General features: G+C 45.5%; 104 protein-coding genes and 2 pseudogenes (2 of these 106 cut by a window edge). 35 read left to right on the forward strand and 71 right to left on the reverse strand.

Features of this window, described 5'->3' with window-relative positions; translation table 11 throughout:
* From BBR47_RS16370 to BBR47_RS16445, 15 genes are all read right to left on the reverse strand, one after another.
* A protein-coding gene (locus BBR47_RS16370; RefSeq protein WP_015891539.1) for a S8 family serine peptidase crosses the window boundary here: on the reverse strand, positions 1–1,627 show its 5' portion. 656 nt of this gene lie to the left of the window's left edge; the window shows 1,627 of its 2,283 coding nt (coding positions 1–1,627); it begins with the start codon at positions 1,625–1,627; its stop codon lies beyond the left edge, outside the window.
* Between the two features lie 94 nt (positions 1,628–1,721).
* Complete coding sequence (locus BBR47_RS16375; protein WP_015891540.1) at positions 1,722–4,124, reverse strand: AAA family ATPase; 2,403 nt, start codon at positions 4,122–4,124, stop codon at positions 1,722–1,724.
* A gap of 79 nt (positions 4,125–4,203) precedes the next feature.
* Complete coding sequence (locus BBR47_RS16380) at positions 4,204–5,388, reverse strand: MFS transporter (RefSeq protein WP_015891541.1); 1,185 nt, start codon at positions 5,386–5,388, stop codon at positions 4,204–4,206.
* An 86-nt stretch (positions 5,389–5,474) separates the two neighbouring features.
* Positions 5,475–5,942: a MarR family transcriptional regulator gene (locus BBR47_RS16385; RefSeq protein ID WP_015891542.1), complete on the reverse strand. Its 468-nt coding sequence runs from the start codon at positions 5,940–5,942 to the stop codon at positions 5,475–5,477.
* Between the two features lie 130 nt (positions 5,943–6,072).
* Positions 6,073–6,276 carry a hypothetical protein gene (locus BBR47_RS16390; RefSeq protein WP_026043127.1) on the reverse strand — a complete coding sequence of 68 codons (204 nt, stop codon included), beginning with the start codon at positions 6,274–6,276 and terminating at the stop codon, positions 6,073–6,075.
* A gap of 176 nt (positions 6,277–6,452) precedes the next feature.
* The gene (locus tag BBR47_RS16395) at positions 6,453–9,494 is read right to left on the reverse strand and encodes an efflux RND transporter permease subunit (protein ID WP_015891544.1); all 3,042 of its coding nucleotides are present in this window, start codon (positions 9,492–9,494) and stop codon (positions 6,453–6,455) included.
* Between the two features lie 3 nt (positions 9,495–9,497).
* Entirely contained in the window at positions 9,498–10,703 is a 1,206-nt protein-coding gene (locus tag BBR47_RS16400; protein WP_015891545.1) for an efflux RND transporter periplasmic adaptor subunit, read from the reverse strand.
* 94 nt (positions 10,704–10,797) lie between these two features.
* Positions 10,798–12,075 (reverse strand): MFS transporter, encoded by a 1,278-nt coding sequence (locus tag BBR47_RS16405; RefSeq protein ID WP_015891546.1) that lies wholly within the window; start codon positions 12,073–12,075, stop codon positions 10,798–10,800.
* Positions 12,076–12,210: 135 nt separating this feature from the next.
* Positions 12,211–16,935 carry a non-ribosomal peptide synthetase gene (locus tag BBR47_RS16410; RefSeq protein WP_015891547.1) on the reverse strand — a complete coding sequence of 1,575 codons (4,725 nt, stop codon included), beginning with the start codon at positions 16,933–16,935 and terminating at the stop codon, positions 12,211–12,213.
* Between the two features lie 16 nt (positions 16,936–16,951).
* A complete protein-coding gene (locus BBR47_RS16415) occupies positions 16,952–32,524 on the reverse strand; it encodes a non-ribosomal peptide synthetase (RefSeq protein WP_041749471.1) in 15,573 nt (5,190 codons plus the stop codon).
* An 809-nt stretch (positions 32,525–33,333) separates the two neighbouring features.
* Positions 33,334–34,014 (reverse strand): metallophosphoesterase family protein, encoded by a 681-nt coding sequence (locus BBR47_RS16425; protein WP_041749472.1) that lies wholly within the window; start codon positions 34,012–34,014, stop codon positions 33,334–33,336.
* Between the two features lie 149 nt (positions 34,015–34,163).
* On the reverse strand, positions 34,164–34,811 hold the full coding sequence (locus BBR47_RS16430) for a nitroreductase family protein (RefSeq protein ID WP_015891551.1): 648 nt from the start codon (positions 34,809–34,811) through the stop codon (positions 34,164–34,166).
* A gap of 191 nt (positions 34,812–35,002) precedes the next feature.
* Positions 35,003–35,323 carry a hypothetical protein gene (locus BBR47_RS16435; protein WP_015891552.1) on the reverse strand — a complete coding sequence of 107 codons (321 nt, stop codon included), beginning with the start codon at positions 35,321–35,323 and terminating at the stop codon, positions 35,003–35,005.
* A 16-nt stretch (positions 35,324–35,339) separates the two neighbouring features.
* The gene (gene parC / locus BBR47_RS16440; protein WP_015891553.1) at positions 35,340–37,883 is read right to left on the reverse strand and encodes a DNA topoisomerase IV subunit A; all 2,544 of its coding nucleotides are present in this window, start codon (positions 37,881–37,883) and stop codon (positions 35,340–35,342) included.
* A 2-nt stretch (positions 37,884–37,885) separates the two neighbouring features.
* A complete protein-coding gene (locus BBR47_RS16445) occupies positions 37,886–39,856 on the reverse strand; it encodes a DNA gyrase/topoisomerase IV subunit B (protein ID WP_015891554.1) in 1,971 nt (656 codons plus the stop codon).
* 532 nt (positions 39,857–40,388) lie between these two features.
* Here BBR47_RS16445 and BBR47_RS31900 point away from each other — a divergent pair.
* Positions 40,389–40,766, forward strand: a complete 378-nt coding sequence (locus BBR47_RS31900; RefSeq protein WP_016743484.1) for a general stress protein — start codon at positions 40,389–40,391, stop codon at positions 40,764–40,766.
* Positions 40,767–40,834: 68 nt separating this feature from the next.
* Here the strand turns inward: BBR47_RS31900 and BBR47_RS16455 are convergent, their stop codons facing one another.
* The 8 genes from BBR47_RS16455 to BBR47_RS16490 all read right to left on the reverse strand — a co-directional run bounded on the left by BBR47_RS16455 (position 40,835) and on the right by BBR47_RS16490 (position 48,431).
* Positions 40,835–41,134: a DUF1292 domain-containing protein gene (locus tag BBR47_RS16455; protein WP_007718819.1), complete on the reverse strand. Its 300-nt coding sequence runs from the start codon at positions 41,132–41,134 to the stop codon at positions 40,835–40,837.
* Between the two features lie 139 nt (positions 41,135–41,273).
* Positions 41,274–41,444, reverse strand: a complete 171-nt coding sequence (locus BBR47_RS16460; protein ID WP_173362202.1) for a hypothetical protein — start codon at positions 41,442–41,444, stop codon at positions 41,274–41,276.
* 32 nt (positions 41,445–41,476) lie between these two features.
* On the reverse strand, positions 41,477–42,343 hold the full coding sequence (locus BBR47_RS16465; RefSeq protein WP_015891557.1) for an ABC transporter permease: 867 nt from the start codon (positions 42,341–42,343) through the stop codon (positions 41,477–41,479).
* Entirely contained in the window at positions 42,340–43,272 is a 933-nt protein-coding gene (locus tag BBR47_RS16470; RefSeq protein ID WP_015891558.1) for an ABC transporter ATP-binding protein, read from the reverse strand. The genes BBR47_RS16465 and BBR47_RS16470 overlap by 4 nt, the downstream gene beginning before the upstream one ends.
* Positions 43,266–45,494 carry a hypothetical protein gene (locus BBR47_RS16475; protein ID WP_015891559.1) on the reverse strand — a complete coding sequence of 743 codons (2,229 nt, stop codon included), beginning with the start codon at positions 45,492–45,494 and terminating at the stop codon, positions 43,266–43,268. The genes BBR47_RS16470 and BBR47_RS16475 overlap by 7 nt, the downstream gene beginning before the upstream one ends.
* 14 nt (positions 45,495–45,508) lie before the next feature.
* The gene (locus BBR47_RS16480; RefSeq protein WP_015891560.1) at positions 45,509–46,585 is read right to left on the reverse strand and encodes a TolB family protein; all 1,077 of its coding nucleotides are present in this window, start codon (positions 46,583–46,585) and stop codon (positions 45,509–45,511) included.
* On the reverse strand, positions 46,582–47,136 hold the full coding sequence (locus BBR47_RS16485; RefSeq protein WP_015891561.1) for an RNA polymerase sigma factor: 555 nt from the start codon (positions 47,134–47,136) through the stop codon (positions 46,582–46,584). The genes BBR47_RS16480 and BBR47_RS16485 overlap by 4 nt, the downstream gene beginning before the upstream one ends.
* Before the next feature lie 137 nt (positions 47,137–47,273).
* Positions 47,274–48,431, reverse strand: coding sequence for a trans-sulfuration enzyme family protein (locus tag BBR47_RS16490; RefSeq protein WP_015891562.1), 1,158 nt, complete (start codon positions 48,429–48,431; stop codon positions 47,274–47,276).
* 126 nt (positions 48,432–48,557) lie between these two features.
* On the opposite strand from BBR47_RS16490, the gene BBR47_RS16495 reads away from it, so the two are divergent.
* The 4 genes from BBR47_RS16495 (at position 48,558) to BBR47_RS16510 (ending at position 51,362) form a co-directional block, all read left to right on the forward strand.
* Positions 48,558–49,253, forward strand: coding sequence for a peptidylprolyl isomerase (locus tag BBR47_RS16495; protein WP_015891563.1), 696 nt, complete (start codon positions 48,558–48,560; stop codon positions 49,251–49,253).
* Between the two features lie 228 nt (positions 49,254–49,481).
* Positions 49,482–50,105, forward strand: coding sequence for a cell wall hydrolase (locus tag BBR47_RS16500; RefSeq protein WP_015891564.1), 624 nt, complete (start codon positions 49,482–49,484; stop codon positions 50,103–50,105).
* A 382-nt stretch (positions 50,106–50,487) separates the two neighbouring features.
* Positions 50,488–50,799, forward strand: a complete 312-nt coding sequence (locus BBR47_RS16505) for a YfhH family protein (protein WP_015891565.1) — start codon at positions 50,488–50,490, stop codon at positions 50,797–50,799.
* Positions 50,800–50,912: 113 nt separating this feature from the next.
* Positions 50,913–51,362, forward strand: coding sequence for a DUF441 domain-containing protein (locus tag BBR47_RS16510; RefSeq protein ID WP_015891566.1), 450 nt, complete (start codon positions 50,913–50,915; stop codon positions 51,360–51,362).
* On the opposite strand, the gene BBR47_RS16515 is transcribed toward BBR47_RS16510, so the two are convergent.
* A complete protein-coding gene (locus BBR47_RS16515; RefSeq protein ID WP_231850489.1) occupies positions 51,363–51,671 on the reverse strand; it encodes an iron-sulfur cluster biosynthesis family protein in 309 nt (102 codons plus the stop codon).
* Between the two features lie 101 nt (positions 51,672–51,772).
* On the opposite strand from BBR47_RS16515, the gene BBR47_RS31270 reads away from it, so the two are divergent.
* From BBR47_RS31270 to BBR47_RS16525, 3 genes are all read left to right on the forward strand, one after another.
* Positions 51,773–51,913, forward strand: coding sequence for a hypothetical protein (locus BBR47_RS31270; protein ID WP_016743472.1), 141 nt, complete (start codon positions 51,773–51,775; stop codon positions 51,911–51,913).
* A gap of 65 nt (positions 51,914–51,978) precedes the next feature.
* Entirely contained in the window at positions 51,979–53,034 is a 1,056-nt protein-coding gene (locus tag BBR47_RS16520; protein WP_015891569.1) for a DUF2515 family protein, read from the forward strand.
* A 21-nt stretch (positions 53,035–53,055) separates the two neighbouring features.
* Positions 53,056–54,000 carry a hypothetical protein gene (locus BBR47_RS16525; protein ID WP_015891570.1) on the forward strand — a complete coding sequence of 315 codons (945 nt, stop codon included), beginning with the start codon at positions 53,056–53,058 and terminating at the stop codon, positions 53,998–54,000.
* Here the strand turns inward: BBR47_RS16525 and BBR47_RS16530 are convergent.
* The 3 genes from BBR47_RS16530 to BBR47_RS16540 form a co-directional block, all read right to left on the reverse strand.
* Positions 53,967–54,896 (reverse strand): TIM barrel protein, encoded by a 930-nt coding sequence (locus BBR47_RS16530; RefSeq protein ID WP_015891571.1) that lies wholly within the window; start codon positions 54,894–54,896, stop codon positions 53,967–53,969. The genes BBR47_RS16525 and BBR47_RS16530 overlap by 34 nt on opposite strands.
* A gap of 63 nt (positions 54,897–54,959) precedes the next feature.
* On the reverse strand, positions 54,960–55,556 hold the full coding sequence (locus BBR47_RS16535) for a DUF1444 family protein (RefSeq protein ID WP_015891572.1): 597 nt from the start codon (positions 55,554–55,556) through the stop codon (positions 54,960–54,962).
* Between the two features lie 15 nt (positions 55,557–55,571).
* Entirely contained in the window at positions 55,572–56,687 is a 1,116-nt protein-coding gene (locus tag BBR47_RS16540; RefSeq protein ID WP_015891573.1) for a DUF3900 domain-containing protein, read from the reverse strand.
* Between the two features lie 110 nt (positions 56,688–56,797).
* Between BBR47_RS16540 and BBR47_RS16545 the strand changes: the two genes are divergently transcribed.
* Positions 56,798–57,640: a serine/threonine protein kinase gene (locus BBR47_RS16545; RefSeq protein WP_015891574.1), complete on the forward strand. Its 843-nt coding sequence runs from the start codon at positions 56,798–56,800 to the stop codon at positions 57,638–57,640.
* A gap of 33 nt (positions 57,641–57,673) precedes the next feature.
* Here BBR47_RS16545 and BBR47_RS31275 read toward each other — a convergent pair whose 3' ends face one another.
* The 3 genes from BBR47_RS31275 to BBR47_RS31280 form a co-directional block, all read right to left on the reverse strand.
* Positions 57,674–57,829 (reverse strand): hypothetical protein, encoded by a 156-nt coding sequence (locus tag BBR47_RS31275; protein WP_015891575.1) that lies wholly within the window; start codon positions 57,827–57,829, stop codon positions 57,674–57,676.
* Between the two features lie 36 nt (positions 57,830–57,865).
* A complete protein-coding gene (locus BBR47_RS16550) occupies positions 57,866–59,110 on the reverse strand; it encodes a DEAD/DEAH box helicase (RefSeq protein WP_015891576.1) in 1,245 nt (414 codons plus the stop codon).
* A 150-nt stretch (positions 59,111–59,260) separates the two neighbouring features.
* Positions 59,261–59,404 carry a hypothetical protein gene (locus tag BBR47_RS31280; RefSeq protein ID WP_015891577.1) on the reverse strand — a complete coding sequence of 48 codons (144 nt, stop codon included), beginning with the start codon at positions 59,402–59,404 and terminating at the stop codon, positions 59,261–59,263.
* Between the two features lie 134 nt (positions 59,405–59,538).
* On the opposite strand from BBR47_RS31280, the gene BBR47_RS16555 reads away from it, so the two are divergent.
* Together BBR47_RS16555 and BBR47_RS16560 are read left to right on the forward strand one after the other, a co-directional pair.
* A complete protein-coding gene (locus BBR47_RS16555) occupies positions 59,539–60,609 on the forward strand; it encodes a phosphodiester glycosidase family protein (RefSeq protein WP_015891578.1) in 1,071 nt (356 codons plus the stop codon).
* A gap of 37 nt (positions 60,610–60,646) precedes the next feature.
* Positions 60,647–61,162 (forward strand): DUF6886 family protein, encoded by a 516-nt coding sequence (locus tag BBR47_RS16560; protein ID WP_015891579.1) that lies wholly within the window; start codon positions 60,647–60,649, stop codon positions 61,160–61,162.
* A 45-nt stretch (positions 61,163–61,207) separates the two neighbouring features.
* Here the strand turns inward: BBR47_RS16560 and BBR47_RS16565 are convergent, their stop codons facing one another.
* Together BBR47_RS16565 and BBR47_RS16570 are read right to left on the reverse strand one after the other, a co-directional pair.
* Complete coding sequence (locus BBR47_RS16565) at positions 61,208–62,779, reverse strand: ABC-F family ATP-binding cassette domain-containing protein (protein ID WP_015891580.1); 1,572 nt, start codon at positions 62,777–62,779, stop codon at positions 61,208–61,210.
* A gap of 38 nt (positions 62,780–62,817) precedes the next feature.
* Positions 62,818–63,675 (reverse strand): HEPN domain-containing protein, encoded by an 858-nt coding sequence (locus BBR47_RS16570; protein WP_015891581.1) that lies wholly within the window; start codon positions 63,673–63,675, stop codon positions 62,818–62,820.
* Positions 63,676–63,909: 234 nt separating this feature from the next.
* Between BBR47_RS16570 and BBR47_RS16575 the strand changes: the two genes are divergently transcribed.
* The gene (locus BBR47_RS16575) at positions 63,910–64,059 is read left to right on the forward strand and encodes a hypothetical protein (protein WP_015891582.1); all 150 of its coding nucleotides are present in this window, start codon (positions 63,910–63,912) and stop codon (positions 64,057–64,059) included.
* 128 nt (positions 64,060–64,187) lie between these two features.
* Positions 64,188–64,943, forward strand: a complete 756-nt coding sequence (locus BBR47_RS16580; protein WP_015891583.1) for a hypothetical protein — start codon at positions 64,188–64,190, stop codon at positions 64,941–64,943.
* Here BBR47_RS16580 and BBR47_RS16585 read toward each other — a convergent pair.
* From BBR47_RS16585 to pdhA, 5 genes are all read right to left on the reverse strand, one after another.
* Positions 64,938–65,099: an aspartyl-phosphate phosphatase Spo0E family protein gene (locus BBR47_RS16585; protein WP_015891584.1), complete on the reverse strand. Its 162-nt coding sequence runs from the start codon at positions 65,097–65,099 to the stop codon at positions 64,938–64,940. The genes BBR47_RS16580 and BBR47_RS16585 overlap by 6 nt on opposite strands.
* Before the next feature lie 122 nt (positions 65,100–65,221).
* Positions 65,222–66,631 (reverse strand): dihydrolipoyl dehydrogenase, encoded by a 1,410-nt coding sequence (gene lpdA, locus BBR47_RS16590; RefSeq protein WP_015891585.1) that lies wholly within the window; start codon positions 66,629–66,631, stop codon positions 65,222–65,224.
* A gap of 6 nt (positions 66,632–66,637) precedes the next feature.
* Positions 66,638–68,032 (reverse strand): dihydrolipoamide acetyltransferase family protein, encoded by a 1,395-nt coding sequence (locus BBR47_RS16595; protein ID WP_015891586.1) that lies wholly within the window; start codon positions 68,030–68,032, stop codon positions 66,638–66,640.
* Between the two features lie 101 nt (positions 68,033–68,133).
* A complete protein-coding gene (locus BBR47_RS16600; RefSeq protein WP_015891587.1) occupies positions 68,134–69,114 on the reverse strand; it encodes an alpha-ketoacid dehydrogenase subunit beta in 981 nt (326 codons plus the stop codon).
* 3 nt (positions 69,115–69,117) lie between these two features.
* On the reverse strand, positions 69,118–70,203 hold the full coding sequence (gene pdhA / locus BBR47_RS16605) for a pyruvate dehydrogenase (acetyl-transferring) E1 component subunit alpha (protein WP_015891588.1): 1,086 nt from the start codon (positions 70,201–70,203) through the stop codon (positions 69,118–69,120).
* Positions 70,204–70,529: 326 nt separating this feature from the next.
* On the opposite strand from pdhA, the gene BBR47_RS16610 reads away from it, so the two are divergent.
* Positions 70,530–71,264, forward strand: a complete 735-nt coding sequence (locus BBR47_RS16610; RefSeq protein ID WP_015891589.1) for an alpha/beta hydrolase — start codon at positions 70,530–70,532, stop codon at positions 71,262–71,264.
* A 3-nt stretch (positions 71,265–71,267) separates the two neighbouring features.
* On the opposite strand, the gene BBR47_RS16615 is transcribed toward BBR47_RS16610, so the two are convergent.
* From BBR47_RS16615 to ltaE, 3 genes are all read right to left on the reverse strand, one after another.
* Positions 71,268–71,465, reverse strand: a complete 198-nt coding sequence (locus BBR47_RS16615) for a hypothetical protein (protein ID WP_015891590.1) — start codon at positions 71,463–71,465, stop codon at positions 71,268–71,270.
* 137 nt (positions 71,466–71,602) lie between these two features.
* Positions 71,603–73,243, reverse strand: a complete 1,641-nt coding sequence (locus BBR47_RS16620; RefSeq protein ID WP_041749475.1) for a peptide ABC transporter substrate-binding protein — start codon at positions 73,241–73,243, stop codon at positions 71,603–71,605.
* A gap of 230 nt (positions 73,244–73,473) precedes the next feature.
* A complete protein-coding gene (gene ltaE / locus BBR47_RS16625) occupies positions 73,474–74,499 on the reverse strand; it encodes a low-specificity L-threonine aldolase (protein ID WP_015891592.1) in 1,026 nt (341 codons plus the stop codon).
* A 123-nt stretch (positions 74,500–74,622) separates the two neighbouring features.
* Between ltaE and BBR47_RS16630 the strand changes: the two genes are divergently transcribed.
* Complete coding sequence (locus tag BBR47_RS16630) at positions 74,623–74,925, forward strand: HesB/IscA family protein (protein ID WP_015891593.1); 303 nt, start codon at positions 74,623–74,625, stop codon at positions 74,923–74,925.
* A gap of 63 nt (positions 74,926–74,988) precedes the next feature.
* Here BBR47_RS16630 and BBR47_RS16635 read toward each other — a convergent pair whose 3' ends face one another.
* From BBR47_RS16635 to yneA, 4 genes are all read right to left on the reverse strand, one after another.
* Complete coding sequence (locus BBR47_RS16635; RefSeq protein WP_015891594.1) at positions 74,989–77,238, reverse strand: HelD family protein; 2,250 nt, start codon at positions 77,236–77,238, stop codon at positions 74,989–74,991.
* 32 nt (positions 77,239–77,270) lie between these two features.
* Positions 77,271–77,636 (reverse strand): fluoride efflux transporter CrcB, encoded by a 366-nt coding sequence (gene crcB, locus BBR47_RS16640; protein WP_015891595.1) that lies wholly within the window; start codon positions 77,634–77,636, stop codon positions 77,271–77,273.
* A 96-nt stretch (positions 77,637–77,732) separates the two neighbouring features.
* Positions 77,733–77,930, reverse strand: coding sequence for a DUF896 domain-containing protein (locus BBR47_RS16645; RefSeq protein WP_007718933.1), 198 nt, complete (start codon positions 77,928–77,930; stop codon positions 77,733–77,735).
* Between the two features lie 76 nt (positions 77,931–78,006).
* Positions 78,007–78,342, reverse strand: a complete 336-nt coding sequence (yneA, locus tag BBR47_RS16650; RefSeq protein WP_015891596.1) for a cell division suppressor protein YneA — start codon at positions 78,340–78,342, stop codon at positions 78,007–78,009.
* Between the two features lie 162 nt (positions 78,343–78,504).
* Between yneA and lexA the strand changes: the two genes are divergently transcribed.
* On the forward strand, positions 78,505–79,128 hold the full coding sequence (lexA, locus tag BBR47_RS16655; RefSeq protein ID WP_007718939.1) for a transcriptional repressor LexA: 624 nt from the start codon (positions 78,505–78,507) through the stop codon (positions 79,126–79,128).
* Between the two features lie 50 nt (positions 79,129–79,178).
* On the opposite strand, the gene BBR47_RS16660 is transcribed toward lexA, so the two are convergent.
* Positions 79,179–79,664: a DUF456 domain-containing protein gene (locus tag BBR47_RS16660; protein ID WP_015891597.1), complete on the reverse strand. Its 486-nt coding sequence runs from the start codon at positions 79,662–79,664 to the stop codon at positions 79,179–79,181.
* 108 nt (positions 79,665–79,772) lie between these two features.
* Between BBR47_RS16660 and BBR47_RS16665 the strand changes: the two genes are divergently transcribed.
* Both BBR47_RS16665 and BBR47_RS16670 read left to right on the forward strand, forming a co-directional pair.
* On the forward strand, positions 79,773–80,348 hold the full coding sequence (locus BBR47_RS16665) for a DUF4269 domain-containing protein (RefSeq protein WP_015891598.1): 576 nt from the start codon (positions 79,773–79,775) through the stop codon (positions 80,346–80,348).
* A gap of 87 nt (positions 80,349–80,435) precedes the next feature.
* Positions 80,436–81,116: a hypothetical protein gene (locus tag BBR47_RS16670; protein ID WP_015891599.1), complete on the forward strand. Its 681-nt coding sequence runs from the start codon at positions 80,436–80,438 to the stop codon at positions 81,114–81,116.
* A gap of 87 nt (positions 81,117–81,203) precedes the next feature.
* On the opposite strand, the gene BBR47_RS16675 is transcribed toward BBR47_RS16670, so the two are convergent.
* Positions 81,204–81,677 (reverse strand): GNAT family N-acetyltransferase, encoded by a 474-nt coding sequence (locus BBR47_RS16675; protein ID WP_015891600.1) that lies wholly within the window; start codon positions 81,675–81,677, stop codon positions 81,204–81,206.
* A 216-nt stretch (positions 81,678–81,893) separates the two neighbouring features.
* A complete protein-coding gene (locus BBR47_RS16680) occupies positions 81,894–83,066 on the reverse strand; it encodes an MFS transporter (RefSeq protein WP_015891601.1) in 1,173 nt (390 codons plus the stop codon).
* A gap of 356 nt (positions 83,067–83,422) precedes the next feature.
* Between BBR47_RS16680 and BBR47_RS16685 the strand changes: the two genes are divergently transcribed.
* Positions 83,423–84,013, forward strand: a complete 591-nt coding sequence (locus BBR47_RS16685; protein WP_015891602.1) for a TetR/AcrR family transcriptional regulator — start codon at positions 83,423–83,425, stop codon at positions 84,011–84,013.
* Between the two features lie 284 nt (positions 84,014–84,297).
* Here BBR47_RS16685 and BBR47_RS16690 read toward each other — a convergent pair whose 3' ends face one another.
* Positions 84,298–85,188 carry a GNAT family N-acetyltransferase gene (locus BBR47_RS16690; protein WP_015891603.1) on the reverse strand — a complete coding sequence of 297 codons (891 nt, stop codon included), beginning with the start codon at positions 85,186–85,188 and terminating at the stop codon, positions 84,298–84,300.
* A gap of 698 nt (positions 85,189–85,886) precedes the next feature.
* Between BBR47_RS16690 and BBR47_RS16695 the strand changes: the two genes are divergently transcribed.
* A complete protein-coding gene (locus tag BBR47_RS16695) occupies positions 85,887–86,150 on the forward strand; it encodes a CD3324 family protein (RefSeq protein ID WP_007718970.1) in 264 nt (87 codons plus the stop codon).
* A 157-nt stretch (positions 86,151–86,307) separates the two neighbouring features.
* A complete protein-coding gene (locus tag BBR47_RS16700; RefSeq protein ID WP_015891604.1) occupies positions 86,308–86,946 on the forward strand; it encodes a FusB/FusC family EF-G-binding protein in 639 nt (212 codons plus the stop codon).
* A 61-nt stretch (positions 86,947–87,007) separates the two neighbouring features.
* Here the strand turns inward: BBR47_RS16700 and BBR47_RS16705 are convergent, their stop codons facing one another.
* From BBR47_RS16705 to BBR47_RS16720, 4 genes are all read right to left on the reverse strand, one after another.
* Positions 87,008–87,523 carry an SRPBCC domain-containing protein gene (locus BBR47_RS16705; protein ID WP_015891605.1) on the reverse strand — a complete coding sequence of 172 codons (516 nt, stop codon included), beginning with the start codon at positions 87,521–87,523 and terminating at the stop codon, positions 87,008–87,010.
* Between the two features lie 31 nt (positions 87,524–87,554).
* Complete coding sequence (locus BBR47_RS16710) at positions 87,555–87,899, reverse strand: ArsR/SmtB family transcription factor (RefSeq protein WP_015891606.1); 345 nt, start codon at positions 87,897–87,899, stop codon at positions 87,555–87,557.
* Positions 87,900–88,071: 172 nt separating this feature from the next.
* A complete protein-coding gene (locus tag BBR47_RS16715; protein ID WP_173362203.1) occupies positions 88,072–89,037 on the reverse strand; it encodes an SDR family NAD(P)-dependent oxidoreductase in 966 nt (321 codons plus the stop codon).
* A 111-nt stretch (positions 89,038–89,148) separates the two neighbouring features.
* Positions 89,149–89,655 (reverse strand): TetR/AcrR family transcriptional regulator, encoded by a 507-nt coding sequence (locus BBR47_RS16720; protein ID WP_015891608.1) that lies wholly within the window; start codon positions 89,653–89,655, stop codon positions 89,149–89,151.
* Between the two features lie 538 nt (positions 89,656–90,193).
* Between BBR47_RS16720 and BBR47_RS30930 the strand changes: the two genes are divergently transcribed.
* From BBR47_RS30930 to BBR47_RS16725, 3 genes are all read left to right on the forward strand, one after another.
* On the forward strand, positions 90,194–90,331 hold the full coding sequence (locus BBR47_RS30930; RefSeq protein WP_155801098.1) for a hypothetical protein: 138 nt from the start codon (positions 90,194–90,196) through the stop codon (positions 90,329–90,331).
* Between the two features lie 252 nt (positions 90,332–90,583).
* Positions 90,584–90,670, forward strand: a complete 87-nt coding sequence (locus BBR47_RS30390; protein WP_016743434.1) for a YjcZ family sporulation protein — start codon at positions 90,584–90,586, stop codon at positions 90,668–90,670.
* A 437-nt stretch (positions 90,671–91,107) separates the two neighbouring features.
* A complete protein-coding gene (locus BBR47_RS16725) occupies positions 91,108–91,512 on the forward strand; it encodes a hypothetical protein (RefSeq protein ID WP_015891610.1) in 405 nt (134 codons plus the stop codon).
* A 208-nt stretch (positions 91,513–91,720) separates the two neighbouring features.
* Here BBR47_RS16725 and BBR47_RS16730 read toward each other — a convergent pair whose 3' ends face one another.
* Positions 91,721–92,668, reverse strand: coding sequence for an ABC transporter substrate-binding protein (locus BBR47_RS16730; RefSeq protein WP_015891611.1), 948 nt, complete (start codon positions 92,666–92,668; stop codon positions 91,721–91,723).
* Positions 92,669–93,158: 490 nt separating this feature from the next.
* Here BBR47_RS16730 and BBR47_RS16735 point away from each other — a divergent pair, with 490 nt between their 5' ends.
* Positions 93,159–93,797, forward strand: a complete 639-nt coding sequence (locus BBR47_RS16735; RefSeq protein ID WP_015891612.1) for a flavin reductase family protein — start codon at positions 93,159–93,161, stop codon at positions 93,795–93,797.
* 657 nt (positions 93,798–94,454) lie between these two features.
* Here the strand turns inward: BBR47_RS16735 and BBR47_RS16745 are convergent.
* The 3 genes from BBR47_RS16745 to BBR47_RS16755 form a co-directional block, all read right to left on the reverse strand.
* The gene (locus BBR47_RS16745) at positions 94,455–94,787 is read right to left on the reverse strand and encodes an SDR family NAD(P)-dependent oxidoreductase (RefSeq protein ID WP_015891613.1); all 333 of its coding nucleotides are present in this window, start codon (positions 94,785–94,787) and stop codon (positions 94,455–94,457) included.
* Positions 94,777–95,175 (reverse strand): MerR family transcriptional regulator, encoded by a 399-nt coding sequence (locus BBR47_RS16750; protein WP_015891614.1) that lies wholly within the window; start codon positions 95,173–95,175, stop codon positions 94,777–94,779. Before BBR47_RS16750 ends, BBR47_RS16745 begins: the two co-directional genes overlap by 11 nt.
* Positions 95,176–95,770: 595 nt before the next feature.
* Positions 95,771–96,148, reverse strand: coding sequence for a PH domain-containing protein (locus tag BBR47_RS16755; RefSeq protein WP_015891615.1), 378 nt, complete (start codon positions 96,146–96,148; stop codon positions 95,771–95,773).
* A 283-nt stretch (positions 96,149–96,431) separates the two neighbouring features.
* Here BBR47_RS16755 and BBR47_RS16760 point away from each other — a divergent pair, with 283 nt between their 5' ends.
* The 4 genes from BBR47_RS16760 to BBR47_RS16770 all read left to right on the forward strand — a co-directional run bounded on the left by BBR47_RS16760 (position 96,432) and on the right by BBR47_RS16770 (position 99,529).
* Positions 96,432–96,872 carry a hypothetical protein gene (locus BBR47_RS16760; RefSeq protein WP_041749477.1) on the forward strand — a complete coding sequence of 147 codons (441 nt, stop codon included), beginning with the start codon at positions 96,432–96,434 and terminating at the stop codon, positions 96,870–96,872.
* Between the two features lie 320 nt (positions 96,873–97,192).
* On the forward strand, positions 97,193–97,462 hold the full coding sequence (locus tag BBR47_RS30395; RefSeq protein ID WP_269446219.1) for a DUF1259 domain-containing protein: 270 nt from the start codon (positions 97,193–97,195) through the stop codon (positions 97,460–97,462).
* A gap of 448 nt (positions 97,463–97,910) precedes the next feature.
* Positions 97,911–98,075 (forward strand): hypothetical protein, encoded by a 165-nt coding sequence (locus BBR47_RS30935; protein ID WP_016743420.1) that lies wholly within the window; start codon positions 97,911–97,913, stop codon positions 98,073–98,075.
* 620 nt (positions 98,076–98,695) lie between these two features.
* Positions 98,696–99,529 carry a DUF6492 family protein gene (locus tag BBR47_RS16770; protein ID WP_015891617.1) on the forward strand — a complete coding sequence of 278 codons (834 nt, stop codon included), beginning with the start codon at positions 98,696–98,698 and terminating at the stop codon, positions 99,527–99,529.
* Positions 99,530–100,219: 690 nt separating this feature from the next.
* Here BBR47_RS16770 and BBR47_RS16775 read toward each other — a convergent pair.
* On the reverse strand, positions 100,220–100,786 hold the full coding sequence (locus BBR47_RS16775; protein WP_015891619.1) for a DUF4062 domain-containing protein: 567 nt from the start codon (positions 100,784–100,786) through the stop codon (positions 100,220–100,222).
* 672 nt (positions 100,787–101,458) lie between these two features.
* On the opposite strand from BBR47_RS16775, the gene BBR47_RS16780 reads away from it, so the two are divergent.
* The gene (locus BBR47_RS16780; protein WP_015891620.1) at positions 101,459–101,920 is read left to right on the forward strand and encodes a hypothetical protein; all 462 of its coding nucleotides are present in this window, start codon (positions 101,459–101,461) and stop codon (positions 101,918–101,920) included.
* Positions 101,921–102,021: 101 nt separating this feature from the next.
* Positions 102,022–102,156: a hypothetical protein gene (locus tag BBR47_RS31815; RefSeq protein ID WP_269446202.1), complete on the forward strand. Its 135-nt coding sequence runs from the start codon at positions 102,022–102,024 to the stop codon at positions 102,154–102,156.
* 87 nt (positions 102,157–102,243) lie between these two features.
* Here BBR47_RS31815 and arsC read toward each other — a convergent pair whose 3' ends face one another.
* The 6 genes and pseudogenes from arsC to BBR47_RS16805 form a co-directional block, all read right to left on the reverse strand.
* Positions 102,244–102,648 carry an arsenate reductase (thioredoxin) gene (gene arsC / locus BBR47_RS16785; protein ID WP_015891621.1) on the reverse strand — a complete coding sequence of 135 codons (405 nt, stop codon included), beginning with the start codon at positions 102,646–102,648 and terminating at the stop codon, positions 102,244–102,246.
* Positions 102,649–102,668: 20 nt separating this feature from the next.
* Positions 102,669–103,712 (reverse strand): ACR3 family arsenite efflux transporter, encoded by a 1,044-nt coding sequence (gene arsB, locus BBR47_RS16790; protein WP_015891622.1) that lies wholly within the window; start codon positions 103,710–103,712, stop codon positions 102,669–102,671.
* An 18-nt stretch (positions 103,713–103,730) separates the two neighbouring features.
* Complete coding sequence (locus BBR47_RS16795; RefSeq protein ID WP_015891623.1) at positions 103,731–104,168, reverse strand: ArsI/CadI family heavy metal resistance metalloenzyme; 438 nt, start codon at positions 104,166–104,168, stop codon at positions 103,731–103,733.
* Positions 104,169–104,232: 64 nt separating this feature from the next.
* Positions 104,233–104,547 carry an arsenical resistance operon transcriptional regulator ArsR gene (arsR, locus tag BBR47_RS16800; RefSeq protein ID WP_015891624.1) on the reverse strand — a complete coding sequence of 105 codons (315 nt, stop codon included), beginning with the start codon at positions 104,545–104,547 and terminating at the stop codon, positions 104,233–104,235.
* A gap of 167 nt (positions 104,548–104,714) precedes the next feature.
* A pseudogene (locus BBR47_RS30940) lies at positions 104,715–104,816 on the reverse strand (SOS response-associated peptidase family protein); the annotation flags it as partial.
* Positions 104,817–105,342: 526 nt separating this feature from the next.
* Complete coding sequence (locus BBR47_RS16805; RefSeq protein WP_015891625.1) at positions 105,343–105,918, reverse strand: TetR/AcrR family transcriptional regulator; 576 nt, start codon at positions 105,916–105,918, stop codon at positions 105,343–105,345.
* 173 nt (positions 105,919–106,091) lie between these two features.
* Between BBR47_RS16805 and BBR47_RS16810 the strand changes: the two genes are divergently transcribed.
* Complete coding sequence (locus BBR47_RS16810; protein ID WP_015891626.1) at positions 106,092–106,841, forward strand: SDR family oxidoreductase; 750 nt, start codon at positions 106,092–106,094, stop codon at positions 106,839–106,841.
* Positions 106,842–107,241: 400 nt separating this feature from the next.
* Here the strand turns inward: BBR47_RS16810 and BBR47_RS16815 are convergent, their stop codons facing one another.
* Positions 107,242–108,609, reverse strand: coding sequence for a DJ-1/PfpI family protein (locus BBR47_RS16815; protein ID WP_015891627.1), 1,368 nt, complete (start codon positions 108,607–108,609; stop codon positions 107,242–107,244).
* Positions 108,610–108,848: 239 nt separating this feature from the next.
* On the opposite strand from BBR47_RS16815, the gene BBR47_RS31905 reads away from it, so the two are divergent.
* Together BBR47_RS31905 and BBR47_RS31910 are read left to right on the forward strand one after the other, a co-directional pair.
* A complete protein-coding gene (locus tag BBR47_RS31905; RefSeq protein WP_331383455.1) occupies positions 108,849–109,169 on the forward strand; it encodes an integrase in 321 nt (106 codons plus the stop codon).
* Positions 109,108–109,743, forward strand: coding sequence for a site-specific integrase (locus BBR47_RS31910; RefSeq protein WP_015891629.1), 636 nt, complete (start codon positions 109,108–109,110; stop codon positions 109,741–109,743). The genes BBR47_RS31905 and BBR47_RS31910 overlap by 62 nt, the downstream gene beginning before the upstream one ends.
* 538 nt (positions 109,744–110,281) lie before the next feature.
* Here BBR47_RS31910 and BBR47_RS16825 read toward each other — a convergent pair.
* The 3 genes from BBR47_RS16825 to BBR47_RS32005 form a co-directional block, all read right to left on the reverse strand.
* Positions 110,282–110,647: an SOS response-associated peptidase gene (locus tag BBR47_RS16825; RefSeq protein ID WP_015891630.1), complete on the reverse strand. Its 366-nt coding sequence runs from the start codon at positions 110,645–110,647 to the stop codon at positions 110,282–110,284.
* A gap of 180 nt (positions 110,648–110,827) precedes the next feature.
* Positions 110,828–111,073: a YolD-like family protein gene (locus BBR47_RS16830; protein ID WP_015891631.1), complete on the reverse strand. Its 246-nt coding sequence runs from the start codon at positions 111,071–111,073 to the stop codon at positions 110,828–110,830.
* An 890-nt stretch (positions 111,074–111,963) separates the two neighbouring features.
* Positions 111,964–112,125, reverse strand: coding sequence for a methyltransferase (locus BBR47_RS32005; protein WP_419761078.1), 162 nt, complete (start codon positions 112,123–112,125; stop codon positions 111,964–111,966).
* Between the two features lie 70 nt (positions 112,126–112,195).
* Here BBR47_RS32005 and BBR47_RS16840 point away from each other — a divergent pair, with 70 nt between their 5' ends.
* Positions 112,196–112,882: an aspartate/glutamate racemase family protein gene (locus BBR47_RS16840; protein WP_015891634.1), complete on the forward strand. Its 687-nt coding sequence runs from the start codon at positions 112,196–112,198 to the stop codon at positions 112,880–112,882.
* A gap of 148 nt (positions 112,883–113,030) precedes the next feature.
* On the opposite strand, the pseudogene BBR47_RS29785 reads toward BBR47_RS16840, so the two are convergent.
* From BBR47_RS29785 to glnA, 4 genes and pseudogenes are all read right to left on the reverse strand, one after another.
* Positions 113,031–113,585 (reverse strand): annotated as a pseudogene (locus tag BBR47_RS29785) (glycoside hydrolase family 73 protein); the annotation flags it as partial.
* Positions 113,586–113,714: 129 nt separating this feature from the next.
* The gene (locus tag BBR47_RS31620; protein WP_015891636.1) at positions 113,715–113,855 is read right to left on the reverse strand and encodes a hypothetical protein; all 141 of its coding nucleotides are present in this window, start codon (positions 113,853–113,855) and stop codon (positions 113,715–113,717) included.
* A 100-nt stretch (positions 113,856–113,955) separates the two neighbouring features.
* Complete coding sequence (locus BBR47_RS16855) at positions 113,956–114,213, reverse strand: hypothetical protein (RefSeq protein WP_015891637.1); 258 nt, start codon at positions 114,211–114,213, stop codon at positions 113,956–113,958.
* Between the two features lie 326 nt (positions 114,214–114,539).
* Positions 114,540–115,343 carry the 3' portion of a type I glutamate--ammonia ligase gene (glnA, locus tag BBR47_RS16860; RefSeq protein ID WP_015891640.1) on the reverse strand. Its footprint extends 531 nt past the window's final position, so only the last 804 of its 1,335 coding nucleotides appear in the window; the start codon falls outside the window, past its right edge; its stop codon occupies positions 114,540–114,542.

Genomic DNA, 115,343 nt, shown 5'->3' on the forward strand with positions numbered 1-115,343 from the left:
TATACGTAACTTTTTCACGCGTGCGAATGCCGTCCTTCTCGTCCTTGTAGCTCGTTTCAATCGCATTTGCCAGATTGGCTCGTCCGAAGCCTTGCTCTCGCATATCTTCATCCAAGTTGTCTGCACTCGTCAACAGCATGGCTTTTACTAATGCACCACTCGGGTTTTTTTCCCCTTCTTCCTGCAAAAATTCCCGGATTTGTGCCACACCGCCCGCTAAAATTGGCGTAGCCATGCTCGTGCCGTTCATATACGCGTACTGTTCGTTAAAACGCTTGTAGAAATTTTTGCTCGGTGCCAGTGAAGACCGCGTGGACAAGATCGCTGTACCGGGCGCGACAATATCCGGTTTCAAACGCCCGTCGCCTGTTAATCCACGACTACTCGATACCCACACGTCGTCCGCTTTATCGGAGTTCTTCCCCAAGTTGGGACGAACATTTTCCGTAGCGCCAACGGCAATGACGTTTTTAGCCGTGGCTGGGCTCCCAATCGTTTTATAACCCTTCTCGCCTTCGTTTCCAGCCGCAACAAGCACCGTCATATCTGGATGCTCCCATAAAAAGCGATCAAACAGTAGCGATGACAGGCTGTACTCTCCCTTATCATTCGCCCCCCATGAATTGGAGTGAATGCGGGCTCCCTCTTCGTATGCTTCCTGCAAAATGGTCTCGACATCCGTTTCGAGCTTTCCTTTCGCATTCTCTATGGAATGAAATACGACCTTGGCACCTGGTGCCGTTCCTTTATACTGTCCATTTGATGCTGCTCCTGTGCCTACAATGGAGCCGGCTACATGCGTACCATGACCGTGGACATCACTCGCATCATTCGGTCGGCCAAGTGAAATGAGTTTCTCAATTTGGCCTTTAAAATCTGGATGCATCGTTTGGAGCTTTCCTGTATCAAGTCCGGTATCAGCGCCTCCGACAATTTGTCCCTTGCCTGTGTACCCTGTCGAGGCCAGCTTGTCCGAATGAATGATGGTAGCTGCCACATCATTGTGCAACTTGTTTTCTGGCACGGGGACAACCGCAATGACATCATCTGATTCGATCACTTGTTCAATCGTTTCCTGATCCATCTTAGCGATTGAAATATGCGGAGCATCCTCTGGTGTTTGAATATCTCGTATATCTTGATCCTCCGTCATTTTCGTCATCGTTCGATACATGTCCACCCGTTGATTGAAACCGATGACGGCAACCTCGACCCGCTCTCTGTTGCCTCCTTCAAAGCGAAGCTCGGACGATACCTTTGACTTCGGCGTATAAGCCATAACCTCTTCGACAAAGGACAGCTCCTCGACTTCCTTTCTTACCTGTTCATTTTCCAATTTTGCGATGAATGCATAATCCGGTATGTAATCACCAAGCGTGACGCCGAGATTTTCCAGTTCTTCTTTCCACTCCTCACGAACAGGACCAGATAACTGAATAACGACGAGCTCAGACTCTCTCTTCTTCGACGAAAGCTTGTCCAATGCAAGACCCTTATCCGCTTCGATCTGGATGTTGCCCCGACGCTCTCCCTCTTGCTTGGCATCCGCCGGAATGCCCTCCAGAGAAAGTGTCAGAACAAGTGTCGTGCATAAAGCTGCCTGCCATTTTTTTCGCAAACCAAACACCCCTCCCCCATGGCATATGAAAACCATTTCTATCCATTATAAGAGAAAGGGTGAATTGTCAAAAGAGTAAGAAGGCATAGACATGGGACAAAAACTAATTTTTTGCCCCATTTTCTTCTACTGTCCACTGTAATAGCGGTTGAAAATCGGCCCATGCCAACTGCATCAGCATTTCCTGATTCCATTCCTGCTTCGGAATATCCATCAGTCGTACAGCCTGGTTTTGGATCGCCTCTTGCAACAGGTTATGGCTAAAACGACCGTTGCCATTCAATCGATGATCACTGACTGCTTTTTCCAAAGACTGTGAGATCTTTTCCAGCACGGTCTTCTCAATCGCATACCCCACCTCACATGCAGCCTGTTCAAGAATGTGCACGAGTTCCTTCACGGTGTAGTCTGGGAACGCAATGTATTTTTTAAAACGCGACAAAAGTCCAGGGTTGCTCATCATTAACGTATTCATTTCGAGAGGGTAGCCTGCGAGGACCACGACCAGATTCTCTTCGTGTTTGGTCATCTCCTCTACGAGCGTATCAACCGCTTCCTGCCCAAAATCTCGCTCTCCTCCGCCCAGCAGCGAATACGCTTCATCGATAAACAAGACGCCACCCAACGCTTCGCGAACTTTTCGTCGTGTAAGCGCTGCGGTCTGTCCGACATACCCCGCTACCAAGTCGGCTCTACTCGCTGTAACAAGATGACCGCGTTTCAAATAGCCGATTTCTTGTAAAATCTTCGCATACAGCTGTGCCACTGTCGTCTTCCCTGTTCCTGGATTTCCAGTAAAGACGGCATGCAGTTCAATCGGACTTTTCGGCAAGCCTCTAGCTTCGCGTTCTTGCTGGACAGACACATACGCAGCGATTTTTTTCAGCTCCGTCTTCACTTGAGCAAGACCAATCAACGCTTGCAGTCGAGCTTCCGCATTTCTTTCTGTTTGCGGCGGATCGAAGCCACGTACATCCTCGGGTTTCAGAATCGTAAAGTCATCCCATTTCAGTTCCTTACCGTCTGTCTCGCGCCCTTTGGCAAAGATCGCATCGAGTACGATATTAGTGACTGCCCGTGCATTGCCAAACGTCTCGTCTACTTGCGCTTTTTCAATGCGCTGACCCAACGTAATTTTTGCCGCCTCTGTCAGAGTAAAATCGTTCCGTCCGGCTACTTCCTCTGCGATTTGTACCAGTTCGTCCGCCTGATAGTCCGGCAGCAAAAAGTGGCCCGTCTCTGGAAAACGGCTATTTAGTCCAGGATTGGCGTACAAAAAATGACGCATTTCTTCCGGATAGCCCGCCAGCATTACGACGAAGCGTCCTGCATACTCGCCGCTTGTCATAGCAGATACAAGGGTGTCAATCGCCACTTGTCCGTAATCACTGCCAGAGCTATCCGGGCGCTTCAAGCTGTATGCCTCATCGATAAACAGAACGCCGCCGTCTGCCTGCTTGATCGCATCCATGACGCGCTGCTCTGTCTGTCCCACGTAAGCCCCGACCAACTGAGAACGATCTACCTCGATGAGCTGTCCTTTTGCCAACAACCCGAGCTCTTGATACAGCTTGGCGATCAAGCGAGCCAAAGTCGTCTTCCCCGTGCCTGGGTTCCCCATCAGTACGAGATGTAAGGGGAGCTGGTCTTTCATATGCCAGCCCTTTTCTTCACGCAGCTGGCGATATTGCAGAAATTGCGCCAACTGCCGAACCCGCTGTTTGATCTCGTCCAAGCCGATCAACTGCTCCAATTGCTCTAACGCACTCAAATCTTGCTGAGGCGCTTTTTCGCGATCTTCTATCCTTTCGTTCCTTTGCGGCAGAAGGTTTTCTTTCTGGTCTTGCTGGTTCGTTAAAGCGCGAATCGTTTCTTGCAATTGGACAAGCATTTCACTCGAGTAAAAGACCCCGGATAAAGACGCTCCATACGCTTGAACACGTTCTTGCAATTGTACTAATAAATTTTGTCGTTCTGTGTATAACAGCACGAGGCCAGCAGCCGTAGCTTCCGCCTCCGAATCGTTCCACTGTTGCGCTGCCAGTAGCGTCTCCTCCGCAAGAGCGCGCCACTTCGTGATTTCCGCCAGCTCATTGGTTGCTTGCTCCGCCAGCACTTCAACTGTTCTCCTGCGCATGACGACATTATCTGTTTCACGCACAGATTTGAATTCAGTGAGAAAGACATGCGATCGCAACTGAGAAAAATACAACTCGAGCTTAACCTCTCTCGCGTAGCGATAATCAGGGGCTAGTTGAAGCGCACGATCGACCCATTCAGCTGCAAGTGTATGGCCTCCTGTTTTATGCATTCGCAAAGCAGACATCCGCGTCAGCACCATCGCCTCAGCCAAATCAAGCTCTTCGTCTGGATGTTCGAGGCGTTGCTGTTCGAGCATTTGCAGGAATGTAAGGCATTCGCCTTCGGTTAATGACTGGATGCTAGACGGATTTTCGCTAATACCTGCAATCAGTACCCTCGGGTCCCGTTCTTCTTGATGCTGCATCTTTTGATTGCTCCTCCCGCTCCATTGTTTCATCCCTGTTGTAGCATATTTAGCCGAACATGAAAAGTCTGTCCGAACATTAGAGCTTCGCTTGCATGTTCAATGTGGTTCTTCTCACCTTTTGCTGTGCGAATAAGGTCGCCAAAGCAATGAGGATACCAGCCATCCCAAAATCAAGCCAGACCCCTCCCCATTCTAACAGCATCGCACCTACAACCGGACCTGCAGCCATCCCTGTATAGCGGATGAAATTATACACACCAATGGACGTTGCACGCTCTGCTTCAAATTCTTCGGATAGCAAAATTGTATGTGCAGGCATACCTACACCTAAGGTTAAGGCAAACAGCGTACTTGTTAGTACAAGCAGGAGAAAAGAAACATCCGCCGCAGTCATAAAAAGAAACATCGCCAAAGCATTTGAACCGGTCGTCACCAGTAATGTTTTACGTGCTCCCCATCGATTTTGCAAGACAGCAGACAGCTTGCTACTGATAATAAAGACGACTGACACGAGCAAGAAAACCAAACCGATTATTTCAACGGAGACTGCGTAATGGTTCGTCAATTGGACAGGGAGAAAAAGCAGGAAGCAATAATAGGCGTACATTTGGCTAAAACCGATCAAAATGACAGATGCTCCGACTGGGTGGAGCAAAATATTACGGAAAGACCCTCGTGTAAAGCCGCCTGATGATGTAGCTTGAGCCTTTTTGGTTTCGGGTAACCATATCGCATTGATGCCGACGAGAAAGACTGCACAAATCGCCAAAAACAAAAAGACCGCAGAATGTCCGCCGATACCGCCAATCCAGCCTCCTAACAGTGGACCAAGTGCCGGACTGAGCGCAAGCAGCATCTGATAAGTACCCATCGCAGATGCACGTTGGACTCCTGTAAATATATCTCCAATAATCGTTGCGGCTACGATCGGAATGGCAGCAAAGCCAGCCCCTTGTAAAGCTCGGAAAAATAGTAATCCATAAATAGAATCGACCAGATAGCATCCGATTGACGCGATCGTAAATAGGATCAGGGCAGGTATCATGACACGTTTCCGGCCGAACCGATCGATAAATGGTCCGTAGATGATTTGCATAATCGCAAGCATGACGGTAAAGATTGAAACGGTCCAGTTAATCATGGCTGCACTCGTCTGAAACTCTTTTTGCATGGCTGGTAAAATAGGCATGAACAAATTTTGCGCGAACATACCTAGCATAAGTGTTATCCCAAGTAGGTACAGTACTTTTTTTGGATTCATAGTTACTCTCCTCTTATCTCTTTAACATTGTGTCCTTGGAAACAATTTTCGTAAAAAAAATAATGAACACCCGTTGTATGTTTCTCCTAATCTTCTGTTGCTTCTCTTATGACCTCATCCAAAAATGCCAATTCATCGGGAGTATACCTATCCAAGAATCGGTACACATCATTCTCCAGGCGTTGATGGTAGTGTTCGTGAATCTCGTTTACCATCTCCCCTACTGATGTCAGCCTGAAAAAAACTTCCTTCTGATTGTCTTCGAGCTGATAGCGCTCGAGTAATCCTTTCTTCAAAAGTTTGACTGTTATTTTGGATATCGCACTCTTAGTTACCCCAATATGCTGTGCAATTGTCGTAACATTGACTCGATCTTTTCCCCCTACCTCTTGAAGGACGTGGAGCTCTGTTACGGATAACCTTCCAACTTTATCATAATCAGGTACACTGTTTTTGATCTGGCGCAATAGCAATTCTTCACGTAGCTTGCTGCGCTCCTCCTGCTTATGTAGGAAGGTGATCCATCGATTCCAAAGCTTTTTTTTAGGGTCCAATGCAGCATCAGCTCCTTATCTATTTCGACTTTTGTTTCCGCGGAAACAAAATAACCTTATCATGAGACTTCCTTTTACGCAAGAAAAAACCGCAGCCCTGCATTCGCAAGCTGCGTTCCGAGACCAATCTCTATCCATTTAGATTGCCCAGTTCCTTATCGGCACTGAAATGAGCACGGGCTGCCTCAAACACTTCACTTTCCGATCCGGCCGAGATTTTGAAACTCGATACCACTTTTTTGCCACATCGTACTTGTACGTTGTACTGTGAATCCCCATCATATGTTGACTCGAAATGATAATCCTCACCATTGACCTGAATGGTTCGTTCCATGGTTACACCTCCCACCTTAGTGTGACCAAGCAACATGGCAATCATCCAATATTTTGTTACAAAGAAATCGTTGTGTTTCACCCTTGGTCGACTCACCTGTCGTCATGCTATTCGGCTCTATGAAGTGGTTACAGGGCACAACGCTGGTTCGCCAGCGCCGTGCCCCGTTTTCCTTTTTACATATCAGCAATGCGAGTTGCTTTTTTTCGCGCTACTCTCTTTTCGCGAATCCCCTCAAAGATCGAATAAAGAACAGGAACCAATACAAGCGTTACGAGCGTGTGAAAAATCAATCCCGCAATTACCCCGGTAGCAAGCGGCGCCTCTAGTTCCGCTCCTTCCGCAACAGCGAGTCCCATCGGCAGCATACCGAGGATCGCTGTCAGTTTGGTCATGATTACCGGACGAACACGATCTCGCGTGCCCTGTACAATCGCTTCGTCCAATCCCATCCCCCGTGAGCGGAGCAGATTGATTCTGTCAATTAACAGAATCGCATTGGAAACAACAATTCCTACCAGCATGATGAGCCCAATCATCGCCATCTCACCAAAAGTTCGCTGCGTGACCACGAATCCGAGAATGACTCCCACCAAGGCCATTGGCAACGACAGCATGATAATAAACGGCTGAGATAGCCTCCCAAACTGTGCCACCATAATCACATAAATAAGGGAGATGACCGCTATCAAAACGAGAATTCCTTGCGTAAAGGTGTTATTCTGTTCCTTCAAATCACCAGCGATCTCGATCTTGTATCCAGCAGGCATTTCCACTGTACCCAGCTTCTCATTTATTTGTCTGCCCACCGTACCAATATCTGTGCCCAACAGTTCTGCGGATACCGTGATGATTTGTTCTCCTTTTTCATGTTTGATCGTAATCGGCGATTTGCTGAAATGAAAATCAACCAGCTGGTGTAACGGCACCTGCGTGCCTGTTTCTGTTCGTATCATGATCTGCTGGAGCTGGTCAGGATGTGTCACCCATGTCTCTGGAAATCTGGCAACAATCGAAGTTTCGATACCATTTTGACTGATTGTGGATAGGGGCTGCTCCCCAAGCAGCATGCTGATTTGGCTGTCCAAGGAATCGGAGTCAACCTGTAATTGAGACATTGCCTCCTGCTTCGGTGTAAGCGTTACTTTTTCCTTCCCTCTTTCGAAGTCATTCCGAATGTTGACTACACCAGGGATGCTCGCCAGCATTTCTTCTACTTTTGCGAAAATCGCCCGCGAAACCTCCAAATCTTCGCCCGCAACCTGCAACTCAATGGGTGCAGATTTACCTGAGAATCCAAATGTCATACTCGTTTGTTCCACACCGTCAATCGCATTCAAGCGACCGTTTACTTCTTGCATAAATTCTTCTTTCTCTTGAGTTCGTTGCGACTTGGTCACTAATGTAATATTTAACTCCACTGTCTCTTTCTTTGCCGTAAAAAAGACTTGATTCACATCGGACAGCTCTCTTAACGTCTTTTCCGCTTCAACTGCTGCTGTTCGCGCCTGTTCCAAGCTAGTGCCATCCGGCATTGTTAACGTCGCAAAAATTTGATTCTCATTGGCATTCAAGCCGTTTCCTATTTTAATCAAAGGGAAGAGACTCAAGGCCCCTACAAAAACTCCAAGAGCGACCAGCAATGTGAGAACTCGATGACGAAGGGTTAACGACAGTAATCGCTGGAAAAGAGAAACAATGCGATTTTTCCCTTCTTCGCTAGGGGTCTGCAACTGTTTATCATGTTGGAGAAAACGCTCTGAAAAAATCGGAACAAACAGAAAAGCTGCAATCGTTGACGCAAGAATGGTAGAGGTAACGGTAAACGCAATGGTATGAAGAATAGGCTTCAGCCACTGTTCAAAATCCGCGACCACTAGCGGTAAAAACACAACAATCAAGGTTAATTGGGAAGCAAATACAGGTGCTATCACCTCTTTTGAGCCCTGAACGATGGCCTGTCTCAGCTGCATTCCTTTTTCTCTCAAATGATAAATACTCTCCAGAACAACGATCGCGGCGTCAACAATCAATCCGATCGACAAGCTCAGTGATATCAATACCACCATGTCAATGTTATATCCGGCTGCTTTCAGTGCGATGAACGTCATCAGGATAGAGAGAGGCAGCGTCGTTGCGATGACCATTGTCACACGCCAATTTCGCAGGAATACCCAGAGCACGAGGATTGCCAATATTCCCCCAATGACAACATCTCGACTCAAATTGGTGATCGCTTTTTTAATAAAGGAGACGGATTCAAACATGACTCTTAGCTCATAGCTTCCACCCGCTTCCTCATTGATTTGCCTCACAACTTCCTCGACTTTCTTCTGTGTGGTGATGAGGTCACTCCCTGCAGCGCGCTTTACACTCATTTGTACAAAGAGGTTTCCTTCTGTCATGGAAATAGCGTCCTTCACGCTTCCACGCAAGTCACTCACCGATGCCAGTTGTTCGAGTGCAACCTTGCCCTTGGGTGTCTTGATCAAAACGCTTTTGAACTCTTCTACATTCTTTAAGCTGTTGTCAATCATCACAACCGTGTCGAACCCGGGATTTTCCAATATCCCCACGGCTTTTTTCCAATTCGTACCCTGTAGCTGACCAACAACATCTGCTGGTGTCGTTCGATAGGTAGTAAGCCGTTCAGGTCGAAATGTTATCGCAACCTTATTTTCAAAACCGTCCTCGGATACGACCACTTCCTTCACACCCGGGACGGATTCTATTCGATCCTTAATGGTCGTTTTTAGCAAGGTGAGCATGGTCTGTGTATCGGCACCCACTATTGCGTAGTCGATTAAGTCCTCGTCACCTAAATTCGTTTGCGTGACGGTTACGGTATCCACTACTTTGGGAAATTCGTTGCGTAGCCGATTCACAATATTTTGGGTCTCTTGCTTGACCTTTTCACCTTCCCCATCCTCAGCAAGGATCGAGATTCCAGAAAACCCCGTCCCTGTTTTTGATGAGAAGTTTTTAATCCCAGCTACAGATTTCAATTCCTGCTCTATTTTTTTCGTGACTTTTTCCACCATCTCTTCAGGCGGCAGCGCTCCTCCTGAAATATTCACTTCTATCCAAGGCAAATTCGTTTTCGGTACGAGCTCCACATGGAAAGAAAAGAGAGCACCGATTCCCGTAAGCACGATGAGGAATGTACACAAATAGAGAATCACTTTTCGTTTCAGCAAAAAGAGAATGACCTTGTCCATCGGTTACTCCCCTTTCACCGTAACGACTTCTCCTTCGGCGTAGTACGTTATGCCGGAGATTAGGATTTGATTGCCTGACTGTAAACCCGATAAAATCTCAACGTTATTTCCAATAATTTGCCCAACTTCCACGTCGCGTCTCTTGAGTACACCATTCTCGACAACCATGACGAAGCGCTGTGTTTCTTTAATGCCCACGCTTTGGACGGGTACGAGCATCCCGTTTACTTTGCGTGACATCTCTACAGTCGCGACCATCCCCTCGATCAACACGTTGTCTTTATTGGAAACAGCTATCTCTACTAGATACTTCCCCGTTTCCTCGTTGAGAACGGGCGAGATAAATGTTATGGTCCCTGTTATTTTAGCCTTTCCCTCCACTGCCACAGGCACCGTGTCCCCTTGCTTGTAGTTTTCCCTCACATCCAATGGGACATCGACCTTTAGCTTCACTTCCGAGCCGTCGACAAGGTGAATGATACTTTGACCAGGCTGAGCAAGACTGCCTGCCTTTTGGGTCACATCGATGACCGTACCACTAAACGGTGCGACGAGTTGCGTTTCTTGAAGGGTTTTCTTTGCGAGCTCTACTTCACTGGCTGCTTGTTTCAGATTGGCATCCGCACTAGCAATCTCGTTGACTTCCGCACCTTTTAGCAGCTTATCCAACGTAATTCGCGCCTCTTGTAGCGAAATCTCGATTTGCTCTTTTTCCGACTGCGCACTGTCCAGCTCACTCTGCGAAATAGCGCCGCCCTTAAACAGCTCCCGGGCTGTCTCCCATTTCCGCTGCGCATCCTTCAAACGCTTTTCCTGGCTGTCCACTGCCAAGCGTTGCTTGCTGATGAGGTCCGCGCTTGCTCCTTGCAACGTTTTTGAACGCAACGCAGATGCACTTTGAACCTGACTTTGTGCCGCTTCCAGCCCTTTTTGATAATAGTTCGTATTTAATGAACTTAATACCTGGCCCTGTGTCACCTTTGCCCCTTTTGTTACGTTCATTCGTTCAATCGTACCAGAAGCCCCAAAGGCTAAGTGGCTCTCCTGTTTGTATTCAACGATAGCAGTAAGAGGGATCGGCAAGGAATCCGTCTGTTTTACCGTGTGCACCTGTACTACCTTTTGTTTCGTTTGCTCCGTCTCCTGTTTCGTTTCGACTCCACATCCCGTGATGAACATCAGTACAACGGTCAAAACGACATAGTGCATACTCTTCACGTAGAGTCCTCCAGTAGTTTTGTCATTGTCTTTTTGAATGAAGCTGACATCCTATTCTCTCTCGTTATCGTTATCGTGACCTTGCTCAAGCAGACTTGTCTGTAGCAACAACCTGTTCTTCTTTTTTCTTAAAGTATTGACTCACTTGCTTGTTCAGATGAGCGATCAAGGCGATCACGAAAATGACGGCACCTGAGGCCAAGACGAGATACGGCCAATAAACGGCCTCCAGTAAAATACCGTACAACCAGATCCCAAACGGTACGGCCACTCCGGTAAAAGTGCCGACCACACCAAACATGCTGGCACGCAAATGCTCAGGCGTGTTCAATTGAACAAAGGTAAAGATCGGGATGTTCCCCATGGAGTTGAAGATGGCGGAGACCAATAAAATCCCGACAAACACGCCCGTAATGATCCACGAGGCGTTACTCGTTTCCGGAACAAAAATCGGAAAGATCCACGACATCAAGAGAATCCCTTGCACTTGAATCAAAAGGAAGATTTTATTCTCAACGTATTTGCTTACCTTTTTCATCGAGACAATAGCCGCTCCGATAATGATCCCAATAAACCAGGAGGACTGAATAAAGGAGAATTGCTCCATCGATACTTTTTCGACTCGATAGGCAATATGCAGCAGCCCCACATACATGAGCGGAGGGAAAATAAAGTTGAGCAAAAGGAAAATCAGGAACAAGTACTTGATAACAACCTGTTCTCGGATATATTGGAAGACTTCCTTGATTGTTTCTGTATAGCTTTGCGTTGTCTCCTGTACTACCTCGGCCTTGCGGAAACGGAGAAACATTTGCAAGATACCTGCTCCGATAAAAGAAAGACCATCAATCAGCAAAATCATTTCCATCCCCATTAAACGATAGGCAATCGCCCCTACCAAAGGACCCGCTACATTGAGAATGGCGCTGATTGCTTGGTAAATAGAGTTCATGCTTCCTACTCTGTCCTCATCTACCAGCTCAGGAATGGATGCTTGCAAAGCGAGATACGTAAAAGCCTGAATGGTACTGATCACGAAGGCGTATCCGACAAACAGCCATAGATTCGTGGGAAACTGGAGGAAAAACAGTAAAAACAAGAGAACGAGCGCACCGCTTAACAGCTCGGTGACAATCATAATCTTTTTCTTGTTGTGTCTATCAATATAGGCACCTGCAAAAATATTAATCAGCACCCCTGGCAAATACGAAAAGCCCAGAACAGTTGCAAATGCAGCAGAAGAACCCGTCACATCCGCAATGTAAAGAGCAAGAGCAAATTTGTATACACCACTACCTAATTCCGTGATGAAACGAGTAAAAGAAAAGAGAAAAATATTTAATCCGTATGTTTGGTTGCCCATCTTAACCTCCCTGAATAGTAATCCCTCTAGGTGACGATTTATTTCGGCAAGATGATCCCGCTACACATCACGGACATAAACCCGGAATAGAGCGGAATCCATCTGCCGATTTTCAATACGATGCCTAGGCCACTCTTAGCGTATGACTAGAGGCATTCCTATCAATTTTTTCGCTTCCTCCTCCAAGATCGCTCGCAGCTTCCGTTCATCCTCTCGATATGGCAAAGCCATAAAAATAGTCATTTTACCCGTGGATGTATAAGAAGCCTCAAAGAGAATTCGCTTTTTCCCTTTTATAAACAGGTGATCGTATTCACTTGGTTGACTCTTGTTCTGCTCACCCAGGAAGTTGCAAATCATAGGTGTCATCTGTAAGGATTGGATGAGTGAGTGATGGGAAAGAGGATAGTTCTCCGTTACGTCTGGATTTTGCACGAGATTGGTGAAATGAATGTTGCTCTCCTTTGCGAGATCCAACCGAACTTTCACATACGTTTCCATCTCATCGAGACTCCACGACGGATCAATATGAAGCGGAATATGATCGATGCACTCGCCAAGCACATCGAAGAAATGGTTCCCCATAAAAGATCTGCCAAAGTTCATTAGAAAGATGGGAGCCTTTTGGACTCCATAACTTCTTTCACAAAATCTGGCTAAAAGAGCAATCGGAATCCGCGCATTTTCTATCTCCTGTGGGTTATCCATATCCAGTTCGCAGGTAACAATCGTGTATCCGTCCAAAGCGGATGAAGATGGAAGCTGTCTTTCGATGGACAAAAGACTATTTTCAAATCCGTGAAGATCAAATTCGTCCATAATCTGCTGATCCTCGATTCCGACTGGACCCTTCGTGATTTGCCGGACAAAGTCCCAATACGTATTCCGACCATTTTCCGGGAGTTCTGTGCCATTCTCCAAAGCTTCGTAATACAGGTTCAAGTCGTTTTGCAGAACCTCACTGCTAATAAAATCAAAAATGAGATGCGACGCGGGGAATATGAACGAGTACTCCTTCTCGCTCTCTTTCAGCAAGATCACTTTGTATGACAAAGAGCCGATCGAATCATCCTGCTTGTAAAAATATTCGCTCTGTAAAAGATGGCGCACCGCTTCTTTTCTTTCTTCCGAATCGCCCGATACATCAACAACAGGGAGCGCAATTTCACTAGGGCAAGGATATTCCTTCCAATATGGCTCTTCTCCCTCAAAAGCCAGCGTGCATCGCAGCAAATGATGCCGCTCTAAGACGTTAAGAAAGGCCTTTTCCAGCGTCCTAGAATCGATCATCCGCTCAAAGCGAATCTCTGTTCCAGAAATGTCCTTTTCCTGTACATGATAGCGCTGTGAGGGTGACAGCGGCTGTCTGATAAAGGTCTGCTGATTGATGATCGCCTCCGAATAACGAAGGAGCTGCTGATCAAGGTCGTTGACCAAGCGCTCCTGCCAGGACAACGATTCCTCCTCATCAAACATAGCCTCTTGGGAAAGCTTCTTCTCTTTTTCCCATGCTTTTTGCCCGAAATCCAGATATTGAATGGTGTGCGGCTGAATCGCAGGATCACAAGATCTACGCAATAAGGACAGGATTTCTTGGTGTTTGTCCCGCGCATTTTCCTCCACGTACAGAACAGCTCGGTGCATGCTGCCGAACGGCACCTCTACATAGTTGCTTCGTACTTGGAAATGGGCGTAGATCAAGGTTTCTAGCTCATTTTTATCGTGCGCTTTTGTGGTACGAATCCGGTTTACGGTATCTACATATCCTGCTAGCGCTCTGACCGTATCGTATTGGAAGATCGTTTGAATCTTCACTTCTATGCCTTCCTTATGCAGTCGCGCTACCAGTTGGATCGCTTTGATAGAATGCCCGCCCAGATCATAAAAATGGTCATCCACACTGATTTCCTGGAGGTCGAGCACTTCTTTCCAGATTTCCGCCAGCTTCATCTCTTGCTCTGTAACAGGTGGATTCAGTTGTTTACCCGCCTCCCTGATCATGACAGGCTCAGGTAATGCTTTCCGATCTATTTTTCCATTCGGTGTTACAGGCATTCTCTCAAGGACGTGGATATACGTTGGTACCATATAGGCCGGAAGGGTAGACAAAAGCTCCTGACGCAAATCTCTGTTCCACTCAGGCTGCTCCCAGACCAGATAAGCGATCAGGTTGGCTTCTCCTCCCTGCTCTTTTTTGGCCAACACGACCGCTTCCTTCACTCCTGTCTGGGATTGGATCACGTTTTCAACCTCATCAAGCTCGATACGGAAACCGCGTATCTTGACCTGGTTGTCCATTCGCCCCAAATATTCCAGACTTCCATCCGCAAGCCATTTCACCATATCTCCCGTCTTGTAGAGCCTTGAACCAGAAGTAAACGGATCTGCCAAAAATTTCTCGTTCGTCAATTCCTCTCGATTGATGTAGCCATCAGCGACGCTAATGCCCGCAATCGCTAACTCACCTGGAATTCCCTCAGGCTGCAAATGACCATGCGGATCTAACACGTATACTTTTGTGTTGGCGATGGGCTTTCCGATTGGAACTTGCTGTGGCAGCTCTTCTTGCCCTTCATACGTCCAAGTCGTTGCACAAATGGTTGTTTCGGTTGGACCGTATGCGTTGATGTATCGGCAATGCGCGCTCCATTTATGCACGAGCTCCCAGTTTGTTGCGGAACCTGCGGTGATTAACGTTTGCAATTTCGGGAAATTTTCCGGCTCCAAATACGTCACGAATGTAGGGGGGAGCGTCGCGACCGTTACTTCATGCCGCAGTAAATACTCACTGAAAGCCTGCGAATCGAGTGCGACCTCTTTTGAAACAATAACCAATCTCGCCCCCGTCAATACCCCCATCGTAAACTCCCAGACAGAGGCATCAAAGGAGATGCTGGCAAACTGCAGCACTCTGTCATTTTTGGTGATGCCGAGATCGTTGATGAAAAACTGCTGGAGGTTGGCGATTCCAACGTGATGTAGCCTTACCCCTTTTGGCTTCCCCGTTGACCCGGAGGTATAGATGACGTAGGCCAGGTCACTGGAACGATGAAGGGTCTGTACATCAGATGTAACGTCGGTGTATATGCTCCTATCATCAAGATTGATCAACATTGTTGCAGGGAGAATACGCTCTGCGTACGCTACCGTCGGATCATGGACCAAAACAATGCTGGCACCGCTATCTTCGATCATATAGCTGATCCGTTCGCTCGGATGGTCGGTGCTAATTGGGAGAAAGGCACCGCCCGCTTTTAAAACGGCCAAGATGGCGAGGCTGTATGCGGTAGAGCGCTCCACCATCACACCAACAACGCTGCCTGGTTTTACCCCTTTCTCACGCAGCACGTGAGCCAGCGCATCGGACTTGTCATCTAATTCTTGATACGTGTAGCTGCCATCCTGATCGACCACGGCAATCTGATGCGGTCCCTTTTTGACCTGTTCCTTAAATAGCTGGTCAATCGTTCGCGTTTGATCAACCAGCATCTCCGTGTCATTCCATTGTTGCAGAATGAGAGCCTGCTCCTCGTCCGTGACCATTTGCATGTTTGCAATCGGCTGGTCAGGATTGCGGACGAGACTTTGAATCAGCTGATTCAAATGCGCTCGTACTTTTTGCAGGTAGGCATCACTGTAGGCAAGTGCGTTATAAATAAAGTGAATTTCTAATTCCTTCCCGGGAATAATGCACAAGTTGAAGTCGTAGCTGGTTTGCTCATATCCTTGGACATCCGTGATTCCGAATAAACCGCCTTTTCCATCTTCGTCGGATGCCTCCTCCGTCAATGGATAGTTCTCAAAAACCATCAGATGCTGAATCAGGTTTTGTTTTAATGTGGTTTCGGACTGAATATCCGCCAGAGACATGTATTGGTAGCTGCTTGTGGCTGTGAAGAATTGTTGCACCTGCCCGAGCAACTCCGAAAATGTCTGTTTACCTTCACTGCGAATCCGCATGGGGATCGTATTGACAAACAGCCCAACCATTTCTTCTACGCCAACGAGCTCAGAGGGACGGCCTGAAACGACTGATCCGAAGACAACATCATTGGCATAGTTGTATCGTTGCAGCAACAATCCCCAAAGGGAATGAAAGACGATGCTCAGTGTCACATCATTTGATCTCGCTATTTGCTCCAAACGGGCAGTCGTTTCCCGATCAATGCGGAACACGATCGCTTCTCGTTGGTACCCTTTACCGGTTGAAATATATTCAACCGGTAAAGGAGATTGCTGATCAAATCCATCCAGACTATCTCGCCAGAACGAGAGTCCTTCTTGTTTATTTTGCTTGCCAAGCCAAGTGACATAGCTACTGAAGGAATACGGTGGCGCCAGCTCAGCCTTCTTATTTTGAAGATACGAGCGATAGATATGGAAAAAGTCTTTTGCGACAATCCCCAAGCACCAGCCATCCATAATAATATGGTGGAAGCTCCACACCATCTTGTATTTCGACTCACTCAATTTCATAACGGTCATCCGAAACAACAGATCTTTCTCCAGATCAAATCTTTTGCTCCGATCCCGTACAAGAAATTGCTCCACAAATGCTTCTTGTTCATTCTGAGTCAGGTCAGAGATGTCCTCGATCTGAATAGCTGCTTCTCTTTGCTTCAACACGATTTGCAGCGGCTTTTTACTATCTTTATAGTGAAAGACTGTTCGCAGGATATCGAATCTTTCGACCAGGTCGCGAAAGCTCTGATCAAGGAGATCAAGCCGCAACGACTCCTCCATCGTAATCACCGTTTGTTCGAAGTGAACCTCTGATTCAGGATGAAGGATAAAGTGATATAGCATGCCTTCTTGCATTGGTGTCAAGCGGTATATATTTTTAATTTGAACACCATTCAAACCTCATCACCAGCTATCATTGAATTTTTTCACCCAGCAGTTGGGAAAGATGTTCTAATTCCTCGATGGACATCTCATCGTATGTGAAATCTGTTGGGCTTTGCTCGACTGTCTCTTTCGATAAGCAGTGCGTTATGATTTCTACGATCTTTTCTTGGTAGGCATCCACGAGGCGCTGAATGGTTCCTTCTTCAAACTCTTCACGATGATACGTAAAAGTGAGAGTTAGCTTGCGATTCACAACCATGCCATTCACATCAAGCGCAAAGGAACGAATGGCGGTCGGACTGATTTCTCGGCCCGGTGACAGGGAAGAAGTCGTTATGCTCCCTGATTCCAAGTCTGTATCAAATTGTCCCAAGTAGTTAAAACTGATCTCGGGCTTTACCTGGAATGTTAACGGAACATCGGCTTGTCCCGCAGACAGGTATTGTAAAATGCTGTATCCAACACCTTTGTTCGGCACACGTCTCAGGCTATCTTTTACCATTTTGATTTGATAGCCGAGGGATTCCGATCGGCTCATATCCAGTACGAATGGATACTGGGCTGTAAACCATCCGACAGTGCGTGAAATATCGATGCCCTTCACGATCTCTTCTCTGCCATGTCCCTCCAGATTCACGAGCACATGCTCTATCCCCGCCCACTCTTTTACCGACGAACCCAACGCCGTAAGCAACAAATCATTCACTTCCGTGTTATAAGCCTGGTGGCTCTGCTTCAGCAGCTTTTCTGTGAAGGCTTCATCAAGCTCGATGGTGACATCTGTTGTATCTTGCATAAGCAGTGCCCCATTCGTTTCCGCCTTTGCCAGTGGAGAGAATGGCATTTCCTCGACCTGCTTCCAATATACGATTTCCTGTTGAATTTCGCTTCCCTGTGCATATTTTTGCAATTCTTCTGACCAGGTTTGATAGGAATCGGTCTTCATAGGCAAAGCAGGCTCTTCTTTCTGCAACAATGCGTCATACACTGTATGGAAATCTTCTAGAAGAATCCGCCATGAGACACCATCGACAACGAGATGATGAATCACGATTAACAAGTGATCTCCAGCTTCTGTTCGGAAAAGGCCGAGATTTACCAACGCGGTATCCGTCAAATCGATCCCTTCCTGTATAAGCTGAGCAGCTTGCTCCATTTCCTCTACGTTTTGCGCCGAAAACTCCTTGACCATAATGGGAACCAGGCACTCCTCCAGTTTCCGATGCTCCTGGACAATGTCTGACTCATTCATTTGGAATTTCATTCGCAAAGCATCATGATGCTCAATCAGCTTCGCAAATGCTTGTTGAACCAGTTCTGGATCGAAGCCAGCTTCTCTGAACAACATGACCGATTGATTGTAATGATGAGGGTTCTGATGGTTTTGTTCAAAAAAGTTCATCTGGATTGGTGTCAACGCTACTGCTCCCATTACAGGCCCTTGATCAATTTGTCTGGTCAACGTCTGGAGATATCTAGCTGCACTGCGAATACGCGGATTTTGGAACAAGTCTTTCAATCGGAGCTCATATCCATGACTCCTCAATCTCGCAATCATCTGAAGTGCTTTAATGGAGTCTCCCCCAAGCTCAAAGAAGTTGTGGGTCACACTTACTTGCGCAAGCCCCAGCACATCCTGCCAGATGGTGACCATGATTTGTTCCTGTTCATCGGACGGCTCAACGATGTGTTCCTCCACCAAGAGAGAGCGATCAGGAAGAGGCAGTTTTTTCCGATCTACTTTTCCAACAGCCGTAATCGGCATAGCGTCTAGTCGAACGAAGAAAGACGGGATCATGTAATCCGGCAAATCTTTCGCGAGTAGGTCTCTCCACTCGTCTGCCGCAAGCTCATGCTCTGTCACAATATAAGCGCATAAGTACTTGCTACCATTTTCATCTTCTCTGGCGATAACGATTGCTTCCTTTACCTGTTCCAGCGAAAGCAGCTTGCTTTCAATTTCACCTGGCTCGATTCGATATCCCCTGATTTTGATCTGGAAATCCTTCCTGCCCAGGAAGTGGATATTCCCATCCGGTAAATAGACAGCCAGATCTCCTGTCTTATACATTTTTTCGTAGCCCGGTTCCGCATATGGATTATCGACAAAGCTCTGTCTCGTTAGCTCCTCGTTATGCAAATAACCTAATCCAAGCGGCATACCTGAGATGTAGATTTCTCCTGGGACACCAATCGGCACTCGTTTTCCGTACGCATCGAGTAGAAGAATTTTCGTGTTGAAGATCGGTTTTCCAATCGGGATGCGATCTTCTTCTCCCGTAATTTGATAGGCAATGCATCCGATACTTGCTTCTGTCGGACCATACAAATTCGTCGGAGATACATACTGGTATATTTTCAGGAATTTGGAAACGGCAGACGGAACAATTTCCTCGCCACCGATAATGATCTTTTTGAGCGATTGTAATTTGCCCTGCAGCTCGAGATTTTCGGCTAACTGATTAACGATCACATTAAAAACAGATGGAACGAAATCAGTTAAGGTAATCTGTTCGTCTTCAATGATTCCAGCCATGTAATCAGCCGAGACAGTCATCCCCGTTGTAGGCAAGACTGTTTTTCCGCCATTGGTCAGCGGCCAGAAGAATTGCCAAATGGCACTGTCGTATACATGGTTGGTGGTCTGAAGGACAGATTGCGCTGCCTCTTGTCCAAAATAATCATTCATCCAGTTAAAGCGGTTGACGATCCCTCTATGCGGTACGACGACTCCTTTTGGTTTGCCTGTTGAGCCAGAAGTAAAAATGACATAGATGGGGTCTTCCGGCGATACGGACAGATGATGATTTTCCACTTCCGTTGTCAGCTGCCCCAGATCAATCGGGACCAATTTCGCTCCCAAATCCGTTTCCGTAAAGGCATGTCCAGATTCTACGAATACGAACTCGCTACCCAGCTCGGCAATAACAGACTGGAGTCGATCAACAGGCCACTGAATGTCTAATGGTGAAAACGCAGCTCCCGTCTTCATTACACCTAATAACGATACGACTAATTCCAGACTTCTTTCCATAAGCACTGGAACATACTTGCCTTTTCCTATCCCGCGCTTCAGCAGATCCGATGCGACTGCGTTGGCTTTCTCGTTCAATTGTTGGTAAGTGATTGTCGAGCCTTGATAGGAAACGGCAATTCGATTTGGATAAAGTCTGGCTGATTCCTCGATGGCAACATGGATCGGATGTACCGCAGGATACTCTCGCTTCGTATCATTACTGAGCTTCTCCAAAAACTGCACTTCTTCCAAAGACATAAGATCAATCTCGCCCACAAGAATATCCATGTTCGCAGCTATCTGCCGCAGGACGTTTGTAAAATGGCTAATAAAACGCTCCATCGTTTCAGGCTTAAATAGGCTCGTGCTATATTCGCACTCCACGAAAAAGCCTTCATTTCTCATCTCGACATTCATGACGATGTCTAACTTGGATATTTTCGTTGGGAATGGATAAAGCCTGACCTCTACCCTGTTCCAGTCAAAGGCCGTATCTGCCACATTGTCATACGAGAACATGGTATCAAACAACGGATTCCTGCTTGGGTCACGTCGAACCTGAAGCTTTTCTACCAGGTCTTCCAATGGATAATCCTGATGTTCAATCGCCAATAGTGACTTCTCACTTAGCTCTTGAACAAACTCGCGGAACGTCTTGTTGCCTGCTGGATAGTTTCGCAGAGCAAGCGTATTTACAAACATTCCCACTACATTTTGAATATCGGTATGGTTTCTTCCTGCCACCGGGGTCCCAACGACAATGTCCTCTTGCCCGGTATATTTGGACAACAAAACGTTGTACGCCGCCAATAGAATCGAAAAGACCGTTACGTTTGCTTCCTTCGCCAAGGACTGCAATCTGCGGGATACTTCCGCATCAATCTCGCTTTCGACCGTACCCCCTTCAAAACTCTGAAACTGCGGTCGCGGATAATCCGTAGGCAGATTCATAACAGGTAATTCCCCGCTGAATTCATCTATCCAGAACTTCTCCTGCTTATGCGACTGCCCCGTCGTCTTGATCTGTTTCAACCAAGCCGAATAATCCTTGTACTGAACGGTGAGTGGTTCTGGATTTTGCCCGTTATACAGTTGATTTAACTCATCAATCACAATGCTCACCGATGTTCCATCTGCAATGATGTGGTGCATGTCAATCAGGAGTAAATGCTTGTCCCCCGCCAATTTGACCAACTTAACGCGCAGTAATGGTGCCTGGCTCAGTTCGAATGGCTGAATGAACGTCCGAATGAGAGCTTCTATACGTTCAGGACTGTCCTCTTCGCTAGCATGATCGATGGCAAAATGGACAGAGTCATGGACAAATTGTTTCGGCTCACCATTTACGTAGTCGAAGGATGTACGGAACGCCTCATGCCTTTGGATGAGAGATTGAAATGCGTTTTCCAATGCTATAGAATCCAGCTGCCCGGAAAGAACCAAAGCGCCTGCCATGTTATAGGCCACACTCGTTTCATCGAGTGATTGAACAGTGAAAATCCTTTTTTGTGAAGGAGAGAGCTCATAATGCTCTTGTTTTCCTACCGCCTGAATCAACGGCATTTCTGCTTGAGTCGCTTCGGAAATGACGTGGGCAAAGCTCCTGACGGTAGGATTTTGGAAAACAGCTCGCAGCGGAATCTCTACCTGCCACTCCTTGTTCACTTTGGCAAGAAGAATGGCAGCATGCAGCGAATGTCCACCAATCTCAAAGAATCGATCCAGAACGCCAACTCGCTCGATCCCCAAGACCTCTTGCCATATTTCTGCAAGTTTTCTCTCATTTTCTGTCGCTGGCGCTACGTATTCCTCGGATACCAGCTTAGACAGATCGGGTTCTGGCAAAGCATTTCGATCGATTTTGCCGTTTGGCGTCACAGGCAGCTCTGCCAATTGGATGATAAAGGTCGGTACCATGAACTCAGGCAGGGACTCGGCTAAGAACCCCTTGATTTCGGATGGACTTACTCCCTCATCCGTCGTGTAATACGCGCACAACACAACGGATTCATCTCCCTTTGTCTTCGGGAGCACAATGGCATTGCGAACCTTTTCATGACGTAACAGCTGATTTTCGACTTCACCAAGCTCCACACGGTAACCACGTATCTTCAATTGGTAGTCCGAACGACCAACAAACTCCATATTTCCATCTGCCATCCAGCGGACAATATCGCCGGTCTTATACATGTTCTCACCAGGACGGAAAGGATTTTGGATGAAGCGCTCACGGGTTAATTCTTCTCGGTTCAAATAACTCCGCGCAACACCTGCTCCCCCGATATATAGTTCACCGTAAACACCTATCGGCTGTGGCCGCAATTGGGAATCCAACACATAAAATTCTGTGTTTTGCAGCGGTTTTCCAATCGGAACATTTCCGGTTGTCATTTCAGTATCGCCAGCGATTTCGAAGTAGCTGGAATCAATAGCAGCCTCAGTGACCCCATAGCTATTGATGATTTTGATCTGCCCGAAACGCTCGACCAAACGGACAAACGCCTCGCTTTGGCAGGTATCTGAACCAAGAATCAGCAATTTCAGATGATTGAGCGGCAATCCATTTTGATAAATGTACTCCATAAAAGGAAGAACAAGAGCAGGTGTCGATTCAAACAAGGAAATTTCATACCGGGTCAACCACTGATAAAGAACCGGAAGATCAATCCTTACCTCACTTGGACAAATCACCAAATGTCCACCATGCAGCAAGGCCCTGCACAAATCCCCTGCGAACACGTCAAAAGAGAAACTCGCCATCTGCAAGAGATTCACATTCATCTCTTCTAATTCGTATTCGTACCGCCATGTATTGGCGACACTCACCAGATTGCGATGCTCGATCATGACCCCTTTGGGTTTGCCAGTAGTGCCTGATGTATAAATGATATAGGCGAGATCGTTCGTTCCGGAGATGGCCTCGAGATTGGACGAATCCTCCCTGTAGCTGGTCTCTGCGTCCAGATCGATAATGGCGCCGCTGAAGTCTACTCCGCTCTGCCCATTTTGGTTCACCAGCATGACCTTTGCCTGACTGTCTTCCAGCATGAACGAAATGCGGTCCTTTGGATACTGCGGATCAATCGGAACATAGGCTCCACCCGCCTTCATGACTGCCAGAACAGCGACGACCATGTTAATCGAGCGTTCTGCCAAAATCGCAACGGAGCTATTTGGTTTTACACCCTGATCACGCAGAGTTCGTGCCAAGCGGTTTGCTTTCGCATTCAGCTCCTGATAGCTGATCTGCTCTTCCCCGTAAGAAACAGCGACTTTCTCTGCATGGCGGATTGCTTCTGCTTCAAACCATTCATAGAACGTTGGATGGAGAGGAGCAGGTATTTGCCTTCTCGCTTGATTAAAGTCGGCAACCACCTGATTGATGTCTTCACTGAACAAGTACTCCAAATCAGCTAAGCAACTCTCATTAGACTGCAGAATGGAGTGAAGAATCTTGACAAAGTGTTTAGCCATTCGCTCAACCGTTTCGCGTTTAAACAGATGCGTGCTGTAATCAAATTGGCAAGTGAGCGTTGTTCCATCGTCATGGACATCAAGACTGAGATCAAAAAGAGATACGCCCTTCGGATATTCATACGTCGTCACTTTGAAATCATCTGAGGCCACGTCGTCAAAGGATTCATAATGGTAATCAAACATGGTATCAAATAGCGGATTCCGGCTCAAATCTTTGTTTAGTTGAAGAGCATCAACCAGTTTTTCAAATGGGTACTCCTGATTTTCAAATGCAAGGAGGGCTTGATTTTTCACTTCTTTCAGGAAGTCCTTAAAGGTCTTACTTCCTGTTGGATAGTTACGGATAGCCAACGTATTTACAAACATGCCGATCATTCGTTCCAAATCAGGGTGTTGTCTTCCCGCCACAGCAGAACCGACAATCAGCTCCTCCTGTCCGGTGTATCGGTAAAGCATGACATTGTAAGCAGCCAGCAGTACCATATACAAGGTCGTGTCCGTTTCCCTAGCCAATTGGAGCAACTGTTTTCTGACTTCCTCACCGATCCCCATAGTCAAGCGGTCACCTTCAAAGGATTGAACCGGCGGTCTTTGGTAATCGACGGGGAGCTTCAGCACGGGGAGTTCTCCTTGGCTAAATTGCTCAAGCCAGTACTCCTTTTGAGCCAAGAGCTGTTCTGACTGTTCCCTCTCTTGCTCCCATGCCACGAAATCTTTATACGTCACGCTAAGCTCAGGCAGTGATTCTCCTCTATACGTATGGAGTAGCTCACGAATAAACAGAGAAACGGAATAGCCGTCCGAAATAATGTGGTGCATGTCCACAGCCACAATGAAGCGTTTGGCTGACACTTGGAAAATTTTCGTTCGGATAAGCGGTGCTTTGCTGAGATCAAATGGCTGGATAAAGGTCCGAATCGCCTCATTTACATCCTCTTCGGCCAATTGTTCGACCTCAATATCCAATGGCAGATCGTCATGTAAAACTTGCACGACTTCATTATCCTTGATGACAAAGTTGGTCCGAAAAGAATCATGTCTTTGTACAACCTGTTGCAAAGAATGGATCAGACGATCAAGCTCCAGCTCCCCATCCAATTGTAAGTAGCCGGATAGGTTGTAGGCAGTTCCTCCATCCAAACCTTGTAGGATGTACATTCTTTTCTGTGCGGAAGAAGACTGATAGTAAGGCTGCAACTCGCATGAACGAATGGGTGTAAAAGCTTGATGCTTGGACGAGTCTACATATTTGGCTAATTCACGTATCGTCTGCGATTGGAAAATTTGATGCAAAGGAATTTGCACGTGGCATTCCTTGTAGATTCTACTGAGCATGACAGTCGCTTGTAAGGAGTTCCCGCCTTGTTCAAAAAAATTATCATCCAGATACATCGGGGAGCTTCCCAAGATTTCCTGCCATATGACTCTGATAGTCTCTTCGGTCGCCGTTCCAGCCGGCTCTACTTCTCTGCCGCTCATGCTTCTTTGCCCAGCAAGCCGATCGGATGAATGGATAATTTGGATTTCTCCATTTCCTAGCGGAACAGCAGATTTCGTTGTTCGCTGCCAATGAGACGGGTTTGCATGCTCGAATCCCCCATCTGCCAAATACACCTGTCCGACCGCACCCACAGGGGCCAATTGCTGATACTGATCCAGGACATAGAGGGAAGCTCGTCCCACCTGATCATCTGGCATATCCTGCAAAAGTTCTGTCCATTCCGCTGTATATTTGCCCAGATTGCCATTGGATTCGCGTTTCATTTTTTCCATCTCGTCTGGCTGTAAAAGTGATAGGGTACGAATTCTTTCCTGATCGTCTTCTGCGATACGATCCAAAAGATTGGCAAAGTAGACGCCCCACTGGCGAAGAATCTCCGTGGTTACTACCCCACTTCGTGCATCCAGATCAACAACAAGCTCTCCGCCCACTTCTGTCACGTTTACAAAAAGATCGTACTTGCTGTAAATGATCCGATTGGGCAGCAGCGTAGCCTTCATCTGAGCGAAAGTCAGGTTGTGAAGCGGTCGATCCATATTGAACAACACTGAAAGCTCTGGCAAGTTCTGATGCGACAAATTTTCGGCTAATGCTGCAAAGGAGTAGGCTTGATGCTTTTCCATCTCCGCAACCGCTTGTTTTACCCGAGACAAATATTCCGCAGCCGTATCATCGCCATCCATTTCCGTGCAAATCGGCAAAAGATTAACGCAGTTTCCGATCAAAGACATTTTGCCGATATGGGATTGACCCGCAGTAGGAATCGCAACCACCATTTTTCTATTGCCAAGAATCCGATGAAGGAAGAGGTTAAAAGAAGCGAGCAAGGTAATAAACAGACTGTTCTTGTTTTGAATGCTTCTTTTTCTTGCCTTCCTTGTGATGCTGCTGTCGATCTTGAACGTAATTCTCTCGCCTGTAAAAGATGGTTTTCCCGTACCTCGTTTCTCCAAAGGAAAAACGAGCTTAGGGATTGGATCAGCGAATTTTTCGTTCCAGTACGCGAGCGCTTCCTGAAACGCCGGTTTCTGCATCTGATCTTCTTGCCAGTTTCGATAAGCAGAAAACGGTGTAGAAGGCTCGAGCGCTATTGGTCGTTTCTGTATAAGGGCCGAGTAGATATCATCCAGCTCTTTGATAAACACAGCCATGGACCACCCATCCGCAATCATGTGATGGAAGGTGTAGGAAGTTAGGAATTTGGCGGGAGCCAGCTTGATGACACTTACCCGATACAGGGGGTCCTCAGAAGACAGCTCAAATGGCGTGCCTGTTTGTTCCTCCAGCAGCTGATTCTTTTTTTCTTCCTGTTCCCCAAACGAAAGGTGGCTCAAATCCACAAATCGAACACGTACATCCCTCTTGGGCAGAATCACCTGATACTCTCCGTTGGAATCAATGATGGTTCGCAATGCTTCATGACGATCCACCATGGCTTGGACAGCCTGCTCAAACACAGGGATATCAAGCTCTCCCTCGACCTGTAGTGAGGCTGTCTCGTTAAAAGCCGCGGATGCTTCTACGCGATATTTGACTGCAAACCACATTTGTTTCTGTTCTGGGCTAAGGGGAAGCCTCAGTTCTTCCCCCACCCTTTCCACAAGCGTTGCCTCGGGCTTTTGCCCATCCTGTCTCGTAAAGTTTGTCATTTCGATAACTTGATTTTGTTTGCGTCCTCCACTCGGAGAAGTTGGCGGTGGCTCCGGCAAAAAGCCTCCTCGACGCAAATCATCAATACTCTCCTTCACCGCTTGGATCAGTCTCTCGATATCCTCATCAGTATGAGCAGTGGAAAGGAAGCAATTTCTGCCCTCCCATATATAAATGCCCTTGCTGATCAGATGATAGAAGAACAATTCGATATCGGTAAACGATACGAAGCGGAACAAGGAACCACAATTAATCATCTGGATTGGAATCTGCTCGTTCTTAAAATACGCGTTAAGCGTTTCTACCAAGTAGAGGGTCTTTTGCGTGATCGCTTCCTGAAGCTGCGGCCCCTGCTCCTTCAAATATTCCAGCGTTGCGATCGCAGCATGCATCGTCAGTGGATGCGTGCAAAACGTTCCGCCCACAAACGTCTTTTTCTCAGCGTTTACCGGGTAAGATTGGTCTCCAAAATGCCAGATTCCCCCATCCACTGCATCCATGAACGCAGCTTTCCCGGCTACAACACCAATCGGCATGCCGCCACCTGGAACTTTTCCATAGGTAACGAGGTCTGCTTCTATTCCATACCATGCCTGTGCGCCACCAAGATGTATGCGGAATCCCGTTATGATCTCGTCAAAAATAAGGGCAGTGCCTGATTGGCTTGTAATCTCTCTAACTTCCTTCAAGAATTCCACCGGCTGCAAATCAGGACGGCGGCTTTGAACAGGCTCGACTAATACTGCGGCCAGTTCATGAGCATGTTTTTTGATCAGCTCAATTGATTTTGGATGGTTGTAGTTTAAGACCAGGACGTCATCCACCGTATGCTGAGTAATACCTGGTGCCATCGGTATGGCCTTCCCATCCTGGGACTCAGGATCAGCAACAGTCAGAATGCCGTCAAATGTACCGTGATAGGAGCCGGAGAATAAGGCGATTTTCGAGCGGCCTGTAACAGCCCTGGCCAAACGTAGTGCCACCATTACTGCCTCTGTCCCCGAATTGTAAAACGCGACACGCTGCACTCCGGTTAACTCGCTGATTAATTCCGCTACTCTTCCAGCCACATCCGACATTGGACCCAGCGGAGGCAAATCAGACTGAATCTGCTCCTCCAGCTTTTTCATGATAAATGCGGGATTATGACCAAGCAGGTTTACACCGAATCCCATCGTCAGATCGAGATATTCATTTCCATCCAGATCCCACATTTTGGAGCCAGCTGATGCTTGCGTAATAATTGGATAAACCATTTCCTTCCAATAGGAACGGAATCCAGACACATTGCGATTGTTGGCATGCACAAATCGGTGCTCTTGTGTATACTGCTTGGATTTCTTTGTCTTTTCCGTATAGCTTTGAATAAATGCGTTCAGATACTCTCTTTGTGTTGGTGTAAAATTGCCTCGTTCACCGATCATCAGTGGCTGATACGGTATAAATGGCTTCTGACGTTCCTCTTCATTCCCCTTGACCTTGACTGGTGGTTTTGCCTCAGGTTTCTTGATCTCGGGAGCAACAGTTACAGATTCAGCGCTTTGTTTTGGTACAAAGCTTTGTTCCTGATTCAACAGCTCCAATTGCTTTTGTAACAACGTAGCCATTTGGTTTTGGTGTTCAGATAAGAGCGAAATCTGCTTTTCGATAATGGTTTCAACAGCCCCTGTGCTGATCGGGACTGGCATTTTCGTGGATTGCTCTCTCGGCTCTGATTGTTGAATAGGCTGAACGTCATTCTGTTCCTGTTCCACAACTACATTTGCTTTCGGTTGCTCGATTGCCATCCATTCCATTTGTTTGGCAGAAGCCACAGCCGGGCTACTGGATAGCTCCAGTGCGATATGCGCTGCCAGCTTATCAACGCTGGTAATGGTTTCAAACAACTCTTGAGCCGGAATGACTACTCCAAACTTTTCCTGTATTTCACGATTGATTTGTACGAGCATAATAGAATCTAAACCTAGCTCAAGAAAATGAAGGGATGGATCAATTTCTTCTACAGCAAAACCCGAAGCTTGATGAACCAACTCTTTCAGAACTTTTGCGATTGGCGCAGTTCCTATCTCTGACACAGTAGCACCTCTATTTCCGCTAATAGTATTCGGCTGTTCCGGAATGATACTGCTCATATCATCTGTAATCCAAGAGCGATGCTGATCGAAAGGATACACCGGCAATGGCATTTTTCTTCTCTTTTTGCCATCCCTGTAGAACGCATCCCAGTCAACCGTGGCGCCCTGTACATACAAATCGCATAAAGTCGTTGCATAGGAATACTTCATCTCGGTACTTGCCGTGTGGTACTTTTCCTGTACATCCCGCGCGGATTGACTCAACAGATGAACAGTCTCTTCTGGAACGCGCTTTTTCCCAGGTGAGTAGACAAAAACATCTCGATCATTTTCAAGCCGGACCGCCAATCGGTCGAGCTTTTGTTCGAAATCGCTTCGGCTATGCAAAATGAGCGCAATCCGATAAGGAAGCGTTTCTCTCCCAGTATTTGCCGTATAGCACAAATCAGACAGAGAAAGCGGTCCGCAAGAAGATAGAAACTCCCGATAATTTTGAATCAGATGTTGAAGGGCTGACTCGGATTTGGCCGACAAGGTAAACACTTGCACCTCGTCTGAGACTGTCAGCTCCGCTTCATTTACCGGCACATACTCTTCCAAAATGACGTGGCTATTCGTCCCGCTAAACCCAAACGAGCTAACCCCGCATCTCCGTGGATGTCCATCTGTTTCCCATTTTTCCAGTCTGTTTTGCACATAGACTGGCGACTTTTCAAATGAGAAATTCCGATTGGGCTTCTGGAAATGAACGAGGGCTGGCAGCTCTTTGTGTTTCAATTGCAAAGCAGCCTTAATCAAGCCAGCGATTCCCGCTGCTTCATATAGATGTCCAATATTCGCTTTGACTGTGCCGATTCCACAAAACTGTTTCTTCTGTGTATATTGTCGGAATGCTCGTTGAATTCCGTCCAGCTCAACAGGGTCTCCCAGCTTTGTACCTGTTCCATGCGCTTCTATATAGCTAATCGTTTCTGGGTCGACTTGCGCATCCTTCCAAGCGTCTACGATTAATTCTGCCTGGGCCTGTGAGTTCGGAGCGGTAATCCCGACAGTAACACCGTCTTGATTAACAGCGCTTCCCTTAATCACAGCATAGATGTGATCCCCATCCTCGATGGCTTTTTCCAAAGGTTTTAACAGAACAGAAGCTACGCCTTCACCCCAACCCGTTCCATCCGATTGATCGTCAAACGCCCTTGAACGGTTGTCAGAGGATTCCATTCCAATTCCAGCCTTCAGCGCTAGCAGGATCGTTTTGACTCCCCCTGCCAAAGCCATCTCACAATCACCGTTTTGGATAGCCTTGCACGCCATATGAACCGCAACCAAGGAAGAAGAGCAGGCTGTATCCACGGTGACAGCAGGGCCGCGTAAATCAAGCAAGTGTGAAATGCGGCTTGCAATGATCGAAGGAAGGTTGCCTACTGCATAAGAAGGCAAATCTTTTGGACTTACCACTGACAAAAGTCGTTCGTAATCGTATCCCAGCTTGGAGAAGCCGACATACACCCCTACTTTTTCCCCTGAAAGCTTGTGGCCTCCATAGCCTGCATCCTCTAGCGTATTCCAAGCATTTTGAAGGAACAGCCTTTGGTTGGGGTCCATTAGCTTCGCTTCTTTCGGGGTGATCGAGAAGAACGAATGGTCAAACTTGTCAATCTCCTCTAAATAACCGCCCTCCACAAGGGTAGGATTGCCCAGCTCGCCTCTTATCAGCGATACATATTGTTCCGTGTCCTTTCGTCTCTGACCATGAAGCTCATGGATACAATCTTTTCCTGTCCGGATGTTTTGCCAAAATTGATCCACATCCTGAGCCTGCGGGAACTTACAAGAAATCCCGATAATCGCGATATCCTTTTGTTTCTGTTGGCTCGTTTCTGTCTCTTTTATGTGATCAGTCGCTTGATCGTCGGGGAAGAGACTGCGAGAAAGCCTGGAGATTGTCGGATAGGCAAACAAATCTGTTACCGCCAACGTGATCCCCATCTCCTCTTCAATCCGCCCTGCTAACTGGGTCAACTGCATAGAGGAAGCGCCTACGTCAAAATAACTGTCGTTTGGTCCCAATTTATCGGATTGAAGCACCTCGCGGCAAATGGCTAGCAGTTGTTTTTCTAATTCTTCGCGCAAGAGAGGTGATTTATCGGTTCTTTCCTCTTTTACCTGTTCGGTGGTTCGGCTTTGCATTTCCTCGGAAACCTCGCGAAATGCTCCGGACTGATACTCCCTAGCCACTCTATATCGTTCAACTTTTCCACTCGTTGTTTTGGGGATGCGCTGAATCGGCAAGACCTCGCTTATTCTCCACCCTGTTCGCTCGTTCAAATGCGTTTTCACTTTCTTAGAAAGCTCCATGAAGTCTTCAACACTTTTCCGGTGAAGGATAAACACTAGAATGTCTTCTTCTTTGCTCTCCTCGTTGAATACCCCGCAGGCAACGACCTTCCCAAGCTCGACTCCTTCGACTTCCTCAGCAATCCGCTCAATATCATGCGGATAAACGTTTTGACCATTCACGAAGATGATGTCTTTTTCACGCCCCGTAATGACAAGACGTTCGTTTCGCATAAAACCCAGATCCCCTGTTCTGAGCCATCCATCAGCCGTCATTACATTTGCGGTGGCAGTAGGGTTGTTGTAGTATCCAGCGGTTACATTCTTCCCTCTAATGTGGATATGGCCAACCGTATCGCTTGGCAGCTCATGATCCTCGTCATCACATATTCTTACCTCGCAAAAATCAATGGGGTAACCGACTTCTACTAGGGTGAGCGCTTCTGGATTTGTTTGATCCGTCATCTTGATTGGCTTTCCTATCTGGATAAACCTACGATCCAGAGAAAGCGTTGTAAAATGCAAGTTTTGATCAGGTATCGATACTCCCACAGAGGCCTCAGCCAATCCATAGCATGGGACCATGCTTGTTTTCTTCAATCCATAAGGGCTCATCTGATCCAAAAAATGATGGATCAATTCTGAGGCAATGGGTTCTGCACCATTTAGAATCGCGCGAAGCGTAGACAAATCCCACTCTTCTGCCACTTCTGGTTTAAACCTAGACAACACATATTTATACCCAAAGTTCGGAGAAGAAGTAATTGTCGCCTTATGCTCGCTTGCTTTCTTCAGCCATAACGTCGGTCGCCTGATAAACAGTGAGGTATGAATAAAATAATGCTGAACTCCTGCGTACAACGGGGCTAAATGGAACGCGATCATCCCCATGTCATGAGTTAGGGGCATCCAGCTTAGAAATGAGTCAGACTCAGTCGTTTCAAGTCTGTTATTAATCGCAAGCACATTATGGACAAGGTTTTCATGCGTCAGGGTAACCCCTTTTGGATCCCCCGTAGACCCAGATGAAAATTGAATAAAGGCCACATGATCAGCAGTAGGATAATAGATTGTGCCCTTCTCTTCTGTTTTCACGGTCTCATCAAGCAGGAAAGACTTCGACTTCAACGATTCCATTTCCGTCAGGTAGTTGTGTTTCCTAAAGAAATCCTCCAGTCGTTTCCAGACACTATCCGTTGTAATGAGATACGGATTGATTAATGTCCGCCAAACCTTTAACAGCTTAAGACGATGCTCTTCGTTATCCCCTACAGAAATAGGAACAGCAATCATTCCACCGAGTAAGCATCCCCAAAAAAGGCAGACAAAAGTTCGAAGATTACTATCTTCAATTTGAAAAACGACCTCATCACCAGGTTTGATTCCACTTTTTTGGAGGATAAATAAATAGCCGAGGGCTTCTTCATACAATTCTTTATAGGAAACAAACACCTCATTCTGGTCTCCCAAAATGAAGGTAACGCCTTTATGGTCCTCGTTCTTCCACAATTCCAGCGCCTCTACTAATGTCTGAACAAAATGCAAAGCGTTGTTCCTCCCTTGTCCCATGTTTGATAGTTTCTAGCTTGCCTGATGAGCATCACCACTCAAAATGCTCCCTCTAGCATTTGTAAAACCCCATACATCGAGCTCTACTTTGATCTCCCCACGTGATACAAGAGATGTGAATTTCCCCATTCTGTGACCCGTTGTACGAATCGCCTGTTTCCCGCTTTCTTTTCCGGGCAGCTCGTATGCTGGTACGGGAAATAAAAAAATAATTTTTCGTTCTGAATATTAGGAACCTTTTTCCGAAAACGATAGCGCCACTTACCCGGAAGAAAAAGCTCAGCCGCTTCTTTTTCTTTCAGCACTTTGAAATGCAACGACCAGATACATAAGTTTTACTTATATTCCCTTTAATTGATTTTACTTGAAGTGTTAAACTGTAAGAAACCATCGCCATAATGAGATGGGTGATTCTTACCTTTTCCAGGAATGAATGTATCGATCAATGATTTTTTTAAATGGCTGGTACTTTTGTCTTCTCTAGTAGTGGAATAAGGGCGACGATTAGTTTAACGGTCACGTTTTAGTGAGTATAGCAGGGGAAATTGGTCATTAATTTGCAAATATTCACGTGGGCTAATATGATAGTAAACAATAAGAATATGAGTGAGTTGGGAATATTTTACTATCCCAAATATTAGAAGACAAGCCTTTAATTATTAATTTTTGCAATTTATTTAAATTAATTTCATTACAATATTACTCTTAACTTATCTTGACGTATATCAAAAAGGCTTTCACCCGCTCTTTCTAAAGAGAAGTGAAAGCCTTTTATTTTTGTTCGATTACTCTACCGAGTAAACCTTTCGGCTGGGAAGCTCCAAGCAATGCAGACGGCCGCCATATACGGCACCACCGTCAATGCCTATGATTTTATTTTCTCCGTAAAACACATCATGTTTACCGTGCAAATAATTGGTTGGCGTGTGACCAAAAACTACGGTCTTCTCACCCTGGTAGCCTTTATGGAACTCATCACGTATCCACATCAGGAGATACGGGTCAGTCTCTGCAACTGGAGTCTCGGGATGGACACCCCCGTGAACAAAAATATAATCATCGGTTTCATAATAGCTGTCTAAGCCAGCCAAAAATTCCAGATGCTCATTGACTGAAGCAGTAACTTCCAAGGTCTCTGGTGCACCAGATTCCGTATCTGCTGCGGCATGACCATAGCTCGCCAACGTCTTTTGTGCGCCGTTTCGGAACCATCGTTCGATAAAGACTGGGTCTTGCTCGAATGATTTAACCATCATATGATCATGGTTGCCCATTAACACAATTGCCCCTTGTGCATGGAGTTGTTTTACCTTTTCGACGACCCCCTTCGACTCTGGTCCACGGTCTATATAATCACCTAGCAGGATCAATTGATCGTTTTGTGGATCGTACTGAACTTGCTCTATCAACGATTCCAGTTTCTCCAATTCCCCATGAATATCGCTGATTGCCAACAATCTTTTCATCCTGCACCCTTCTTTCGCTGTCATGTCTTTCTATTGTACGCCCCATTTGACCTGATTGCCAGCATGTCTGCCCCTCGAAAGCTTGCAAACGTGAAAAAAGCCAAGGCCCAAAAATCAGATTAGGCCAAGGCTATTCCATTTCTTCATGCTTATTTATTCGGCATCTCATTCCAGAATGTAATCTCTTCTACGTCCAGACGAGTAGTCGGATGACCAGGCTCTGCCGCTTTACCAACTGCAATCAGCATGACCGTTTCATATTGATCCGGGATTTGGAAAGCTTCCTTGAATTTCTCGCTGTTATAGCCTCCCATTGGCACCGTGTCATACCCTCTTGCCTTGGCAACGAGCATCAATTGCATCGAGACGAGACCTCCGTCTACCAAAGCAATTTCCTTGATGATTGCTCGATCCCGATTTTCATAACGCTTGTTGATGTTGTCGATGAGTGTAGCTTTTACTTCCTCTGTCATGTAGCCTGCTTCTACCGCTTTTTTGTAAATGCTCCCGGCTTGCTTGTAGCCCTCATAATCGGCTAGAACTGCAATGATTGCCGCAGCCTCTACCACCTGCTTTTGGTTAAATGCGATGGGGAGCAACTTCTCTTTCAATGGCTGTTCATCGATAATCAAAAACCGCCATGGTTGGAGGTTAGAGCTGGAAGGTGCCAAGGTTGCTTCCTTCAGCATTTCTTTTAGTTCATCCCGCGAGATTTTTGCTGTTGGATCGTAATGACGTACGGAACGACGCTCCCGAATGACGTCCTTAAAAGCCTTTTGATCGATGACTTTTTCCATGATTCCATCCTCCAGTGATATGGTTGCTATTTAGTAAGTTACTAACTTTATTGCGCAATAACTTGTGTTCAAACTGTACCACATATTCCAATTCACTGGCAATCTTTTTGTATGCAAAAAACGCTTTGGCGAATCACTCACATCCTGTTATGGATGCAAGCGCGTCACCAAAGCGTTTATCCGTTTATTTGTTAAACCGGAGAAAAGGCGGATAGAACGGCTGGCTGTCTCACGGTGTCTCCATTCGGGAGCTCGACAACGAGAAAGCCACTCGCTTCGTCCCCAGCTGTTTCCCATCTCAATGAAAAAGCTTTGCGGCTAAATGCTTCCTCTTCGTCCAAACAACCAAGCATCAACTTCAATGTGTCTGACGTAATCGGCACAGGCACAGCTGCTCCTTGCTCTTGTGGAAGAGAGAGCAGTTTTGGCGCGTCTTCGAAATATTGCACAGTATCGAGGAGCAGAGAAACCTGCTGCCAGCTTAGCGGTGAAACAAAGGCTTCAAACGCCATCTATTCATCATTCCTTTTATTTACGATGATCTCCATCGAACAAATTAGCCTGGACATTCGACGTTTTCTGTTGCCCTGCTGTGCCAGATCCGTCTCCTGAGCCTTTTGCCGTCGCTTCGTCCTTCGGTTCATCTGTCGGCAAAATGGTTTCAAAAGCAACTGCTTTTACCCCACCCTCGATCAGTTGTCGGCCAATACCACCTTGCTCGTTGACGATCACTTGCTCTGTCTCAACAAGGGTCCATTCGTTCTGCGACGTCCAGGCATAAACCGTTTCCTCGAGGAACATCGCAACAAGCTCATGCGGGTTATTTTTTCGTTTACGAATCAACTGTACCCCTTTGCCTGCGCGAGCCTGAAGTGGGATTGCACCAATGGCTGTGCGTTTTACAACCCCTTCAGCCGTCAACAAGCTAAAGGCACGCGAATCGACTTCCTCAATCGGAAGCATCGTGATGACATCATCGCCAGGAGCAAGTGCGATCGCTTTTACCCCGCTCGACGCTCTACCCGTTGCGCTGACTTCGCTGCGCTGGAATCGGATGCCCATGCCATCTTTCGTCGCACCGAGTATTGCTCCAGCTTCGTCCGCCACGAATACATTCATAAACTCGTCATCGCCGCCTTTTAGCTTTGCAGCTACCAACGCACTCGAACGATTGGTTTCGTATTCGGACAACGCCGTCTTTTTCATCAAACCATTTTTACTTACATGGTATACATACAGCGGTTGTTTGAAGTTTTCTACGATCGTAAAGCCAACGATCCGCTGATTCTTTTCCAACGGGATGATATTGACGAGAGCCGAACCGATATCCTTCCACTTATCGTCCGGGAAGGCGTTAACCAGTGTGGCAAAGTATTTACCATCCTGGGTAAAGAAGAGAGCAGTGTGAGACGTATTCGTCTCCATGAAATAACGGACACGGTCGCCTTCTTTTACCCCACATGTCTCCAGCGTTCCCCCCACTGATTTGAAGGAGCGCGGGCTCGTCCGCTTGATATATCCTTCGTTCGTCAGGGTTACGATACAATCCTCTGCATTGATTTGCATGGCAATATCGATTTTGATTTCCTCGATCTCGCCCTGGATTTCTGTTAGACGCTCTTCTGCGTATTTTTTCTTGATCTCGTTCAGCTCGCCTGTAATGACTTGAATCAGCTTTTTCTCGCTTGCCAAAATCGATTTCAGTTCCTCGATTTCTTTTGCTAATGTAGCCAATTCTTTTTCCAGCTTGACGATATCCAAGCGTGTCAAAGAAGCGAGCTGAATGCTCAAGATCGCATCGGCTTGGTTGTCGGTGAAGCCGTATTTCTCCATGATGTTTTTCTTGGCATCTGCACGGTCTTCCGAATCCATAATCGTATCGACGATCTGACGCAAAATGGACTTGGCGCGAATCAAGCCTTCCACGATATGCTCGCGGCTTTGCTTTCGATCCAGATCATATTGGCAGCGATTCGTGACGACTTCTTTTTGGTGGTCGATGTACGCCCCCAACAAAGCCTTGAGTCCCATCTGACGGATGGTCCCCTCATGAATCACGTTCATGTTGTAATTGTAATAGATTTGCAGATCGGTATTTTTGTACAGGTAGTTGAGAATCGCCTGCTCATCCGCTTCTTTGCGAATATCCACTACGATGCGTACTTTTTTCTGCTCGGCCTCTTTGCGACCCGTTTCATCGCGAACCGCCAGTGCCCCCTCGATTTTGCGCTCCATCACAAGCTCATCGATTTGGCCGACGAGCTTCGACTTGACCACTTCGTAAGGGATTTCGGAAACGACGATTTTTTTGATCTTGCCGCCTTTTGGCTCCTCTACATGGGTCTTCCCGCGAATGATGAATTGGCCACGGCCTGTCTCAAACGCCTTGCGAATTCCGGACAGCCCTTGAACAATACCGCCAGTTGGAAAATCTGGACCTTTGACGTGCTGCATCAGCTCATCCAGCGAGATATTCGGGTTCTTCATCTGGGCAACAGCCGCATCGATGACTTCACCCAAATTGTGAGTAGGGATGTCTGTTGCAAAACCAACCGCGATCCCAGCAGCGCCATTCACGAGAAGATTGGGAAACCGTGAAGGCAATACTGCCGGTTGTTGAGCGGAGTTGTCGTAGTTCGGGATGAATGTAACCGTATCCTTTTCAATATCACGCAGTAGCTCATTGGCCAATGCTGACAGTCTTGATTCGGTATAACGCATAGCGGCTGGCGGATCTGCATCCAAGCTACCAAAGTTTCCGTGGCCTTGAATGAGCACCTGTCGCATTTTCCACCATTGCGCCATCCGCACCATCGTTTCGTAAATCGCCGAGTCACCGTGCGGGTGATAGGTACCCATCACGTACCCGACTGTTTTCGCTGATTTCCGGTATGGTTTATCGTTCGTGTTGCCTTCTTGGTACATGGCATACAAAATACGGCGCTGTACCGGTTTTAGTCCATCGCGAGCATCTGGGATCGCGCGTGAGAGAATAACCAGATTGGCATAGTCCCCAAAGCGCTTTCCCATAATCTCCGCGAAGCTCTGATTAATAATTTGATTGGACAGCATGCTTACTCATCCTCCCCCACTTCAAAGGTGACGTGGTTCTCAATCCACTCACGCCGTGGTGGGACTTTATCACCCATCAAAACGGTTACCAGCTTCTCACAGTGAGCGAGGTCTTCCAGTTCAACCTTAATGAGCTTGCGCGTCTCAGGGTCCATGGTTGTTTCCCAGAGCTGATCGGCGTTCATCTCACCCAATCCTTTGTAGCGCTGCACTTCAGCACCGCGTCCAACCTTTTTCAACGCCTGTTCCAGCTCGTAATCACTCCAACAGTAGATCGCCTCAGTCTGCTTACCCTTGCTTTGCTTTTTCACCTGATACAAAGGCGGTTGCGCAATATACAAGTGACCAGCTGCAATCATCGGGCGCATGTAGCGGAAGAAGAAGGTCAAGAGCAGCGTTTGAATGTGCGAGCCGTCAACGTCCGCGTCAGACATGATGATGACTTTATCAAATGCACAGTTTTCGATGGAAAACTCTTCGCCAATATCGGTTTCAAGCACCTCGAGGATCGTACGGAACTCTTCATTCGCCAATACCTCGGATAGCTTTGCTTTTTCCGTGTTCAACGGCTTCCCACGCAGGCTGAACAAAGCTTGGAACTCTGAATTACGCGCCTGCTTTGCAGAGCCACCTGCGGAATCCCCCTCGACGAGGAAGAGCTCATTGCGTTTGGAGTCTCTGTATTGCGGCGGAGTGAACTTTTCCGAAATCGATTTGCGCTTTTTCGCGGTTTTGCCTTTCTTGTCGCCGCGCAGGGCTTCGCGTTGTTTGCGTAGCTCTTCGCGAATTTCAGCAGAACGCACTGCCTTGTCAATCAGCAGCTTGCCTATTTCCGGATTTTCCTCGAGGAAGAAGCCTAGCTTTTCGGAAACAATCTGTTCTACGATTGCCCGTGCTTCTTCGTTCCCCAGCTTGTCTTTTGTTTGGGACTCAAACTGGACGTCAGCCATTTGCAATGACAATACACCGAGGAAACCTTCCCGCAAATCGTTTCCAGTCAAGTTCGGGTCCTTTTCTTTCAAGTACCCTTTTTTCCGGGCAAATTCGTTAAAAATCCGGGTCGTACCGTTACGGAAGCCTGTGACATGTGTTCCGCCATCCGTTGTTACAATCGAGTTGACATAGGACACCAATGTCTCTGCATAGCCGTCATTGTACTGAAAAGCCAGCTCCACATAGATATTGTCCTTTTCTCCTTCGAAGTAAACGATCGGATGGAGTGAATTTTTTCCTTCGTTCAAGTAAGAAACGTATGATTTCAAGCCATCTTCGAAGTAAAACTCTTCCCGTTTCTTTTCAGGTCCACGTTCGTCAATCAGAACCATGCGCAGCTTTTTCAGAAGGAATGCCGTCTCACGAAAACGATCACGAATCGTCTCATAGTCAAATCGAGCATTGCCAAACACCGCATCATCCGGCAGAAAACGTACCGTTGTTCCAGTGCGTTTGGTGTTCCCCGTGATTTCAAGGCCGGTAACCGGTTTACCGACATGCTCCGTTCCATTTGCATCCACAACATATTCAAAGCGCTGCTTATGAATTTTGCCTTCGCGGTGGATTTCGACCTCAAGCCATTTGGACAAAGCCACAACGACACTGGAGCCTACCCCGTGCAAGCCACCACTTTTTTTATATCCGCCACCGCCGAATTTCCCACCGGCATGGAGCGTCGTAAAAATAACTTCCGGTACAGGTCGGCCAGTCTTGTGCATACCCGTTGGAATTCCGCGTCCATGGTCCTCTACGCTGACACTGCCATCCTTGTACAAAGTGACGATGATGCTATCATTAACGCCTGCAAGCGCCTCGTCTTTGGCGTTATCTACAATTTCCCACAGCAGATGATGCAGGCCACGCGAGCCCGTGGAGCCTATGTACATTCCAGGCCGCTTTCGAACAGCAATCAAGCCTTCTAAGACCTGAATATCTTCTTCCGTATACGTTAATGTTTGCTGTGTTTCTGTTTCCTTCAATCGCGCTCTCCCCTCTACTCTTCGGACACGTAGAAAAAACGATCATGCCTTTTTTACTGATGGCTAGCGTCGTATTCACCTTTTTTGAGAAACGCCGAGATGATTCAATCCCCTTGAGAGGAACGTTTTCCTAATAAAAGCGAACACTTAATCGCTATTGTACCGTATGGTTCCCATAGTATTCAACGCTAGTAGCAAAATGGGGCAAAAAAGCCACCTCGCCCCTAGCGAGATGGCCGATTCTTCTCAGTATTCCTCGTTTCTCATTCGTTCTGTACGTGACAAGCATATTCCATTAATTAGTGTAGCACTAATGGTGAAGATTGGTCAAAATGAAAAACCAAAACATTTGTTTCCCTTTCTCTATTTCTTCCCCCACTGCGTAAATCCTGCTACGATCAAGGAAAATATGTCAATGGGTTTCTTTCTTAGCGTTCACCGCCGTGCCTCAGGTATTTCCATTCATTCGCTCATAAGCTTTGGACATCCTAGTAAGGCATCGATTCCTGAGGCGAAAAAGGGGGGAATACTTTTGATCAGTGCTACCAAGCCGTTTGTCAAATTCCATAAGTATGATGCTGAGCTAGCTTCTGACGTTCATGCACTAAATTCTGCCGGATACAATAGTGATGATATCTGGGTTTTGAAATGGAATCCTGATAAAAATCACTCCAATCAACGAAACAATTTTTATAAATACAGCACCCATTTTGAAAGTGCCGTCGGTCACATTGACAGCATGGCGCATTTCTTTGACAATGGCGGTAAAGAACTCCGTACCCGTCTCGAAAAGCTAGGTCTTACGAAAGACGAATGCTCGGCATTGGTTCGGGAACTGCAAGATACCGACTATACATGCCTTCTCGTTGTACGAGACCTTAAGGATAACATTATTAAAATGAATGACTGATCGACCGCAAGAAAAAGCCACTGCTTGGTTTCTAACGCCAGCAGTGGCTTGTTTCATTCCTATCGGGATTACTTGTCTTCTTTAATCAGTTCGATGCCTTCCAGCACTTCGTTCAGCTTCGCGTAAACAGTGCTCTCCTCGTCCTCTTCCAAAGGTACCATTTCGCCGCCGTCCACTTGGAATACGAAGATATCTACTTCTTCATCTTCTTCGCTTTCTTCATCTTCCACAGCTTCAGCCAAGGCAATATATTCTTTACCGTTCAGGTCGAACATAGCCAATACTTCGAAATCCCCCAACGGTTCACCATTTTCATCGTCCAATGTAATGATATCGCCCAACTCGAGGTCTTTGTTCTCTTCTGTCAATGTGTTCACGTCCTTATGCTGATATTCGTACTCTGTTCCATCATACCGTTTTTTTCCGGGAGAAGCAAACAGGCGAATAACTCTGCGTCTTCCCTGTCCATGAAAAACAACCTACCACTTGAGGCAGGTTGTTAGCTGATTACTCACTATACTCTTCAAGAACACCTTTTTCAAGCAAAAATGCTTCTTCTGCCTGAAGAATCGTCACGATCGCTTCGCGTTTGACATACATGCCAGCAGATGCCAGACGGCTCTCAATCGCACGAAGCAGTTCTTCAAAATCAATGATCTGCACTTGTTGATCGCTCACAAAAAAAACCTCCCTTTTCCCACGCACCTTTTTCATTGTACACGAACAGGTCGTTTCTTCCAACTCCACCATTTTCGACGAATTGGTTTTAACAAATAAGCGCTCCAGATGACGAGCACAAAAGAAAGAACCACGTACACACATGAGAAAAACAACCACGGTGCAAAAGTGATGTCATCGGATTGATCGAACGACTCGCCTAAAATATCGAACAACACGATGATAGGGTTCATCCCTGCCAACATCTGTAGCTCATACATGCTCCAAACATTCGAATTGACGTACCGTTCCGGATGCGCCTGTTGCAAGGACTCACCGATAAAAAAGAACAGTAAGCCAGTACCTACCACAAAAAAGAAGGCAATGCCGTATGTGGTGACCGTCGAGATCGACGTTCGTTTAATCCAAGTAGAACAGAACAATCCCAGCGACCCGAGAAAAAACATATTCACCGCAAGAAAAAGGACAAGCTGGGCCATTTGTTCCGGGGAGACGCTTCCGTACAGCATCACGATACTGTACAAAGGCATCGAGGCAACCAACAGTAGCGTAGAGAACGCCAAAGACGTAATGAGCTTGCTCAAAATAATCGTGCGCGTCGACAATTGGGTCGTCAGCAAAATATGCAAGGTCTGGCGTTCTCTCTCCCCACTGATCGCTCCAGCAGTCAGGGCAGGTGCCACAAAGCAAACCATCGCGTAGTGTATCCCCGCAGATATCAGAAACAGATCCCGGTTATCCCCTAACGCTTCGGCCTTTAAGGGGTCCATGAGCAAAAAGCCCATCGGTATTCCCCCCATGACAAATAAGTAAATCGCTAAAATGAGCATGGTCTTTCTCGAGCGGAATCTTTCCCGCATTTCTTTTACCAAAAGAGGATTGAACAAGAAGTCGCTCACTCCATACCGACTCCTTCCGTAATCGCTAAGAAGACGTCTTCTAAATCTTTCTTGGAATCTCCATAGTAGACGACTGCGACTTGCTCATCCAGCAGTTCTTGAAGCAATTCAGCTTTTTGTTGCTCCGTCCCTTGAAAGTAGAAGCGAAAGCCTCCCATATAATCCATCAATTGATGCACATACGGAGAGCTCGCTAACAGAAGTCCCGCTTTGTCCAAATTCCGCAGGGCTCTTAGTTGCATACGACTTTGGCCTGTGTCCCGATTACTGACCTCGTGCACGGAGCCATACGCAATTAATCTGCCTTTTTCAATGACACCAATATCATCACACAGCTCGGCTAGCTCCGGCAAAACATGGGAGCTGATAATAATCGTCTTACCCATTTCGCGTAGTTGCTTCATAATTTCACGCAATTCGATACGAGCACGCGGATCCAGTCCTGACGCCGGTTCATCCAAAATCAGCACGGCCGGATCATGTACGAGACAACGCGCTAACCCTAGACGCTGTTGCATGCCTCGAGATAATGAGTCGACGAAAGCGTCTGCTTTGTGAGACAAATTCACTAGTTCTAAAAGATCACTTACAAGTGCCCGTCTTTTGGAGGCAGGAATTTTGTACGCTCCGGCATAAAACTCCAAATACTCCACCGCTGTCAAATTGTCATATACACCAAAAAAATCGGGCATGTATCCCACTGACTGGCGCACACTGGCAGGGTCTTTTCGTACATTGTAGCCACAGACAAATGCTTCCCCTTCACTCTGTTCCAGAAGGGTAGACAAGATGAGCATCGTGGTAGATTTTCCAGCGCCATTTGGACCAATAAAGCCAAACACCTTTCCTGGTTCGATGGAAAGGTTCAAATCCGTCAACGCTTGCAAATTGCCGTATCTCTTTCCTAAATGAACGGTTTCGATTACCATTTCCGCACCCCCTCTACCTGGAAAATTGGCTCTGGTAGAGCTAATCGTGACGTTCCATTATGGGAAAAACGAAGCAATAACGATTGATTTGGCGTTAACACTTGTTGGAGTTCTTTGTCGAGGACAAGTCTCGTCCCACGCTCAACAGGTATCCACCTACCACTCTTTTGGTGGAAGTATTCTATCCGGAAAGGCTTAAATGAACTGTGATTCAGTGGTACCGTAATTCGCTTCATATTGATCGCGGCTTTGTCTGCACGCAGCTCAAACGTAATGCTGCCCTTTCCAATCTGCCAAATGTATCCGGTACTATCGAAGTCCCCTGTCGTTTCATACACCTCTGCATCAAGCAAGCCATACGGAAAAGTCACGATGCCTTGTTCATTCGGCTGGAATTGAATTGGCTGCTGAATGACATTCCAGTAATGTGCTTGGTGAGGCACCTGCATTGTCATCAGAGGAAGAGGCTCTGTCGTTGTACCGATGATACTTACCTGATTTCCCTCTTCGTACTCAACGACTCTTTCCCTCATTTCTTTGATTCGCTCTTCCAACGTTTGCAATTCGTTTGATGCTTGTGGTTTTCTTGGCATAAACAGGGGCTCAAGCACACTGTCAATCTGTTTTTCTTCTCCCTTTTTCAAAGGACCAAGAGGAATTCGCTGAAAACCAATTTCAATATAAGTTTGATCGTAGGCAAACTCCGTATTGTTTTTCACGTGCCCTTGCACACGATTCTCATTGATTCGCAAGGAAGCATCAAAAGCCCCCATGTCGTGCTTTACCCCGATACCGATTGCCTGTTTCGGTGTCAAATAGGGTAGATTACGGAAAGAGAGAAGCTCCTCGCCATTCATTAGTCCCTCTGGTCGATAATCATTTCGTCCTACTGTCAAGGGCAGAGCAACGATCGAAGGTTCAAGCTGAACATCATAGTCGTTCTGATCCACCCCTAAAAACGTTGCGGCTGAGCGAACATGAGCCAAAGACTCATCTAATATATCGATCTTGGTTACGGCGTAGCTAGTACTCGTTTTCACAACAGCAGGCTTTCCAATCGCGAATATAGCGACGGTCAAGAAAATTCCTCCCAACGGGATGACTCCCCACGCCCATTCAGGTTTTCTCATTCTTCTTAGAATGAAGTATGTCAATGGTGCGAGTACAATTACGTATCCGCCCCATAACGCTACCATCCAGGTTGGCGGAGGAGTTTGCACTTCAGGAATCTTCTTGCTCAAGTCTAGAAAAGGCCGGGTCATTTGATCCATAAAAAGCTTCTCTTCAAAAATCTTCTTGGCGCCATGCTGGGTCATTGCATTCTGCCACAGTTGTGGATTGAATTGCCACGATGCCAACGGCTCTGCTGTCACATCATAGTTGACAAATAGTAGCAACCCTCTGCCGTATGGTTTTGACACAAATAAGGGCAAGTCACGGTTGTATACACCAATACTGCCTTTTGGCGCAACTTTTGCAATGTCATACTCACTTAGTGCTTGCTGCAGATCGATATTACCAGCTTTTCCGGCTTCCACAGGGAGAATATCAGCAAACCGCTGGATCATCCCATCTTGATTGGGACCTGCGGAAACAACTACGATCCCTCCCAGCTGGATCCACTCCTTGATCGCAGCCATCTGCTGATCATTTATTGTGGAGCCACTATAGCCTGCCAGCGCTAACATATCTATGTTTTCGTAAATCCATGATTGGTCAGGTAACATTTGTTCCGTAAGATTTTGTACGGACAAGGGACGATTCATTTTGGATTGAGACTGATTGACGGCAAGGAAATGAAACGCATTGCCCTCCTCGCTAATCACCCCAATTGTGCGTCCGTCTGTTGGATATGAGATACGCAGCTTTTCACTTTTGACAACTTGACCGTTTTGCGTAACCTGAACGTACCAATCATCAAGCAATATTTGGGTAGGCATATCAAAGTATACGGTTGTACTCTTTCCTTGCTCGAGCTTTATCGGACGCCGAAGTTTCAATTCATTATTTTTTTTGACTTGTCGCTGCGATAACTCTACAGATCCTGTGAAATCCTTTTCCTGGCTGGTTACCTTTACGTTTAGTCTCATCCATGATTCATATTTGACGATACCACTTAAGGGTATTTCGAATTGTATGTCTACGTTGCTCTCTGCCATAGCTGGGCGTATCGAAAAGCTAAGCCATGTGATGACAAAGATTAACACCCATTTCCATCTCATGCTTGTTCCTCCGCTCATTTTCGTGACGCCAAAGAGATAACCAGTTGTTGCAGTTGATCATGGCGTGAGATAAGCAGTAAGTGCTTACCTTTGTTTGCCCAGTTTCCTTTGATCAGCTCTTCCGAAGACTGGTTTCTCAATGGTAGCTCGCGTGTCACAAAAGGCTCTACACCCACGTTTACTTCCATCAGTGTTCCATCGGGGTGTGTATAGGTCAATCTCATATCGGAGCTCCACGATGCCCACTGTCCCACTGCAAGCGAGGTAACTTTCCCTGTTCGCATTTCCATCAGCTGTACTTCACCGGCTTTATTGAAGGCAAGCAAGCTTCCATCTGGTGACCATTCAGGCTGAGAGCCTTCTACAAGCTTCCACTCTTGGAACGAAACTGTGCTGCTCACCCAAATTTCATCGACGCCATTTTTCGAGCGGGTAAAGGCAAGCGAATCATCGTGTTCAGACCAGCTTGGTGAAGAATACAATACCCCTTCTTCTTCCTTCAGCAATCGGCTGCTTCCTATGCTGTAGCTTGTCGGCATCTCCACAATCCATATTCGCGATAATTTTTTATCTTGCTCGACGACAGCGATTTTCTTCCCGGAATTAGACCACGCAACCCCCGTGTATTTGCCTTCGGTTGGCGGCAATTTGATCGTGACTGGCTTTAGTTCCGCGTCGATTGGAATGGTTTTCAGCTCTGTATTGTTATGGATATACGCGAGCTGTGTGGCTTTGCTATCAATATCAACAAGCTCCACGGCCGCTTGTGCTGGCAGCGTAAGTACTTCATGCTCTCGAACGGCAAGAGAGGAATTGTTCCACCACACAAATCCACCTATGGCAAGGATGAGAGCAGCAGCAGCGATTCCGCTCCAAACCAACTTCCCAAACTTTTTAGGAGCGGCATTTGGGGCCTTTGTCTGTTTGGCTTCGAGATCTCTCATTTTCTGGAGCAATTGTTTTTTCAGGTCTGATTTCAGCTGATAATTGACTGGAACCGATCCGCGCATCTGCTTCAAATGGGCTAGGAGCTGGGTTACGGTCTGATCATCCGATTGATTATCCTGGGGGTGCTTCTCCTCTTCTCTCATTCGGAGTCCCCCCTCTCATACATCTTCTGAAGTTTTTGTAATCCGCGATAAGAAATCATTTTGATACTCGATTCTGTTTTGCCGAGCACCTCAGCTACCTGACTGATTTTGAGATCAGCAAAGTACCGGAGCATCAACACGTCTCGTTGATCCTGAGACAACAAATCCAGACGATCACGAAGCAGACGAATCTCTTCATTCGTCAGCGCCTGTCGTTCCGGCTGCCATGTGTCGTCCGGCTCTGCTCCTAGAAAATCCTCCTGGTCAACCGGAAACTCCCTGTTTTTCCGCATAAAATCTACATATGTATTGTGAGCAATACGAAAAATCCACGATGCGAAAGGACTTGTTCTGCTATATTGCTCGAATTTTTCTAGCGCTTTTAAAAAGACCACGGTGGTCAAATCATCGGCATCCCACGTACTTTGAACCCGGCAGCGTAAATACCGGTTGACGCGATCAAAATATTCGTCATATAGTTCCGTAAATGGACGAGATTCATAATAATCTCCGGATGATGGCCCCGATGGTTGCTTCATAGCCATTCCCATTTGCGTTTTCCTCGGTTTCTTCCAGACTGAAGCATGTTCTCAGAATGGACTTTCTCCACTGCATTCTGAGACTACTCTAACTAAGTAATACGTATTTCTTAGGAAGAAAGTTTCATAATGTGGCAAAGTTTTTTGAATTATTTCCCTAATGCGGCATCTAATGCTATCTGAATGTCTTGAACAGCCTCGATTCCGACCGATAACCGTACCAGTCCCATCGTGATTCCCGTTTCCTTGCGCTGCTCTTCAGAAAAAGCACGGTGAGACGTCGTAACTGGATGAGATACACTCGTCTCCACACCTGCCAGAGACGGAGCCAGCTTGATCCAGTCAAGTGCCCGGTAAAAATCGTAAATCTTTGTCTCGTCTGCCAGAGCAAAGGATATCATTGCCCCCTGTTTTTGCCTTGAAAAAAAGAAGGTCTCCGTAGGACTTGGGTAATACACCCGTGCAACTGCAGGATGATCACGAAGAAACGCAGCAATCTGACTGGCATTATCGCATTGACGCTCCATTCTCACTGCCAGTGTTTTCAAACCCCGCGATGTCAACCAAGCCTCAAAAGGACTGAGGGACGCACCGTAGTTGACTACGATCTCGGTAGCACGCTTGATTATCGCCTGTGATCCAACCAAAACACCTGACGTCACATCGCTATGTCCACCTATGTATTTGGTTCCACTGTGCACGACAAGATCTGCTCCGAATGAAACGGGTTGTACCAAATACGGGGTCGCAAACGTATTATCCACCATGACGGTTAAGCCAAGTCTTTTTGCTTCCTTGATCCAGTATGGCAAATCTACAACAGTCAATAGCGGATTGGTGATACTCTCCACGAAAAACAGCCGCGTGGTCGGGCGAACATGATCAGCAAGCTTTGTCGTTTGCCCAAGCTGAATGCATCCAAGCTCGATTCCAAACCGCGACAGCTCCTTATGCAGTAGAGCATAGGTACCCCCATAAATTTCATGGGATGCCAGAACGTGATCGCCAGGGGAAAGAACGGCAAGTAAACCCGCCATGATCGCTCCCATACCGGAGGCAGCACTGACACCTGCCTCGGCGCCTTCTAAAGCTGCGATTGCATGAGCTAGCTCAGCCTGGTTGGGATTTCCATTTCGGGTGTACAAGTATTCACCTTCGCCGACGTAGTATTGTTCTACTTCTTCCAAGCCTTCGAAGGCAAAAACAGAGGTTTGATAAATCGGTGTCGTTTTGCTCTTTACTCCCTGCAAAGGGTCATGTCCGATATGTACCGTTTTGGTCTCAAATCGCTCTGCCACATTGATCACCCTTTTCTCCCAATCATACCACGCGAGATTGGAAAGGAAACTAGCGGATTGGCAAATGCTCGACGATTTGTGTTATAATTCGAAACCGAACCACCCAACGATATGATACAAAGGAAGGTGCATAAGATGAGAAAAATGATGACAACTCTGTTCACATGTCTGACGGCAATCGCCTTGGTTACGGGTTGTTCTACAGGAAGCAATCAAGCCGCTCCTAATCAACCGACTACGCCAGCAGAGAAACCAGCATCCAAAGAGCCAGCTAACCCACCGGGTCCAACCGGAGAGAAGAAATACGAGAAGGCTCCGGCTATGCAGATTGACAAAGCAAAAGATTATCAAGCAAAAATATCTACTTCCATGGGAGACATTACAATCGATCTGTTTGAAAAAGATGCCCCCATTGCTGTCAACAACTTTGTCTTCCTCGCAAAGGACAAGTTCTATGACGGCATCAAGTTCCACCGCGTGATCAAAGACTTCATGATTCAAACAGGCGATCCATTGGGATCTGGCATGGGTGGTCCAGGTTACACGTTTGAAGACGAATTGAAAAATGGTCATAAATATGAACCAGGCGTGGTTGCCATGGCGAATTCCGGTAAAAACACGAATGGTAGCCAATTCTTCATTGGTTCTGGACCTGACGTGACAGGATTGGACAACTCTCCGAACTACACGATTTTCGGAAAAGTCACGGGTGGCATGGATGTTGTTCAAAAAATTGCCGGAACAAAAGTAAAGAAAAACCCACAAACGGGTGAACCAAGTGTTCCAGAGCAAACGATTACTATTAAATCCATTGCAATTACAGAAAAATAAGAGCAGCCTAAAGCTGCACACGAAAGCCACTTTCTCAACGGGAAAGTGGCTTTTTTATCGAGGAAACATCTGGTTCATGAAAACATTTTCACATTAAATGCTGTTTTGTAAATAGTGCTATGGTGCCATTTCCCTCTTGAACCACTCCAGTAAGACCGATAGACTTGCAAAAGACCTGATTCGCTTCCGCAATCAAAACGCAAAAAGCGAAAAGGAGTGGTTCACACCATGTTGTCACGAGAAGCGCCAACGCGCTTTTTCTTCTTTTTGAACAGTTTTGGATTGATGCTGTTATGCTTATTTGTAACACCGACAAGTGCAATGGCACCACAACCGGTACCAATCCTCCCTGTTCTCGATAGTACAACGTCGCCATCGGAACAAGTTTCAAAGAAGGAAAAGAAACCAACCCTATCTGCTACAGCAGTAAAACGCGAGTCTGTACAGGTTAGTCGTGATAGTCGCCCCAGAGTGGTTCGCAATGGAAAAGTGAAAGTTTCGGAGAGGGATATGGAACTGCTCGCCCGGTTAGTTTATGCGGAAGGCCGGGGAGAACCGTATGAAGGACAGGTAGCGATTGCTGCCGTTGTATTGAATCGGGTTGCTTCAGATGATTTTCCAAATACGGTACGGGAGGTTATTTATGCTCCCAATGCGTTTTCGCCTGTCCATGACGGCAATTTGACACATAAATTGAATGAAAGTACGAGAAAAGCGGTCCAGGACGCAATGAATGGAAAGGATCCGAGCAACGGTTCCCTGTACTTCTTTAATCCGGATACAGCTAAATCCAAGTGGATTTGGTCACGTCCTGTAACGGTTGAGATCGGTAACCATCGTTTTGCTCGTTAACGCGTTACTCACAAAAAAAGATTTAATAATACTTTATTTTTATTTAATTGATGTTTTACTTTTGCTTGCTATGTTGTACGTGTAAGCACTTTTTCAACGCATTGAGAAAAAGTTCGATTATCTTCTTTGGATGACTTTTTAACGTAAGCATGTTTAGATCGATCATTCAATCTGAGTATGCCTACGCTAATAGCTTTGATTGATTGACTGTTTTGGGTGAGAGCAAACCAGTCATAGAACAATCAGTCGTTCTTTTTCTCAATCGCCCCCAATAATTAGGCATTCCCAACTGGGAGTGCCCCTTTTTTATTTTCAAACCCGTATACAGACATAACACCTTGTCTTTTGCTACAATATACCTGTATGGAAAGGGGGCAGTTCGTTGCGTTTGTACAGTCAAATGACACTCGCAGAGCTCCAGGAGGAAATGGAGCGCCTGCACGTAGAAGCGAAAGAGAAAAAGAAGCTTGGGGATCACTCACAGCTTGCGATCATTACACAAAAGTACTTTATGGCGAAATCGTACTATTTAGGAACAAGTGAGTTCCGAATCGGCAGCAAATACAGCGTGCCTGATTACGATCAGCCGTTTACAATCGATTATTTCAACGGCGTCTTTGCTTGGGGACGTTTCCCTGATTCAGACGAGCAAACAGGTTTTCCAGTAGGAATGCTGGAACTATGGTTCGACTAGAAAAAAGAGATCGGCACTCGCACACTTGTGCATGCCGATCTCTTTTTTCTTGCCCGGGCACATGCCGCAGCAGATGGATATACTAAGAAAAACGAAAGGGAGCCAACCCGCATATGGACTGGATTTCTATCATCCTTTTGGTACTACTTGCGCTCGGTGTTATTGGTAACAACGCAACCGTATCCATTGCCGTTGCGATTCTTCTCTTAATGAGGCTCCTGTCATTGGAACGATATTTTCCTCTACTCGAGCAGCATGGATTACAGCTCGGGATCATTATACTGACGATTGGCATCATGACACCGCTGGCAAGCGGCAAAATTAATCCTTCGTCTTTCTTGGAGATTTTCACAAATTGGCATTCGCTGCTGGCCGTCGCCGTCGGTATGTTTGTGGCCTACCTGGCGGGAAAAGGAACGGTCTTGATGTCCCAAAATCCATTGATCGTTACTGGCCTCTTGCTAGGTACAATCGCTGGTGTCACTTTTTTCCGAGGTGTTGCAGTCGGTCCTTTAATTGCAGCAGGGATTCTCGCCTTTATCTTGCAATTTCTCCCGAAGTGATTAGCTCCAGCGCTCTTTTAGCTGAAGACCATAGGCCAAAATTTGTTGTGGCGTAACCATGCGGAAGCCTTGCTGTGCACGATAATCAATCGTAAGCAGATCAGATCCGATATAGGCGATCGTTTCGCGATCTATCAGAAACGTCAAAGAATCGACCTGGTAGACTTCATCCTCGGGACCTTGGCTATCCCACCACAACGTATACTCTACATTCATCCCGCAGCCACCGACTAGCTCACCGTTGATCCGAATGGGCTTATCTGTACTTGCCATACGTTCTTCGGCCTCTTTTGTCACTTTTACTATCATGTTTGATGCCACCCTTCTCATGATTTTCCAGCATGCTGAATGCATCATCTCTTTCATGATAGCATACAATGCTTGAAAGGCAGCAGAAAGGACGATCATCTATGAACATCTACGAACAAGATGGGATTTTTGTCGCGGAAACGGAGTTCCAATCGGAGCTCGTTGTCATTTTTGCGAATACGTGGGAGGAAGCCAAGGAAAAACTACTCGTTCGGCTTCTCGTACTAGAAATGATTGGTTGAATAAAAAGCGGGTCGCCCAGTGGACCTGCTTTTTTCCATGTAAAAAAACAAGGAGCTACCCATACATGACAGATACGACCGTAACGGAAATTTCCGAGCAGCACCTGGTTGCTCACATCAGACAAGCAACGACCAAAGCCAATCGTAACAATGTCACCCGCACACAAGCATACCTCGCCTTTTATCTCGAGCACCAAGAGGTTCACTGGGCGTTATTGGCCCATCTGGTCTCACGAAATGGCGGGTGGAACATGACCGATTTAAAAGGAGAATGGCTACCGCTTATTATGGACGCACAAGCAATTGAGCCGTTTTTTTGGTTTTTGGAAAGATCTAACTGGCTGATTTTTCACGATGCCTATCCGCAATTGCTTCTGTATGCGGAGATGAAACGAACGGGGACAGATTTAACAAAGCTTTTGGCACCACTTGGTGTTTCAGTCTTTATGCAATCGTATTGGCAAGAGTTCCTCGCAACCAAAGACAGCGCGCGCCTTACACATGCTCTCATCGTCAATGAACAGCAATATATCGAGCAACGTGTCGTACAGAAGCCGTTTACACTAAATCGCATTTTCAGTTCGTTTGCATTCGTTGCTCAATCTGCTCTCTCGATGAATCAAGTGCTCATTCCCTATAAAGCGCATTCTACTGATCGCCGGCTTAGTTTGATCGGGTTACATGTTCATCATTTTCCCGACATCAGAAACCGCATTCAGATCGGAAAAACGTTGTATCAGCAATTGTTTGGGGATTCTTTTCGCTTCGAAAAAATGGCCTCCTACTGCTCTCGTATTCCTCATACTGGCTCCCGAGCAGATTATTGGCCGCATTTGTTCACCCCTCATCATACTCCTTCTACCAAAGAAGATGCTTATCAACTACGCTTGGATGGACATGAGTTGCTAGAAGGAAGCCCGAAGATATACAGCCCCCGTCTTCAAGATGCATGGGCTGACTATGGACACGATCCGGCAGATGGGGTAGATTGGTTTCGAGATGAAAAATGGCACAAGGTCGTGAATGAACCCGCTTCACTGCCTTCCATCGACAGTGATTCTTATGTGCGTTCGCTGCAATGGATCGAATACGGAGTCAAACTCGTCTCAGCAATCATGTAGCTTGGAGAGGAGGTCAGCCTCATGGAAAAATGGATGCAAGAAATGGCGTTGAATCAAACAAGTTTTTTGCTATCCTGCCAATTGCCGAGTGGTACCTTTCGCCTTGGCCCCCAACGTGACCAAATCAATCCGTACTTTACTAACCTCGGAATTGTTTCCCTCATCCGTATGAAGGAGGTAGAGGCTGTTCGCGGTCATCTCGATTGGTATTTGCAAAACCTGAATGCGGACGGCTATATCAATGATTTTCGTCTTGAACAGGACAGAGAAATCGATACCGGCACAAATGATAGCGAAGATAGCTACCACACCACCTATTTTAGCCTGCTAGCAGAATGGATACGAGCAACGGGGCATACGGACTGGCTGCATTCCAACCACGCTACACTCTTGTCCCTTCTCCGAGCAGTTGCCCGCCTTCAACAGAAGGACGGTCTGACCTGGGCGAAGCGTTCGTATCGGGTCAAATATTTGATGGACAATTGCGAGGTGGCCAAAGGACTGGCAGATGCTTCGTATTTATTTTCGTTGATCGGAGATGTGGAGGCTGCCGAGGAAGCGGCTTCACGTGCGAGGGCCTGTGAGCTCGGCATCCGTGGAATGTACAGTCGGATTCGCAAGTCGTATGCCATGTATGATCGTACGTATCCCGGCTGGCGAAAATGGTACCCGGACGTCACTTCCCAAGCGTTTCCCATTGTCTACAGCATGACAGATGCCAATACGGCTTCGCTACTCTACCAAAGGATCACAGACGCTTTCCCGCACTTTGATACGTTTCAGACTGGTGATTTATACCCTTGGATGACGATGGGGGTATGCGCGCAGTTGATGGGTGATAAAACACGGGTGAGGACCATGCTCGTGACCGCTACAGATTTGTACATACACGGTCTGAGGTACCCGTACTGGCTGCTTCAAGATTCCGGACGCTATATCGAGTTACTACTTGAAGTGGATTCATGAGGTTCAGATAGGAGGTCCTTTACCCAACGATAGCAACGCTCGAGCTGTTCTTCTGTAACTTGGTCGGAACGATGCTCGAACATGATCTTTACGTGTGGGTTTTCCTTCCGGATGATTGTCAGGTAGTCCTCAATCGGTGCCCACCCTTCTTCTGGTTTCCATTCAGGAAGAACGGGAAAGTGAACGAATTCTACCCCACTCGCGGTCACCTTCATACTCTTCAAATGAATGCTAAACGCATATTTCGTATACGTTTGGATGACCTGACGCGCATCGAAACACGGGTCGATTTTTTCTTGCAGGAATAATCGACCCATATCGAGACAGAGCTTGATCGTTGGATATTTCTGCAGCAAGTCCTCTAAAAATTTTGTCCCATACACATATCGGTTGAGTGCATCGAATTCAAGGACTGGTGTGAAGTGAAACTCCTTGCCTTTCTCAGCTAACCACGCAAACACCTGCTCACTACGTGATTGAAACTCTGCTTCTGTGTAGACTTGCTCCCAAACAAAGTCTCGCGAATCATGAAAACGCCAAACATTCCAGTCGACGCGCTCATCCAAAATGACAGGCTTCGGATAGTGGAATAAGACATAGGTTGGCGAAAGGAATGCCATATACGCCAGTTCCCTCTCTATCCTTTGAAACGCCTCTGCTCTCGTCTGATCATGAGCATCCATGAATAAAGCATCCCGCAGCTTGGATTGACATGCACGCAGCGGAAAATGAACACCAACAGCAAATCCTTTTGCTTGTGATTCGCGCTGCAAAATTCGGATATCCTCCTCCGACTCAAATAAGCATGCCTCTATTCCGTAAAAGCCCTCTTTAAAATCTCGTGCGTATTTTGCCTGATCAAAACCTCCGTATTGACCAATCATGAAATTTTTCATTCGAGGGTTTCCTCCGATTTTCCACCGTATAGCAAACGCGGGAAGTCTATCCCCGCGCTTGCTCTACTTTCTTTCAATTTTCGTACCCGAGTCGTGCGTCACCACAAGAAATGGGATCAATTCCCCTTCCTCCCAATAAAAAGGCAAGACAGAAATCGGCACTTGCCCTTTGGATGCAAAATCATAAGTAAGTCGAGCTAACAGATGGGCTCCAGCTTCTCCTGCCATATCCGCCACAATCAGCACATCCTGATGCGGAATCGCGACTCCAAGCGAGTCTCCTTGCTTTTTCTGATCCATCTCCGCCAGAAATGAATCCAGCAAAATTCGGCTTGCCGCATAGCCGTCTGTCGGACTAATAAAATGGATGTGCTGGCCCCCTACCTCTTGTGACTTCACTGAAAAGGGGAGCTTTCGCAAGTTTTCCATTGCGTATGCATGAAGCTGCTCGCTCGTCCAGCCTGCTTCCTGCAACATCGGCTTCTCAATCAATGCGTAGCCTTCCCCTTGATCTAGCGCGTACAGGACGTACGTATCTGCTGTATGTTCCTTCACAACCCAACGCTCCGGGTACTTGTTGATCATCGAGGCATGGCGCAAAACCGGATAAATGTTAGGCTCTTGACCGATTACTTTCAGTTGTCGATCCAATTTACTCACTCCCTTCCTCGTTTATTACCAAGGTGGATTATCGTCGTCCTCCGTTGGCGTGCTCATTGGGGTATACGCTACGTTTTGGCTTCGCTCTTCGATTTCTTTCACGATATCCGTCAATGCCTTTGGCTTTAAAAACTCAACAGGGGACATGCCACGCTCGAACTGTAGCTGCTCGCCTTCTAACAATACCAAATAACGCCCGTTTACTTTCGCGATATGCAGGTTGGTACCGTAATCGGCCAATAATGTGCGGATCTGCATATGATCCAGCTTGAACTTCAGCTCGACCTCTGGTTGGCGATCTGTAATGATTTGCATCGCTTCCATCACAGTCTCATGCTCCCATTTTTCTGCGAGCTCCCGCTTCGGACTTGCGGCAATGAGTTCGATGGCTTCCTCTTCCCTTACCCGTTCTTCCGACTCTTCGGGATACGTATATTCAATGTGCTGTCTTGCCAATGAAATGACTTCTTCAGAGACGATCTGCGTCATCGTTTGCGGATACTCGATAAAACGCAGAAACTCCTCGAAATACCGTGCGTGGGAGAACTGATGAATTTTCACGTGATAAGGATCATTCATTCCCGATTCGATCATATACGGATACATCAGCGATTTCATGTTTTTGGCGTTAATCGCCATGCGCACATTCGATATGAGGCTCTTCTCGTCTGTGATGACTGCTGTTTTTTGTTCGAAATCGCATTTTAAAATAAAGACATAGCGCTCATCAATCAGATCGAGCCTCGTCCGGACCACAATCATGACCCCGCCTCTCACCTGAGAGGTTCGTAAATATGACTGAATCAACTCCTGGCAGGGCTCCTTGCTCTCCCCTGGTGTCTCCGCTGCCAACAATCGATTCAAGAGGGCATAGTTAGGGTTCGAGTCCAATGGATGTCCAGGTTCCAGCACAAATTGACCCAGTTTTGTCGGCGTGCCTTCTGTCTTCGGATTCATCTCGACTTTTCTTTTCGCAATCCGGGCGAATTCCCCATCGAGAAAATCTTTCAGTTCGCTTTTCTGATATTCATCATGGCCCAAATAGCGCGTCATCCGCACTTGTTTTATGCCATCCTCTTCTTCAGGTTGTTCCATCAGATAAAAGGATAACCAATCAATTGTAAAATTCATACCCTTCGCTCCTGTCTGCATGTAACGAACTGATTATAGCAAACCTATTGAAAAAAAGGTCAGCTTTTTCAAATCATGATAAGATGAAGGGAGGAGGGGAAAATCAGACAATGTGGACTCGTATGAAGTCATGGTGGAACGAAATAATACGCGATAAACCATATCGGCCCGGCCACCTGGCAGGACACTATGAAATAACAAAAGTACTGGGGATGGGGAGCTACGGGATCGCATATCTCGCAACGCACAACCCTACAGGTAATCAGGTTGTGCTGAAGCAAGTGAAACCCAGCCTGCGTCACACACCAAAAGGAGAAGCCATGCAGGCGTATGAAAAAAAGGTGCTGATGTCCCTCTCGCATCCGCAATTCCCTCGCTGTCTGGATTCCTTTACTTACCGGCAAGACTCGTTTATAGTCATGACTTATCTAGCAGGCCCGACACTCGAAGACATGTTGTTTGATCAAAACATCGTGGCTGATGAGCAAAAATGCGCCCAATGGATCCGCCAAATCGGGGAGCTCGTGGCCTACCTCCATATGCAAAATGTGATTCACCGCGACGTACGGATTCCCAACGTCATCTGGAAAGGGGACAAGCCGTACTTGATTGATTTTGGCCTCGCCAGGTTCGTTGGTGATCGACCGACATACACGGCTGATACCTTGTCCGCCTACCCGTCTGAAAAACAATTGAAGCGTGAAGTCGCTCCTTCCAGTGATTTGTACGCATTGGGACATTTCTTTTTATTTTTGCTCTATTCCGGATACGAATCGGAACCAGACGCACCAGAAAAAAGCTGGGAAGAGGAGCTTTCTTTATCTCCTCCGATTCGCACGATGATTCGGCGTTTGTTACAAATGGACGCCCCTTATGAGAGCGTTCAGGACTGGCTAGAAGAGCTAGATCGCTATTTGATCCACTCCCATAAAAAAAGAGCAGGGCATCCGTAGACCTCACGGATTCTCCCTGCTCTTCTTCGTCCTTCATTCGGCAATCGGTTCTTGTCTCGCCTGTTCCATCTTTTCCTTCAGTTCCCCTGCTTCCTGGCGCAGCACTTGTCGTTCGTGTTTCGTCAGAACTTCTCCACCAACTGTGCCGTTTACCAGCAAATCCTCTTCATATAACCGATCTTTGCGCATGGAAACCTCCTGCAGACAAGTTGTGTGCTTCTTGTCCTACTTTGTTCCAAAGCTGCCCTTCTTATGTGCACGATTTTGATTCCGCTTGGCAGGGCTCGCATTTTTAGCTGGAGCTCCTGGCTTTTGTGCTGGCGCGGGCTTTCGTACAGGACGCGGATCTTCCAGCGCTCCGTGGGTCATGAATTTTTCAGCGATAGGCAAGCCTGTTTGCTTGGAAAATTTTTGGATGATGAACTGTTCCTGTGGCGTAACGATCGAAAATACCAGTCCGGCACGCCCCATTCGCCCAGTTCGACCACTGCGATGAATGTACGTATCCGCATCCGATGCAGGATCATAATGCACAATACATTCCACACCTGGAATATCAATGCCACGTGCCGATACATCTGTCGTAATCAACACGGGGAATACTCCGTCCCGGAATTGTTGCAGGGTGCGGGCACGCTCTTCTTTCGTAGCATCACGGTGCAAGAGTCTGCACGGCAAATTGTGGTAATTGAGCTTCGATACAATCTCGTCCACTTTTTCGATTTGGTTGACAAAAACAATGGAGGAGCGAACATTGACGAGGCGCAGTAAACGACGGAGCGTATCCACCTTTTTGCGTGGATCGGTGACCAAATACATGTGTGCTACTCCTGCGGCCCCTTCTGGTGCCGCTGCACGAATAACGGCAGCGTCTTTTGTAAAAATCTCAGCCGTATGTACGACTTCCTCTGCGATTGTCGCTGAGAATAACAGTCGTTGCGTATCACGCAGTGTTTTTTTCATAACCTCTTGGACTGGCTTGCCAAAGCCTGCATCCAGCATACGGTCTGCCTCGTCGACAACAACTGTCTTCACTTCATGGACCTTTAGCTTGCGCTGCTCAATCAGCTCCAACAGTCTTCCTGGTGTTGCTACGATCAATACAGGCTTCTTTTTCAGTTTCTCGATTTGGCGTTTCACATCGACACCGCCAATAATAGACATCACAGCCGTGTCCTTCCCTGGCAGAAGGCTTTCTGCTTCCCGCGCAATCTGAACAACGAGCTCATGCGTCGGTGCAAGTACAATGGCCTGTACATCTTTTTGCTCCATATTGACTTTCGATAAAATCGGCAATAGATAAGCAAACGTCTTGCCTGTCCCTGTCGGTGACTCAACCAAGGCATCTCGACCAGCCATAATCAACGGAATGGCTTCACTCTGTACCGGTGTCGGTGTTTCCATTTTTCGCTCTCGCAATATAGTCAACAGCGGTGCGCTAATTTGTAAATCTGCAAACGTGGTGCTCACAAAAACCCTCCTGGCATAAAGTCGTGCATTGGGTAAGCTTACCACACTTTGCAGGTAGAATACAGAGGTAAGCCAGTCCTCGTGAGTCAAGGTCCTTTTCGAGATAAAAAAACAGGCGAAATCCGCATTGGACTTCGCCTGACCTTCCTTCTACCCGTTATTGGAATCGAAACGGGTTTCCTGCTTCTCACCCTGGTCTTGACGGTCCCGGCTGGTGGTTTGGTTACGTGTCCCTTTTGGACTTTCCATGTACTCCTCTACTTCCTTTTGAAACTCCGCATCATAGTCACGCACACCTATCACCCCCTACTCTTATTTTGACCAGGCTGATCACATATTATTTTCCTGAAACCTTTTTCCCGGTCATGCGTCTCTTCATATAGGAATGATAACTCTAGTACAATTTGTTAGATGGATGTGAATCATGAATGGAGACGTTGTCTCGGACTCGCTCACGCAAGCGAGCCAACCGCAAAAGACCATGGCGTTGGATTAAGAAATGGATGCTTGGCATAGCCTTAACCTTTACAACCTTGGCTCTACTGGGAATTATTTTTTTATTTGGAACGAAAAACGGCGTAGAATTACGCGAGTGGGCGGCAGGTACTTTGCTGACAACCCAGCACGATTACTGGGCTCCTTATACATTTTTACCCGATGAAAAACTGAAAGAACTTAAGCAGCAAATTACACATCCCACTGTTATCAATTCTGAGGATACAGGCTCAGCCACGACAGGACCTGCTATTCCGCCGAGATCGAATCTGGTAACCGTCACACTTCCAGAGAAACCAAAAGAACTAATCGAGGTCGAGGATATTGACGTCTCGAAAGGCAGTTATTACTTTAAAGGAAAAATCATGTACATTAGCGACCCGAGCAGAGTACGGCTCGTCGTCACGAATCGCAAGGACCGTGGAGATTTGCTCGATGAGTTTGTAAACAAAACAGGAGCCATCGGGATCGTCAATGCGAGTGGATTCGCCGACCCAGACGGCTACGGCAAAGGAGCACGAGCTTACGGCGTCGTCATCCACGAAGGAAAGATTTTGCAGGGCTACAACCCGAGAAGCGGAGAAACTGCGTTAGGGCTTACCTATGACGGTAAACTGATTACAGGCAGCTACTCGGCTGAACAACTCGTGAAGATGGGCGTGCGTGACGCTGTGAGCTTCCGTCCGCAGTTAATTGTAAACGGGAAAAATATGTTTGAAGGAAAGCCTGCCAAGAGCTGGGGTATTCAGCCGCGTACCGCGATTGGACAAAAAGAAGATGGGACAATTGTATTTGCAGTCATTGACGGTCGCCAACCCGGGCATTCCATCGGGGCGAGCATGAACGACATGGCGGAGCTATTGGCTGAGCGAGGTGTTGTTACGGCAATGGCTATGGACGGAGGTTCCAGCTCCATGATGCTGCACAATGGTGAGGCCATCACGAAGACGTCTTCTCCCTATCATCGAGGCCGCTATTTGCCAAATGCGTGGGCAGTTTTTTAGAAAACGGCGGGGTTGATTTTGAGGAGGTTACAAATTCTTGGACAAATTGTTTCACTATAGTGAAGACCCGGCCATTACGATTTTTCAGCCTCGCGCACATCCCTCTCACCCCACACTTGCTCCGGCTGTATGGGCGATTGATGCAGAACGAGCTCCGATGTATTATTTACCGCGGGATTGCCCGAGGATTTGCTTCTACAAAAAAGCAAATTCTGAGCCAGCAGACGTCGAGCGCTTTCTTGGCTTGACGAGCGCCAAAATGGTTATTGCGATCGAAAGCAAATGGTATCCCGCGCTTACACAAACAACGCTGTATGAATATACCTTCTCTCCAGAATCTTTTTATAGCTGGGACGAAGGTGCAGGCTACTATTTGTCAGAGGAAACTGTTTCGCCACTAGACGTAAGGCCATTAGATGACCTTGTACACTGTCTTAGCCGATCGGATATTGAATTGCGAATCACCCCTTCGCTGATGCCGCTCCGAGATTCATTGCTACAAAGCAGTCTGCACTTTTCCATGATCCGTATGCGGAATGCGTCGCTCACATAAAAAAAACAGGCAGTCTCACCCAATGATGGCTGCCTGTTTTTGCTTTTACAATTTAATCGGTGTTTTTGCCTGCTCCAAGCTCCATTTCTCAACATCCCACGTCTGTGTAACCCAATCCTCATAAAATTCAGGTTCGTGGCATACGAGAAGGACGGTCCCCTTGAACTCCTTCAAGGAGCGTTTGAGCTCTTCCTTGGCGACGACATCCAAGTGGTTCGTCGGCTCGTCAAATACCAGCCAGTTGCTTTCGCGCTGCAGTAATTTACAGAGACGAACCTTTGCTTGCTCGCCCCCGGACAGAGCGTTCATGTTACGATTGATATGCTCATTTTTCAAGCCACAACGTGCCAGCGCTCCGCGAACCTCATGGTTATTCATGGAAGGGAATTCATTCCATACGTCATCGAGTGCAGTAATTGGCTTCGCCTTCACTTCTTGCTCGAAGTAAGCAGGATGGAGGAAATCGCCTTTCTCCAGCTTTCCACCCAGCGGAGGAATCACACCCAGCAACGTTTTCAGCAGAGTAGACTTACCGACACCGTTCATGCCAACAATCGCTACTTTTTCACCGCGCTCCAGCTTCACACTAAGCTTTGGCAGCAATGCATGCGAATATCCGATCTCCAGGTTTTCAGCCTCAATGACAAAACGGCTACTTGCCCGGGATTCTTTAAAGATAAACGAAGGTTTCGCAGCCGTTTCCGGCTTGTCGATGCGATCCATTTTATCGAGCTGCTTTTGACGGCTCTTCGCGCGGCCGGTAGTAGACGCACGTGCCTTATTGCGCGCAATAAAGTCTTCCATTTTAGCGATTTCTTCCTGCTGCTTCTCAAATGCGTCAAAGTGCTGACTGCGTTTTGTCTCAGACTGTGCCAGGAAGGATTCGTAGTTCCCTGTGTAACGATTCAACTTGGTAAATTCCAAATGATAAATCACATTCACGACTTCGTTCATGAAGGTCGTGTCATGGGAAATCAGCATGAAAGCGTAAGGGTATTCCTTCAAGTAGTTTTTCAACCACACGATATGCTCTTCGTCCAAGTAGTTTGTCGGCTCATCCAGCAACAGAACAGTTGGTTGTTCCAGCAGCAATTTTGCCAAAAGAACCTTGGTACGCTGACCACCGGAGAGAGATGCAACATCGCGCTCCAAACCGATTGCACTCAAACCCAAAGCGTTGGCGATTTCATCGACTTTTGCATCGATCAAATAAAAGCCGCTAGTTTCCAGCTTGTCTTGAATTTCGCCCATGCGCTCCAGCAATTCTTCCAGTTCTTCTGGAGATGCCTCAGCCATCTTTTCACCAATCGTCATCAGTTCAGACTCTTGCTCCAACAACGGAAGGAAGGCATCCTTGAGTACGTCACGAATCGTTTTACCAGCTTGCAGCTTGGTATGCTGATCCAAATATCCGTATTCGATTTTGGGCATCCATTCAATACGACCGTTATCAGGCAAGTTTTGGCCTGTCAAAATCCCCATCATCGTTGATTTTCCGGTACCATTTGCGCCTACGAGTCCTACACGGTCATTCGGTTGCAAACGGAAAGATACATCGCGAAACAAAACACGGTCCCCAAAACCATGGGACAAATTCTCTACGATCAAAACACTCATGCTCTATTCTTCCTCCTGATCTGTTTCCTCTATGAGGCTTACAACAAAATTCTTTCAAAAAAAGTAGGAGCGTACCTTGCCACATAAGATTCGCCCATAAATGCCAATTCGTCCAGCCTGACACGCATATCCTGAAGGTTGATGCTTTCCCCGGCGATATTCAAAATCGCGGCTCTTGTCATCGCCCTCAGAATCGTGACTTCTTTTGCCAACTTGTCTCCAAACAGCTTTCCGCTATGCACAATCTCTGAGCGATGATTGTACGATTTTTTTACAAACTGTGCAATCTGTTCACGCTGCAAGGCAGTTTCTCCAAAATAGTACGCCATTCGGACACGCAATTTATAGGTAATCTCGCCTTTTTTGCCATCGGGAACGAACAAAGATTCTAATGCAATCCACAGATCCAACAACTGATCCTCGTAGTTTTTCTTCTCCAGCGAGAGCGCATAGCGACGAAAAGCAAGGGATGGCAGCTTCTGTTCCACTAATGAAGTAAAAATACCCGCCGTTTCATCATCAAATGAGTACTTGTCACCATCAAGCGATCGCTTCAAATACGTAATACCATACATATTGCCATTGACGGTGATGATGTAAGGAATCGAACAAGTCCCCGTTGTGCACGCTAGATTCAGCTTATTTTCGATTTCTTCAATCCACACCCGATCATCCGTTACTTTCATCTCTTCGTGATCCCCAACTAAAAATAAACTGCTAGGATCTACACGCAAATCAAAGGTTCGCTTGTTCTCGTCCATCTCATTGCGTAAAAAACGAGACGCGATCTCATATGGCCTTTTTGCGCCGGATATGAGCGTGTACGAATTAGGCAAATCGATCCGAACGGGCTGTGCTGTTGTTGAATTGAATACGGGGGCGATTAAGACTGGCATAGTTCTCGCTCCTTCCAGACCAGCAGAGCTCGTTTATTGTTTACATAATAAATATTATGTTCTATAAACAGTATCGTGCCATTCTGTAATTTTGACAACATATCAATTCCTTCTAAATGTGGACATGCTTCCTTACCATACGAGTTTGCAACAACCTCATTATAGAATACCAGCATTTCCTATGATTCGTCATCATGTGTTTACGCCAAACTAGGTAAAGAAGGAGTTGATTTTATGGAAAAGGACCATATTCTAGATGAAAATCCGCATCAAACTTACAATAATGTAGCCCGCCCGCTAGAACAGACTGGCGAACCCCAGCCTGGGTCTAAAAAAGTGAAGCAGCAAAATCATTCTCGCTCCATTCAAACACGCGAAGGATAAGTAATGGCACCTGGCTCCATTGCAGTCAGGTGCCTCTATCCTTCCTTTTTTTACATCAAAAATGATTGAATTGTCCCACAAGGATGCACTATGATAAATTTAGTATCCTTGATGGAGGTTAAGTGAAGATGATCACCATTCCACTTCCGGGCAACCATAGCCCTCTTTCCAATTTGATCAGCTATAGTGTTTCTCCGCTGTACGAGATGGCTGCTAGTTTGTATACACTTGCCCAAGAGACACCTCCCGAGCGATTTGCGCATTGGACGGAAGAAAAAGTAGAGCAGTTTGAGTCTGCCCGTCTTTTAAAAGAATGGGGCTATTTTGTCCCCCTCTTTCGATATGGGATCCCTGACTCATTTGACCCCTTACATACAAAAGGTGTAATGGCTGTCGATGATCAATATGAGTACTTCGTAACACTTCCCACCGATCATTTTGTGCGTAGTATAAAACCGATCTTGGAGGAGTGGATATTGCATCACGATGCTCCTGTAGTTGCCTTCGATTTAGAAGAAGATGCCGATTATGTGAAAGGCCGTTTTAGCCTGTTCGTTTCATCTTATTGGCAGCTATTTTTTGAGGCGAATTGGGAGGCGATTGCTCCAAAATTTGTTCGTGAAGCTGAACGGATTTATTACTCTTTACAAGGAATCAAATCCCTTACTACCTATCTGCAATCCATTTCTCCCACAATTACTTATGAGACAGAAACCCATCGGCTTACCTGTCCGAGTAATGGTCCTAGCTATGATGCGCAGCATTTGATTTTATATCCTAGCTATTATTATGCACAAGAGCCCACGCTTACGAAAAAAGGCTGGAATGCCCATTTGCTTTATTCCATCTCGGAAGTACCCACTCAACCAAAAACGCCCTCATGAAGGGCGTTTTTCATGTTGCATATGTGCGACAATTAATTTATCTAATTGTTGGCTGATTCTCACGATTTCAGGGTCAAGAAAATTGTAACCTGCATCTTTTGCTGCGCGCTCTAGTTTTAGTCGCAAGTCATCAATCATCCGACTCGTAATTTCCATGCTGCAGACCTCCACCTAACGTTGTCTCCCACTATTTTACATTATTTAAGATCAGGTGGAAAGGGGAAGATGTGGAAGAAAAAGCCTTGCACCCATTTCCGGCACAAGGCTTTTCCCACTTCTTATTTCATGACGTGGATCGGACGACCCAAAGCCAATTCAGCAGCTTCCATTGTTACTTCACCCAGTGTTGGATGTGCGTGGATGGTCAGCTCGATGTCTTCGAGTGTTGCGCCCATTTCAATCGCCAATCCGATCTCTGCGATGATGTTGGATGCTTCTGGACCAACGATTTGCGCACCCAATACGAGATTCGTTTCTTTTTCTGCAATCAGCTTCACATAACCTTCGCCTGCATTTACAGACAGAGCGCGACCGTTTGCTGCGAATGGGAACCGACCTACAATGTAGTCGATGCCTTTTTCTTTTGCTTCTTTCTCATTGATTCCAACGCTTGCGATTTCTGGATCGCAGAATACAACCGCTGGAATCGCCTTGTAGTCAACTTCTGCAGGATGGCCAGCAATCGCCTCAGCAGCAACCTTACCTTCGTAGGAAGCTTTATGAGCCAATGCAGGACCTGCTACGATATCTCCGATCGCGTACACGTTAGGAATGCTCGTGCGGCCTTGCTTGTCGACAACGATCAACCCACGGTCAGTCATGTTCATGCCGATATCGCGAATACCGAGTTCATCTGTATTCGGACGACGCCCAACAGTAACAAGTACGTATTCCGCCTCGATTTTTTGTTGCTCGCCTTTTACTTCTGCAGTTACGATCACGCCGTTTTCTGTCTCTTCCATTCCTTGTGCCAATGCTTTTGTATGGATGGTAACGTCGAGCTTTTTCAGCTTGCGTTCCACCAAACGTGGCATGTCTGGCTCAAATCCTGGCAAGATTTGATCGGAACCTTCCAAAATCGTAACTTTTGTACCAAACTTCGCGAACACAGTACCAAGCTCGATACCGATGTATCCGCCGCCGATTACCACAAGGCTCTTCGGCAGTTCAGTCATGGACAACGCTTCAGTAGAAGACATTACGCGTTTGCCAAACGGGAATGCAGGCAACTCGATTGGACGCGAACCAGTTGCAATGATGCAATGCTGGAAGCGATAACGGTTGACATCATAACCGTGGAATACACGCACTTCATTTTCACTTACGAACAGCGCTTCACCAGGGATTACCTGGATTTTGTGGCCTTTGAAGAGGGAGCCTACGCCGCCAGTCAGTTGCTTCACGATGCCGCTTTTCCACTCTTGTACTTTGGCAAAATCCACTTTTACATTTTCCATGGTGATACCCATGGATTCTGTATGTTGTGTGTGCTCATATGTGTGTGCAGCGTGGATCATCGCTTTGGAAGGGATGCAACCTACGTTCAGGCACACACCGCCCAGCTCAGCTTTTTCCACGACAGCTACTGTTTTACCAAGTTGAGCTGCACGAATCGCTGCAACATATCCACCTGGACCGGCACCGATTACGAGTACGTCAACCTCTGTAGTAAATTCACCTACTACCATTGTCTCTTATCCCTCCATGACGAGCAGCGTTGGGTTTTCAAGGAGCTGCTTCACGTAGTTGACGAAACGCTGTGCAGGTTCGCCATCAACCAAACGGTGGTCAAAGCTCAAGGACAGGTGCAACATTTGACCTACCGCGATTTCTCCATTTTTCACAATCGGTTTTTCGCTAATGCGGCCAACACCCAGAATAGCTACTTCTGGATAGTTAATGATAGGCGTGAAGAACATACCACCCGCAGAACCGATGTTTGTGATGCTGAAAGTAGAACCTTTCAGCTCGTCAGCAGTCGCTTTGCGGTCGCGTGCTTTCTTCGCCAGCTCGCCGATTTCGCCTGCGATTTGGAAGATGGATTTGCTGTCAGCGGATTTCACAACTGGAACGAGCAAGCCTTCTTCTGTCGAGGTAGCGATACCGATGTTGTAGTACTTTTTGAAGATGATTTCTTGTTTCTCATCGTCGATAGAAGCGTTGAGTTCTGGGAATTTCTTCAGACCAGCTACAACTGCTTTCACGATCATAGGCAAGTAAGTCAGCTTCACACCGCGCTCTTCAGCAAGTGGCTTCGCATCTTTACGCATAGCGACAAGCGCTGTAACATCCACTTCGTCGAAGATGGTAACGTGTGGTGCTGTGTAAGCAGATTTCACCATTGCTTTCGCGATTGCTTTACGCATACCTTTCATCGGAACGCGCTCTTCCAGCTCGCCTGCTGTAGGTGCGTGGTGAACAGTTGGAGCCGCTGCTGCTTGTGCTACACCTGTAGCTGCTGCAGGAGCTTCAGTAGCTACTGGAGCTGCCGCTGCTTGTGCAGTTGGTGTTGGTGCTGCTGCTCCGCCAGATACGAAGCGATCTACGTCTTCGCGTGTGATGCGACCCAATTTGCCTGTACCAGGTACGTTAGCCAATTGAACGCCTTTTTCGCGAGCGTATTTACGAACGGAAGGTGTAGCCAGCACATGCTTACGGTCAATTGGTGCCGCTACTGCTGTTGCAGTTGCTTGTGCCATTGGCGTTTCCAAAGTTTGATTCGCATTTGCGCTCACTTGGGAACCGATGTCGCAGCCTGGCTCCATTTTGTCTGCAGCTTGAGGCGCTGGTGCCGCTTCAGCAGCGTGGGAATCGCCATGACCATGGTCTGGCAGGTTCGGAATTTCGCCTTCTACGTCAAACTCGATCAGTGGATCGCCGACTACGGAAACCGTACCCTCGGTTACTTTCAGCTCGATAACTTTCCCTTTAACAGGCGACGGTACTTCTACAACCGCCTTGTCATTTTGTACTTCCATGATTACTTGGTCTTCTTCTACGGAATCTCCTGGCTGTACGTGCCATTTGACGATTTCGCCTTCATGGATACCCTCGCCGAGCTCCGGGAGTCTGAATGTAAAACGACTCACAGTATCTCCTCCTTATAACACTTCGCCATAGTAGTAAGCCTATATTTCCCAAAAGAAGGCGGAAAGCTTTCAACTTTTCCGCCATTATGTCTGTTTCTCAATTAAAAATCGAGGACTTGTGTCAGCCCATCTACTACGCGTTTTACGTCAGGCAGCCATACATCTTCTGCTTGAGCAAACGGGTAAACGGTATCTGGTGCTGTAATACGCAGTACTGGTGCTTCGAGGTGCAGGATCGCACGCTCGTTGATTTGCGTGATGATTTCAGCCGCAACACCAGACGTTTTTTGTGCTTCTTGAACCACGATCGCACGGTTTGTTTTCTTCACAGAAGCTACGATGGTATCGATATCGAGTGGGCTGATGGTGCGCAGGTCGATTACTTCTACTTTTGCTCCACGCGCTTTCTCGATTTCTTCTGCTGCTTTCAGGCTGGTATGCACCATCGCACCATAGGTGATGATGGTAACATCGCTACCTTCTTTTACTACGTTTGCCTTGCCAAGTGGAATCGTGTACTCTCCTTCTGGAACTTCTTGACGGAAGGAACGGTACAGCTTCATGTGCTCCAGGAATACAACTGGATCGTTATCGCGAATCGCGGAGATCAGCAGTCCTTTTGCATCATATGGGTTGGAAGGGATAACCACTTTCAGTCCCGGAGTTTGCAGCATCAAACCTTCCAAAGAGTCCGCATGCAGTTCAGGCGTTTTTACACCGCCACCAAATGGGGAGCGGAATGTAATTGGGCTCGAGAAGCGACCACCAGAACGGTAGCGCATACGGGAAGATTGGGATGCTACAGCATCAAACGTTTCAAATACGAAACCGAAGAACTGAATTTCTGCTACTGGGCGGAAGCCGTTGATGGAAAGACCGACAGCCAAACCGCCGATTCCGGACTCAGCGAGTGGCGTATCGAATACGCGCTGCTCACCGAACTCAGCTTGCAGACCTTCTGTTGCACGGAACACCCCGCCGTTGTTACCTACGTCTTCACCGAAGACAAGAACGGTTTCATCGCGCTTCAACTCTACGCGCATTGCATCCGTAATGGCTTGAACCATTGTCATTTGTGCCATGGCTTATTTCGACTCCTTCGCCAGGAATTCTGCCTTTTGCTCTTCGAGTGCAGGCGGCAGTGTCTCAAACATTACATCGATCAGTTCGCTAACTTTCATCTTAGGTGTTTCGTCCGCTTTTTTGATTGCGTCCGCAACAGCTGCTTTCGCTTCTTCGATGACAGCTTCTTCGTCTTTTTCGCTCCAGAGGCCTTTTGCCTCGAGGAACTTGCGGAAACGGATCAGTGGATCGCGCAGTTCCCACTCGCTTTGCTCTTCACCTGTACGGTAACGAGTTGGGTCGTCACCAGCCATGGTATGAGGACCATAGCGGTACGTCATTGCTTCGATCAGAGTCGCACCTTCGCCATTCACGCCGCGCTCTTTTGCTTGTTGAACCGCGTAGTAAACCGCGAGAATGTCCATACCGTCAACGCGTTCGCTAGCAATACCAGCCGCTACTGCTTTGACTGCGATATTTTCAGAAGCCGTTTGTTTTTCGAACGGCAGGGAGATCGCATAACCGTTGTTTTGGGAGAAGAAGATAACAGGCAGTTTGTATACACCTGCAAAGTTCATACCCTCGTAGAAGTCACCTTGGGAAGTTGCACCGTCACCAAAGTAGTTGATCGCCACTTTCTTTTCACCGCGCAGCTTGTAACCCATTGCAACACCTGTTGCTTGTGTACATTGAGCCGCGATGATGATTTGTGGCATCAAAACGTTTACACCTTCAGGAATTTTGCCACCCTCGATGTGTCCGCGGGAGTACAGGAATGCCTTGTGCATAGGGTAACCATGCCATACCATTTGTGGAATATCACGGTAGCTAGGCAGGACAAAGTCTTCCTTGGAAAGAGCAGCCTCAGAACCGATCATGCTTGCTTCTTGACCAGCTACTGGTGCATAGAAACCAAGACGACCTTGGCGGTTCAAGCTGATTGCGCGTTGGTCCCATACACGGGTAAATACCATTTTACGCATCAGTTCACGCAATTCATCATCGGAGAGCTTCGGCATCAAGTCAGGACGAACAACCGTACCATCCGGGGCAAGAATTTGCAGCGGGGCGTTGTTCTCTGTTTGTTCAACAGCAGTGGATACGCTCATCACATTCACCTCGTCACTAGAATAAGGGGCTTCCTTTTCCGCGTTGCCCTTTGTCATCTATCTGAGCATCTGCTCGATAAGCGACGAATGCCATTCGCGGGCGGAAGTGACCCTGATAAAATCCAGAAGAAAGTTGCATGGTGCAAGAAAGGGCTTACAGCGCCGTTTGCAACACCCTGTTATATTGCAGTCAAAATACCTGTTTAATGTGTTACAGTATTGATATTACAGGGTTTATTTCCTCTCTGTTATCATTTACTATATAAGCTGTATCAGTTTTTTTCAAGGCTTAGTTTTTTATTTGAGCAATCAGGGAGTGTGAATCGATGTCTGATTATGTAAAGCGAACCATCATGAAAGAAGAAGTGCCTAGCATCCACGTGGACACTCCCCGCTCGGTCAAAGTATACCTACCGCCGGGGTACAATGAGCTTCTTTCTTACCCTGTTGTGTACTGCCAGGATGGGAATGACTTTTTTACGATGGGACGAATCGCGACCATCTCCAATCAACTGATTCTGGAAGAAGGTATCGAACCCTACATCGTTGTCGGTGTCTCCGTCGATCGCAACAAGCGCACAAGCGAGTATTCTCCATCGGGGTCGAGAAATGCAGCCTATCAGCGCTTTTTCACCGAAGAACTGATTCCTTACATAGAGGAGCGCTATCCTGTGCGCCGTGATCCTGGTTCACGCATACTGGCAGGAGATTCTTTGGGTGGAACTGTTTCTTTGCATCTCGCATTGAAACATCCCGATCTCTTTCCACAAGTACTCGCGTTGTCCGGGGCGTTTTTCCAAACAACACTCGATCCACTTTTGAATCAGGCCAGTCTCTCCTGGCTGCGAATCTGGATGGTTGTCGGCCTCGATGAGACTGCTGTAGAAACAAGCGCGGGTACCTTCGATTTCGTGCACTGGAATCGCGAGGCAAAACAGATTCTTGAGGACAAGCAAGCAACCTTGTCCTATCGAGAAAAACCAGGGAATCACGTCTGGGGTTTGTGGCAAAAAGAGCTACCAGATGCCTTGCGCTACTTCTTCCCACCTCCCCGTCTGTAACCATTACGAGCCATTGATTTCTTTGATGTCCTCGTATCCGTAGTACCGGCCATCCACCAGGAAAATGCCTTGGTGGTTGGCTTTTTCAATTTCGCCCGCAACCTGATTGGCGTCGTTTAGGACGATGTTGACAATCTTGCTCTCGTCCCGTTTCATTTGATTGAGAATGCGTTCTCGCTCTTTAGCCGAGATCATATCCATCCCTCTTTTCCCCTATGTTGGATAGCTATAGTATTTCATTGGCGGCTCTGAATTACACACAAGTGAGTTTGCCGAGTGGAACCAAAAAAAGCCTTGCCGCTCTCCATGTTTCCGAATACGGCAAGACTCTTTTTTTATTATTCGATGGTTGTATATTTAAAATCTCTACCACCAAACGGATTGTTCAAAAATCCTTTGACTTTGTCATTTTTTATATACGGTCTTACGCCATAATACACAGGGGCAATCGGCATTTCCTCCATTAAGATGCTCTCTGCCTCACGCATGATCGCATTACGCTTCGTCGGATCTTTTTCCAAGTAACTCTGGACGATTAGCTCCCGGTATCTGTCGTTTTCCCAAGCAGCGTCGTTCGTCCCCACTGTTTTGTCCTTGAAAATTTCCAGGAAATTGATGGGGTCGTTAAAATCAGCACCCCAATTTCGGTAGGCAAACTGATAGTTTTTGGAGCGCTTGTTTTGTAAAAATACTTTTTCCTCCAAGCCACTGATTTTTACATCAACACCCAAGCTTCTTTTCCACTGATCTTGAAGCACTTCAGCCAGCTTTTTCTGACGATCGTCACCTGAACCATACGTGAATGTCACGATAGGCATCGTCGAAAGCCCCAGCTCCTTTAACCCTTCAGCCAATAACTGTTTCGCTTTCTCTACATCCTCTTGAAAATAGTCATTTCCGCTAAGTTGCATGGAAGGCGGAACCCATGCAAAAGCCGCTGGCACCCCTGTCTGCACAATTCCGTCTACCAGAGGCTGCCGTTGGATCGAATACGAGAAGGCTTGTCGAATCTTTTTATTCGTAAATGGAGACACGGTTGTATTAAAGGTAACGGCAACTGTGTTCGGATACGGCGCCATTACGATTTTTCCTTCGTCCTGCAAGGCGGGAATCACGTCGACGGGCAACACATAGCTTGGATGCCCTCCCCAATCCAAATCACCAGAATCAAACAACGCTTGAGCTGTGTTGGTATCAGTAATCATGCTCCAGACGATCTTGTCGAGCTTCACAGCTTCTTTGTCATGATAATTCTCGTTTTTCACAAGAACCAATTTGTTTTTATGCTCCCACAGCTCCATTTTGAATGGGCCGTTGCCTACGTAGTTGTCTGGAGACGCTGCCCAATCCGGATGTGCCTCCAAGGTCTTTTTATGTAAAGGAAACAATGTCGGGAAAGCCGTCAATTCATAAAAAAACGGGGCTGGCGAATTGAGCTTGACCTCTAATGTAAAATCATCTAGTGCTTTAACCCCTACGCCTTCATGCGATCCTTTCCCTGTGTTAAATTCCTCTGCCCCTTTAATGAAATAAAGCATATAGGCATATTCGGACGCTGTCTTCGGGTCGAGATTTCTTTTCCAGGCGAACTCAAAGTCATGGGCGGTTACCGGATCTCCGTTGCTCCATAACGCATTCGTTTTCAATTTGAATGTGTACGTCGTCAAATCCGCGGAAACCGTATAACTGTCGGCGATAGCGTTAGCTATTTTCCCATCCGGTCCATAGCGAGTCAGTCCTTCAAAACAGGCAGTAATGACATCAAAGGAGGTACCATCGGAAGCAAGTCCGGGATCCGCTGTCGGAGGCTCTCCACCGTCTGCGTTCCAATTCAATACCATCTCTTTTCCCGTTGGCTGCACTGTTTGAGATGCCTGATCATTCGGTTTGTTCGTTACCGCCGTTTCACTTGTACTACATCCCGTAATAACTTGAAGCAGCAAGAAACAACTCAAAATGAAGCTCTTTCTCTTTCTCATCGAGACCATCCCCCTTGATTCCATTCGATTCCATACACCAGTAAATACTATTGCTTTATCACACTACTATGATAACGCAAGTGTAGGAGAAACAAATCAGACGGTATGGCGAAAAACAGATCGTGTATAGAGTCTTGTTTTGTACAAATTGTCTAACTATTTCGAATTGATGGTTGAAGCAAAGAAAAAAGCCAGTCTTCCCTTCGACTGGCTACAAGCGTTTGATTCAATTACACTGTTACCAATAATTCCTCTACTGCTTCCACCACGGTCTTGATATGTTGATCGCTAATGTGTCGATGCGTCGTAAAGCGAATGACATACTCGTCAAAATCGACCGCGAGCACTCCTTTTTCCTCCAAACGTTCCAAGAAGGCGACAGCTGTTTGTCCAATCGAGTCCGTATTCACCAGCACGATATTCGTCTCGACTTGCTCCACCTGAAGCGATAGCTGGCGCAAGCCTTTTGCCAATTGCTGTGCCCGTTCATGGTCTTCTGCCAATCGATCGGTCATTTGTGTCAGAGCGATGATGCCCGGCGCTGCCAAATACCCTGCCTGACGCAATCCACCGCCTAATTTTTTTCTCCACCATCTCGCTTCTTCGATAAACGCACGTTCACCAGCCAAAATGGAACCAACTGGAGCACTCAGCCCTTTGGACAAGCAAATCTGAACGGTATCGGCATAAACGCTTAGCTCACTGACTGCAACACCTAGTGCCACAGCCGCATTGAAGAGACGAGCACCGTCCAAATGAACGGGAACACCGTGTTTTTGCGCGATATCATAGACGTTCTTCATTTGCTCAACAGAGATTACCGCCCCGCCCGCGCGATTATGTGTATTTTCGAGACAGATCAATTTTGTCCGAGGAAAATGGATATTGTTGCCCCGAATCGCCCTCTCTACCTCTTCTGCACGCAGAGCACCGCGTTCACCAACCAGCGTCCGTGTTTGCACGCCAGCCAATGCCGACATTGCGCCGCCTTCATAGTAAAAAATGTGCGAATCCGCTTCCGCAATGACTTCGTCTCCGTTGACACAATGCGTCAAAACAGCGACCTGATTACCTTGCGTGCCACTTGTTACGAACAGCGCAGCTTCCTTTCCGAGTATTTCAGCCGCGATCGCTTCCAAACGATTGACAGTTGGGTCCTCCCGGTAAACATCATCCCCAACCTCCGCTTCCGCCATTGCTCGAAGCATCTCCTCGGTTGGCTTCGTAACGGTATCACTTCGCAAATCGATTTTCATAAATGACTCTCCCCCACCCTGTTGTCATTCTCTAGTCATATCGTAACACTTTCAACATTGCATCCTGATTTCCCTCTTGCTAAGATGGAGGGGTAACTTACATACAGTTAGGGGATTTGACCTGTGAAACTAAAAATCACTCGTAACGCTGCCAAGCAATTGGCTCCAATCATCGAGCAAGAAGAAGACAAAGAATTGAAACTGCGCGTTTATATTACGCACGCTCACGGTGATCATGCACATTACGGACTCGCTCTGGACAAGCCAACAGAAGAAGATGTTGTGATCTCTACCGACAAAGAGATCGATGTGATCGTGAAAAAGGATGAGCCTTTGCTGGATGGCGTCGTCATTGATTACCTCTTCTTGCCACAAGAAGGTTTTGTGATTACGAACCCTTCTAAAGGTAACACAGGCGACCACTAAGCATGATACAGATAAACCCTCTGTTTTTTTACAAGCAGAGGGTTTTCTTTGATGAGTCGATTCTTATTCGTCAGTAGCCATGGTGTAGAGCGCTGTTGGTAAATCTATTAGCAACGGTGAAGAAACGTCATCAACCTGCGTCATAACAAGCCGATGGACTGGACGTGTCATCGCGACATACAATAGCTTCGCGTCCCATTCATTATTTTGATAGGCGTCCACATCCAGCAAAATGACCACATCAAACTGCAAGCCTTTTGTTAAAAAAGCAGGCATGACGGTTACGCCACCTGGAAATTGGTTATCCTTGCTGCCTAACAGAGTCAGATCAGCTATCTTGTCTTGCAGGCCTTTATGTGCTTTTTTACTCGCTAGGATCGTTTTCGCTACGATCGCAATCGTTTTGAAGCCTTCCGACTGGTAGTCTGCCACACGCGAAGAGATGTCCTCCCACAGTTGCGCTCGTGAACGAGCCTTGACCATGATTGGTTTTTCACCATGACGCAAAACCGGTTTTGCCAATACCGTCTCGGGCAATTCAATTTGCCGCAACACTTCGTTAGCACAGCGCATAATCTCAATTGTCGAACGATAGCTTTGCGACAACGTATAATAGGAAGGAAACAGCTGCGCAAATATCCCCTTGGTCAACTCTTCCCAAGCATGAATTCCTCGGTAGCTATGAATGCCTTGCGCAATATCTCCCACGATCGTGAGCGAGTTTCGCTTGGTTGCCAATGCAATGACAGCTATTTCTAACGCACTCAAGTCTTGTGCTTCATCCACGACCGTATGATCAAAATGCTCCGCCTTATTCATTCCTTCCACAATATGCTGCAAGTATAGCAATGGCGCGATATCTTCGGGCTCCAATCGCTCCTCTGCAAACAGCGCAGCACTTGACTGAGTCACATCACGCACAACTTCGTCTGAAATGTCAGCAGGTGCGAGTTTGCGCAGCAATTCCTCATCAGCAATCAGCTCGCGATAAGCTGTGAAGATTTCCAGTCTTGGAAACGAAGTCAGGTACGTATCCAGGATTTGCTCCAGCATTTTCTCGAATTTGTACAAGCCTTCTTTGTCCAAATCGACTTTTCGTTCTCGTAAATGGGCAAATAATTGCTTGTTCATTTCTTGTTTTAAATGCTTGCGAAGCGCTTCTACTCGACGATGATACGGCATATTGGCGAATTGCTCCAAGAAGCATTGGCGAATAAAATCACCCGGAATGGAAAAGACTTGCTTTGTTTTGTTGTATAAAAAGCTGAGTTTCTTAAAAGGGATTCTCGTTTCGACGATATGCCGAATGTATTGCTCCAGCGCCTCCCGACAAGCGAGCGATCCTTTGAAGCGAAGCCTGTTTCGCGTCATTTCTTGCTGGCGCTCGTCCTGCCCTTCTTCGAAGAACAATTGAAGAGGCTTATCGGGACTCACGATTCTCCACCCTTTTGGCAGCAGAGGCTTCACAAGACGCGCTGCCCAATCTACAAAGGTAGACTGTTGAACGTCATCGACTCCCAACTCCGGCAAAACCTCGGATATATAGGTAAGAAACATCCGGTTTGGCGCAAACACCATGAATTTTTTGGACATCATGGAATCCTGGAAGTTATAAATCAAATAGGAGAGCCGGTGCAGCGCAATCGTCGTTTTTCCGCTCCCCGCTACACCTTGCACGACAATGGGCCGTTCTTTTTCCGCCCGAATAATATCATTTTGCTCGGATTGAATGGTAGCGACGATGTCTTTTAGTCTGCTATCGTTCGCCTGATTTAAATTGGCTGCCAAAAATTCATCGATGAAGCCCTCCTGCAAAAACTCGTCAGGATGCCCCATTTCGCGGTTAATTGTTTCTTTTACCGCTCCATCATAGATACCGACGATCTTCCCGTCTTCAATCGCAAAATTACGCTTTAATCGAACTTCTCCACGCACGATCTCGCGTCCCATCCGATAAAACGCGTCTTTGCTCTCACCAGAATAATAAAGACTGGCGATAGGCGCACGCCAATCCACGACGACAGAATCAAATGTATCGCTGCGTACAATTCCCCGTTTTCCTATGTAGACCTGATCCAGCTCGTAGATTTCATCCTTCAAGAAGTCCACTCTGCCGAAATAAGGCTTCTCTCGCCCCTGATCTTCCAGGTAGCGCAAATCCTTTGCCTTTTTAGAGTTAACGACCTGTTTCACATAGTCATCGGTTGCCTCGCGAATTTCATTGCGAAGCTGCTCCATTTCTTCATCAATAGCTGAAATGGTTTCATCCAGCTTTTTTTGTTCCCATTCATAATCACGATGCTGTGTACTCACCTTCATTCCCCCTCACATGTATCGTGTACGTATCAGGACCATTGCCTAGCCAGCCATATTCCAACCGCACATGAAAGTAGACCGACTCCCAAACTGAGAAGAGCATATAATGTGCCCCGCAACAGATGTCCTTCTCCCCAAAAAGTGACCACTTCCAAGGAGAAGCTAGAGAAAGTCGTAAATCCTCCCATGACACCCGTTGCAAATAAGAGATAGAGTGTTGGAGATAAAATGCCACGTTCTTTCCCCAGCACGAACAAGATGCCAATGATCAAGGATCCACAAACATTGGCGATCCAGGTTCCCCACGGCCATTCCGGCTGATTTGCGAGTAAAGACAATAGGTAGCGCACAAGAGAGCCAACTGCTCCGCCAACCGCCACAGCTATCCACGCCATCGCTTTCCCTCCCTGGCTATCAAAGCGTTATGTATGTCACAGAAAAAGACACCCTAGCGTCAAGCGAGGATGTCTGTCGTATCAGTAATTGTTATCTTACTGTTTTGGCTTATTTTCTTCAAGGTCTTCCACATAACGGATGGAATCCAAATTTGCTCTCAGTGAAAGCTTAACGGCGTCAATGTACTTTTGGCGCAATGCTTTTTGCTCGAGCTTTTCCTCTTCGGTTAAACCTTCTTCGCGAGATTTTTTGACCAATTCGTTAATGCGTTTAATTTCTGCGTCAGATACCACTGCTGGTTCCTCCCACTCTGTAGTAGTGCCGCTTCATTATACCACATTCGAGTGATCCCGCAAGACAGCCGAACACTTACGGCATATCAGGCATGATCAGAGTCTGACCCGGGTAAATCCAGTTGCTATCCAAGCCGTTCGCTTCCTTAATTTCTATGATATAGTCACGAACATCCGTATGCTGATCTGAGTAGCGAACAGCTAACGACCATAGACTATCTCCGGATTGTACGGTTACTTCTATGCCTTGTGGCTCGTCCATTGGTGAAGCAGCAAACACTAGTTCGGTCAACAAGTAAAAAAAGAGAGTAAATGTAATAAGAAACAAGAGTGCTTGACCTCTCGTGATACCAAAACGAACACGACGTTCTTCTTTTTTCTCGAAACGATTACGTACTGTCGATGAATTCATGATAATGGCCTCCTTACAAACATACGTTCTGTTCTCTTGTAAGCTCATAATAAATGAGAACATATGTTCATGTCAACAACGAAACGAACTTATGTTTGTCGAACGCAAGCTCCCATGGTATAATATAGGAAAATATGTTCGAGAAATCAGGGGTGTCTTTCTATGTCAAAATTATCGAGTAGACAACAAGCCATCATCGAGTTCATACGAAAGGAAGTTCGTGATAAAGGATATCCGCCTTCTGTACGTGAAATTGGAGAGGCAGTTGGCCTCGCTTCCAGCTCAACGGTACATGGTCATTTGGCACGCTTAGAGAAAAAAGGCCTCATTCGTCGAGATCCTACCAAACCTCGCGCCATCGAATTGCTTTCAGATGAAGATCGTTTTCAAGACAATTTCGAAGACTCTGTCGTCCGTGTGCCAGTAATCGGAAAAGTAACCGCTGGACAACCCATTACAGCCATTGAGGATGTGGAAGAATACTTCCCGCTTCCAGACAATATCGTGACTTCCGACAAGGTCTACATGCTGCGCGTCTCCGGGAATAGCATGATTGATGCCGGGATTCTCGACGGAGACTACGTCATTGTTCGCCAACAGCACGTAGCGAACAATGGTGACATTGTCGTAGCTATGACAGAAGAAGATGAAGCGACCGTCAAAAGATTTTTCAAAGAAAAGAACCACTTCCGTCTCCAACCGGAAAATGCCACGATGGAACCGATCATTCTGGAGCATGTCACCATTCTCGGTAAAGTCATTGGTGTCTATCGCCTCATTCACTAGTTTCCACGTAAAAAAGGACAGCCTCGGCTGTCCTTTTTGTTTTCTATATGTTATCTGGCGATAAAAAACCAGATGATCATCGTAACTTGCAAGATGACTTTTACGACCGCACTGCCCAAAAATCCAATTAGTGAGCCTACCCCCGCTTTCACTGCTCGCTCCATTGACTGCTTCTGTACCATCAACTCTACGAGAACGACGAATACGAACGGCAAGATCAGCATACCAAACGGTGGGAAAACGAAAATCCCGAGGATAATTCCGGCGGCAGCAGCTATGGACGACCACTTGGACCCCCCGTACTTTTTCACAAAGTACATGTTCGTCAGCAAGTCAGCACCGTAAAGCAGAATGCTTAGAACGACCATTCCCCACCAAAAGGATGCCGGCAATCCCGCTCCAGGATCTGCAATGAAAAAGTGATAGAGCAAAAAGCCCCCCCACAACAAGATCGTATCAGGTAAAACGGGCAAGAAAATTCCTGCGATGCTTAGCAGGAACAATAACACAACCACGACCCACAAAAATATTTCCATCCACTACACTCCCTTCATTTAGGTATACGAGTGATTACCAATTTCGTTGCGCGTTTATTCACTTTTGTCTACACTATTTTAAAAGAAAGTAGACATGGGGGTAGTTTCATGAAAAATTGGCATGATCTCTCTTACCTGGGCAGAGGAACGATGCGCCAAAAAGCGGCGTGGAAAGCGATTCAACAGACGCATATCATGGAAGTACTAGCCGATTACCGTCCAGTGCTTGCCGGAACCATCCCATTGGACATTGATGTTGAGCAAAGCGATCTGGATATTATTTGTGAGAGTCGTGATCTGGATCAGTTTGAGCAGGTTGTCCGTAAAGCGTTTGGCTGCTTAACCAGCTTTGAAGTGACAAAACTCGATCTAAAAGGGATTCCCACGTGCGTTATTTCGTTTTTCACAGCTGGCTTTTGGTTTGAATTGTTTGCTCAACCGGTTGCAGTCGAAAAGCAAAACGCCTATCGTCATATGGACATCGAAGCACGATTATTACATATAGGGGGCTTGGATGCGTGTATACATATCAGGGCTCTGAAGCAAGACGGCCTCAAAACAGAACCTGCATTTGCTCGATACTTTCATATTCCGGGTGATGATCCGTATGAGGCCTTGTTGCAATTGGAGTCGTTGACCGAACAGGAATTACGCCAAAGAGTTCAGCCCCTACGAAAGGATTAATCTGCTAGCAAATCTATCAACTTGCTGGGATCATAAGGGGTAAACAGTGACTGGCGTTGCAACCGATCATTAAGGAGGACATACTATATGGATTGGCTGATAGAGCTACCGCTCCTCACTGGAGAGAATCGGGTAGAAACAAACGTCGACTTCTCATTTAAGAGATTCGAGTCAAGTGGGCTTCAGGAGCCCCCAGATTTTATCCATGATATCGTCCTGCAATGGGCCATCGCCCCTTTTGTTGTTCATGAACATACTGCTTATCGGATTCCGGCCCACAACGATCCCGAGATAGAAGCGTATGCTTCCGTCAATTTCACAAGCCTGTTTACGAAAGTACGGGGAATATGCACAAATGGAAAGATGGAGGAAATTAGGCTGGAGGATTTAAAGCCGAATATAAAGCGTTCTTTTATCGAATCGGTCATACATACAAGTAAGATTAATCCTCTGGTAAGCGATTTTTATCTACAGGGAGAATGTGAACGTAGTAATCTCCTAAGCATAAAGCTGTTCCAAATAGACAGGGATTCCTTTATCAAGCAGACTACCTACCTTCCCCAACCGGATCACAAAAGGCTCTGGGACTTTATGAATAGACCATTCAAAACGTGTGACGAGGTCTCCATATCCCCCACGAACTGGGTGCTCAGTGACTACCTGCTAGAATCCCCCTTTCTCCTATTTCTCTCACGCTATGCAAGTGAGGTTGTTTTAACGGTGAACGAAAAAGATCAGAATGTTACTATGGTTTCATTTAAAGAGTAATCAGGGCACTCAGCTGGCCGACGTAACCAGCTTCCTGTTCTCAGGATTACCGACTTTTTGTTTTTTGTATTCAGCTTTCGTCTCTCGTTAGCGTAAACTTTTCTTCATTCTAAAATTCATCAGCTTAGTGCTATTGCGTTCAACGATTTGCGATTTTACTACGATGTACCCTTTTCTTTCAAAAAAGGGTCTAGCGGTAATACTCGAATCGGTTTCTATTTCGGTTAGACCTAATTTTTTGGCTTCAGATTCAAGTGTGTCTACCAATGCTGAAGCAATTCCTTGCCCCTGATGCTCTTTATGAACAAATAATCTATCCAGGTAACCTTGTACACTCATGTCAGAAAAGCCCACGATATAACCATTCATTTCAGCAACATAGGAAATATTACTCGTCAGAGCTTTCAACCAGACCTCTTTCCTCTGCTTCAAATCCGCTAGGGAAGCCCAAGCATTTACTTGTTCTTGCGTGTAGTCTTGCTTATTTATGGTATGTACGGTCTCATAAAATAAAGTGATGATCTGGTCAATATCCGTCTCATGAAATCTTCGAAGTAGCATGGAAACTCCCCCTAGAGTATAACGTGGCTACCGAATCATGCCGGTAGCCGCGTCTCGTTTGTTTATTGTAGCATCGTTCCCCCGATAGTTTACGCTCATTTATTCACATGGATATGTACTTTTCGTTACCTTAACAACCACACCGCATTGTTGCGTCCAACAATTGGGGGCCGTTCATTTGCGGTCTGCTTTTTTGTGAAGAACTGAAAGATCACCTTACTCCACTGATTGAACCACCGAATGCCGTGATGCCATTCTGGATAATACAAACACAGCAATGATGGCGATGAGTACGCCGAGTACGCCGAACCAGGTAATGGATGCTAAAGAAACACGGTTAACGATCAGCCCGCCAATTCCTGCGCCGACAGCCATGGCAAGCTGCATCATGGAACTGTTCAAGCTCAGCATGACGCCCGTGGATTCAGGAACAAGCGAAACTAGGTTAAATTGCTGCGCGGGAGCAGATGACCATGCGGCAAAAGACCAGAGGATCAAAATGGCGAATACGGCAATGACCGACTGTCCGACTAAAGATAGCAAAATCAACGAAATGACGTGAAGCACCATCCCAGAAACGAGCGTGTATTTGATGCCATGTTTATCCGCACTGTAGCCGCCGACTTTCGAGCCAATCAAACTGGCAACGCCGAACACGAACAGAGCTGCGCTAATCAATGATTCATGTAAATGAGTTACCTCTAGCAGAAAAGGGGATAAGTAAGTATAGACGAGGGAATATCCTCCCAACCAGAAAAAAGTAATCGCTAAAGCAACCAAAACCTGACGTTTTTTTAACAAAGCAAATTGTTTGATCAGAGGGATAGGCTTGTCGCCCTGCATACGTGGTATAACTCCAGCAATGACAAGCATGGCCAAGCCCGCGACAATCGCAATGGCCAGAAATACCGCTTTCCAGCCAAAAGCAGAGGCTATCATTCTGCCCAGCGGGACGCCGATGATGAGCGATGCGGTAATGCCCATGGTGACGTTCGCGATGGCGCTGGCCTGCTTACCTGGCGGAGCAATTTTGGCGGCGATACTTAGCGCGTTAACTGTGACCACCCCGGCGCCTAACGCCGTAATGATTCTCGCGGTAATGAAGAAACCAAAGTCAGACATTATAAATGTCAGCAGGTTTGCGGCAATAAAGAGGCCCAGCGAATAAAGTAGGAGCTTAAGCCGGTCCATTTTGGCCGTCAGCGCCATCAAAATAGGAGTGCCGACCGCATAGGCCAGGGAATAAACCGTAATGAGCTGACCTGCTGCCGCAACGTTTGTTCCCAATGTTTCTGCAATTCGGTCTAATATTCCAGAAACGATGTAATTGGATGTTCCAACTAAAAAGCTGATCAAGGCTAGAACGTAAACTTTCCAAGTGCTCTTCATCATTCACACTCCTGATGTGTTTTATATAACTATCTTTTTGTCGATAACGAAAAAACGCCACGGCTGCATGGTAGTAGCTAAAAGAGCCAGCGCGGAGCTTGCCGTAATGTTTCGGTCTATTCCTCCCTCAAAATCTTGATCTCGGGATCATAGTTACAAACCGACATGGTTCCCTCCTCCTTTTGAAAAAACGGCATTCAGCATTTTGTGTCAATACAACATCAGTTGCTTGAACAACACTTGTTGTATTTGTATGCTATAATAGCAACCGAATGGTACGCAATCAGCAATAACCATAAACCGTTGTATAGACAACACCATTTCTATAATGTCGTTTTACTGGGGAGATCTTAACCATGACCATTAGAAAGAATGAAGCTGATCCTCGTGTGATACGTACACGGCGACTCCTTCAAGACGCTTTTGCTTCATTAATTCAAGAAAAAGACTTTGAATCGATAACCGTTAGGGATATTGCAGAGCGAGCTACTGTTAACAGAGCGACTTTTTATGCGCACTTTGTAGATAAATTCGAAATTCTTGAGGCCAGACTAATGGAATCATTTATGACAATCATGAATCATAGAATAAGCGGTCACGAAGGATTGAATGAAGAAACAATTCAGAGTATCTTTCTCGGGGTGTGCGAATTTCACATGGGTCTAAGCACTATGTGCAAAAGAAGAAATACATCGCTTGTACCTGTATTCGAAATTCGAATAAAGGAAAAAATTCAAACGATACTTCTTTCCTTTATAGATAAAGACAAGATGCTATCGACTCCAAACCAGCAATTCTTAATAAATACAGCTTCTGTCATGTTAAGTTGGGGGATGTATGGGGCTGCTTACGTTTGGAACAATGAAGGGCGTCTAATAAGTGCGGAATCATTTGTTAAACAGTCTTTGCCCTTAGTCATGAACGGAGCCAAAGAACTGCTGGGATAGGTCATTTTGTTGTGTATCACAATGAATCGCCCCGCCATTCTTGTGTGCTGTACGACGATCTGGCCTCAATCTGTTGATCATCCTTCCCGATCGTCGACTTGATGTGACCATCTGGGTGGATTCGTACATCCACCCTTCAGAAGGGGGATTAAAAAACTACCAGTCTTTATAAACTGGTAGCACATAACTCATATATTGTAATAATCACATTTGATCATTTTTCGGCAACCCCCGATGGCACGAAGCTATTTTACTGTTTCACCTACTGTGTCTTTTCAAACCTTTTATGCGTGGGAAGTAAGCGGAAAACGAAAATGTTCTGTCTCCATTTTTAACGAGGGGCGAACAAATAAGACATCATCGGTTGTTGTCATCCATGCAGATTGGATCTTTTCATTCTCACTATCCGGCATAAAGTGAAAATGAATGATCGTTGTCTCAGCGGTTATCAAATGAGAAATGACCATTTCTATATCAACTGGTTTTTTACTTACAACATCAAATACATGCAGTTGTCCATCTTCTCGTTCAAATAAGACAATCACATCCGCCTCTTCGAGATAATAGATCGCATCCCGAAAAACAAGCAAAAAGTAAAACATCAACAGATGCTCGCTATCTTTGATGCCTAGTCTCGTTGAAACGGGGATTCTTTTCGCAGCAAATTCCTTCATAATATCAAAATCAGCCTCATTATCAACATCCAGCTTACGCAAGACCGATTTTTGTTCCACGTGCTTTTTCAAATCGGTTGCCAATAAACGAAAACTACTTTCAGGTACTCTCTCAAATCCAAACTTCGGATAAAAATCGAGCACGGTATCATTGGCATACAAATAGATAAAATCGTATTCCTTCTCGCATATTTCAAGAATATGGTTCATCAATTTCGCTGCCAGCCCCTGGTTGCGATAGGCAGGATGCGTCATGACCGTTCCGATCTGAAGTGCCTTGTAGTCTTTTCCATTGGATGTCACGATCATCTTACTGGCAGAAGCGTTCGCAATAACCTGATCCCCATCCAAATAGGAATAGCAGACATAGTTGTCATTCCAAAAGCCCTTGTTATCCCATTCTCTAAAATCGAGCTGAAAGATCTGCTTGGCGAGGTCATTAAAGCTTTCCTTGTATGTTTCGATATGCTTGTAGTCACTAATCAATCGATATTCACGCATATAAAAACCTCCCGTTCTATTTTTTGTGCGGTTTGTCATCATCCATTCCTTTTTCGCAATCCCTTCTTTCCAAATAAAAAAGACCACAAGAAGAATTCTCTTCTCATGGTCAAATTTATCGTTGTGATGAAGATACCTATCCCGAACTGAATAGATATCATGCACAAACGTGAAATTTGTTTGAATGAGATATAATGCCTTCTAATCGCTTTTGAAAAAAGGAATAAAAAAGAAACCAAGGGCACGCCCTTCATTTAACCTTTTCCCATATAAAATTCATTCGAATTTTACTTAGCGATTATCAGTTTCATCATACTCAATCAAAACCTCTTTTCACATTCGATACCATTACTATATTTGACTTTCAAAAGGTTGTAAATGAACATTCAAAATCCACTCACATTTTTGTAAGTATCGTTATACAAAAAAGCCATTTTCTTATATAATTCAAATACCCCCTTTTTAAAAAAGGGGGACACCGTTTTCAAAATGGACCTCGAGGGGGGTGTACCAATGGCGAATGCTCTCAATTTGCCACATACCGCAGCGGCTCATGCAAAGCCTAGAAATAGTGAGGCGATACTTTGCATGAGGTGGTCTTCCGTTTAAACGAATCATCGCCTTCATTTGCGTATCTCATTTCCTATTTCTTGGCTTTGCCCCTTATTTGCCTATCTATAAATAAGGAGCGAGCAGAAATGAAATGTGTGAAAGCAAATTTAATCCTTCCTGAATCGTTACTCGCGGAAATTCAAAAGTACGTGCAAGGAGAAACCATTTATATTCCGAAGACAAAAGTAACCCATCAAAAATGGGGGACGCGCACTGGCGGAAGAAAACTCCTGGATGAGCGGAATACAGCTATTAAAAGCAGTTTTCGGGCCGGGACGGCTATTTCTCAGTTAGCGGAGGAATACTTTTTGTCTACAGAGACGATTAAAAAAATCGTGTATACCAAATAGACGTTTATAAAGCACTGAAGACCTTTTCATTAGGTTGTCAGTGCTTTTTTATGGCGAGTTTTTTTTGGAAATGTCCTTTCCCTTTCTCCTCACCTGCAAACACGCTAAAGTTAAAGAAGAACCCACCTTACAAGACAGAAACAGGAGGAACCGCAACATGGAACCTTTTATCCATACGCATCAATATCACTTCATTAAATCACGCGTTCAAGCAATCATGAACGCCTATGCGACCAGTACAGATGTCAACGTGATTCGTGCTCGAAAAGAAATCGCTCATGAAGAAGTCTTTCAATTGTTCCCAAACATGACGGAAGAACAAAAAGAGATTTTGCATCCGATTGACTCGATAAAAGAAAAGGCAGAAGGAAAGCAGTTTTTGAATCAGCTTTCACCGTTTGTAATTCCATTCCCTGCTATCACAGAGTCTTCCATTAAGAAGCTCTTTCCAAAAGTAAAGAAGCTAAAGGTATCGAATTTAGCTGAGATCGATTTTTCAGAAATCTCTTATCTGAGCTGGCTAGACACTGCGACGGAAAAGAAATTTATTGTTGCTTACCACGAAGGAAAACTGATTGGCATACACGGACAGTTTACAAATGTAAACAAAAAAGGCGTTTGTGCGCTCTGTAATCGCTTTGAGGAGATCGGCATGTTCATCCTTGAAGCCAAAGGTTCCGGGGATGGAACGTATTTGAAAAAAGGAAACTACATTTGCCAAGACAGCGTGTCATGCAATCAAAATATCATTTCGCTGGATAAGCTGAACGATTTTATTGCGCTAATGGTGAAATAAATCTGCTACTAAAAAGAAAAAGCCGCCGGGTCTTCATACCAGGCGGCCTTTCCTATTTCGCTTACTTGATCTCGTTCAGACTCTCTTCCAAACGATCCCACGTTTGGGTGATCCCCTCTAGCATCCCCATGTCCATGACAGTTTTGAGAGCTTCCGCAGATACATATTCAGATCGGCTGACCAGCTTCGTCTTGCCACCCAAATCGATGAATTCCATCATAACCTCTGTCGAAGGCATCGCATCGTTTGTGTTGCCTTCTGCATCTGAAAAGTAATCGGTATAGATGATTTTCTCGGGCTCAACTATTTCCTTATAAACACCTTTGCCCCAAGATTCCATGCCGTAAAAATCACCTTGATTCTTATCCACGCACTTCATGCAGTAGTGCCAAACACCACCTGGGCGGAAATCAACATGACAAACTGGGAGTTCCCAGCCTTTCGGTCCCCACCAGCGCTTGAGATGCTCAGACTCCTTAAACATCTTGAACACGAGATCTCTAGGCGCGTCGAATACACGCTCCAGTACCAGCACTCGCTCGTTCTCTACCCTTGAAACCATTGCGTTTCTTGACATAGTAATTCCTCCTCATTCTTTTGAATGAATCTCAAGCTTTTTCCTTGTTTTGCAGTTCCCGCAAATAGTCTTCCAGGTTATCAAATCTTTCTTCCATAACACGCTGGAATGACCTCACCCATGAATCCAACGCTCGGAAGGGCTCGGGCCTGAGTTTGTAAAATCGGCGGTTGGCTTCGGCCTTCACATCCACGATCCCATTGTCACTAAGCACCTTCAAATGCTTCGAGGCTTGGGGCTGGCGAAGCCCCAGTTGGTCAGCGATTTCCCCTACTGTCAGAGGACCGTCGCGCAAAAGTTCGACGATTTTCATACGATTTGGTTCAGCCAAAGCACTCAGCGTCGCCATGTCCATGCCCGGATTCATCCCTGACATGTCACTCACCTCGTTACATGATGGATTCTACGCTCATCTCATCCCCTTCAGCGTTATTGTGATCGTTTTGTTAGGTAAAATATACACCAAAGGGAATATTCCTGTAAAGGAATATTTAAAGAAATTCCGACGTGTCATTGTAAGTGATTAATCAATAACTGATTGCTATTATTTATTTCATAGAAGTACGATTCTGCAAATGTTGGATCGTTGCCGTTATACCCTCCTCGAAATTCGTCGCAGGAATCGGCCCAATAAGCCGTTTATATTTTTCTCCACTAAGAATCAACGGTTTTTCGGTTAAGTACAGCATCTCGACAACCTCCTTCATCACCGGGACGAACATCCCCAGCAAAGACAAACCCATTTTCCCAAGAGGAATGACAGGCTTCACGGTGCCACTTGCTTTTTGAGCAATTCGCACAATGTCTCGACCGGAAATGATGCCTCCACCTGGAATGTGCCAATTTTGTCCATAAGCAAACTCGCGGCAGGCCAACTCTACAATCATCTTCGCTGCATCAGGCAAATAAACAAACTCGCGAGGAACATGCATATTCCCAATAAAAATCCCAGGTTTTCCAGCCGCAATTGCTTCCAGTGTGGCCCCCAGATACGATGCTTGGTTAGCAGTAGGTCCGTAATAATCCGGTAGTCTGACAATCATCGTTCGATTATGATCCCAGCGATTGCTAAACAGCATTTGTTCAAATGCCAACCTGATTTTTCCTTTCTTCGTATGCGGTTGCTTTGGATGCTCCTCCGTCACTGGTTCCATCTGCTTTCTTCCGTATGGATAGATGCCGTCTACCGCAACTACTTTCATTCCTCTCTTGTTGGCGGCTTCCATGATCGCTTCGCCAAGTGGGATCAGCTTATTCACCATCTCGTGATAAGGAACGTTTGCACAATGAAATAGTACATCCGCTCCTTCCGATGCTGCTACGATGTCTGGAGACCGGAATGCATCCCCGACTGCTAATGACAAATGTGTTGGATTCCCCAATTCTGACGCCATTTGCTCTAGCTTTTGTAGAGAACGCCCAAAAGCAATCGTTTCAATCCCTCGATTGATCAGCTCTGTCAAAATTGCCGCTCCCGTTCCGCCTGTTGCCCCGACTACAATCGCTTTATTCATTCGAATCATCTCCACTTGTTTTATTTGTGATTGATCAATTACTAACTCATTTGAAGAATAACGCTTTAGTTAGTGATTAGTCAATAACTAATTATCTCAATTTTCCCTCCGTTATTCCTCCATCAATTCTGGCATGTCCAAAGCCACTGAAATATTACACAGCATTCCTCTTGCCAAGAAAATAAGCGTTCTCTCTTCCGGATTCGCGATGCCCGCTTCACGAAAAGCTGTTAGGACGATCTGACGAACCCCCCGAAATGCTTCGCGCATTGCCTCACGAATCAAAGGCTCTTGAATCGTCTGGGCTTGCATTTGAAGCAGTATTTCATTTTGATGCGAAGCCAAAATCTTTTCATATGCCTTAATTAAATCTGTTTCCAATTGCTCTTTGGATGCGGACTCCACAACGAGACGGAAAGAGTCGATGATCCGCTCCCACGATGCCTCTAATGCTGCCAGTAACAAAGCTTCCTTCGATGCAAAAAACTTGAAAATATATGGCTGAGAAATCTTTGCACGCTCTGCCACTTGCGCTGTCGTTGCCCGGAAATATCCGATTTCAGCAAAGACTTCAATGGCAGCAGAAATGATTTCCGTTTTACGATTGACCGACGCCATTTCTAGATCGTCTCCCTTTTAGTGACTCATCAATAATACCTGATTATACGTCAGTTTGTGGTGGGTTTCAAATGACGTGCAAAACTCCCATACAGGCTTGCCATGAACTTCGCGATTGATGATGATGGGCCAGAATGACTGGAATGCTGATAATTTACTTTACGGTAGATTACATTTTTCCGAATTTTCCATATTCTATATATTAAATTGAGTTTGTGTGTGCTATCATTGAAATGAAAGTTATATTATCCCATTTAAGGAGGTGAATAACAATGTTGAAGAAACTACTTCAAAAAATGGGTGCTAACTCCATCATTCCATGCCCTCGGGGGTGCATACCAGCAGGTAAACATTGTCTGTGTGCCAATTAATGTTAGATAGTAATTAAAGACCGTCCCAACAGCTATGTGCGTGGCAGAGGGATGGTCTTTTTGCGTCAACTTTTCTAGCTCACCAGCTACTCGATTTATTTTCGAAATATATGTTGTGCCCGGTCGTATACTTTTTGAAAAATGAAACTTGTATAGGGGGAAGATTTATGAAAAAAATTGCTCTGTTTGGTATTGCTGCTGCACTATTTCTATCGCTTTCATTTCCTAGTGTTAGCAGCGCAAAAGAACAACGTATACCTTGTGAAGTTGACGGGTATTGCGGATGGCCAACCTATAGCGTTTAACGCCAATACTTACCCTCGACAAAATCGTACCAACAAGGCTGTCCCAAATGCCATAAATAGGGCTAGGGGATAGCCTTTTTTTGTCGTATATCCCCGGCTGATTTGACATTTTTGAGCGGTTGGACATGACAGGTAACTGTTTGTTATATGCCCAAATTTTTCGCCTACTGTGATATCGCCCTTACATAGCTCCGCAATTTGCATAGCTTGAGTTTGAGGTTCTTCCTCATACTTTTCAAAGGGGTGATATCGATGGGATTCTTTGACGACAATTTTGCTTTGGTCTTGGTTCTTTTCGTTTTATTAACAATTGTTGCTTGCAGTTGTGATGAGTGCTAATATACCTGTCCAATGTTATGGGCGGCTAAGCTGCCCTCTTCCTCCCTCTTCGAAATCATTGAGCTTTGAGCCCTTCTTTGTCCAATCCTCCCACGGTACGCTTTCGTAGAAAGAGGATTAGTATTATGGAGAGGATAGCTGAGGACACCCTGTCAGACGACAAAACCTACCATTTCACCAAAAAGAGCCGCCCGGTTCTTTTCCGAGCGGCTTAACGTCTTCATGTCAGGAGTCTAACGACTTGCGACTACATACTTCCAGAGTATTATATATTTTACGCCTTTCACTTGCGACTTGCTTTGCATCTGTCATTGCATCAAATGAAAGGTTAAGTTACAATGTGTAAATATTTGCCATTTTATTGAAATTTAGTATAATTACCTTTGGTTTATGGATTTAGAATTTGGTCAGAATTGATCAAAAGGAGTGTTCTAGGTATGAAAAAACAGCTTCTCTCTATTTCACTGTTCGCTTTACTCCTCTCTGGCGCACCTGCATATGCTTCCGCTTCTACCAGTGCTCACGTACAAAGTGAACCAAACACAGTCTCCGTTGAGCAACAAAAACAAGCACAATCATTCACCAAATATTACTACCTTACTCCTGGGCAGTTAAGTCCAAAAGAAGCGATTTATCTCAAGAAAGGGCAGGAGCTCCGTATCCGTGCAAATGGTAGCTTTGCTAATTACACCGTTTATAATGCTCAAAATAAACAGATTTGGAGCGGTACGACAGGTATCATTATTAAGGCTGATGAGGACGGGGATCGCTACGTACAATTTCAAGCGCCGTATTCTTATCAGGATCAAAATGTAATCGTAGCTACTTATACGATTCAGTAAAGCTTGAATAGATTTTAGCCCGTCTTGATAGTGAAGACGGGCTTTATAACGTTTTGCATCACTCTTCCATATAAGCCTTCCACTGAAGAGTGTTACAAGCGTTGACGTTGTTTACCCCTTGTATGAATAAAGAGGAAACCAACATGAATTTCAAAAAACCGTCATAGTGATCCGCATCATCGCCCTATCTTTTGTGTCAATTGCATGGTTATTGCTTTTTCAGCAACATGTTACCAATCTCCTCTAGGAGCATTTCCTTTCCAATTGGGCCAAAGGCTTTGGTATTGAATGTTTCATTGGTAATCTCATAGAGATGGCCTTGTTGAACTGCCTTGTTGCTTTTCCATACTGGGCTATTCTTCAGTTCTGCGTAAACATCATCCGCTTTCCCTCCGAAATTGACGAGGAACATATGGTCTGCCTGAAAATTCGTCAGTCCTTCTAGCTCGATCATTTCCATTGTTTTATCTGTAGGTGTTCCAGCTGCCGGCTTTAGGCCGAGGTCAGTGAACAAGATATCTGCATAGCCATAGTTCCCGTACACACGGAACAATTTTGGCGTTACGGCCAGGAACATAAAGGTCTCGTCGCCGTACGCTTGCTTGAGTTGCTCGCGCATTTCTTTCGTCTTCTCGTCATACCCAGCCAGCCATTTGTTCACGTCCTCTTCTTGTCCAAACAGGCGACCAATTTCTTTAAACTTATCACGCCATTTGTCCATGTCTGTCTCCAGAACGACAGTCGGCGCGATTTTGGACAGCTGCTCGTACATCTTTTGCTGGCGGTTATTCATAATAATTAGGTCTGGCTTTGTTTCTACCACAGCTTCTAAATTGATAGAGTCATCCCACATCCAGCCAACTGGTTTTACATCTGTCAGCTTATCCGCCACGTGGGACATGATTTTTGTCTTGTATGTATTGGCCGTAGCAACCGGCTTGTGTCCCAAAATGAGAAGCTCCTCCGCTGCTCCTGATACGTCAGCAATTCGCTTTGGTTCCGCTGGGATCGTCACTTCCCCCATCAGGTGCTTGACTACGCGTGTCTCAGGCTTCTTCGGCGCTTCAGCAGCCGTTTGGCTGGTTCCACAACCCGCCGACACGGCAGTAACTACTGCGACCAAGCAGGCCAGTACGATTTGTGTTCCTTTTTTCATGTGCTCATTTCTCCTCGTCACGTGGTGTTTAGTGTGAAATATCATTTGATAATGATTATCATTATAAGTGACAGAGTAGATAATCACATATTTGAACTCTTATGTCAATGATTTTTATATTTTTTGTGTATATATAAAAAAGAGCTTGTCCCATTGTCTCTCGACTTTTAGGACAGCCCCTTCCAACCTAAGGCCAAGTTGATGCATAAAAAGCATGTTACAGATTGGGAATTTCTCCGCATCCTCTTGCTTTTTAATGTCATCGTAGCAATACTACTTTGGTTCATAGTTGCCGTCGTGCTCGATTCAACTGTTCTTGATCACGCAACCCTGGATTACCCTATTCCCCTTTTCTTAAGTAATTTCGAGTAAAGTTCAATCGAAATGAAACAGCAAAATAACGAAACGAATACTGATTATAATTTGAACTAGGTCTCTTATCTGAGACGAGTATGATAACCTTTCTTTTCTTAGTGGAGGGAGCGCGATTATGCATAAGGTAGTTGAGCCAAAAATTCTTTACTTTGGGACGCCAGTTGTACTCATCAGCACATTAAATGAAGACGATTCTGTCAACTTGGCACCTATGTCTTCTGCATGGTGGCTGAATCAATCATGCATGCTTGGAATGAGTAGTTCATCTCAAACCGTTGCCAATTTATTGCGTGAGCGTGAATGTGTTTTAAATCTTCCTTCGTCTGATCTTGCTCATGCGGTAGACCGTCTAGCTCTCCTAACTGGGCGAAATCCTGTCCCGGAACGTAAGGCTAATGTGGGATACCGATTTGAACCAGATAAATTCAAAACGGCTAGGCTCACCCCCAAAGATTCGGACCTGATTCGTCCACCACGCGTTGCCGAGTGTCCAGTTCAATTAGAGGCAATCGTAGAGCAGGTCCATAATTTTGAACTGCCCAGCTCTTTAAAAGCTATTGAAGTGAAGATAATACGCGTTCATATTGATGAACAAATCCTAATGACTGGCGAGGAGAACTACATCGATCCTGAGAAGTGGAGCCCACTAATTATGAACTTCTGCGAATTTTTTGGCCTTAGCCCCAAGGTGCACCCGTCAAGATTAGCCCCAGTTTTTGGACCTTCTCCAGGTTCCATTGGTAAATCGAATTAAGCATCATTGGGTGCTTTTGAGCGCCCTTTCTTTTCGAACATTTTTACCAGAAGTTAGCGATGAAGCGGAGCGTTTTGGCTTAGGAATTGGAATTGTAGCGTATGCCTCCGAACATACTGAGACAGCCGCTATCTTTTCACTGAGCCAAAGCAAATAGAAAAATACACGATTACTGCCCGAAGTTATAGAGATGATGTGATAAAAGAATGGCCCAAAGATTGGACTTTTGAAGGCTATGACCAGAATCTATCGGAATGGATCATCTTAGATAAACTTCTTGTAATTAAAATGATCAGTGGTCTCGAGAAGGAATTTGAATTACCTTCATCCGAAGTCCAAGATTTCATCGACTGGTACAATAGCCGTGCAGATGGGCGTGGCAAAGAAACATATATATTCGATAAGGACTTTAACAAGGGGCCTTCTACTTCTAGAAAAGATTATGTTGCATCAGTAAGATTCAATCGATTGAAGTGATGGAGTATACCAAATAACACGACGAGGCACCTCCTATCGAACAGGAAGGTGCCTCAAGTTTTTGAAGACGCTGGACTATACAGAAAAGAATAGATGCAACAAATACTAGTGAACGAAGCACAGCTTCTTACAGTGTCTCAATGTCGAATAGCTCACATGGTAAAACTAACTCCGGTGAGTTCATATGAAGGGGCGGTCCGATTCCTCAAATTGGTGGGCGAAGGCATCGATTGAGTCCGGATCGGCAAGATCAAGCTCGCCTAGTTCCGCTTCAGGAACGGCCTCCATTACAACTTTGGCTTTGTCCAGCGAACGGGCAGGAACGATTACTTGTGCGCCTGCCTTCGCGAGTACCCTCGATACCTCCAAGCCAATACCAGAATATCCGCCAGTCACAATGGCAACCTTACCGGCCAAATCTACTCCTTGCATGATATCTTCGGCAGTTGTACGTGGTCCGTAACCGGTGTGCAGCGGTTGTTGCGGTATCCGTTGGTTTGCTTCAATCGTCATAATCTTTTTCCTCCATTTGATGCCCATCCTTGATCTCTTGAAAATACTTGAGCTTGTATCGAATGATTTCAGCGGTTGCGCTCAATTCGGATATGCGTTGCTCGATCGCCTCCCGGTGCGCGTCCAACAACGCATAACAGTGCGCATCGTCTTTTAGTGAGTAGTGCTCTACGTACTCTTTGATTTTCTTCAGTGGCATGTCTGTTCTTCTGAGATGGTTCAAAAAACGGATACGACCGATATCTCCCTCGTCGTACATTCGTTTTTGTCCGCCGCCTCTCGTCGGCGAAGCAAGTAGTCCGATTTTCTCGTAATAACGAAGGGTATCCGTAGAAAGCCCTGTCTGCTCTGCAACTTCGGAAATCGAATACGTCCGTTCTTCGTTCATGAATGCCTCCTTACTTGCTCAACTTTCTCTTGCGTTATAACCTTACTCCTTGGAGTAAGCTCCAAGTCAAGGTCTTCCTTGCTCTTTTTCTTATGGGGAGTTAAGGAGGAACTTTAAAAAAACTGTACAAAAATAGCTGCTTACACAGACTATTTTGTACAGCATGATACTTATGTACAGATCCAATTTTGCTTGTCATGTATGGTACAAAAGAATTGAGATTGGTTTTTATGATGTACAAATTTTTTTATAGAGAGACTTTAGGTTCGAAATGTAAAGGACGTCAGATAACTTTATCTACCTGTTCGAGCAGCTTCGTAGGTCACTTCGATAAAAAAAGCCCCCAACTGCTTTAAGCAAATTGGGGGTTACAAGAAGTAATACGTGAATAAAAAAGTAGTCTTTAATATAGTAGGATATCAGCTCTATATTTACTACAAGTATATATTAGTATGCATACCTTCTCTTGCCAAAAAAATAGCTCAGACTAAGTCGTACGCCTTATCCCCAAGAGAATGCCCGCTGATAATGCTTCTATGAAATCGATTCATTCCAGGGGCATTCCATTTGAATGAGGACGTCTAATCAAGCGAAATTAACCCAAAATGTACTCGGCCAATACGCTCTGTATCTGGTAAATATTCAAGTTCTTGTTAAATTGTTTTTGGATCGGTACTGCACTTCCTGAAACCCAAATTTTCAATTCCGCATCCAAGTCAAAATTTCCGGCTGTTTCAATGCTAAAATGATGAATACTTTTATAAGGAATGGAATGGTACTCTATCTTTCTGCCAGTAATACCTTGCTTATCAACTAATATTAACCGCTTGTTGGTGAAGATGAACATATCGCGAATTAATTTGTACGCCTTTTCTATTCTTTCATTGTTCGCTAAGATTTGAGCATACTCCTGTTGAACCTCTGCAATGTTAACTTCCGAAGCATTACCCATTAGACCATCTAATAAGCCCACATTAACGTCCCCCTATTCAACTAATTGATAAATCATATTCTCCAAGCAGCTTAAAATTCCTACTGAAGTAGTTACTTTTTCCTCAAGGAGAGTGATTACCTTGAAATTCAGGATATAGAAGCCTATGCTGTTAGACTCCCGAAATATTGTGTTAAATCACTTAAAAAGTGGAATGCTTCAGTCAATTTCTTGTGTGACAAGGTATTTCGCACCGAAAAATATTGTAAGTAATTGGGTTTATTTGTAACATTTAGTAGAATCTAAAAATTAGGAGATGATAGAATTGAAATGGTTTGGTAAAGTTGCTTTAGTTACACTACTTTCTGCTTCCGTTTTTCTACCATCAGAAACATTTGCTGCCGGCTTCCAGCAGTCTTCGACCAAAGAAGCAGCACCTGCTGCGACTGAAACAAAAGTATTAAGCTTTGAGCAAGGAACTAGAGGATATTCTGACTCTGCAGATATTTATATTAATTCTCCTACTGTTCTTACTGTTAAGGTGACTCAAAGTGGAATAAATGTTGATAATCCGTTAGTAGAGTACGCGATATATAGACAAGACGGAACTGATTATAACCCAAACTTTGGACATTTTCTGTTTCCTGGGACAGGTTCATTTAGTTTTCAAAGTACTAAAGTGTTACCAATAGGCCAATATTATATTAGAGTTAAGAACAATGGAGCCGGGAAAGTTCGTGGAACTGTGTCAGTCATCACTCCATAAATACCCTTTCTTATTTTATGGAGGCTTTCTACTGAAGGCCTCCTTGCTAGAAGGGTATCCATAGCGTGCTTTTTAATATGCTCGTGTTGTTCGTCTGTGATATTCCCCAATATATCCCATTGCGTAAAAGCTACCTTGACCCTACACCCCCTCAAAAACTAACTACGGGATTAAATTTCTGCAATGGCCCTTTTTGCAAAGTAGGCTAATGCCCAGAGCGTTTTCATCTCCGCAAATGTACACTAAATTAAATACTTTTGGAGGAGATATTTTCGATGGCCATCGATCCACTTTGCAGGTAATTTGGTGATATACTTGAAATTCCGCCCCAGATAATTAATGGCGTATGTACCTTAATGACAGTTAGGAATATTCCCGTAACTATTTTAGGGCGTCTTTCTCGTTCAGCTCTAACGGTACCAATGATGTTTTCATTTGAATCCGTGGATCAAAATGGGAAGGCGCTTTGTTTGGGTGAAACTGTAATTCTCCCAGAAGAAATTAACCCATGCATTTCAGTTCTTCGGCATTACGATATACTCGTTATTGCCCTTCACAACCATTGGCTTTTTAACAACCTTGTGATGTAAAAATAAATTCTACGAAGCCAGTCAAAAATCACCTTAGATTATAAGAATGACTAACATGCAACTTGTTTCAAGTGCCACATCATCAAAAGTGCCATTACAAGGCCAACACTGGCGGTCGAGTGGAGACTTTTCAACATCATAGCAGACGGGACTGCTAATGAGGACAAAGTTATGTTTAATCTAGCGGAAACGCCCAGTCAAACTTTGTGATCAACATGTATACGGTATATAGATATATACAGAGAGACGTCCTAATTTGGACGTCTTTTTGACGCGCCTTAGACCGTCAAAATTGCATTTTAGTTTCGTTATGTTCAATCTGTCATTCAATAGCCCTGTGCTTCCTAATAGGCACGAATCAAAATGGTTGATAGATCAATATTTTACAAAAATTTGAAATTGAGTTACGCTATTATTACTAGAATTTTCTGTAAAGGGGGTGATCCTTATGAAAAAGCTTTTTGCTTTTGCCCTAGCAGTCGTTATGGTAATGTCAGTCTCTACGGCTGCTTTTGCATACAGTAAACCGAATTGTAGTAGCAGTGGCGGCGGTGGCGGCAGTTGGGGTGGTGGTGGCAAAAAACCCCTTGAACACCATTGTACACCATATTAATCCCAGATAATTTGAGTAAGCCTCCAATTGGGGGCTTTATTCAATTACCGTTTTGTTACATACTATCGAGTGATGCAATACAACCTTGAGGATAACACTTACGCCGAAGCAAGATCTGTTGAAAACGATGCTGTTCAAATCGAACGGCTATTTTACTTTTTACACCGATTGTTAAATTGTGAATGAATCCATCCCCGATATGAATTTGTATAGGACTTTCATGGTCAAAGACCATTCCTATCGGCTTTCAATCTATCCTCCTCTAAACGCCTTTTGTCAATTTCTTCGGATTTCGTTGCGGCAATCACAGCCCTCCTGTTTTTCTGCCAGCTCCATCTATACCGGTCTACCTTCAAAGTAACGCATTTACCCAGTCAGTATTATCGGAGTCGGATCGAATTGCCATTGTTGAAGGTCAACGATTTCGACAAAACAAAAGTGAGTGAGGAGAGTTTCTCAATGACTCAAGAAGGCAGACAAATACACAATTTGTAGGATTTCCATATCTGTCTTATTCACCCTAAGGGAGAAAATCATATCCTATCTGGAAAGTCGGACACTTTGGCCAACCTGCTCAGGCACCTATGCTTGAAACTGCCTAGCGAAAAGGAGTTGAGAAGTTGACACATTCAGCGAAAAGCACCTTCAACAGCTCTATTAAAATTGATGTCCTGATCCCCGCTATTGAGAAAGACCTCGGCACTCTTCCCTATGTCATTGACAGCATCCGTAAGCAAGTGAAGCATCCTGTCGGTAAGATCATGGTTGTATCGCCACCAAGCAAACGAATTCAAGCCCTCTGCCGTCGTAAAAACTGCACCTTCATCAATGAAAGACGCGTCCTTCCAATTACAAAAAAAGACATTCACTACCAGACCAAACGCACCAATCGCTCAGGCTGGCTGCTCCAACAATTGTTGAAGCTGGCAGGAGGAAACTTGACCAAGCAAAGGTATTATCTTGTGATTGACGCCGACACCATTCTCATCCGACCTCATGTCTTTCTCGCCAATGGGAAAACTGTTTTTTACTGCCGTAACTGGAGTCGTCCCGAGTATTTTCGCACCTATAGGAAATTAATGGGGGCCAAACCAACCGCTTCGCGCTCTTTCGTTGCCCACTATATGCTGTTCGACAAATCGAAGCTCTCCCGACTGAAGTCTAAAATTGAAGCTAGGCATAAGACTAGATGGTACTGGGCGATTATCAAGAAGACCAACAAGCAGAGTTATGCTGGCTTCTCCGAGTTCGAAACTTATGGTAACTTCGTGAAAGCTCACTACCCCGGTCATCTGGTTGTAAGAAGTTCCCTTAACAAAAGCTTATCTTCAAAACCAGCATCACTCACTCGCAAACGAACCATCAGACTGGCTCAGAAATACAGGTCCATCTCCTTTCATAAACGCGGCTGGTATATCCGGAAGAAGAAGAGCGCGAGAAAAATGAAGCGCTGATGTGTATGCCCACTTCTCAAAGAAAATTGAGATAGATATCATGGACAAGTTTGAAAGCTACAAGGAAAGTATGTACTCAGAAAAAATAGCGGGCAAAAATGTTAAAATCCTGAAAAAAACAAAATTGCCCACCAAATAAAAAACCACTCTCACCTACAGGTACAAGGGGTTTCGCTTGTGAATTGCGAGTGGGCTATCCATGTAAAAATGCCCGATATATGCTGCTTAGAGCCCTTCAACTTTGGAGGGCTCTTGTCTTCATTTCGTATTTCTAAATGATTGGAGAAATGTGGAGTGCCGACGGAATGGACAGCTCCTATTGTAGCTGCCATTACAGCTCGTAAGTCTTTTCGGTTGCAAGTTCCCCACTAATCACCAGAGGTATTCTTGCCTGTTTTATTTCTTAATTCGAATAAAATTAATACACATAGATATGCAAGTGATGAGGTTAGCCATACAATAAAACTATCATTGTAGTCTACGTATCCAACACGGTAAAGCGAAATAAAGCCCAATATAACAACCAGTACAACAGTAAAAATAGAGAAGTTTTTACATATTTTTTTAATAGCCATTCCAGTCACAGCAATCACCTTTTTCAGAATGATACCTGCTTTTATAATGTGCTAAAGGACGTCCATTTGTTGGGTTTAAGTTTTCTGAGGGGATGGTGGGGGTACATGCGGTCTTTCATTTCTTTTTCTCCAACTCCGCCTTTAATCTTGCATTCTCTTCCAACAGCTTTTGAACGTCCGGGACATCCTTGCCGGAAAACCAGCCATACAAATCGTCTCTTGCTGCATACTCTGGCAATTGATCACGAAGTACCATTTTAATGTGCCGTACATCTTCAACATAGTAGATAGGAATTTGTTCCATGACCGATTGCTTAAACTCTTGAAATTTCTGATAATATTCAATTGCTGCGAAGTCGTAAGGCTTTAATCTTAATGCTTCATCTGTGACAACAAAAGCAAATCTAGGTTTGCCCGCTTCTCCGGCATACTCATATTCCCAATGCGTATAGCTCTTGGATTCATCAGGAAGTGTTAAACCATAGAATCCTCCGAGAATCAGGATATATACATCGGACTCGTCGATCCATCTCTTCCTCATTTTCATTGGACTTTCCTTGAAAAATTGCTCGACTCCAGCTGGGATATGACCGGCTTGGAGTACGGCTTCAACAGCGGTATGTCTTTCCTCAATAAGATCGTAGTAAGTAGACGATATGTATATTTGTAATTTTCTTCTCATAATCCCACCCAAATTAAAGAATTAGTATAACTAGAATCTACCACTCACTCACTTTATTTGTCAAAATTGACTTGAGTTTTCATGCAGGAAGCTTTCGCAAGATATTCTCTTCCCTCGGGTACAAACCTAAAAAGGAATTCATTTTTACTTGTTTGGAAAAAATACGCTAGAAAAGAGCGTTACAAAGGCTAGCCTACCTGAGAATTATGAAGCGAATCAATCTGGGACCTGGATAAGTCTAAGCGGCTTTGAAGTAAGCAAACATATCGGTCCTCGAGATTCGGGGATTTCCTTTCTCACACTGGCATTGTAAGCAATGAATTTAAAAACAGATGAAGAGTATCCTCAATGGTTTCCAATCGCTAACCAATTCGTCTGAAAATAGTGGAACCTATCCTATCGCAAAGGATACGATGTAAGATAAGGTACTAGATTGTAAAGGTAGTTTGAAGCCTAACCCATTTCATCTTGTGTTTGATAGAAATCCATATCCAACTCTATCTGTGGCTAGAAACGATCTTCTTGTAGAATGTATTACTTTGCCCCCCTCCTCCTCTACACATCGATTTGTAAGACAACCTCCAATGGTGCTACTGTGAACCATAACGGGAATTCCCACGAAGTGAGCGAATCATCCCTCTAAACGAAGAAACTGCGGAAGCCATTCGTGATTTGCAAAGTCAAGTAGGTAGTGTACGAGGTTTTACGGATAACCAAATCGGCAAAGTTGCTAAACGATTATTTGTAAGACGAGGTCTGCGCCTTTCTCAAAAGGTTCTTGGCCCTGGGGCTACCATTGCGGGGCCTCTTGCAACTGCATTACGTTCGGGGACAGTAAGAAATGAAGAAATTGACTGGATTAAGAAGAATTTTTTCAAATCAGAATTGGAGCTTGGGCACTGTTTACGCCTTCCACAAGAAGGCCCATGTGAATGTGATCTTTACTTATCATGTGCGAAATTCGTAACAACAAAAGATTATGCGCCACGTTTGCGTGATAGAAGAAAACGGGAGATCGAACTAATAGCTGAAGCGAAAGAAAATGGATGGGAACGAGAAGTTGAACGACACATGTGTACAGTACAGCGTATTGACAATTTGTTGCTCGAGCTTGATGAACCCGTTGAAGATTAGCTTTTTAGTCCACTATTATACAATATCGATGCATATCGCTGTTGAAAGAGCATACAGAGAGGCATACACTAAGAATATCTTGTTGCAAGGAAGTGATTATCATGGAAAATTCATATAATAACGCTACAGCTAATAACTCTGAGGACACTATGAAAGAAGCGATTGTTGTAGGTGAATCATATCACTTCTGGTTGGATGCAGAGGAAGATGTATATGATCAAAAGTACAGAAAATAAGAGTCGGTGTGTAGAGAAAATCCCCTTTCGTCAAAAAGGGGACTTTTCCTCGGACATTAGATGGATACAGCTCGCTAGCGGAAAAATTTACTCCCCTGTTTCCGCGAATTTCTTTATACGGGCACCGATCTCGTCACGAACTCGTTGAAACTCAGGCCATTCTTTTCCCGCAGGATCGTCAAATCCCCAATGGACACGGTTTACATGAGTAGGAGTGGTTGGACAAACGGAATCGGCATGGCTGCATAGTGTCACGATCAGATCAGCCTTGTTTAAAATATCCGAGTCAATGACATCTGATGTTTGATCGGAAATGTCTATGCCAACTTCTTTCATTGCTCGAACGGCATTTGGATTCACACCATGGGCTTCAATCCCAGCAGAAAAAACATTCCAGGCGTTACCTAAGTATTTTTTTCCCCATGCTTCCGCCATTTGGCTTCGGCAAGAATTTCCTGTACATAAAAAGTAAATCGTTTTTTTGTTTTCCATGATGTACACACCTTTTAGCTTCAATCAGGAAATGTGCTACTAAAATATTTGCGCTTGAACCATAAAGCTACATTAACTAATGCAATCATCACAGGTACTTCCACAAGAGGGCCGATGACGGCTGCAAAGGCGGCACCTGAATGAATCCCAAACACTCCGACTGCCACAGCGATAGCTAATTCAAAGTTATTACTACCTGCTGTGAAAGCAAGCGTCGTAGTAACGGGATAATTTGCGCCAATTTTTTTCCCCATGTAGAAAGAGATAAAGAACATGAGGATGAAATAGATGAGAAGTGGAATGGCGATGCGAACAACATCAAGTGGAACGTTTACGATGTTTTCTCCTTGTATTGAGAACATGACAATGATGGTAAAGAGTAAGGCAATCAGAGTCATGGGGCTAATTTTTGGGATGAACACTTTCTCATACCAATGTCTGCCTTTAACTTTTACAAAAGTAAAGCGCGTCAGCATCCCGGCAAGAAAAGGAATACCTAGATATATAAACACCGATTTTGCCACTTCCGCCATCGTGATACTAATGACTGCACCCTGCATACCAAGCCATTCCGGGATTACGGTGACAAAGACATAAGCATATACTGAAAAGAAAAGCATCTGAAACAAAGAATTGAAAGCCACAAGTCCGGCAGCATATTCTGCATCACCTTTTGCGAGGTCATTCCACACAATCACCATGGCGATACAACGTGCCAATCCAATCATGATCAGCCCCACCATATATTCTGGTTTATCTGGCAAGAAAATGATGGCTAATAAAAACATCAAAACCGGGCCTATAACCCAGTTCTGAATAAGGGATAGCAAAAGAACCTTACTGTCTTTAAATACACGCCCCATTTCTTCATATCGAACTTTAGCTAAAGGAGGGTACATCATCAGGATTAAACCTATAGCAATCGGTATGGATGTTGTACCAATTTGTAAGCTATTTAATCCATTGGTGAAAGCAGGAAAGAAAGTTCCGATCATAGTCCCTACTGCCATAGCAAGGAAGATCCAAAGGGTCAAGAAGCGATCTAAAAATGATAGTTGTTTCATTGAGCCTCCCACTTTATCTTAGCAGCAAGAATTGGTTGCTTCTGTTTTTGAATCTACGCAGCAGGATGTGGACTCGATTTTATGAACGTCACTGTCAGACTTTGTGTAGAAAAATTCCCACTCATTACCGTCTGGATCAGTAACCCAAAATTTATCCTGCACAGCATAACAACATGTCGTATCCATTTCGTCACGAGCGAAAAAGCCTTCTTTTTCTAGTCTTTCCTTATGAGTCAGGATTTCATTTGCACTTTCAACCTGGAATCCGAAGTGATTAACTTGATTTCCGCTTACAGCGTCCCGAACATTCAATGTAAAGTTTAATCCTGGGGTTTCAAGCAAGAACTTAGCATAATCAGGCTTTACCTTTACGGGGTTAACCCCAAAAACCTTTTGATAGAACTCAATAGATTTCTCCAGATTGGTAACGTTAACGCCAACATGTACATACTTCATTTAAGATTCCTCCTTTAATTTAAAAACTATTAATCAAAAAAAATTGATATAAGGTCTAAAAAAATTAGCAGCAGCTGCCTTTGCCTGTTTTCCTGAAGATACAACAAAGCTCATCCGATAAGAGGTGGTTCACTTCATCATCATTCAAATCGTAGTAACTCCAGGTACCTTTTGTCTCTTTGATAATTAGGTTGGCATCCAATAATATCTTGAGATGATACGATAACTTAGATTGAGGCATGTCAAAAACCTCTGTCAGGTCGCATACGCATGTTTTGCCTCTTTGACAAAGCTCATACATAATTTCAAGGCGCTTCTGATCGGAGAGAGCTTTGAATTTCTTCTCATATTGCTCCAATTTGTGCTTGATATCGTTCATCGATTACAACCTCATTCATCAATTTTTTTTGATGCATTTATTATATGCACGATCACCAATAAGATGCAATAATTAAATCAATTTTTTTGATATAATATCCTTTTCGATAGGTGATAGCTACACTAGTAACCCTCGACGCCCAAAATCAATGGTGCAAATTTTGTCCACATAAACTCATAAAATCCATCTGCTGGTACAATGCATCGTTTCCTCTCAAACAAGCGGCGAAAGGCTGGCTTTTCAGTGAGCGTCTCAGCGCGTGCTTTTAACCTATATACTTAAGATTATGTTAAAGACTCTATACTAAAACATTGACGCTATAAAGTGGTAGTTCATATAAGGAGGCTTGAAGGATTAATAAGTGTACAGAGATATAAGTTTTAGACTGGCGTTGTTGATCTAATCAGTTTTTTCATTGCTAAATCCGCTGCCTTCGTACAATTAGTTTTCTACAACCCTTTTTAAAAGAGTCAGAGTCAGTCCAGGACACGAAAATAAAGTCCTAGACTGACTCTTTTTCATTGAACTAACGTACCCATTAGTTCAATGTACGTAATATATAATCCACTTATTGGCATAAAGACATTGGCATCCGCAACGACAAGCTCTAACAGTCAATGACTAAGTAAGATTAGACGTGCATTTATTATAATCAAAGATCCCATCTTAAGCTGCGCACATTCATACGAGGTTCAAGATGTTTTTTATACTCTCAATTATCCCCCCTCCCCCTATCTAACCTAAGAAAACTCTTCTAATCTGCAAGCCTTCATTAATACAAAAGAAGCCGCCAAATTAGCGACTTCCAAGGGAAAGATGTTCGTGTCCTTCGACACCTCGGTTCAGCAAATTCCAAAATTGTTCAACCATGACCGATGGGGGATATGGCATCGAACGGATAATCCACCATTCCAATATACCCACTGTTGCTGAAGTTAAAAATTGTACCGTAATGTCCCTGTCCATTTCCTTATCGAGATTGATTGAATCCAGATATTCACTCAGACTTTCCCCGAACATGGTCTCCATTTGATTTCGAAATACTGTGCTTCCCTTACTTTTCAGCATTATGGAGTAGAAAGAAGCATGTTGCTCCAAATATTCAAAAGTGTGAAGTAATGCGGTTTTGGAAGGGAGATGAACTAGGTGATCTCCAGACATACAATGTCGAAGTAACTGGTTAATTTGAGCTGCTATACATTGCTCGCGCAGATCGTACTTGTCATCGAAATGCAAATACACTGTTCCTCGATTGACATTTGCTTCTACCGCAATTTGATTGATCGTTATGCTCTCGAATTCCTTTTCTGACATCAGCCTCATAAAAGCATCTATAATCGCTTGTCTCGATTTTTGAATACGCCTGGCCAAATCCTTCTCTCCTTTATCCCATCCAAAAAATGATCACTTCAAAGCCCTCTGTTGAAAAATCAACAACCGAGCTTGTTTTAACCATTGAACCCCATTTATCACACTGATACATTCACTATATAAAACATATTTTGGTAATTCAACATATGTTCAAATTAAGAGGAGGTATAATTATGAAACTTACAGGAAACACGATTTTCATTACAGGTGGTGGTTCGGGAATTGGACGTGCGTTAGCAGAAGCACTCCACCATCTTGGAAATAAAGTTATTATCTCTGGTCGAAGTAAAGAGCGTTTGGAGGAGACAATCAAAGCGAATCCCGGCATGTCCGCAATGGAATTGAATGTACAAGACCCTGCCAGTATAGAAGGGGCTGCCAAGCAGTTAATCGAAGAATTCCCGGATTTGAATGTCTTGATTAACAACGCAGGCATCATTCAACCCGATGACGCGGCGGGCGTGATTGATGAGGATATTTTGGTTTCGACAGTCGCCACAAACTTGTTAGGTCCGATTCGGTTGACTTCTGCATTAATCGACCATTTGAAGTCCAAAGAAGAAGCCGTGGTCATCAACACGACTTCGATACTTGGATTTGTTCCGTTAGCGGCAACTGCTGTATACTCCGCGACGAAGGCAGCTCTTCATACCTATACGCTGTCCCAAAGATATCTGCTTAAAGACACATCGGTAAAAGTAATAGAAATTGTGCCACCATGGGTTCAAAGCAACAACGATGAACCGCGTGCAATGCCACTTGCGTCATTCATTGATGCAACGATAAAGATACTTGGTACGGATACAGACGAAGTTCTGGTCGAAGAAGCGAAAATGTTTCGAAATAACCCTGGCCCGAACGAAGGTGTTTTTGTGACCCAACTTAACGATACGATGAAGTCTGAGCCTCCAAAGATTCATTAATCCACCTATTATTCAATTTCAAAAATTTAGACGAACATGACTGTGATGTCGCCCATCACAGAAGACTTTAATACAGACCATAGTGAAGCAGATTGCCGTTCAGCAAGGTCAGAAGCATCGAGACATTGAACTGGAATTCGACGAGACCCTACGACAGTGTCTAAAAGCCCCCCCAGATTGTCCAAGGGAGGGCTTCCGCATTAGTTGAAATGGTTGTTGCTCCATGCAAAAATCTGACGGCAAGTTATCCAACTAACGAGCAGTTATGGTTAAGAAATCACTAGATCAACAACACCAGTATAAATCATTTTTTCATCGGAAAGATGGAGAGGCTTAGAAAACAGTCTATTCTTTCAGCCAGCACCCCTGATCGGCCACCTTCAAGTCGGATAGAATGTCACTACCTTGATGCGCTTATATCTTTTTTCCTGCGGAAGAAGCGCTGATCGATGAAAAAAGCAACGATCAAGGATAGGATGCCGAGCAAAATTGGTACGCCAAACGCTTCAAAAGAGAAGGTTCTACCTTCTAGCTTCAGATGATCGGTGGCGCGATATTCGAGCCGCTTTGCAGCAAATTTCGCCGTCCCAATATCCTCCTGCTTGGCCAAATCCTCGAATGCAGGATCCATTGCAAACCGATCCATTGCTTCGCGATGTAAGTACAGTAATTCCGCGCTGTTGCCGCTTTCGTTCCATTGATTTATATCTTTGGCGGCGGCTGATTCGGCATCGGCACCGACGACAATCATTTTCGCTAGTTTCGGCACGTTTTTTATCTGATAGCGCGCGACTAAGTTCAGGCCATGCTTCGTTACGATCGGTTCATTTGCACCGGAAACAGTCAACGTCGATGTCGTGCCAGAAGCAGCGTACGTATCGAATGCGGCGGACAAATCTAGTTCATCAACGCCGTTATACAGCAGAACGCCCGCTTTTACTTTGTTCCATTGATAAGCGTTGTTAAGTATGAACGTTATATCGCTGAGCCCGGCAGTGAACGGTTCCATTTGCGGTTTTTTCACGTAATCGTAAGATGGATAGTTCATCTCTACCGCTACTTTCTCCGCCGCCTCCTCACCCAACTGCTGTGAGATGACATATAGTGTAGCGTCAATTCCCGATGTCAGACCCGCAGAAGATATGATATTGCCTTGTGGGACGTAGCGCAGATCTTTCACCCACTGGACTTTCGGATATTGTTTAATGAGTCGGTCGATGTCTCCCCAGTGCGTTGCGGCAGATTTGCCGTTAAGTAAGCCAGTATCAGCCAGGTTTTCTGCCCCATTGCAAATGGAAAGCAATAAAGTCTTGTCGCTTGCGTGCTTCTGAATCCATTCGCGGACAGGCGTATATTTTTTCTCATCTAGAATCGGCATAAACGGTATGACGATAATGTCCGGGCTTTTGCCGAGCATCGCATCCATTTCGTCAAACGAATAATGCGGAACGACATCGAGTCCGCCGGTTAGTGATTTTATTTCACGATCGGGTGCAACGCCGTATACATTGTAAGCTTCCGTCATCGCAAACATCTCGTATGGGACGAGAAAATCGAACACTTCTGTTGATTCATTCGCCAGTAACACTGCCACTGTCGGTTTGTTTGCGTCATATTTCGGTACCTGCACATTCGTCAATGCAGGTGCGGCTTTATCGTAAACCGACATTACCTCATTCATTGTATTGACGAACCCGAGAGTGCCTGCACCTCCTACTACGACAACAAAAACGATGAGATAAATACTGATTCGCCATACAGTTTTCACATGCTTACTCTCCCTCAGGCTAAATTTTCTTACCCATAAAATGTAACAAACCAATATATACTTATCATCAGTCTGAAGCCCGATTACGGGGCTGGCCTAATGTAGGAACCACCTATGGACCCAGGTCTCTTTCCTTTTCTAAACGTGACTCGATAGGGCTACTAGAGTTTCATGAACAGAGTGACATACCACTAAAGAGCTTTCTTCAGATTTGGCTGGATGAGTACAAAAAAGACACTATCCGTAAAAACACTTATCTACTGCATCAAAGGAATATTCAGAAACACTTTCTTCCCTATTTTGATAACATCATGCTTCAAGACGTAAAGCCAATAATGTATCAAAAATTTTTAAATCAACTTACTGATAAAAACTATAGTAAACGATCCATCGAGATCGTCCATACCACAATGTTTAATGCTATGGAGAAAGCAGTCACATTAGCTAAAATTGAGAAAAATCCATGCTTAGGAGTTACAATCAAAGGTCAGTCAAAAAATGATGGAATTACGTTCATGGAATCAAGTGACATACCTCGTTTTTTACAGGCAACCCTTTAATATGATTACATCTACTGGATATTTAATTGAAACTGGTATGCGAAAAGGTGAAGCAGCTGCTTTACAGTGGCCAGACATAGACTTTAAAAAATATACGATTAGCATTAATAAGACTCTCGATTTCGGAGCAAAGAACAAAACCGAGCTTTTTGGTGATACTAAGACGTTTAACTCCAATAGGACGATCAAAATTAGCCAATCACTAATCAATGATCTCAAACATCACTTATCCTACCAAAACAAAAACAAATTAGGATTCGACGAACTCTACCATCATGATCTAAATCTCGTTTTGTGTAGAAAAGATGGTAATTTCATACCGAAGTCTTCATTGTTTAACGCCTTTTCACGAACGCTAAAGAAAGTAAGCATCCCCTCAATGCCTATCCACTCACTACGTCATACTCACGCAGTCTTGCTCATGGAAACTGGAGCGGATATGAAATACATCCAAGAGCGTCTAGGTCATGGCAGCATGCAAATTACCGCAGATGTGTATGCCCACATTTCTAAAAAAATCGAAAGCGACAACATGAGAAAATTTGAAGACCATATGCAGAAGATTTATGGGTGATTTGTGGGTGCGTTTGTTGGTGAAATGATTTTCACAGCCGCACCCACAAATTTTTAAAACCCCAAGTGCACCCAGGGGGCAATCCAAGCTCCTGGGTGCACTATGCTTTATAATAAATGACCTTTTCTCTCATGCTTGTGTGTTAACTGAATCGCGAACTCCTCCCGCTTCCATCTAAGCATATAACTTACTGCGCTGAAAACGAATTTCAGTTTTTCGAGAACTTATTGATCTGAGTTGAGACGCTGGTATTGTACCTTCCCGTACATCGTGTAAATCACATTAGATGAAACATTCAGGTATCTGGCTACTTCCTGAAGATAATCAGAAGTAGCAAATCGCTGGTTACGATTCGTGTACCCGCAATTTCCGGATACGAATAAACATTTCACAGCAAAAACCCGTCTCCTCAAAACAGGGACGGGTTAGCTATTTCTTGAATACATTCTGGCATGTCGTTTTTTGGACTTCCAACCATTGCTGATACAGGGTAGGCTATCATCTGTTCATGATCATATGGTACAAGTAGCGATTGTAATCAGTCAGCATTGAACTTTTCGCGATCAAGCCACATCGATTCGTCCTCTTGTTCCAATATCACAGGCATGCGATTGTGGATGTCCTTGACCACCTGATTTGGCTTAGTGGTGATGATTATACAGGTGTGGAGCTTATTACCTTCTGGACTCGTCCAGGTATCAAATAGGCCAGCAAAAGCAAACGGTTCTCCCGTCTTCATCATGATCCGCATCGCTTGTTTCCCCGATTCACGCTGCTCCCATTCATAAAATCCATCTGCTGGTACAATGCATCGTTTCCTCTCAAACAAGCGGCGAAAGGCCTGGTGCAATGTTATATCGTGGCTGCATATCAAAAGGTATAACCTCGATTTGAAACCTTGCATTCCACAGCTCCAAGTTTGTCACCAGCGTAAAACGTCCGCACATACTATCACCTCTTAGTACAATCATAGCCGAATGGCAGCTTGGTATACCAGCTCTAAGCAGTGAGAATGAAATCAACAAATACTGGTGATCGCAGCATGCCGCTCTTCGTCCAATTCCGCATTTTGACACTCTGGTAATTACTCGTAACTCACCTTCATGATGTCCAGAAAGGGGATTATCCGTATTGTTTCGTTTTCCTCCACATGAACCAGCCTTGTACGCGAATCAAGAACTATGATCCGCCCTCGGATTTTTTCAGGGAATCCCCAAACAGTTAGCGCTCTTTCGTCGCCATCGTCTTTTGCTTCAACGAGCTGATTTCCCAATTCTTCTAATTCAAATTCATCCCGAGTCGGTCTTTTTGGTGTGGTTGACTTTGCCATCTATTGAACCTCCTAGCTCCTAACATCGATAATCGTATCCATTGGTATCCATTGGTATCCATTGGTATCCATTGAACATCTTCATCTGTAAGCAGCTTTACCTTTCTAATATTCGTATCTATCCACTCAACTTTTCCCCACATCCTACAAGTAGTGTCCGTTGATCTGGTAGCAAAAAACGCATCGAAAATGGATTTTCTATCTTAGAGGCCATTTCAATACACCGTTCCTTTCCCAAGTTTCGAACACTTCCATCTGATCGGGCTCAGACCTATGCCACTCAATGTATTCCTCTTTCGTGAGAGCATCGAGTATTGTCATGATTCCGCCTCTATCACGACCTGTCTTGATGCATAGTTCATCTGCAGTTGGCGTCCTTCTTCGTCCTGCCGAATAGTTGCCGATCACTCTTAATACCTTCCGCTCGATGTCAGACAAGGCCAAAGTAACCACCCCGAAGAAACAAGAACGTTTGTTTGTATTATATGCGAACAAAACGGGAACACGCAAGTAACTTAAAACTCATCTATATGTTTAGCTAGACATGTACTAATGAAAACCCGTTTCCTTTTAATGTGGAGGCGGGTTGTTTACCACTACGTTTTTGCCTTCCGATATCCTGCAGCCTGTGCTTCCGCTTCTGTACAGAACAATTCAATGTTTGCAGTAGTTTTTTCGTAGGACATCCCGCCGAGAACATGGTAAGTGGGCCTTGTGAAAGGCTGATCGTCTTGGGAAGTCTCCTGGATTCGAGTCTCAGTTGGCCACAGCTTCTACGATCGAAACGTAGCAACCGGTATCGATGACGCGATTAAACCGTAAATCAGCCCCAGCCAGCAATCGGCGGAATTCCTCTTCCGTATGTTCTCGACCTCTTCGTAGATCGCCATTCAAAGGACATCCATTAATTTACTTGTATGAGGCGTATCTCCAGGAGGGAGAGCTGGGTCCATGATGAGCACCCGACCGCCAGGAGCCGTCGCCTCCCAACAACTTCGCAAGATTTGAGTTGCCTGCTCGTCGGGCCAGTTATGCATGATGTACTTAAGCACATAGAAGGAAATTGGATACTTATGTTAAAGTTATAGAGAAGATGGTGACATTATTTTAGGGGGTACAACTATGATTGGAATATTAGCAGGAATGGGTCCAAAATCTACTGGGCCATTTGTAGATAAAGTAGTAGACCAGTGCCAAAAGATATATGGAGCAATAAATGACATTGATTTCCCTCACATGATGATTTATTCATGTCCAACGCCTTTCTACATTGATAAGCCTCTCAACCATACGGACATGGAAATGGCAATTATTAATGGGGCTCGCAGACTTGAAAAAACAGATGTTGATTTTATTGCCATCCCATGTAATACGGCACATATCTATTTTAACCAAATAAAGAACTCAGTTTCAGTTCCCATATTAAACATGATTGATGAAACAATAAGAGAAATACCAAAAAACTCAAAAAAGGTAGCTCTTTTAGCCACCAATCCAACGGTTCAGTCTGGAATATTTCAAGATGCTTTAGTGAGAGAAGGTTATGATTTTTTACATCAAGATCGTTGGCAAACCTGCGTGAATCAAATAATAGCAAAGATTAAACAAGGTCAAATCGATGAGTCCCTTCTATTATGGGATGAATTCTATTCAGAATTAGCTGAAACGATTGATACCGCTATCATTGCATGTACAGATTTAAATGTTGTTACAGATAAAATATCCAATGATATTTCCTTTGTTGATTCATCAACTTGTCTCGCTCAAGCCGTTGTACATAAATATTTATCATTAATGGACAGAGGTTAATCTTTCCTATTAGATGAAAGTTTTTAGTTCATGGTCTCCGTTCGGCCCTAAATCAAACCACTGTGGGAACACAAATGAAGTAGCCATAACAGGAATAGCCGGTAATCCTTAGCGTACAGGATACCGGCCTTTTTTGATCAAACGGGGCTTAGTCCGCATTTTGTTGGCGGACCCCTTGCAGAAGCATTTTATCTGTTGCTCGGTCAAGTAGCGTAAAGACTAACCACGGCAATTCCTCCAGAACGCCTTTCGGATTGTCTATTAGCCTCTGTTTCCATTTGTCAGGATCGTTTAACAATCCTTTTGCAGCAAGGCTGTCAATTGCCTTCAAGCCTGCTTCGCGCTCCCATTCCTCCAGCTTTAATTCTGGTTGTTCTTTATCCACAGAGTTGCCAGACTTATCGACATCATACTGGTGAAGGTTATACGTTTCGATCAAGTTGATCAGTTTCTGTGGATAGGTCGGATCAGTCGCATACCCGCCTTCTTTGATCTTCTGGCAGGCTATCTTGTAATCAGCCCCAAGGACGCCATGGTATCTAGTAGGTTTGTCCCTTGTACCGTTCAGGATAAGGGCTGAGTGATCGGCAATCGATTCGGCCCAGTTATTGTATTTCTGGAATTCCGCGCTTGTTTTAATTGGGGTCGATCCTACATACTCCGTAGTCGGCATGTGAACGCTGCCCGCGGTGCCGGTTCCTTTTTTTCACAAATGTCTGCTTCCAAAGCTGGTGCCCCAGTGTTGCGATCCCAGCAGCAAGAATACCCTGAATCGTTGCTTGAACACTAATGGCTCCCATAACTCCCCAGGCTAGTCCAACGCCGCTTACAGTTAGAAGCATGGAATCAGCCAGTCTGCTACCTTCGGTGTTTTCTTTAGAATCACGCCAACAAACAGGAGCGCGACTACAACAATCAATACTTCATCCAACAAGTATTCGTTGGCTAATGCCAACAGGTCCGTTTCTTTCATACTGAACATCCACCTTTCAAGATTTAGTTCTCGTCATCGAGACGATCAAGCCGTTTGTGCGCTTGCTTTGTAGACTCTTCCACGCGAGTTACACGTTCGCTCAGTTCGTCGAACCGTTTCCCTTGCGCTTCTGATCAAGGCGGATATCATCTACCCCACGCTTAATAAACTCGATATCCGCCCGTTGAAGGGCGTCAGCGCTCGCCTGCTGTGCGATATTGCCCTTGAACGCCCTGCCCACCCAAGCAGGATTCCACTGATTGCGGCTGCTACCGTGATGAAAGGTGTCCATGTTGCAAAGTCCATACCTGCATCCTCCTAACCCCACCCCCTGGGGGCAAAAGATAAGGAGCCGCAATTAGCAGCTCCCCATGAAAATAGCTATGCGATTTTTAAGAGATGGTTGGATTTAACCAGATCTCCCGGTGTTACTTTCCCCAACTCATCAGGCGTTAAATTAATGCCTGCGGCAGCAAACATTCGGTCCACTGTCTCCGAGCAATTCAAACGATGAGGCGCATCACGGATCGGCAACCGCGTGAGCAGATACAGCCCGTTTGTAATCGTCTGCCAGAAGTCGTAGGGCGTGCCGATGTGGGCAAAAATGATAAGCCTCTTAAAAAATCAAAATTGCCCACCAAATAGAAAACCCCTCGCACCTACAGGCACAAGGGGTTTCGCTTATTAGTAAGCAGTCATGTATTGCTCGCGCTCCCAATCGTGAACGCGTGTGCGGAACATATCCCACTCAATTTCTTTCGCTTCAATAAAGTGTACCAATGCATGCTCGCCCAATGCTTCGCAAATTACCGGATCTGCTTTCAGGCACTCGATTGCTTCCTTCAAAGTAGCAGGCAAGTTCTCGATTCCGTTTGCTTCGCGGTCTTGCTCGGTCATCACGTAGATATTGCGATCAATAGCAGCTGGTGGTGTAAGCTTGTTTTTGATTCCGTCCAAACCAGCTTTCAGCATAACTGCCAACGCCAAGTATGGGTTCGTTGCAGGGTCTGGGCTGCGTACTTCAATACGCGTGCTCAAGCCTCTGGACGCAGGGATACGGATCAATGGAGAGCGGTTTTTCGCAGACCAAGCTACGTAGCAAGGAGCCTCGTAACCAGGAACCAAACGCTTGTAAGAGTTTACGAGCGGGTTCGTGATCGCAGTAAAGCTGCGAGCATGCTGCAAAATACCTGCCAGGTAATGCTTGGCTGTTTGGCTCAGTCCCATTACATCGGACTCGTCATAGAAAGCATTTTCTTTCCCACGGAACAGCGATTGGTTCGCGTGCATACCGGAACCTGCTACACCGTACAGCGGTTTTGGCATGAAAGTCGCATGCAGACCATGTTTTTGCGCGATGGTTTTAACAACCAGTTTGAACGTCAAGATTTGGTCAGCTGCTTGGAGTGCATTCGCATACTTGAAGTCGATTTCGTGTTGACCTGGAGCTACCTCGTGGTGAGATGCTTCCACTTCAAAGCCCATTTT

This window comes from Brevibacillus brevis NBRC 100599 (assembly GCF_000010165.1).
GTDB lineage: Bacteria > Bacillota > Bacilli > Brevibacillales > Brevibacillaceae > Brevibacillus > Brevibacillus brevis_D.

Coding starts and splice junctions, on each gene's coding strand:
- BBR47_RS16405 (WP_015891546.1), bottom strand. CDS start 12,075: ATGGGCAACCAAACATACGGATTAAATATTTTTCTCTTTTCTTTTACT.
- BBR47_RS16750 (WP_015891614.1), bottom strand. CDS start 95,175: ATGAACGAAGAACGGACGTATTCGATTTCCGAAGTTGCAGAGCAGACA.
- BBR47_RS16795 (WP_015891623.1), bottom strand. CDS start 104,168: ATGAAGTATGTACATGTTGGCGTTAACGTTACCAATCTGGAGAAATCT.
- BBR47_RS16500 (WP_015891564.1), top strand. CDS start 49,482: ATGTTGTCACGAGAAGCGCCAACGCGCTTTTTCTTCTTTTTGAACAGT.
- BBR47_RS16375 (WP_015891540.1), bottom strand. CDS start 4,124: ATGCAGCATCAAGAAGAACGGGACCCGAGGGTACTGATTGCAGGTATT.
- arsC (WP_015891621.1), bottom strand. CDS start 102,648: ATGGAAAACAAAAAAACGATTTACTTTTTATGTACAGGAAATTCTTGC.
- BBR47_RS16810 (WP_015891626.1), top strand. CDS start 106,092: ATGAAACTTACAGGAAACACGATTTTCATTACAGGTGGTGGTTCGGGA.
- arsR (WP_015891624.1), bottom strand. CDS start 104,547: ATGAACGATATCAAGCACAAATTGGAGCAATATGAGAAGAAATTCAAA.
- BBR47_RS16580 (WP_015891583.1), top strand. CDS start 64,188: ATGATCACCATTCCACTTCCGGGCAACCATAGCCCTCTTTCCAATTTG.
- BBR47_RS16585 (WP_015891584.1), bottom strand. CDS start 65,099: ATGGAAATTACGAGTCGGATGATTGATGACTTGCGACTAAAACTAGAG.
- BBR47_RS16470 (WP_015891558.1), bottom strand. CDS start 43,272: ATGGTAATCGAAACCGTTCATTTAGGAAAGAGATACGGCAATTTGCAA.
- BBR47_RS16480 (WP_015891560.1), bottom strand. CDS start 46,585: ATGAGAGAAGAGGAGAAGCACCCCCAGGATAATCAATCGGATGATCAG.
- BBR47_RS30390 (WP_016743434.1), top strand. CDS start 90,584: ATGGGATTCTTTGACGACAATTTTGCTTTGGTCTTGGTTCTTTTCGTT.
- BBR47_RS16700 (WP_015891604.1), top strand. CDS start 86,308: ATGGAACCTTTTATCCATACGCATCAATATCACTTCATTAAATCACGC.
- BBR47_RS16400 (WP_015891545.1), bottom strand. CDS start 10,703: ATGCACTATGTCGTTTTGACCGTTGTACTGATGTTCATCACGGGATGT.
- BBR47_RS30935 (WP_016743420.1), top strand. CDS start 97,911: ATGAAAAAGCTTTTTGCTTTTGCCCTAGCAGTCGTTATGGTAATGTCA.
- ltaE (WP_015891592.1), bottom strand. CDS start 74,499: ATGAAAATCGATTTGCGAAGTGATACCGTTACGAAGCCAACCGAGGAG.
- BBR47_RS16485 (WP_015891561.1), bottom strand. CDS start 47,136: ATGGGAATGGCTATGAAGCAACCATCGGGGCCATCATCCGGAGATTAT.
- BBR47_RS16620 (WP_041749475.1), bottom strand. CDS start 73,243: ATGAGAAAGAGAAAGAGCTTCATTTTGAGTTGTTTCTTGCTGCTTCAA.
- yneA (WP_015891596.1), bottom strand. CDS start 78,342: ATGAATTCATCGACAGTACGTAATCGTTTCGAGAAAAAAGAAGAACGT.
- BBR47_RS16570 (WP_015891581.1), bottom strand. CDS start 63,675: ATGCCAGTCTTAATCGCCCCCGTATTCAATTCAACAACAGCACAGCCC.
- BBR47_RS16610 (WP_015891589.1), top strand. CDS start 70,530: ATGTCTGATTATGTAAAGCGAACCATCATGAAAGAAGAAGTGCCTAGC.
- pdhA (WP_015891588.1), bottom strand. CDS start 70,203: ATGAGCGTATCCACTGCTGTTGAACAAACAGAGAACAACGCCCCGCTG.
- BBR47_RS16380 (WP_015891541.1), bottom strand. CDS start 5,388: ATGAATCCAAAAAAAGTACTGTACCTACTTGGGATAACACTTATGCTA.
- BBR47_RS16720 (WP_015891608.1), bottom strand. CDS start 89,655: ATGGCGTCGGTCAATCGTAAAACGGAAATCATTTCTGCTGCCATTGAA.
- BBR47_RS16695 (WP_007718970.1), top strand. CDS start 85,887: ATGAAATGTGTGAAAGCAAATTTAATCCTTCCTGAATCGTTACTCGCG.
- BBR47_RS16510 (WP_015891566.1), top strand. CDS start 50,913: ATGGACTGGATTTCTATCATCCTTTTGGTACTACTTGCGCTCGGTGTT.
- BBR47_RS16685 (WP_015891602.1), top strand. CDS start 83,423: ATGACCATTAGAAAGAATGAAGCTGATCCTCGTGTGATACGTACACGG.
- BBR47_RS31620 (WP_015891636.1), bottom strand. CDS start 113,855: ATGAAAGAAACGGACCTGTTGGCATTAGCCAACGAATACTTGTTGGAT.
- BBR47_RS16670 (WP_015891599.1), top strand. CDS start 80,436: ATGGATTGGCTGATAGAGCTACCGCTCCTCACTGGAGAGAATCGGGTA.
- BBR47_RS31910 (WP_015891629.1), top strand. CDS start 109,108: ATGATGGAATTACGTTCATGGAATCAAGTGACATACCTCGTTTTTTAC.
- BBR47_RS16515 (WP_231850489.1), bottom strand. CDS start 51,671: ATGATAGTAAAAGTGACAAAAGAGGCCGAAGAACGTATGGCAAGTACA.
- BBR47_RS16840 (WP_015891634.1), top strand. CDS start 112,196: ATGATTGGAATATTAGCAGGAATGGGTCCAAAATCTACTGGGCCATTT.
- BBR47_RS16600 (WP_015891587.1), bottom strand. CDS start 69,114: ATGGCACAAATGACAATGGTTCAAGCCATTACGGATGCAATGCGCGTA.
- BBR47_RS16430 (WP_015891551.1), bottom strand. CDS start 34,811: ATGGAAAAAGTCATCGATCAAAAGGCTTTTAAGGACGTCATTCGGGAG.
- BBR47_RS16425 (WP_041749472.1), bottom strand. CDS start 34,014: ATGAAAAGATTGTTGGCAATCAGCGATATTCATGGGGAATTGGAGAAA.
- BBR47_RS16545 (WP_015891574.1), top strand. CDS start 56,798: ATGTGGACTCGTATGAAGTCATGGTGGAACGAAATAATACGCGATAAA.
- BBR47_RS16495 (WP_015891563.1), top strand. CDS start 48,558: ATGAGAAAAATGATGACAACTCTGTTCACATGTCTGACGGCAATCGCC.
- BBR47_RS31815 (WP_269446202.1), top strand. CDS start 102,022: ATGGAAAATTCATATAATAACGCTACAGCTAATAACTCTGAGGACACT.
- BBR47_RS16825 (WP_015891630.1), bottom strand. CDS start 110,647: ATGCAAGGTTTCAAATCGAGGTTATACCTTTTGATATGCAGCCACGAT.
- lpdA (WP_015891585.1), bottom strand. CDS start 66,631: ATGGTAGTAGGTGAATTTACTACAGAGGTTGACGTACTCGTAATCGGT.
- lexA (WP_007718939.1), top strand. CDS start 78,505: ATGTCAAAATTATCGAGTAGACAACAAGCCATCATCGAGTTCATACGA.
- BBR47_RS16565 (WP_015891580.1), bottom strand. CDS start 62,779: ATGAGTGTTTTGATCGTAGAGAATTTGTCCCATGGTTTTGGGGACCGT.
- BBR47_RS16475 (WP_015891559.1), bottom strand. CDS start 45,494: ATGAGATGGAAATGGGTGTTAATCTTTGTCATCACATGGCTTAGCTTT.
- BBR47_RS16555 (WP_015891578.1), top strand. CDS start 59,539: ATGGAGACGTTGTCTCGGACTCGCTCACGCAAGCGAGCCAACCGCAAA.
- BBR47_RS16390 (WP_026043127.1), bottom strand. CDS start 6,276: ATGGAACGAACCATTCAGGTCAATGGTGAGGATTATCATTTCGAGTCA.
- BBR47_RS16395 (WP_015891544.1), bottom strand. CDS start 9,494: ATGGACAAGGTCATTCTCTTTTTGCTGAAACGAAAAGTGATTCTCTAT.
- BBR47_RS16690 (WP_015891603.1), bottom strand. CDS start 85,188: ATGCGTGAATATCGATTGATTAGTGACTACAAGCATATCGAAACATAC.
- BBR47_RS16615 (WP_015891590.1), bottom strand. CDS start 71,465: ATGGATATGATCTCGGCTAAAGAGCGAGAACGCATTCTCAATCAAATG.
- BBR47_RS31275 (WP_015891575.1), bottom strand. CDS start 57,829: ATGCGCAAAGATCGGTTATATGAAGAGGATTTGCTGGTAAACGGCACA.
- BBR47_RS16725 (WP_015891610.1), top strand. CDS start 91,108: ATGAAAAAACAGCTTCTCTCTATTTCACTGTTCGCTTTACTCCTCTCT.
- BBR47_RS16715 (WP_173362203.1), bottom strand. CDS start 89,037: ATGAATAAAGCGATTGTAGTCGGGGCAACAGGCGGAACGGGAGCGGCA.
- BBR47_RS31270 (WP_016743472.1), top strand. CDS start 51,773: ATGAACATCTACGAACAAGATGGGATTTTTGTCGCGGAAACGGAGTTC.
- BBR47_RS16830 (WP_015891631.1), bottom strand. CDS start 111,073: ATGGCAAAGTCAACCACACCAAAAAGACCGACTCGGGATGAATTTGAA.
- arsB (WP_015891622.1), bottom strand. CDS start 103,712: ATGAAACAACTATCATTTTTAGATCGCTTCTTGACCCTTTGGATCTTC.
- BBR47_RS30930 (WP_155801098.1), top strand. CDS start 90,194: ATGAAAAAAATTGCTCTGTTTGGTATTGCTGCTGCACTATTTCTATCG.
- BBR47_RS16525 (WP_015891570.1), top strand. CDS start 53,056: ATGGAAAAATGGATGCAAGAAATGGCGTTGAATCAAACAAGTTTTTTG.
- BBR47_RS16675 (WP_015891600.1), bottom strand. CDS start 81,677: ATGCTACTTCGAAGATTTCATGAGACGGATATTGACCAGATCATCACT.
- BBR47_RS16530 (WP_015891571.1), bottom strand. CDS start 54,896: ATGAAAAATTTCATGATTGGTCAATACGGAGGTTTTGATCAGGCAAAA.
- BBR47_RS16660 (WP_015891597.1), bottom strand. CDS start 79,664: ATGGAAATATTTTTGTGGGTCGTGGTTGTGTTATTGTTCCTGCTAAGC.
- BBR47_RS16705 (WP_015891605.1), bottom strand. CDS start 87,523: ATGTCAAGAAACGCAATGGTTTCAAGGGTAGAGAACGAGCGAGTGCTG.
- BBR47_RS16775 (WP_015891619.1), bottom strand. CDS start 100,786: ATGAGAAGAAAATTACAAATATACATATCGTCTACTTACTACGATCTT.
- crcB (WP_015891595.1), bottom strand. CDS start 77,636: ATGGCGTGGATAGCTGTGGCGGTTGGCGGAGCAGTTGGCTCTCTTGTG.
- BBR47_RS16575 (WP_015891582.1), top strand. CDS start 63,910: ATGGAAAAGGACCATATTCTAGATGAAAATCCGCATCAAACTTACAAT.
- BBR47_RS16540 (WP_015891573.1), bottom strand. CDS start 56,687: ATGAATTTTACAATTGATTGGTTATCCTTTTATCTGATGGAACAACCT.
- BBR47_RS16680 (WP_015891601.1), bottom strand. CDS start 83,066: ATGAAGAGCACTTGGAAAGTTTACGTTCTAGCCTTGATCAGCTTTTTA.
- BBR47_RS16735 (WP_015891612.1), top strand. CDS start 93,159: ATGCATAAGGTAGTTGAGCCAAAAATTCTTTACTTTGGGACGCCAGTT.
- parC (WP_015891553.1), bottom strand. CDS start 37,883: ATGCTGTCCAATCAAATTATTAATCAGAGCTTCGCGGAGATTATGGGA.
- BBR47_RS16665 (WP_015891598.1), top strand. CDS start 79,773: ATGAAAAATTGGCATGATCTCTCTTACCTGGGCAGAGGAACGATGCGC.
- BBR47_RS16710 (WP_015891606.1), bottom strand. CDS start 87,899: ATGTCAGGGATGAATCCGGGCATGGACATGGCGACGCTGAGTGCTTTG.
- BBR47_RS16435 (WP_015891552.1), bottom strand. CDS start 35,323: ATGGCGTTTGAAGCCTTTGTTTCACCGCTAAGCTGGCAGCAGGTTTCT.
- BBR47_RS16520 (WP_015891569.1), top strand. CDS start 51,979: ATGACAGATACGACCGTAACGGAAATTTCCGAGCAGCACCTGGTTGCT.
- BBR47_RS16730 (WP_015891611.1), bottom strand. CDS start 92,668: ATGAAAAAAGGAACACAAATCGTACTGGCCTGCTTGGTCGCAGTAGTT.
- BBR47_RS16745 (WP_015891613.1), bottom strand. CDS start 94,787: ATGACGATTGAAGCAAACCAACGGATACCGCAACAACCGCTGCACACC.